General features: G+C 40.4%; 104 protein-coding genes and 1 pseudogene (2 of these 105 running past the window's edge). 53 read left to right on the top strand and 52 right to left on the bottom strand.

From position 1 onward, the window contains the following. Positions 1-1,234, top strand: partial view of a tetratricopeptide repeat protein gene (locus HUN01_RS03790; protein WP_181930150.1) — the 3' portion only. 35 nt of this gene lie to the left of the window's left edge; the window shows 1,234 of its 1,269 coding nt (coding positions 36-1,269); its start codon lies off the left edge, out of view; its stop codon occupies positions 1,232-1,234. Between the two features lie 109 nt (positions 1,235-1,343). Here the strand turns inward: HUN01_RS03790 and HUN01_RS03785 are convergent, their stop codons facing one another. Continuing rightward, a complete protein-coding gene (locus HUN01_RS03785; RefSeq protein ID WP_181930149.1) occupies positions 1,344-2,177 on the bottom strand; it encodes a DUF4114 domain-containing protein in 834 nt (277 codons plus the stop codon). Positions 2,178-3,076: 899 nt separating this feature from the next. Between HUN01_RS03785 and argS the strand changes: the two genes are divergently transcribed. Further along, positions 3,077-4,840: an arginine--tRNA ligase gene (argS, locus tag HUN01_RS03780; RefSeq protein ID WP_181930148.1), complete on the top strand. Its 1,764-nt coding sequence runs from the start codon at positions 3,077-3,079 to the stop codon at positions 4,838-4,840. Between the two features lie 242 nt (positions 4,841-5,082). Here argS and HUN01_RS03775 read toward each other — a convergent pair whose 3' ends face one another. After that, positions 5,083-6,033, bottom strand: coding sequence for an NAD-dependent epimerase/dehydratase family protein (locus tag HUN01_RS03775; RefSeq protein ID WP_181930147.1), 951 nt, complete (start codon positions 6,031-6,033; stop codon positions 5,083-5,085). Positions 6,034-6,478: 445 nt separating this feature from the next. On the opposite strand from HUN01_RS03775, the gene purD reads away from it, so the two are divergent. Both purD and nblS read left to right on the top strand, forming a co-directional pair. After that, complete coding sequence (gene purD, locus HUN01_RS03770) at positions 6,479-7,756, top strand: phosphoribosylamine--glycine ligase (RefSeq protein WP_181930146.1); 1,278 nt, start codon at positions 6,479-6,481, stop codon at positions 7,754-7,756. A gap of 167 nt (positions 7,757-7,923) precedes the next feature. Further along, positions 7,924-9,870 (top strand): two-component system sensor histidine kinase NblS, encoded by a 1,947-nt coding sequence (nblS, locus tag HUN01_RS03765; protein WP_181930145.1) that lies wholly within the window; start codon positions 7,924-7,926, stop codon positions 9,868-9,870. A 79-nt stretch (positions 9,871-9,949) separates the two neighbouring features. On the opposite strand, the gene HUN01_RS03760 is transcribed toward nblS, so the two are convergent. Next, positions 9,950-10,321: a zinc ribbon domain-containing protein gene (locus HUN01_RS03760; protein ID WP_181930144.1), complete on the bottom strand. Its 372-nt coding sequence runs from the start codon at positions 10,319-10,321 to the stop codon at positions 9,950-9,952. 259 nt (positions 10,322-10,580) lie between these two features. Here HUN01_RS03760 and HUN01_RS03755 point away from each other — a divergent pair, with 259 nt between their 5' ends. From HUN01_RS03755 to HUN01_RS03745, 3 genes are read left to right on the top strand one after another with little or no spacing between them, the layout of a single operon-like run. Beyond that, a complete protein-coding gene (locus tag HUN01_RS03755) occupies positions 10,581-11,945 on the top strand; it encodes an AAA family ATPase (RefSeq protein ID WP_181930143.1) in 1,365 nt (454 codons plus the stop codon). Beyond that, positions 11,945-12,685 (top strand): ParB N-terminal domain-containing protein, encoded by a 741-nt coding sequence (locus tag HUN01_RS03750; RefSeq protein WP_181930142.1) that lies wholly within the window; start codon positions 11,945-11,947, stop codon positions 12,683-12,685. The genes HUN01_RS03755 and HUN01_RS03750 overlap by 1 nt, the downstream gene beginning before the upstream one ends. Before the next feature lie 33 nt (positions 12,686-12,718). After that, entirely contained in the window at positions 12,719-13,474 is a 756-nt protein-coding gene (locus HUN01_RS03745; protein WP_181930141.1) for a hypothetical protein, read from the top strand. A 77-nt stretch (positions 13,475-13,551) separates the two neighbouring features. Here HUN01_RS03745 and HUN01_RS03740 read toward each other — a convergent pair whose 3' ends face one another. Further along, entirely contained in the window at positions 13,552-14,499 is a 948-nt protein-coding gene (locus tag HUN01_RS03740) for a glycosyltransferase family 2 protein (protein WP_181930140.1), read from the bottom strand. 88 nt (positions 14,500-14,587) lie between these two features. Then, positions 14,588-15,607, bottom strand: a complete 1,020-nt coding sequence (locus HUN01_RS03735; protein ID WP_181932547.1) for an Npun_R2821/Npun_R2822 family protein — start codon at positions 15,605-15,607, stop codon at positions 14,588-14,590. 635 nt (positions 15,608-16,242) lie between these two features. On the opposite strand from HUN01_RS03735, the gene HUN01_RS03730 reads away from it, so the two are divergent. Both HUN01_RS03730 and HUN01_RS03725 read left to right on the top strand, forming a co-directional pair. After that, positions 16,243-17,736: an MFS transporter gene (locus tag HUN01_RS03730; RefSeq protein ID WP_181930139.1), complete on the top strand. Its 1,494-nt coding sequence runs from the start codon at positions 16,243-16,245 to the stop codon at positions 17,734-17,736. A gap of 156 nt (positions 17,737-17,892) precedes the next feature. After that, positions 17,893-18,642, top strand: coding sequence for an SDR family NAD(P)-dependent oxidoreductase (locus HUN01_RS03725; protein WP_181930138.1), 750 nt, complete (start codon positions 17,893-17,895; stop codon positions 18,640-18,642). Positions 18,643-18,888: 246 nt separating this feature from the next. Here the strand turns inward: HUN01_RS03725 and HUN01_RS03720 are convergent, their stop codons facing one another. The 3 genes from HUN01_RS03720 to HUN01_RS03710 form a co-directional block, all read right to left on the bottom strand. Next, positions 18,889-20,292, bottom strand: a complete 1,404-nt coding sequence (locus HUN01_RS03720; RefSeq protein WP_181930137.1) for a hypothetical protein — start codon at positions 20,290-20,292, stop codon at positions 18,889-18,891. Positions 20,293-20,408: 116 nt separating this feature from the next. After that, a complete protein-coding gene (locus HUN01_RS03715) occupies positions 20,409-21,734 on the bottom strand; it encodes a KamA family radical SAM protein (protein ID WP_181930136.1) in 1,326 nt (441 codons plus the stop codon). Positions 21,735-21,934: 200 nt separating this feature from the next. Further along, entirely contained in the window at positions 21,935-25,489 is a 3,555-nt protein-coding gene (locus HUN01_RS03710; protein ID WP_181930135.1) for a WD40 domain-containing protein, read from the bottom strand. Between the two features lie 443 nt (positions 25,490-25,932). Between HUN01_RS03710 and HUN01_RS03705 the strand changes: the two genes are divergently transcribed. From HUN01_RS03705 to HUN01_RS03690, 4 genes are all read left to right on the top strand, one after another. Then, entirely contained in the window at positions 25,933-26,313 is a 381-nt protein-coding gene (locus HUN01_RS03705; protein ID WP_181930134.1) for a hypothetical protein, read from the top strand. 219 nt (positions 26,314-26,532) lie between these two features. Then, positions 26,533-26,763, top strand: coding sequence for a hypothetical protein (locus tag HUN01_RS03700; RefSeq protein ID WP_084227290.1), 231 nt, complete (start codon positions 26,533-26,535; stop codon positions 26,761-26,763). A 241-nt stretch (positions 26,764-27,004) separates the two neighbouring features. Next, positions 27,005-27,271 (top strand): hypothetical protein, encoded by a 267-nt coding sequence (locus HUN01_RS03695; RefSeq protein ID WP_181930133.1) that lies wholly within the window; start codon positions 27,005-27,007, stop codon positions 27,269-27,271. Positions 27,272-28,416: 1,145 nt separating this feature from the next. After that, entirely contained in the window at positions 28,417-29,190 is a 774-nt protein-coding gene (locus HUN01_RS03690; protein WP_181930132.1) for an MlaE family lipid ABC transporter permease subunit, read from the top strand. Positions 29,191-29,347: 157 nt separating this feature from the next. Here the strand turns inward: HUN01_RS03690 and HUN01_RS03685 are convergent, their stop codons facing one another. Then, complete coding sequence (locus HUN01_RS03685; RefSeq protein WP_181930131.1) at positions 29,348-29,794, bottom strand: hypothetical protein; 447 nt, start codon at positions 29,792-29,794, stop codon at positions 29,348-29,350. 393 nt (positions 29,795-30,187) lie between these two features. Here HUN01_RS03685 and cruF point away from each other — a divergent pair, with 393 nt between their 5' ends. After that, a complete protein-coding gene (gene cruF / locus HUN01_RS03680) occupies positions 30,188-31,096 on the top strand; it encodes a gamma-carotene 1'-hydroxylase CruF (protein ID WP_181930130.1) in 909 nt (302 codons plus the stop codon). Positions 31,097-31,249: 153 nt separating this feature from the next. After that, positions 31,250-32,479 (top strand): 2'-O-glycosyltransferase CruG, encoded by a 1,230-nt coding sequence (cruG, locus tag HUN01_RS03675; protein ID WP_181930129.1) that lies wholly within the window; start codon positions 31,250-31,252, stop codon positions 32,477-32,479. 106 nt (positions 32,480-32,585) lie between these two features. On the opposite strand, the gene rnhA is transcribed toward cruG, so the two are convergent. The 7 genes from rnhA to HUN01_RS03640 all read right to left on the bottom strand — a co-directional run bounded on the left by rnhA (position 32,586) and on the right by HUN01_RS03640 (position 38,434). Next, a complete protein-coding gene (rnhA, locus tag HUN01_RS03670) occupies positions 32,586-33,494 on the bottom strand; it encodes a ribonuclease HI (RefSeq protein WP_181930128.1) in 909 nt (302 codons plus the stop codon). A 185-nt stretch (positions 33,495-33,679) separates the two neighbouring features. Further along, positions 33,680-34,423: a M50 family metallopeptidase gene (locus tag HUN01_RS03665; protein ID WP_181930127.1), complete on the bottom strand. Its 744-nt coding sequence runs from the start codon at positions 34,421-34,423 to the stop codon at positions 33,680-33,682. A 59-nt stretch (positions 34,424-34,482) separates the two neighbouring features. Continuing rightward, on the bottom strand, positions 34,483-34,653 hold the full coding sequence (locus tag HUN01_RS03660) for a hypothetical protein (protein ID WP_181930126.1): 171 nt from the start codon (positions 34,651-34,653) through the stop codon (positions 34,483-34,485). A 62-nt stretch (positions 34,654-34,715) separates the two neighbouring features. Then, positions 34,716-35,597: an FHA domain-containing protein gene (locus tag HUN01_RS03655; RefSeq protein WP_181930125.1), complete on the bottom strand. Its 882-nt coding sequence runs from the start codon at positions 35,595-35,597 to the stop codon at positions 34,716-34,718. Positions 35,598-35,922: 325 nt separating this feature from the next. After that, on the bottom strand, positions 35,923-36,645 hold the full coding sequence (gene pgl, locus HUN01_RS03650) for a 6-phosphogluconolactonase (protein ID WP_181930124.1): 723 nt from the start codon (positions 36,643-36,645) through the stop codon (positions 35,923-35,925). Positions 36,646-36,915: 270 nt separating this feature from the next. After that, positions 36,916-37,659: a ribonuclease PH gene (gene rph / locus HUN01_RS03645; protein WP_181930123.1), complete on the bottom strand. Its 744-nt coding sequence runs from the start codon at positions 37,657-37,659 to the stop codon at positions 36,916-36,918. 151 nt (positions 37,660-37,810) lie between these two features. After that, a complete protein-coding gene (locus HUN01_RS03640) occupies positions 37,811-38,434 on the bottom strand; it encodes an adenylate kinase family protein (protein ID WP_181930122.1) in 624 nt (207 codons plus the stop codon). A gap of 343 nt (positions 38,435-38,777) precedes the next feature. Between HUN01_RS03640 and HUN01_RS03635 the strand changes: the two genes are divergently transcribed. Together HUN01_RS03635 and dcd are read left to right on the top strand one after the other, a co-directional pair. Next, positions 38,778-39,314 carry a P-loop NTPase family protein gene (locus tag HUN01_RS03635; RefSeq protein ID WP_069072937.1) on the top strand — a complete coding sequence of 179 codons (537 nt, stop codon included), beginning with the start codon at positions 38,778-38,780 and terminating at the stop codon, positions 39,312-39,314. Positions 39,315-39,407: 93 nt separating this feature from the next. Next, a complete protein-coding gene (gene dcd, locus HUN01_RS03630) occupies positions 39,408-39,977 on the top strand; it encodes a dCTP deaminase (protein ID WP_238846338.1) in 570 nt (189 codons plus the stop codon). Positions 39,978-39,995: 18 nt separating this feature from the next. Here dcd and dut read toward each other — a convergent pair whose 3' ends face one another. Beyond that, positions 39,996-40,436 carry a dUTP diphosphatase gene (dut, locus tag HUN01_RS03625; RefSeq protein ID WP_181930120.1) on the bottom strand — a complete coding sequence of 147 codons (441 nt, stop codon included), beginning with the start codon at positions 40,434-40,436 and terminating at the stop codon, positions 39,996-39,998. 437 nt (positions 40,437-40,873) lie between these two features. Here dut and HUN01_RS03620 point away from each other — a divergent pair, with 437 nt between their 5' ends. Next, positions 40,874-41,980, top strand: coding sequence for an IS630 family transposase (locus tag HUN01_RS03620; protein WP_181930119.1), 1,107 nt, complete (start codon positions 40,874-40,876; stop codon positions 41,978-41,980). Positions 41,981-42,604: 624 nt separating this feature from the next. Here HUN01_RS03620 and HUN01_RS03615 read toward each other — a convergent pair. The 4 genes from HUN01_RS03615 to thyX form a co-directional block, all read right to left on the bottom strand. Then, positions 42,605-42,940, bottom strand: a complete 336-nt coding sequence (locus HUN01_RS03615) for a XisI protein (RefSeq protein ID WP_181930118.1) — start codon at positions 42,938-42,940, stop codon at positions 42,605-42,607. Then, positions 42,928-43,344: a XisH family protein gene (locus tag HUN01_RS03610; RefSeq protein WP_181930117.1), complete on the bottom strand. Its 417-nt coding sequence runs from the start codon at positions 43,342-43,344 to the stop codon at positions 42,928-42,930. The genes HUN01_RS03615 and HUN01_RS03610 overlap by 13 nt, the downstream gene beginning before the upstream one ends. Positions 43,345-43,525: 181 nt before the next feature. Continuing rightward, positions 43,526-44,386 carry an Rpn family recombination-promoting nuclease/putative transposase gene (locus HUN01_RS03605; RefSeq protein WP_181930116.1) on the bottom strand — a complete coding sequence of 287 codons (861 nt, stop codon included), beginning with the start codon at positions 44,384-44,386 and terminating at the stop codon, positions 43,526-43,528. A gap of 106 nt (positions 44,387-44,492) precedes the next feature. Continuing rightward, positions 44,493-45,215 (bottom strand): FAD-dependent thymidylate synthase, encoded by a 723-nt coding sequence (gene thyX, locus HUN01_RS03600; protein WP_069072943.1) that lies wholly within the window; start codon positions 45,213-45,215, stop codon positions 44,493-44,495. A gap of 196 nt (positions 45,216-45,411) precedes the next feature. On the opposite strand from thyX, the gene HUN01_RS03595 reads away from it, so the two are divergent. Together HUN01_RS03595 and HUN01_RS03590 are read left to right on the top strand one after the other, a co-directional pair. Next, positions 45,412-45,627, top strand: a complete 216-nt coding sequence (locus HUN01_RS03595; RefSeq protein WP_181930115.1) for a chlorophyll a/b-binding protein — start codon at positions 45,412-45,414, stop codon at positions 45,625-45,627. Between the two features lie 208 nt (positions 45,628-45,835). Then, on the top strand, positions 45,836-46,417 hold the full coding sequence (locus HUN01_RS03590) for a thioredoxin family protein (RefSeq protein ID WP_181930114.1): 582 nt from the start codon (positions 45,836-45,838) through the stop codon (positions 46,415-46,417). A gap of 139 nt (positions 46,418-46,556) precedes the next feature. On the opposite strand, the gene HUN01_RS03585 is transcribed toward HUN01_RS03590, so the two are convergent. Then, on the bottom strand, positions 46,557-47,069 hold the full coding sequence (locus HUN01_RS03585; protein WP_181930113.1) for a hypothetical protein: 513 nt from the start codon (positions 47,067-47,069) through the stop codon (positions 46,557-46,559). A 1,235-nt stretch (positions 47,070-48,304) separates the two neighbouring features. Between HUN01_RS03585 and HUN01_RS03580 the strand changes: the two genes are divergently transcribed. Next, complete coding sequence (locus HUN01_RS03580) at positions 48,305-48,802, top strand: hypothetical protein (RefSeq protein ID WP_181930112.1); 498 nt, start codon at positions 48,305-48,307, stop codon at positions 48,800-48,802. An 89-nt stretch (positions 48,803-48,891) separates the two neighbouring features. Here the strand turns inward: HUN01_RS03580 and HUN01_RS03575 are convergent, their stop codons facing one another. From HUN01_RS03575 to acsF, 4 genes are all read right to left on the bottom strand, one after another. After that, a complete protein-coding gene (locus tag HUN01_RS03575; protein ID WP_181930111.1) occupies positions 48,892-49,833 on the bottom strand; it encodes an ATP-grasp domain-containing protein in 942 nt (313 codons plus the stop codon). Continuing rightward, positions 49,827-50,600 (bottom strand): hypothetical protein, encoded by a 774-nt coding sequence (locus HUN01_RS03570; protein WP_181930110.1) that lies wholly within the window; start codon positions 50,598-50,600, stop codon positions 49,827-49,829. The genes HUN01_RS03575 and HUN01_RS03570 overlap by 7 nt, the downstream gene beginning before the upstream one ends. A 6-nt stretch (positions 50,601-50,606) precedes the next feature. After that, complete coding sequence (locus HUN01_RS03565) at positions 50,607-51,476, bottom strand: hypothetical protein (protein WP_181930109.1); 870 nt, start codon at positions 51,474-51,476, stop codon at positions 50,607-50,609. A gap of 144 nt (positions 51,477-51,620) precedes the next feature. After that, positions 51,621-52,697 carry a magnesium-protoporphyrin IX monomethyl ester (oxidative) cyclase gene (acsF, locus tag HUN01_RS03560; RefSeq protein WP_181930108.1) on the bottom strand — a complete coding sequence of 359 codons (1,077 nt, stop codon included), beginning with the start codon at positions 52,695-52,697 and terminating at the stop codon, positions 51,621-51,623. Between the two features lie 423 nt (positions 52,698-53,120). Here acsF and HUN01_RS03555 point away from each other — a divergent pair, with 423 nt between their 5' ends. Further along, positions 53,121-53,615 (top strand): TM2 domain-containing protein, encoded by a 495-nt coding sequence (locus tag HUN01_RS03555; RefSeq protein WP_181930107.1) that lies wholly within the window; start codon positions 53,121-53,123, stop codon positions 53,613-53,615. 82 nt (positions 53,616-53,697) lie between these two features. Here the strand turns inward: HUN01_RS03555 and HUN01_RS03550 are convergent, their stop codons facing one another. Further along, the gene (locus HUN01_RS03550) at positions 53,698-54,342 is read right to left on the bottom strand and encodes a DUF2996 domain-containing protein (RefSeq protein WP_181930106.1); all 645 of its coding nucleotides are present in this window, start codon (positions 54,340-54,342) and stop codon (positions 53,698-53,700) included. A gap of 234 nt (positions 54,343-54,576) precedes the next feature. Between HUN01_RS03550 and HUN01_RS03545 the strand changes: the two genes are divergently transcribed. The 3 genes from HUN01_RS03545 (at position 54,577) to HUN01_RS03535 (ending at position 59,150) form a co-directional block, all read left to right on the top strand. Further along, entirely contained in the window at positions 54,577-55,383 is an 807-nt protein-coding gene (locus HUN01_RS03545; protein ID WP_238845948.1) for a basic amino acid ABC transporter substrate-binding protein, read from the top strand. 309 nt (positions 55,384-55,692) lie between these two features. Then, positions 55,693-57,696 (top strand): serine/threonine phosphatase, encoded by a 2,004-nt coding sequence (locus HUN01_RS03540; RefSeq protein WP_181930105.1) that lies wholly within the window; start codon positions 55,693-55,695, stop codon positions 57,694-57,696. A gap of 167 nt (positions 57,697-57,863) precedes the next feature. After that, positions 57,864-59,150 (top strand): protein kinase domain-containing protein, encoded by a 1,287-nt coding sequence (locus tag HUN01_RS03535; protein ID WP_181930104.1) that lies wholly within the window; start codon positions 57,864-57,866, stop codon positions 59,148-59,150. Positions 59,151-59,202: 52 nt separating this feature from the next. Here HUN01_RS03535 and HUN01_RS03530 read toward each other — a convergent pair whose 3' ends face one another. Beyond that, the gene (locus tag HUN01_RS03530; protein WP_181930103.1) at positions 59,203-59,421 is read right to left on the bottom strand and encodes a DUF4327 family protein; all 219 of its coding nucleotides are present in this window, start codon (positions 59,419-59,421) and stop codon (positions 59,203-59,205) included. Positions 59,422-60,360: 939 nt separating this feature from the next. On the opposite strand from HUN01_RS03530, the gene HUN01_RS03525 reads away from it, so the two are divergent. The 8 genes from HUN01_RS03525 to HUN01_RS03490 all read left to right on the top strand — a co-directional run bounded on the left by HUN01_RS03525 (position 60,361) and on the right by HUN01_RS03490 (position 71,025). After that, a complete protein-coding gene (locus tag HUN01_RS03525) occupies positions 60,361-60,750 on the top strand; it encodes a tetratricopeptide repeat protein (protein ID WP_181930102.1) in 390 nt (129 codons plus the stop codon). A gap of 137 nt (positions 60,751-60,887) precedes the next feature. Next, positions 60,888-61,868, top strand: a complete 981-nt coding sequence (locus HUN01_RS03520; RefSeq protein WP_181930101.1) for a hypothetical protein — start codon at positions 60,888-60,890, stop codon at positions 61,866-61,868. 13 nt (positions 61,869-61,881) lie between these two features. Continuing rightward, entirely contained in the window at positions 61,882-62,625 is a 744-nt protein-coding gene (locus tag HUN01_RS03515) for a methyltransferase domain-containing protein (protein WP_181930100.1), read from the top strand. Continuing rightward, on the top strand, positions 62,622-64,040 hold the full coding sequence (locus HUN01_RS03510; RefSeq protein ID WP_181930099.1) for an NAD(P)/FAD-dependent oxidoreductase: 1,419 nt from the start codon (positions 62,622-62,624) through the stop codon (positions 64,038-64,040). The genes HUN01_RS03515 and HUN01_RS03510 overlap by 4 nt, the downstream gene beginning before the upstream one ends. Before the next feature lie 3 nt (positions 64,041-64,043). Continuing rightward, a complete protein-coding gene (locus tag HUN01_RS03505; RefSeq protein ID WP_181930098.1) occupies positions 64,044-64,781 on the top strand; it encodes a class I SAM-dependent methyltransferase in 738 nt (245 codons plus the stop codon). A 15-nt stretch (positions 64,782-64,796) separates the two neighbouring features. Further along, positions 64,797-65,228: a sugar 3,4-ketoisomerase gene (locus HUN01_RS03500; protein WP_181930097.1), complete on the top strand. Its 432-nt coding sequence runs from the start codon at positions 64,797-64,799 to the stop codon at positions 65,226-65,228. Continuing rightward, the gene (locus HUN01_RS03495) at positions 65,209-66,321 is read left to right on the top strand and encodes a DegT/DnrJ/EryC1/StrS family aminotransferase (RefSeq protein WP_181930096.1); all 1,113 of its coding nucleotides are present in this window, start codon (positions 65,209-65,211) and stop codon (positions 66,319-66,321) included. The genes HUN01_RS03500 and HUN01_RS03495 overlap by 20 nt, the downstream gene beginning before the upstream one ends. Positions 66,322-66,492: 171 nt before the next feature. After that, positions 66,493-71,025 (top strand): glycosyltransferase, encoded by a 4,533-nt coding sequence (locus HUN01_RS03490; RefSeq protein WP_238845947.1) that lies wholly within the window; start codon positions 66,493-66,495, stop codon positions 71,023-71,025. An 8-nt stretch (positions 71,026-71,033) separates the two neighbouring features. Here HUN01_RS03490 and HUN01_RS03485 read toward each other — a convergent pair whose 3' ends face one another. The 4 genes and pseudogenes from HUN01_RS03485 to HUN01_RS03470 form a co-directional block, all read right to left on the bottom strand. Beyond that, positions 71,034-71,369: a XisI protein gene (locus tag HUN01_RS03485; RefSeq protein WP_181930095.1), complete on the bottom strand. Its 336-nt coding sequence runs from the start codon at positions 71,367-71,369 to the stop codon at positions 71,034-71,036. Next, positions 71,357-71,776, bottom strand: a pseudogene (locus HUN01_RS03480) (XisH family protein). Before HUN01_RS03480 ends, HUN01_RS03485 begins: the two are co-directional and overlap by 13 nt. Positions 71,777-72,101: 325 nt before the next feature. Next, on the bottom strand, positions 72,102-74,315 hold the full coding sequence (locus HUN01_RS03475; protein WP_181930094.1) for an O-linked N-acetylglucosamine transferase, SPINDLY family protein: 2,214 nt from the start codon (positions 74,313-74,315) through the stop codon (positions 72,102-72,104). A gap of 190 nt (positions 74,316-74,505) precedes the next feature. Next, a complete protein-coding gene (locus HUN01_RS03470; protein ID WP_181930093.1) occupies positions 74,506-75,060 on the bottom strand; it encodes a type IV pilin-like G/H family protein in 555 nt (184 codons plus the stop codon). A 381-nt stretch (positions 75,061-75,441) separates the two neighbouring features. Here HUN01_RS03470 and trxB point away from each other — a divergent pair, with 381 nt between their 5' ends. Next, on the top strand, positions 75,442-76,812 hold the full coding sequence (trxB, locus tag HUN01_RS03465) for a thioredoxin-disulfide reductase (RefSeq protein WP_181932544.1): 1,371 nt from the start codon (positions 75,442-75,444) through the stop codon (positions 76,810-76,812). Positions 76,813-77,346: 534 nt separating this feature from the next. Here trxB and HUN01_RS03460 read toward each other — a convergent pair. Further along, positions 77,347-77,640: a hypothetical protein gene (locus HUN01_RS03460; protein ID WP_181930092.1), complete on the bottom strand. Its 294-nt coding sequence runs from the start codon at positions 77,638-77,640 to the stop codon at positions 77,347-77,349. 329 nt (positions 77,641-77,969) lie between these two features. On the opposite strand from HUN01_RS03460, the gene HUN01_RS03455 reads away from it, so the two are divergent. The 4 genes from HUN01_RS03455 (at position 77,970) to HUN01_RS03440 (ending at position 80,826) form a co-directional block, all read left to right on the top strand. Next, a complete protein-coding gene (locus tag HUN01_RS03455) occupies positions 77,970-78,866 on the top strand; it encodes an ABC transporter permease (protein WP_069072965.1) in 897 nt (298 codons plus the stop codon). Positions 78,867-78,960: 94 nt separating this feature from the next. After that, the gene (locus HUN01_RS03450; protein WP_069072966.1) at positions 78,961-79,164 is read left to right on the top strand and encodes a hypothetical protein; all 204 of its coding nucleotides are present in this window, start codon (positions 78,961-78,963) and stop codon (positions 79,162-79,164) included. A gap of 123 nt (positions 79,165-79,287) precedes the next feature. After that, on the top strand, positions 79,288-80,181 hold the full coding sequence (locus HUN01_RS03445; protein ID WP_181930091.1) for an ROK family protein: 894 nt from the start codon (positions 79,288-79,290) through the stop codon (positions 80,179-80,181). A gap of 3 nt (positions 80,182-80,184) precedes the next feature. Next, on the top strand, positions 80,185-80,826 hold the full coding sequence (locus HUN01_RS03440; RefSeq protein WP_181930090.1) for a type I restriction endonuclease subunit R: 642 nt from the start codon (positions 80,185-80,187) through the stop codon (positions 80,824-80,826). Between the two features lie 21 nt (positions 80,827-80,847). On the opposite strand, the gene HUN01_RS03435 is transcribed toward HUN01_RS03440, so the two are convergent. From HUN01_RS03435 to HUN01_RS03425, 3 genes are all read right to left on the bottom strand, one after another. Continuing rightward, positions 80,848-81,411: a Uma2 family endonuclease gene (locus HUN01_RS03435; RefSeq protein ID WP_181930089.1), complete on the bottom strand. Its 564-nt coding sequence runs from the start codon at positions 81,409-81,411 to the stop codon at positions 80,848-80,850. A gap of 79 nt (positions 81,412-81,490) precedes the next feature. Further along, entirely contained in the window at positions 81,491-81,913 is a 423-nt protein-coding gene (locus HUN01_RS03430; protein WP_181930088.1) for a hypothetical protein, read from the bottom strand. Between the two features lie 132 nt (positions 81,914-82,045). Next, positions 82,046-83,683, bottom strand: coding sequence for a CTP synthase (locus tag HUN01_RS03425; RefSeq protein ID WP_181930087.1), 1,638 nt, complete (start codon positions 83,681-83,683; stop codon positions 82,046-82,048). 85 nt (positions 83,684-83,768) lie between these two features. On the opposite strand from HUN01_RS03425, the gene HUN01_RS03420 reads away from it, so the two are divergent. The 5 genes from HUN01_RS03420 to HUN01_RS35940 all read left to right on the top strand — a co-directional run bounded on the left by HUN01_RS03420 (position 83,769) and on the right by HUN01_RS35940 (position 89,401). After that, complete coding sequence (locus HUN01_RS03420; RefSeq protein ID WP_181930086.1) at positions 83,769-85,598, top strand: N-acetylmuramoyl-L-alanine amidase family protein; 1,830 nt, start codon at positions 83,769-83,771, stop codon at positions 85,596-85,598. A gap of 218 nt (positions 85,599-85,816) precedes the next feature. After that, complete coding sequence (locus HUN01_RS03415; RefSeq protein ID WP_181930085.1) at positions 85,817-86,134, top strand: helix-turn-helix domain-containing protein; 318 nt, start codon at positions 85,817-85,819, stop codon at positions 86,132-86,134. 96 nt (positions 86,135-86,230) lie between these two features. After that, a complete protein-coding gene (locus HUN01_RS03410) occupies positions 86,231-87,394 on the top strand; it encodes a DNA cytosine methyltransferase (protein WP_181930084.1) in 1,164 nt (387 codons plus the stop codon). 17 nt (positions 87,395-87,411) lie between these two features. Continuing rightward, positions 87,412-88,968, top strand: a complete 1,557-nt coding sequence (locus HUN01_RS03405; RefSeq protein ID WP_181930083.1) for a hypothetical protein — start codon at positions 87,412-87,414, stop codon at positions 88,966-88,968. Positions 88,969-89,266: 298 nt separating this feature from the next. Next, positions 89,267-89,401 carry a hypothetical protein gene (locus HUN01_RS35940; protein ID WP_257798100.1) on the top strand — a complete coding sequence of 45 codons (135 nt, stop codon included), beginning with the start codon at positions 89,267-89,269 and terminating at the stop codon, positions 89,399-89,401. A gap of 42 nt (positions 89,402-89,443) precedes the next feature. Here the strand turns inward: HUN01_RS35940 and HUN01_RS03400 are convergent, their stop codons facing one another. The 3 genes from HUN01_RS03400 to HUN01_RS03390 form a co-directional block, all read right to left on the bottom strand. Then, a complete protein-coding gene (locus tag HUN01_RS03400; RefSeq protein WP_181930082.1) occupies positions 89,444-89,641 on the bottom strand; it encodes a type II toxin-antitoxin system HicA family toxin in 198 nt (65 codons plus the stop codon). Next, positions 89,641-89,883, bottom strand: a complete 243-nt coding sequence (locus HUN01_RS03395) for a DUF1902 domain-containing protein (protein WP_181930081.1) — start codon at positions 89,881-89,883, stop codon at positions 89,641-89,643. The genes HUN01_RS03400 and HUN01_RS03395 overlap by 1 nt, the downstream gene beginning before the upstream one ends. A gap of 181 nt (positions 89,884-90,064) precedes the next feature. Continuing rightward, positions 90,065-90,844, bottom strand: coding sequence for a Uma2 family endonuclease (locus HUN01_RS03390; RefSeq protein ID WP_181930080.1), 780 nt, complete (start codon positions 90,842-90,844; stop codon positions 90,065-90,067). Positions 90,845-91,007: 163 nt separating this feature from the next. Here HUN01_RS03390 and HUN01_RS03385 point away from each other — a divergent pair, with 163 nt between their 5' ends. Then, positions 91,008-91,385 (top strand): hypothetical protein, encoded by a 378-nt coding sequence (locus HUN01_RS03385; protein ID WP_069068141.1) that lies wholly within the window; start codon positions 91,008-91,010, stop codon positions 91,383-91,385. A gap of 140 nt (positions 91,386-91,525) precedes the next feature. Here the strand turns inward: HUN01_RS03385 and HUN01_RS03380 are convergent, their stop codons facing one another. After that, complete coding sequence (locus HUN01_RS03380) at positions 91,526-91,975, bottom strand: pentapeptide repeat-containing protein (protein ID WP_238846336.1); 450 nt, start codon at positions 91,973-91,975, stop codon at positions 91,526-91,528. Between the two features lie 170 nt (positions 91,976-92,145). Between HUN01_RS03380 and HUN01_RS03375 the strand changes: the two genes are divergently transcribed. After that, on the top strand, positions 92,146-92,664 hold the full coding sequence (locus HUN01_RS03375; RefSeq protein WP_181930079.1) for a YraN family protein: 519 nt from the start codon (positions 92,146-92,148) through the stop codon (positions 92,662-92,664). Positions 92,665-92,734: 70 nt separating this feature from the next. Here the strand turns inward: HUN01_RS03375 and HUN01_RS03370 are convergent, their stop codons facing one another. Then, positions 92,735-93,124 carry a hypothetical protein gene (locus HUN01_RS03370; RefSeq protein ID WP_069068139.1) on the bottom strand — a complete coding sequence of 130 codons (390 nt, stop codon included), beginning with the start codon at positions 93,122-93,124 and terminating at the stop codon, positions 92,735-92,737. A 245-nt stretch (positions 93,125-93,369) separates the two neighbouring features. Here HUN01_RS03370 and queA point away from each other — a divergent pair, with 245 nt between their 5' ends. Both queA and HUN01_RS03360 read left to right on the top strand, forming a co-directional pair. Continuing rightward, positions 93,370-94,554, top strand: coding sequence for a tRNA preQ1(34) S-adenosylmethionine ribosyltransferase-isomerase QueA (gene queA / locus HUN01_RS03365; protein ID WP_181932542.1), 1,185 nt, complete (start codon positions 93,370-93,372; stop codon positions 94,552-94,554). Between the two features lie 89 nt (positions 94,555-94,643). Then, positions 94,644-95,753: a tetratricopeptide repeat protein gene (locus HUN01_RS03360; protein ID WP_181930078.1), complete on the top strand. Its 1,110-nt coding sequence runs from the start codon at positions 94,644-94,646 to the stop codon at positions 95,751-95,753. A 326-nt stretch (positions 95,754-96,079) separates the two neighbouring features. Here the strand turns inward: HUN01_RS03360 and HUN01_RS03355 are convergent, their stop codons facing one another. Both HUN01_RS03355 and HUN01_RS03350 read right to left on the bottom strand, forming a co-directional pair. Further along, on the bottom strand, positions 96,080-96,775 hold the full coding sequence (locus HUN01_RS03355) for a potassium channel family protein (RefSeq protein WP_069068136.1): 696 nt from the start codon (positions 96,773-96,775) through the stop codon (positions 96,080-96,082). Positions 96,776-96,952: 177 nt separating this feature from the next. After that, positions 96,953-98,287, bottom strand: coding sequence for a TrkH family potassium uptake protein (locus HUN01_RS03350; protein ID WP_181930077.1), 1,335 nt, complete (start codon positions 98,285-98,287; stop codon positions 96,953-96,955). 153 nt (positions 98,288-98,440) lie between these two features. Here HUN01_RS03350 and HUN01_RS03345 point away from each other — a divergent pair, with 153 nt between their 5' ends. Then, the gene (locus HUN01_RS03345) at positions 98,441-99,283 is read left to right on the top strand and encodes a methyltransferase domain-containing protein (RefSeq protein ID WP_069068134.1); all 843 of its coding nucleotides are present in this window, start codon (positions 98,441-98,443) and stop codon (positions 99,281-99,283) included. An 88-nt stretch (positions 99,284-99,371) separates the two neighbouring features. Here the strand turns inward: HUN01_RS03345 and HUN01_RS03340 are convergent, their stop codons facing one another. Further along, positions 99,372-100,676, bottom strand: a complete 1,305-nt coding sequence (locus HUN01_RS03340) for a glycosyltransferase family 2 protein (RefSeq protein ID WP_181930076.1) — start codon at positions 100,674-100,676, stop codon at positions 99,372-99,374. A gap of 8 nt (positions 100,677-100,684) precedes the next feature. Then, on the bottom strand, positions 100,685-101,329 hold the full coding sequence (locus HUN01_RS03335; protein ID WP_181930075.1) for a YybH family protein: 645 nt from the start codon (positions 101,327-101,329) through the stop codon (positions 100,685-100,687). Between the two features lie 818 nt (positions 101,330-102,147). On the opposite strand from HUN01_RS03335, the gene HUN01_RS03330 reads away from it, so the two are divergent. The 3 genes from HUN01_RS03330 to HUN01_RS03320 all read left to right on the top strand — a co-directional run bounded on the left by HUN01_RS03330 (position 102,148) and on the right by HUN01_RS03320 (position 105,038). Beyond that, on the top strand, positions 102,148-102,684 hold the full coding sequence (locus HUN01_RS03330) for a universal stress protein (RefSeq protein ID WP_181932541.1): 537 nt from the start codon (positions 102,148-102,150) through the stop codon (positions 102,682-102,684). Positions 102,685-102,936: 252 nt separating this feature from the next. Further along, positions 102,937-103,302, top strand: coding sequence for a DOPA 4,5-dioxygenase family protein (locus HUN01_RS03325; RefSeq protein ID WP_181930074.1), 366 nt, complete (start codon positions 102,937-102,939; stop codon positions 103,300-103,302). Between the two features lie 332 nt (positions 103,303-103,634). Then, a complete protein-coding gene (locus HUN01_RS03320) occupies positions 103,635-105,038 on the top strand; it encodes a hypothetical protein (RefSeq protein WP_181930073.1) in 1,404 nt (467 codons plus the stop codon). Between the two features lie 231 nt (positions 105,039-105,269). Here HUN01_RS03320 and HUN01_RS03315 read toward each other — a convergent pair whose 3' ends face one another. From HUN01_RS03315 to HUN01_RS03295, 5 genes are all read right to left on the bottom strand, one after another. Continuing rightward, complete coding sequence (locus HUN01_RS03315) at positions 105,270-105,575, bottom strand: hypothetical protein (protein WP_181930072.1); 306 nt, start codon at positions 105,573-105,575, stop codon at positions 105,270-105,272. 436 nt (positions 105,576-106,011) lie between these two features. Then, a complete protein-coding gene (gene coaE, locus HUN01_RS03310; RefSeq protein WP_181930071.1) occupies positions 106,012-106,608 on the bottom strand; it encodes a dephospho-CoA kinase in 597 nt (198 codons plus the stop codon). 173 nt (positions 106,609-106,781) lie between these two features. Further along, positions 106,782-108,377, bottom strand: coding sequence for a uroporphyrinogen-III C-methyltransferase (gene cobA / locus HUN01_RS03305; RefSeq protein WP_181930070.1), 1,596 nt, complete (start codon positions 108,375-108,377; stop codon positions 106,782-106,784). A gap of 178 nt (positions 108,378-108,555) precedes the next feature. Further along, the gene (locus tag HUN01_RS03300) at positions 108,556-109,572 is read right to left on the bottom strand and encodes a tetratricopeptide repeat protein (protein ID WP_181930069.1); all 1,017 of its coding nucleotides are present in this window, start codon (positions 109,570-109,572) and stop codon (positions 108,556-108,558) included. 255 nt (positions 109,573-109,827) lie between these two features. Further along, the gene (locus tag HUN01_RS03295; protein WP_238845945.1) at positions 109,828-111,981 is read right to left on the bottom strand and encodes a hybrid sensor histidine kinase/response regulator; all 2,154 of its coding nucleotides are present in this window, start codon (positions 111,979-111,981) and stop codon (positions 109,828-109,830) included. 128 nt (positions 111,982-112,109) lie between these two features. Here HUN01_RS03295 and HUN01_RS03290 point away from each other — a divergent pair, with 128 nt between their 5' ends. Next, positions 112,110-112,319: a hypothetical protein gene (locus tag HUN01_RS03290; protein ID WP_181930068.1), complete on the top strand. Its 210-nt coding sequence runs from the start codon at positions 112,110-112,112 to the stop codon at positions 112,317-112,319. Between the two features lie 241 nt (positions 112,320-112,560). Here the strand turns inward: HUN01_RS03290 and HUN01_RS03285 are convergent, their stop codons facing one another. Both HUN01_RS03285 and HUN01_RS03280 read right to left on the bottom strand, forming a co-directional pair. Continuing rightward, positions 112,561-113,034 carry a tetratricopeptide repeat protein gene (locus HUN01_RS03285; RefSeq protein WP_181930067.1) on the bottom strand — a complete coding sequence of 158 codons (474 nt, stop codon included), beginning with the start codon at positions 113,032-113,034 and terminating at the stop codon, positions 112,561-112,563. Between the two features lie 3 nt (positions 113,035-113,037). Then, positions 113,038-114,027, bottom strand: coding sequence for a homogentisate phytyltransferase (locus HUN01_RS03280; protein ID WP_181930066.1), 990 nt, complete (start codon positions 114,025-114,027; stop codon positions 113,038-113,040). A 310-nt stretch (positions 114,028-114,337) separates the two neighbouring features. Here HUN01_RS03280 and HUN01_RS03275 point away from each other — a divergent pair, with 310 nt between their 5' ends. Then, positions 114,338-115,343 carry the 5' portion of an N-acyl-D-amino-acid deacylase family protein gene (locus tag HUN01_RS03275; RefSeq protein WP_181930065.1) on the top strand. It continues 704 nt past the right edge of the window, so only the first 1,006 of its 1,710 coding nucleotides appear in the window; it begins with the start codon at positions 114,338-114,340; its stop codon lies off the right edge, out of view.

The following is a 115,343-nucleotide window of genomic DNA, read 5'->3' as shown; positions in this document are numbered from 1 at the left end:
GGCTAGGCGAAAAGACTACGCTGGAGCAATTGAGGAATTTAACCATGCTTTACAACTGACACCTTACTTTAGCGAAGCTTACTTGCAACGGGGTTTGGCATATTATGACTCAGGAGCAATCCTTAAGGCTGTTTCAGATTATACCGAAGCCCTGAAGTTGAATCCTGAGAGTGTAGAGGCGTATTATTGTCGTGGATTAGCCAGGGTGGCGCTGAAAAATTTGCCGGGGGCGCTGGAGGATGTGGAACGGGCTATTCGTCTTAATCTCAATTATGCTGCTGCTTATAATTTACGGGGGATGGTGCGGCGCAAACAGGGTTATATTCAAGATGCGATCGCTAACTTTAAAAAAGCTGCACAATTATATCTAGAACAACAGGATAAAGAGAATTGTCGTCTGTGTCTGGAACTAATTAAACAGCTACAACCCCCAGAAAAATCTGTTGTACAGCAACCACATTCCACTAATGCGCCAATTTTATCCACAAAGGAATATTTCACGCAATTATTAGACAAGGCTGAAAAAGGAGATACCCAAGAGGCACTCGCCGATTTAAACTGGGTATTAAAAGCCGATCCGCAAGATGCCCAAGCTTACTGCTGCCGTGGTGTTGTCCGTTGTAAAATGGGAAATTATCGAGAAGCGATCGCAGATTTTAATCAAGCATTGCGACTAAATTTCCAAGATGCCATTGTCTATCGCAACCGAGGCAAAGCCCGTTCTGTATTGGGAGATCATCAAGGAGCGATCGCAGACCTTAATCAAGCACTCCAAATACAACCCGAAGATGCCTTAGTTTATATTGCCAGAGGTAATGCCTATCGGGCAATGGGCAATTATATCGATGCAATTCAAGATTACACCCAAGCGCTGCAAATTAATCCTGATGATGCTCATGCTTACTACAATCGCGGTATTGCCTATACTTGCTTAGAAGAAATGCAAAACGCCGTGGAGAATTATCAACAGGCGGCGAGTATTTTTTGTGAACAAGAAGATTGGGGAAATTATCAACAAGTTTTAAGTAGCCTAGAAAAAATCCAGAAATTTAGTCCAGAGTCAAAAAAGCAAAAATATAACCTGTTACGTCAGCGACTTTTACGAATGGTGGGGGGATACTGGGAGATTGCCGAACGATTAATTGAGCAAAAGCAGAATTACTATCCTGGGATGTCAGACGAGTGGTATTTGCAAAAAGTGATTGATGATTTAGAACGCGATCGCGGTAGATAAAATATAAATGCCACTACAAACGTAAATTCACCCATACACTTGTACGGGTGAATATGCGATCAATCACTTCTTATTTTAAACGCACCCTATATTAACAACGTTTTAAAGTTTAGTTAGAAGTGCGAGTTTGACGGCGACGACGCAATCCAAACATACCAACTGCTCCCACTGCGAACATTGACAGAGTAACAGATGGTTCAGGAACGGTAGCACCAATTAACTCTCTAACATTTGCCTCACCGACATCAAGAACGACAATAACATCATTAAAGTCACGGTCAGAACCTTCGTTCGACTTGCCAGTTGCAGAATCTACCCCTGAAGCGTGTAAACCACCGTATAAATCCTCGAATGCCAGTATGATGTAGTTGTTGTAAGCATAAGCAACAGCGTGCTGTAGTCCGTCAGCATTAGAGGCAGTTTCAGTACCAAATATATTGGCAGAGTTGCCACGGTTGAGACCATCAGCTCTCAACCATAAGTCGAGTTGAGTACCTGCGGTAACATTGCCAATATTGACCCCATCACCAAATTTTAGGGCATTACCGCCCCAACCACCAACACACCCGTCTCCTTCACAAGAAATATCATTAAAAAGCAGCCCAGACTTGTTAGTAGTTCCTGTGGCATTAAAGGCTAACTGGTTTCTATAACCTGCGCCCTCATTGATAAAGTAAACAGAAACATCATGGTCGTATTTTAGGTTTAATTGAGTGGGGTCTAATTTAAATTGTCCACTGTTTGGGAGAACAACGCTTTCAGCTTGAACAAATTGTTGAAAAGGAGTGTCGTTAAAACCAGTTTGAGACTTATTGTATACCGTTGGTTGAGTCCAGGAATTATCCCAGCTAAAATCAGCAGCAGATGCAGTTTCTACTTTGGAAACTAATCCGGTTAAGGTAGCTGTAGCGGCAATCAAGGCAGTGAGTAAATTAAGTTTCATATCTAGAGTCATTAGTAGGGAAAACAATTTAGATAATGCTCTTGGGAGCAACTATCTGTGTTCTGTCGTCTCTTACTTCTAACAGCTATTCTTCTGCAAAGTCAATCGATAATTTAGCCTTTATTGGTATATTTAAATAGCTCTTTATTTAAAGTAATTCCACTTAAAACAGACTATTGTATATCAGTTAATACACTGTTATTAGTACTTAGAAATTAAACTGATAGATGATGAAAAACTTATGAAAAACTTATACTTATTATGAAAATAAGATGTGCAATTTCTCTAGTAAAAAGCTAAAAGCTTAATCTATAAGAATTTTCATTTGAATGAGGTAAATAGGTATGTGTGTACTGTCGTGCGTGTCAACTTAAGCTTTGGCGAAGGTTATTCACCAATATACAAACAGAGTTTATCTCCGTACCTACGTTGATAAACTTAGTAGTCGATCGAGTCAAGGAAACCTGATTAAATAAGTTTGTAGTCAAGACTGAAGTCGTCGCCGGAAGCACTGGAGTGTTTACTACGTAACACACTTTCGTTGACTTGATGAAGTAGTATTCGTCTAAGTAAGTCGGTGCTAATATTTCCAACTATGTTAAGGAATTTTAATGTAGGGTGTGTTGTCGCAAAGCGCAACGCACCGTCAACAATCTCAGGTGCGTTAGCCTACGGCATAACACACCCTACAGCTAATTTATATTTCTTCATATACATTGAATTTTTCTCACCGACTTACTTATCGTCAGAATCTGTAAGTTCTGCCAAGGATGGTAGACAATCTGGGGGTTGTATTTTAGGATGACAGTTCTTGCTTGGACTTGATGAATATATTTTAAGGTTAAAATAATCAAGCTTTTCCAGAGCTACATTCCCCTTCTCCCAGATAAAATTTATATATGAATGCTACACAAGAACAACTAAAAGAGCAGGTTGAGCAGGCTTTAGTCGCGGCTTTTGGCGCTGACTTCGCTGGAGTAGATCCAATTTTGGTTCCTGCTAGCAATCCTAAATTTGGGGATTATCAGGCGAATGTGGCTTTATCCCTGAGTAAAAAGTTAGGAAAGCAACCAAGAGCGATCGCAGGTGCGATCGTTGAGAAACTAGATGTATCCGAAATCTGCGAACCGCCAGAAATCGCTGGGCCAGGATTTATCAATCTAAAACTCAAAACGGCATACTTAGAAGCACAACTCAATGCGATTCAAGCAGATCCCAGACTAGGAGTTCCAGCCGCGAAAACGCCGAAGCGAGAAATTGTGGATTTTTCCAGTCCGAATATTGCCAAAGAAATGCATGTTGGACACTTGCGCTCTACAATTATTGGCGATGCGATCGCTCGGATTTTAGAATTTCAAGGACACGATGTACTGCGGTTAAATCATGTAGGTGATTGGGGTACGCAGTTTGGCATGTTAATCGCCTATCTGCGGGAAGTTTACCCAGACGCGCTTACTACCGCAAATGCTTTAGATATTGGTGATTTAGTCTCTTTTTATCGCAAAGCCAAACAACGCTTTGATGCAGATGAAGCTTTTCAAGAGACAGCACGCCAGGAAGTTGTCAGATTACAAGCAGGTGCAGAAGATACACTCCATGCTTGGAAACTACTGTGTGAACAATCACGTAGGGAGTTTCAAATAATTTATGAGTTGCTGGATATCAAGTTAACTGAACGCGGAGAATCTTTCTATAACCCTTTACTATCTGGTGTTGTAGAAGATTTAGATAAATCTGGATTACTAGTAGAAAACCAAGGCGCAAAATGCGTTTTTCTGGAAGGGTTTACAAATAGAGAAGGTGAACCTTTACCCTTAATTGTGCAGAAATCAGACGGCGGTTATAACTACGCCACAACAGATTTAGCATCTCTCCGCTACCGGATTCAGCAGGATCAAGCAAAGCGGATAATTTATGTAACCGATGCTGGACAAGGAAACCACTTTGCCCAATTTTTCCAGGTAGCACGCAAAGCCGGATGGATTCCTGATGATGTGGAATTAGTCCATATTCCCTTTGGGTTGGTGTTAGGAGAAGATGGTAAGAAATTCAAAACTCGTTCTGGGGATACTGTGCGGTTGCGAGATTTGTTAGATGAAGCTGTTTCTCGTTCCCATGCAGACTTAAAAACTAGATTACAAGAAGAAGAACGGCAAGAAACTGAAGAATTTATTAATGAAGTGGCTAGGGTAGTTGGCATCAGTGCAGTTAAATATGCAGACTTAAGCCAAAACCGCACCAGTAACTACATCTTCAGCTACGACAAAATGCTGGATCTCAAAGGTAATACTGCGCCCTATATGCTGTATGTTTATGCCCGGATTCAGGGGATTAGCCGCAAGGGTGATATTAACTTTAAGGAGTTGGGAAACAATGCTGTCCTGTTGCAGCATGAAACAGAATTAGCGCTGGCAAAATATTTACTTCAACTGGATGAAATTATTAGTAGTGTAGAGCAAGACTTGCTGCCCAACCGTTTATGTGAGTATTTGTATGAACTGAGTAAAAAGTTTAATCAGTTTTACGATCGCAATCAGGGAGTTCAGGTGTTAGAAGCGGAGGAACCACAGCGGACATCCCGCTTGGTTTTATGTGATTTGACTGCTAGAACCCTGAAGTTGGGACTATCTTTGTTAGGAATTCAGGTGTTAGAAAGAATGTAAAATCATTTAGATGAGATTTTTTAACGCAGATGCACTTTGCCTTACCGCAGGGTAGTTACGCAGAGTAAGAGTTAGTTAAAGGTGATTTTTCTTTGTGTCTTTTGCGGTTTGTTAATAAGTAATCAAGCCGGAATTTTCCTATACAGTTTATAAAAATATTTGCAACAAATTAATCGGCTGTAGGGACGTAAAATTGTACGCCCCTACCAACATATTTGTAACAATAATTTCAGGAAATAGTATTAGGAATACCAAGATTTAATCCACTCCCATTCCTCTGCCAAACCCTCTCTCAGGGAGACTTGCGGCTCATATCCCAGAATTTTATGCGCTTTAGATACATCAGCAGCGGTGTGACGGGCGTCTCCCATTGCCTTTTCTATGTGGTTTCTTTTGATTGCTTTCCCAACAATTTCTTCAATCATATCCAAAACTTCTGCTAAAACCACTCTGCTACCACCACCAATATTAAAGATTTTTCCCACTGCTTGGGGTGCAGTGGCGGCAGCTAAATTGGCGGCGATGATATCACTAACAAAAGTAAATTCCCGCGTTTGTTGTCCATCACCGTAAATAGGAATTGCCTCATCTTGCAAAATGCATTTAAAAAACTTATGAAATGCCATATCTGGACGCTGTTTGGGGCCATAAACAGTGAAATAGCGCAATGTCACACAAGGCACGCCAAAGTTTTTGTGATATAGTTCACACAAAAACTCTGCTGCTAGCTTAGTAATACCGTAAGGAGAAACTGGTTGAGGAGAAATCCCTTCGTGAGTGGGTAATGTTTCCGCATCACCATATACACTTGACGAAGAGGCAAACACTAATCTTTTCAGGTGTTTAGCATCCTTAGCTGCTTCTAGCAAAACTTGTGTAGCATTAACATTTCGTTCTGTGTAATCTCGAAAAGCTTTACCCCAACTTGCTCTGACACCTGCTTGTGCCGCTTGATGGTAAACTACATCAACATCTTGTAGGAGTTTCTGCCAATCTAAAAACTGAATATCTCTTTCAATTAATGTAAAGCCAGGTAACCGATGTAAGTGTTCAACATTGTTACGCTTTAATGTAGGATCGTAATAATCATTGAATTCATCAATCCCGATCACTTCTTCTCCTTGTTGTAGCAATGTTTCTACAAGATGAGAACCAATAAAGCCTGCGGCTCCAGTAACGATAATTTTAGCCATGTCGCCTATTCTTTATATCCCGATTTATCTCTATATTGACAAGTTAATAATTATAATCAATATTTTGCTATTATTTGAAATTTTTTTAATCTATGATTATCGGTCTATCAACATAACAGATAATCAAATTAATATACTTGCATTCCAAATACATTATTAAGTCTTTTGAGCAATAACTAACAATAAAAATTATCAATTCAGTAATTAGTGAATTGATAATTTTCAAAATAAATATAATTAAAACTCAATAGCTAAAATAGGTCAGCAGATTGGAATAATTAAAGTTAGATATGCATAATAGAGTAAGTTTTTAGAATAACTATATGGATTTATGCCTATATACTTAAATATAAAGGGCTTGCACAAGTGTAAGAATTGATGAAAAAATTGATCCGCGAGAACCGCTAAGGTATTCTCGTTTCGCAAGGAACGCACGAGGAAATCTGTGAAAGTTTTAGTTGTCGGTAATGGGGGGCGCGAACACGCTCTGGCATGGAAACTGTTGCAATCTAAGCAAATTGAGCAAGTTATCTGTGTACCAGGGAATGGGGGCACGGCAAGTATGGAACGTTGCCAGAACTTGCCCTTAGCAGTAGATGATTTTGAGGGCATGAGCCGATATGCTTTAGAACATGGCATAACTCTGGTAATAGTTGGGCCAGAAGTCCCCCTGTCTAAGGGAATTACAGATTACCTCCAAGACAAAGGATTGATGGTATTTGGCCCAGTCAGAGTGGGAGCGCAAATTGAGGCGAGTAAAGCTTGGGCAAAAGCCTTGATGCAAGAAGCAGGGATTCCGACGGCACGGGCTGCGGTATTTACGGAGGCAGCAGCAGCAAAATCTTACATCAAATCTCAAGGAGCGCCAATTGTTGTCAAAGCTGATGGCTTGGCGGCTGGTAAGGGTGTAACGGTTGCTGAAACAGTTGTACAAGCAGAAAGTGCCGTTGATGCGATTTTTCAGGGACAATTTGGCAGTGCTGGTGAGTTTGTTGTCATTGAAGAATGTTTGATTGGACAAGAGGTTTCAGTTTTAGCGTTGACCGATGGGTTAACAATTAGACCCTTGCTGCCAGCTCAAGACCACAAGCGGATTGGTGACGGCGATACGGGGGAAAATACTGGTGGGATGGGAGCATACAGCCCAGCACCCATTGCTACCCCAGAGTTGATGGCACGTATTCAAACAGAAGTCTTAGAAAGAGCGATCGCCACCTTACGAGCTAAAGGCATTGATTACCGAGGCGTGCTGTATGCTGGATTAATGATTGCACCCGATGGCGACTTGAAGGTTTTGGAATTTAACTGTCGCTTCGGCGATCCAGAAACCCAGGTGATTTTGCCACTGTTAGAAACACCCCTTGAAGAGTTAATTCTAGCCTGTGTACAACAACGATTAAGTGAATTGCCGCCCATTGCTTGGAAAGGGGGAGCATCTGCCACTGTCGTTGCAGCTTCAGGTGGTTATCCAGGAGAATATGAGAAAGGCCAGATCATTACTGGTATTGGTGAGGCAGAGGCAACAGGAGCAACTGTATTTCATGCAGGTACGAAGTTGAATCAGCAACAAGAAGTAGTCACAGATGGGGGTCGAGTATTAAATGTGACTGGAATTGGAGAAAATTTTGAGCAAGCGATCGCCCAAGCATACGCTGGTATCAAATATATTCAGTTCGATGGGATATTTTATCGGCGAGATATTGGTTATAGAGTTAGGAGTTAAGGGTTGAGAGCGCTGAATGTGAGGCAATAACTAATGCCTTATAGTCAATGCCCAATGCCCCATGCCCCATTCCCAATGCCCCATTTCCCTAACATATTTGTCAAATTAACTGTTAATTTTTTAGTTGTTGGGCTTTATAACAAAGATTACTAACAACTTTATTTAAGATGATAACTCTGTTAAAAACAATTCGACATGCGATCGCTAGTTGGTGGTCAGAGTTCACACTCCAGACCAAACTGCTGGCTGTTGCCACGTTGGTGGTTTCATTGGTGATGAGTGGTCTGACCTTCTGGGCTGTGAATACAATTCAGCAGGATGCGCGGATGAATGACACCCGCTTCGGTCGTGATTTGGGGCTGTTGCTTGCTGCCAACGTTGCGCCCCTAGTCGCTGACAATAATCTCACTGAGGTTGCCCAATTTTCCCAACGTTTTTATAGCAGCACCTCTAGCGTGCGTTATATGCTCTACGCCGATGAGACTGGGGAAATCTTTTTTGGCATTCCTTTTTGGGATGCCGAGGTAGAAAATTCCCTCACCATTAAACGGCGAATACAACTGCCTGAAGATTACCCTGGTGATGGGGAAAAGCCGATGGTGCGGCAACACATGACTCCAGATGGAGCAGTTACAGATGTATTTATTCCCCTGATCGTAAATCAAAAATACTTAGGTGTATTAGCGATCGGGATCAATCCCAATCAGACCGCTGTTATCTCCACCAATTTTACCCGCGATGTCACCATTGCCGTTTTTATCACGATTTGGGTAATGGTAATTTTGGCAGGAGTGATTAACGCCTTGACCATCACCAAGCCCATTAAAGAACTGCTAGTGGGGGTGAAGCAAATTGCTACCGGGAATTTCAAGCAGCGTATTGATTTACCTTTAGGGGGCGAACTGGGGGAGTTAATTTTAAGCTTTAATGAGATGGCAGAGCGATTAGAGCGCTATGAAGAACAGAATATTGAGGAACTGACCGCAGAAAAAGCCAAGCTAGAAACCCTAGTTTCGACGATCGCAGATGGTGCCGTGTTGATTGATAACAACATGCAGGTGATTTTAGTCAACCCCACAGCGCAGCGAATTTTTGGCTGGGAAGCTGCTGATGTGGTAGGCCACAATGTTTTGCATCACTTGCCCTCATCAGTACAAATGGAAATCACCCGTCCCTTGTACGAAATGGCCGCAGGCGAATGTGAAAGCGCCGAATTCCGAATTTTTATTAACCAACCCACTCCACGGACAATCCGCATTCTCTTGACTACAGTACTCAACCTGCAAAGGGAAAGCATTAAAGGTATTGCAATTACCGTCCAAGATATAACCCGTGAGGTGGAATTAAACGATGCAAAAAGCCAATTTATCAGCAACGTTTCCCACGAACTGCGAACGCCTCTATTCAACATCAAAACCTATATTGAAACCCTGCATGACTACGGCGAAGACTTAGGTTTAGAAGAACGGCAAGAGTTTCTGCAAACTGTGAACCATGAAACCGATCGCCTAACCCGCCTAGTTAACGATGTTTTGGATTTGTCAAAACTAGAATCTGGTCGTAACTACAGCTTCGATGGCGTAGATTTAGCCCAAGCGATCGAACAAACACTGCGTACTTATCAACTCAATGCTAAAGATAAAGGTGTTGAACTCATTCAAGAAGTTGCTCCTAATTTGCCCCTGGTAATGGGTAATTATGATCTGTTAGTACAAGTGTTTGGCAACCTGATTGGTAATGCCCTTAAATTCACAAAAGCTGGTGGGAAAGTAGCAATCCGCGCCTACCAACTGGATTTCATACCCAATCACACCCAATCTTGTCCAGTGCGGATTGAAATTTCCGATACTGGAATTGGCATTGCCACAGAAGATCAACACTCAATTTTTGAACGCTTCTTCCGCGTAGAAAACCGAGTTCACACCCTAGAAGGTACGGGTTTAGGTTTATCGATTGTCAGAAATATCATCGATAGACATCGTAGTAAAGTCCATCTGGTGAGTGAAGTTGGTATAGGCACAACTTTTTGGTTCGACTTAGCCGCCTTTGAAGAAAAAGCACCACCGATACAAGTTGAAGCGATTGCGGAAGCATCCAAAATCACCACAGTTTGAAGGATTGGGCATTGGGCATTGGGTATGGGGCAGGGACATTGCTATTCCCTATTCCCCATTCCCCATTCCCTAACACAAATCAAGACCTTAATATAACGAACAACAAACAGACCAATAATAAACCTAATAGCAACAGCAAAGCCTGATTACGTTTTACCCAACTTTTCACAGTTATTGCAAAACTGTTAGTGTAACGCTGCTGTTGCAACTCTAACTTTGTCTCTTCAATATTTTGATAGAGAGTACAGTCTTTGGCGTAGGGACGCTGGGGAAAATTGCAAGTATCATCAGCGTGATAGGTGCAGGTGTCGCACAGATACCCGTCCCCAGTGGCGCGGTGCAATGGAATACCGGGATGACCGTAAGCTTTGAGTGTTGTCCGACAATAGGGACAACTAATAGCTTGACTATCAACGAGTTGATGGCAGCGGGGACAAGATACAGTAGCCAAAACCTTTAGCACAAATAGGTAAACACTTTGATTCTAGCCATTTACCAGGGTAATGGGGAAATACATACGTAGCCGGTTAATTTTGAATATGGCTAGTTCTCAGAAATGGTTATTTTATCAGTAAAAGTACTAATTTTCTGATGATTTTTTATATTTTCCTAAGTGATTTCTATCACTCAAAATAATTCAGGCTATGTCATAATCTAGCAAATATGAGGTTTTATCCTAAGTCCAATAAATATTTAGAGGTAGAAAAATATTGCCTTTTAATCCTGAGCTATGCCGTAACGAAAGCGAAGTTGAAAGCAAACTCATAGTGCAGTATTTGCTACCGCAGCTAGGTTATACTCCTGACACCTGGCATCAAGAAGTTGCCGTTGGTAGCATCCGCTTAGATTTCTTAGCATTTGCCGCACAGGTGATTCCCTTTGTCTTAGATGCAAATTCACCGCTGAGTGTCGTCATGGAGGCAAAGCATCCCAAACAAAACTTAAATAATCATGTCCCCCGACTCAGGCATTATTTAACCAGCTTGAATGTCAGGTATGGATTGTTGACTAATGGCAAAGAGATTAGAATTTATCAAAAATCGCAATACGATATTCAGCTATTATTTCAGTGTTCTGGGAAGGAAGTTGAGATAAAGTTAGATCAAATTAAAATTTTAATTGGTAGAGAGAGTTTGAAAGAGGGACAGTTAGTAGATAAACCAGAAGTTCAAATAACTGAAAATAATTCCAATATTGAAACGAAAAGGGAACATTCAATGAAAACAATCGCGGTTTACCATAATAAAGGTGGCGTTGGTAAGACAACAACTGTAGTTAATCTAGCCGCCGCTCTTAGGAAGAAGGGAAAAAGAGTTCTAGTTATTGATTTAGATAGCCAAGCTAATACTACATTTGCTACTGGTTTAGTCAAATTTGATGATGAAGAGTTTGATGATATAAAAGATTCTAATATTTTTCATGTATTGCAATCAGAAGATTTTTATCCTATTGCAGAGGTAGCGAGAAAATCTAATTTTAGTAATCCAGAAATTTATGTAGTCCCTGCACACATTGATTTGATAAGACTAGAAACAGAACTCAATGCACTTGATTATAGTAGGCTAATATTGATTGAAAAGCTAGAGAAAGTAAAAGACCAATATGATGTTGTGTTAATAGATACGCCACCTTCTTTAAACCTATATGCCAAAATTGCCTTGATAGCTACAGATTTTCTTATTATTCCATCTGATCTAAAACCTTTCGCTAACCAAGGATTAACGAATGTTAAAGAATTTATAAAAACTATTAATGGATTTAGAAAACAAATCAGAAAACCACCAATTCAAATTATAGGAGTCCTAGCTTGTAAAATATCAACAAATGCGAAATTTGTGCAATCAACTTTAAAAAATCGTCTAGAAAAGATTTATAGTCGATATGGTATAAACGTGATGGATGCTGTAATTTATGAAAGAGAAGATTTGGCAAAATGCGCTGAAAGAATTCAGATTGTTGGAGATATTGAGATAGCTGATCCAATATCAGTACTAGATTTTAAACCAGACTCAACTTCGGCACATGAATTTGAGTTATTAGCAATAGAAGTTTTACAAAAAATAGGGCTGCCTTAATGAAATTAGCTACATCACTTGTTGCTGTAAAGAAAATTACTTCAAGCAAACTTCGTTCAATTTTCGCAGATGATGAACTAGAACAGGCTGCTCGATTAATTTTAGACTCTGAGGGCGTTATTAATCCCATAGTGGTTCGCAGAACAAGTCTGCAATCATACGAGGTAGTAGATGGAGACTTTGAATATTTTGCTGCTGTTAGGGCTAGAGAGATAGATCCTCGTAAGGGCGAAATGATTGGGGTATTTATCATTGAGTCTGAAAATGAGGAGACTTTAACTAAGCAAGTTAAATTATTTAGAAAATCAAAAGCTCTGATTGCCAAGAATATATCTGTTAGTTCAGATGGTATCGAATCTCCCTTAATCAATACGGAATCACGATTTATCAACACAGAATCTCGCATGACAAATCTTGAATCACGTTTTGAAAACCGCACTATTGAATTACAGACAGAGTTTAGGCTTGAAATTAAAAATATTAATGACAGACTGAAAGAAATTGAAAACCGAATTCCAAAACCAATGGAACCATTGGAGGCACTTAATACCTTGAGTTTATCTGAGCTTACCTCTAAGTTGAGACGGGTTGGTATCAATATTAAAATAATTGAAAAAATAATCAGTGAGCGTAACAATGGGAAATTCAAATCTTTTAGCAATGTCGTAGATCGGATCAAAGGCTTAGGTGACAAAACAATGCTAAAGATTATCGACAGTTTTGCAGAGGGTAGTGTCTGACTTTATTCTATAAAGTTAAAATTGGTGGCTAACATGGATAGTCTGGAATCTAAAATTGTTGAAATTTTAAAACGTGGCACTCCCATAAGAGCAGTAAAAATTGCTGAAATGCTGGGAGTTGAAAGACGCGAAGTCAACCATTATTTATATTCTTCATTGAAGAATATGGTTGTCCAAGATAGTGAGTATAAATGGTCATTGAAGACAAATGAAATAGGCAATAATCAGCGTATTCCAACTCAACCTTCAAAACCTCAAAAACAATCATCAAAACCTGTAACGCAAAATAACGTCTACAGTTTTACCAAAAAAGAAATTCGACAAGATACTCCGATTCAACCACCAAGTCTGCCAAATCAATCCTCACAACCCGTCAAACATGAAAAACTGGAGAAATTTTATCAACAACATTTTCAACCAACCCCTCAAACTCCATCCTCACAACCAGTAAAGCAAACTAATCCTTATGAAGTTGTCAAAAGAGAACTTGCTCAAGTATCTTCTGAGGAAAAGATAAAAATTCTAGAAAATGCCTTTAGACAAGATAGATATGCAGAATTAGAAGATGAGCAAATAAATGCTCTCCAATCAATTTTAGAAGAAGCTAGGCGGGAAGTGAATATAGTCAATACCGCTTATACACAAGGAAAACTAAGCTTTTGGAAGACTAACTCTTTAGCGATCGCACTTGTATCTATAGCCTTAACTCTTGGTACATTCTTCGTGATTAGTCAACTAAGATCCAACTCAACTTACCAACCTACCCCAACCATTCCACAAAATAGGTAGATTTGCAAACCCCTTTGCGGTTTCGGCCTGTTCTTTTCTATATGAGGTGAAAATTCAGTTGCACAATATGTCAATCTCTAACCCCGCACTTGTCGCAGTGCATTAAATGCCTTACCTCGCAATCCAACTGGTAACAATGATAACCCTAAACCAGTCCAAGCTTTAGGTGTCGAAAAAGACTGTCCTGCTAAAACTAACTCTCTGCCTTTTTGTGTTTCACCCTTTTCAATTAAACGCAAACCTAATAATAATTGTGTTTCAGTTAGACGATTTTTTCTGATTGTCTCTATTTTTTCAGACTCAAATTTATAATTTTCTAAATAGCGGATTTTATCAAATAAATAAGGAATAGCTCGATTAATACCTTGTTGCTCTGCATGGTAGCGATATTCCATCAATAATTCTGGTAAGTAATAGCCATTTTTCCCAGCTAAAGCGAGACGCACAAATAAATCATTATCCTCACAATTTTGGAGATTTGGTTGCATATATCCTAATTCTTGCAACGTTTTACGGCGAAATAATGTCGCCCCCACTTGAAAGCTTTGCTGAATAAATACAACTTCTAACAAATTATTTACAATACCCCCTGGTAAATTCTTCCTACCCCAGCGTCGAGTATTTTCTTGAGTTTTTTCCTCATCCCGCACATTGTTAATATCAATTATCCAATGGTCTGTACCAACAAAATCAATGCTAGAGTCTTGAGCAAGAATAGCTGCGGTACTTGCGAGAAAATCGGGTGTTAGCCGATCATCATCATCAAATTTAATAAAATATTCACCGGTGGCTGCATCAAAGCCAGAGCGCATATTATTACTTTTACCAATATTTTGCAGATGACGGATATATTTAATCCGATCGTCTGTGTATTGTGACATCAATTCGGGTGTGCGATCGCTAGAACCGTCATCACAAACAATTAGCTCAAAATCTTGCTCAGACTGATTGAGTACACTGTCAATGGCATAAGGGAGGAGATGAACACGATTAAAAGTAGGAATGCAAACAGTAATTTTAGGCATATTGTATACTAATAACTTAAAAATATAGAAAATAGAATTTTTATATCATATCAATTGCTAATTTAATACATCGCCAATAAGGCTATATTTAGCGGATAGTTCTTTGAATTTTATTCATTGTTTTGTTGAAAAAAATATTAGTTTTCGCAATTATGCTAAGTGGTCTTAGCTGTTTTGGTCTTTGTTCTGGCTGTTTGAGAAAGCGATAGTGTAAAAACTCTTTTGCATAACAGATATTAACCTCTTTACCTTGAGATAAGTGGGCGAAATCACGAGCAGAATAGCTCATGTAATGGATGCGGTGAATTGGTTTTAAGCCATCTTGATTGTAAAGAACATTATTAATATTAACGAAGGGATCTGCATTGGCACAGTTACCTGTTCTATCTTCGCCATTAGGGCTAAGTGTAAAGTTAAATAGTGGGCGATCGCAGCGCAAAGTCATATAATTAAACAAAAAAGCATCATCCCACCAGCCGTATCCATTAATCCATTCAACTTCCCTATGGGTAATTAATCGCTCCTTCATTATTTCAATTTCTTTAACAGTAAATAACCCCCGTTTAGATCCAAAAAAGCTAGAACAATGCAGCTTAGGACGTATATCTGCTTCTTTATACAGTCCAGTTTTTTCTATAACTGAAATATTTAAAGCTGCAACAGGTCTATCCTTAAGGTGTTCCCAGTCATCAAAAACAAAATCGGATGTTTCTAACTTGTCAATTACATTATTGAGTGGCTTCATTGCCAAGCTATCACCATCATAAAATACAAATTTATCAAAAATCCCTTCAAAGGCAACAAACTTTCTTTGTAAATGACTTTTGTACCAGCTAGAGTGTGATATTTTTGTATCTTGTTGCCTGGAATGAGCAGCCCAAACCTGATGAGCAAATTCTTCCCAGCGTTGAATTACCTCCCAATTCTCAAACAGAATTACATTTTTTCGGGCATTAACTTCTTGTCTAACTAAGTCTAGTCGCTCATCATAAGGAATAATACAAATAGGAATATCTGCGCTAACATTCACTTCAATGCTGTTAAGCAAAGCTACTAGTTGATCAAACACCACATCATTCGCAAGGGTGTAAATACCGAAGGTATCCATTTTCATAAATCCTTTTTATGTTTAGTCACTGAAGGGATGTTTGAAAAGTATTGTTGGTAACAGCAATACCTCACAAATCTAACCACCGAGCAAGCCTTCCCTATGAGGGAATGGAAGCGGGTATTATAGTATATTTTGCTACTTTTTAAACATCCTCTGGGTAACGCAAATAGTATTATTGTTGTTTTCTAATCTATTATTCCCAAGTAATTAATAATATACACATAATTGAAACCTGGCGAAACACTGATGATTTCGGACGAGTTCTTCTGCTTGGGTAAAGCAAAGAGCTTATTGAGTTGTTTTTTATACGACACTGATAATTTGTTGCAGTTGTGACTTTAATAATTGATATTTCCTAATCCGCATTACCTCTAAAGCTTGCTTCCTAGAGTTGCCTATGATAGTTTGCTAATTAGCATTAAGCACAGTATCTTTATCAAGATGCCGTATTTACGTTATGGACGAAGCTCGCTGTGAACAAAATCACTGATGGGAGGGATGAAATACATAGATAGTCTTGGATGGAAGCGGCTAATTTAGTTTCCTAAACTTGGTAATGAGAATAGCACCCTACAATGAATATACGTATGCAAACTATTCATAACCGTAAAGTCAAAGGTGGAGGCTAAACGTTGGCACAATTCCAAGCACAACCTCTGGCTTTGTCAAGCTCTCAAAAAAATTGGGTATTACTCGGTGTCGGACTTGGGGTGTTCATGTCTACCTTAGATGTGGGCATCATCAATGTTGCTTTGCCCACATTGGTAAAAGCCTTTGACACCAGTTTCCCTACAACCCAATGGGCTGTGTTGAGTTACCAGTTGGTCAGTTCTGGCTTAGTTTTGGGAGCAACGCGCCTGGGTGATATGTGGGGCAAGAAGTCCTTATACCAAGGGGGACTTATTCTCTTCACTTTCAGTTCGCTGTTGTGTGGTTTTGCACCTAGTATTGAATGGTTGATCGGCTTTCGGGCACTTCAAGGATTAGGTGCTGTGTTCATCTCTGGGCTTGGTTTGGCAATAGTTACAGAAGTTTTTCCCACTTCCGAACGAGGCCGGGCTGTTGGTGTCATCGGTAGTGTAGTATCACTGGGAATTGCTTTTGGCCCTTCTGCTGGCGGACTGCTCTTAAGCTGGTCAGGTTGGCATAGTATATTCTTCATCAATGTACCGCTGGGGATCATAGCTAGTTTCTTAATAGCTAGGGTGGTACCACCTTCTGTAGGTATTCAGGGCAAACAAAAATTTGACTTTTTTGGAGCCATATTGGCTTTATTGACTCTGGGTAGTTTTGGGCTGGGTATGACACAGGGGCAAAGCCAAGGCTTTAGCAGTATCAATTCATTAGTATTATTAGCGATCGCTGCCGTGAGTTTTACAACTTTTTTGGTAGTTGAAGCGATCCTAGAGCAGCCATTACTAGAACTGCACCTGTTTCGAAATCTTCAATTAAGTATGGGTTTACTGAGTGGCTGGCTAGCATTCACTGTCATTGGTGGTTCGCTACTCATCGTCCCTTTCTTTCTAGAAGGGGTCAAGCAATATCCGACGCTAAAAGTGGGGCTGCTACTAGCCGTATCGCCTATACTTAGTGGGTTAATTGCCCCTCTAGCTGGAATACTTTCAGACCGCTTTGGTGCGCGACTGATCAGTTCAATTGGACTGGGGTTGATGATTGGCGGCTGTTTGGGGATTAGCACTTTTGATGCTCAAATTACTGAGCTTGGCTATGTATCGCGCTATTTTATTTACGGCATTGGATTAGGTTTATTCCAATCGCCCAACAACAGCACTGTTATGGGAGCAGTACCGAGGGAGCGGCTAGGGATTGCTTCTGGGCTGCTGTCTTTATCACGTACTTCAGGTAACACCGTAGGAGTTTCTCTAATCGGGGCAGTATTTGGAGCGTTAATCGCTAGCATGTCTGCGGGTGCAGATGTATCTGTTGCCCCTCCTGATGCGATCGTTGCAGGCTTCCAAGGAACTTTTCGTTTTGCAGCCCTAATACTATGTGGCGCAGCAGTTGCATCTGTTTTAAGGATCAGTAAGAGGCAGGAGAGCAGGGAGCAGGGTGCAGGGTCAAAAGAGGCAGGGGAGCAGGGGGCAGGGAGCAAGGGGGAAAACTGAGCGCCCGATTGTACTCCGCCCCAATAAGAGCGCCCTTTATGGCGCGGAGCTTCTTGGTGAAAATTCCTCTCCTCAGCACCCTGCACCCTGCCCCTCTGCCTCTTTTCAATGCCCAATGCCCCATCCCCAATTAGCAATCACTAAGGAGTTAGATAAATGACAGGTAAATTAGAAGGAAAAGTAGCAATTATCACTGGTGCTTCAGCGGGAATTGGAGAAGCAACTGCGATCGCTTTGGCTTCAGTTGGAGCAACAGTAGTACTTGCTGCTAGGCGTGGCGATCGCATTCAGGCATTATCAGAACGCATCGAAGCTAGTGGTGGCAAGGCATTACCCATTGTCACCGATGTGACTGATGAAACCCAGGTAAATAACTTGGTGGCAAAGGCAAATGCAGAATTGGGAAGGGTTGATATCCTCGTCAACAATGCGGGGATCGCCTTACTTGGCACCATTGAAGCGGGAAATAGCTCAGACTGGCGGCGATCGTTTGACCTCAACGTATTAGGATTGCTATATGCTACTCATGCTGTTTTGCCTCTGTTGAAGGCGCAAAAATCGGGGCATATAGTCAATATCTCCTCAGTGGCTGGCCGGACAGCGCGGGCGGGCGTCGGTGTTTATAATGCGACCAAATGGGGTGTTAATGCCCTCTCGGAAGCATTGCGTCAAGAAGTCCACAAGGAAAATATCCGCGTCACTATTATCGAACCAGGTTTGGTAGATACAGAAATTGACAACCAAATTACCGATCCCGTTGCCAAACAACGGATCGAAGAACGACGCAAGTCAATTCAACCTCTGCAAAGCGAAGACATCGCTGCTGCGATCGTTTACGCCCTCACCCAACCACCGCACGTTAATGTCAACGAAATCCTTATCCGACCAACAGGACAAGAACACTAAAGTTCAACGAACAGAATTCAGGAGTCAGGAGTCAGGAGTCAGAATTCAGGAGTCAGAATTCAGCATGAATTCTTTACGACTGGTGGATAGCGCAGCGTTAGCGAGTCCGCGAACGTCTTGATTCTGACCGGAGGCGGAGCGTCTCCGGCTCCGCTTCTGAATTCTGAATTCTTCTTCAATCATAAGTGTGCGAAAACTTCACTAATCATAGCGGAATCACCTAATCTTTAGCGTTTTTCTACAGCCCTACAATCTTTGATCTTCTGGATGCAAATTGTACCAACTATACCAGTGACGAACTGCTAGCCAAACCGCTGAAAGCAAACCCGCTAAACTAAGGGTGAGTCCGCTGAAGGGTACTAGTAATCCAAAAATAGGCAGCACTGCTCCAGCAATAGTGGCGACGATCGCAGCCAGAGAAGCACTGCGGCTAGCTCCTAATCCCCACGTTAAAATTAGTAAAATGATGGAAATTAAAGTCCAAGCCAACTGAGCATTGATAACGCGAGCTAGATAGGTCAAAGTCAATAGACAAGCAAAGAAAATACTACCAGCGATCGCTACATTTTTGAAACTCATGGGCAGTGACAAATATAACAACAATATCCACCATAAAAATATTGCTGGCGCTAGTAATAAAAGACGCGGAATTACCCCCGTGTTACCAATAGGCTCGGTGTTGGTAAATACTCCAAATGGATTTTTGACTGAAACATTATCGTCGAATTTCCAAGTAAATTGCGTACTGCGTCCGTCAGATTTAATTTCATCAGGTTCAATACCACTGGCAAAATTAGCCGGAGCAAAGTTAGCAATTGCTATAAGGCGGAAGTTAGATAGCATCTGTCCCCCTGCACTATAAACCCAGCGAGGCCCGCCTCTAGCCTGATATGTAACTCGAAAGGTGGTTTCTTCCCCTGGTTGCAGCCGGAAGGGAAAACCATAGTCTCCCGGATTGGTTGGTTGTAACCTAGTCCCGTCACGCTCGATTTTGTAGCTCTTAAGTAGTATAGAGCCGTTGGGTGGTGGTGCTTCAAAGAAAAAATTATTAATATCCTTGAGTTGGTTAACTACTTTATAATCAGCAGTATAATCTGCGCGATAAATTGAGCTACGACCTGGAACATCTACACTTTGGTCAAGCTTGACTTGAATTTGCGAACCAGCCAGCATTAAGAAGCGATTGATCTCTCGCGTCTCATTTACCTTAACTATTTTGCCATCAACTTGAGTGGTGTATGAGTATGGCTCTTGAATAGAGTAGCGGACTTGAGGCGCAAATTGTTCGAGCTTCTCACCAGCAACACTTTCAGCTACTTGAGCCACCTTTGCTTGTTCCCAGTGGTGGTAGCGATTGCTTAAAGTTGAACAGAGAAAAAATCCTGGTACTAACAGAACTAATACTAGAGTTAAATGCTGCAATCCCCGCAACAGTTGGGAATAACGAACAGCCCACTCGCCAATGAATATAAGTTGTTCAGGCTGACTGCGACGCAGGGAAAAACTGATCAGTGCGATCGCAATTCCCAAAGCTACGATCAAAAATACTAATAACAGTGAAGCTTTGAGCGCTTCGGTTCCAAATTGGACAAGCTCAATCGGATGCGTCAAATCGGGTAATCCGGGAATACCTTGAGCAGAAGATGACATTAGCTGATTTTTGCAGAATTTGGAGAACCAGACCAATAAAATCTCTTAAAAGTTTCTGGAAAGAGGTATAAATTATTATCCTATTTGGTGACGGTTCTGAATCCCCAATCCCCAATTCAACTTTGTATTTTCAGAATTTCCTTTAATTTATTCTCATAAAAAAATTCCTTTTCTCTCATCGCTGGAACTAAATCAGTTAACCAGGTTGCTTTCTCGTCATAACGTGCAAAGAAAGGGCGTTTACACCAATTGGGATCGCGTCCTTGTAAAAAAGAAAGTACAAATACTTTCTCGCCATAAATCTCAGTTACGCCATCCACTGCAACTTTACCCGGTAGTGCTGACATGACTGGGCCCCGAGCCGTGCGAGCTAAACCAGACACCTTTTGTATTGCTGCTTGATAAATTTCCCAAGCTCGAATAATTGGTACTTCAAAACAATTTTTTGCTCCAGTATCTCGTTCCATAAACATATAGTAGGGAATGCAACCAAGACGAACTTGTTCTTTCCACATCTTTATCCATACTTGCGGAGAATCATTAATTCCCCGCATCAGTGGCCCTTGGGTGCGAATCTGTGCGCCTGTACTACGAATGCGTTGGAGCGCTGCTTGAGCAATTTCAGTTTTAATTTCTGTCGGATGATCGTAGTGCGCCATAATCGACAGATGTTTGCCTGAACTAGTCACTTTCTCAAACAAACGTAAGATATCATCAGCATCTTCATCTGTAACAAAGCGATAAGGCCAGTAAGCGATCGATTTAGTACCAATCCGAATTGTCTGGATATGTTCAAAATCAGAATTTAGCAGTGGTTCAATATATAAAGCCAGATGTTTAGCTTTCATTGTCATTGGATCTCCGCCAGTAATTAAAACATCTGTGACTTCCTGATGTTGGCGGAGATACTCTTGGAAAAGTCCTGATTCACGGGTAGCAAATTTCATTCCGTCCATCTTCACAAACTGTGGCCAACGGAAGCAAAATGTGCAATATGTGTGACAAGTTTGGCCTGCTGTCGGAAAAATTAAGACTGTTTCGGGATATTTATGTTGAATTCCTGGTACTTGTTTTCCGTCTAAAGTGGGAATATTGTGTTCTGCTTGTCCGGCTGGATGAGGATTGAGTTGCGATCGCATCCTATTGATTACTTGACGCAGGTCTTCTGGTGTAGAATTTTGCAGATGCCAAATAACCTTGTCTAGAGATTCAGGAGCCAACATTTCTTTTTGAGGAAAAGTCAGGCGAAAGATCGGATCATCGGGAATTTTTTCCCAGTCAATTAGTTCTTCTACTACGTAATTATTGACACGGAACGGCAATACTTGGGCAACTGCTTTCATTGCCAAGCGGTCTGCTGTTGAAAATTTTTGCAGTTGAGGCAGCCGATCTATATCTTTAATTTCATATAGCTCAATTTTTTTAGGTTTAAGTTGTGACATTTAATTATTATTTTGAATTTATATAAAATACAAAAATTATCTGGAAACTATAATAAAAACAAGTTTATTTTGGTAAATCATCCAACCGATATAATTTGGCATAATGGCAATCCTCACAAAAAAATAATGAGATTTAACAAAAAGAAACTAATACACATTTAAAATAGTGCAATTAAAGAGCATTATGATTAATTAGCCAATTAATCTTCAATAGCACCCAATTCTTTAAGTGTATTTTTTTGTTCTTCCCCTAGACCGGAAATACCCTTGATATTCATTCCTTCATAAGGTCTTTTTGACATGAGTGTTTTGATACACTCTCCAGTTTTGACATTCCATTGCTTAATAGCTCCATCCTGGGAACCACTATACAAAGTTCCATCAGAACTAAAGATAACAGAACGAACCCAATTATTATGTCCTTGCAAAATAATCAGACGTTTACCTGTGTCAACATCCCAAATTTCAACAGTGTGATTAACACAAGCACAGCCAATAATCTTACCATCAGGACTAAAAGCAACAGAACGTATCCAATCATTATTGACTAAAATTTTGCAACATTCGCCAGTCTGAACATCCCATAGTCGTACTGTTTTGTCATCACCGCCACTAGCTAATAGCCCTCCAAATTGCCCTTTTGAAGGGAGGAGCGGGCTAAAAGCAACAGACCATATTCGCATAGTATGTCCTTCCAAAACCCGAATACATTCTCCTGTATGAACATTCCATAGCCGCAATGTTTGATCATCACTTCCACTGGCGAGGATTTCAGCATCAGGGCTAAAACTGACAGACTGCACCCAATTTGTATGTCCCTGTAATGTTTCAAAGCATTGGCCAGTGCGAATGTTCCAGAGTTTGATATTGCAGTCAATACTACCACTAGCTAGAGTTTGACCATCATGACTAAAAGCAATAGAGCGGATGCGATCGCTATTTGGCAAAATTTTCACGCACTGTCCACTCAGAGTATCCCAAAGACGGATGGTTTGGTCATCACTACCACTAGCTAATAGTCCCCCACCTAGCGGACTAAATGCAACAGACCAAAGGCGGCCAGCGTGTCCTTCTAAAGTACTGATACATTCTTCAGTCTGAACATCCCACAGCCTAACGGTTTTATCATCATTGCTACTAGCAATTCTCTTCCCATCTGGACTCAGGGCTAGATCGTGTACCCAATTGGTGTACCCCTGCAAGATTTGGACACATTGATAATTTCCGATCTCCCAAAACCGAACGGTTTTATCATAACCACCACTAGCAAGTGTTTTTCCGTCGGGACTAAATGCAACAGACTGAATATAATTACTATGTCCTTCTAAAGTTTTTAATAATTTCCCCGTTTGAATATCCCAGAGTTTTACCGTTTTGTCGTCGCTACAACTGGCGATGATCTCTCTTCCTTGTGAAGAGGGGATCGGACTCAAGGCTATAGAATTGATTAAATTAGTGTGTCCTTCTAAAGTTTTTAATAACTTCCCTGTTTGAATATCCCAGAGTTTTACAGTTTTGTCATCGCTACAACTGACAAGTATTTCTCTATCAGAACTAAAAACTACGGACTGGACTAATTTTTTATGTCCCTCAAGAGTTTTCAAACATTTACCTGTTTTTACATCCCACAATTTCACAGTTTTGTCAGCACTACCACTGGCAAGTATTTTTCCATCAGGACTAAAGGCAACAGAACGAACAAAATTGCTATGTCCCTTGAAAATTTTCCAGAATTTTTTGGTATCCAGATCCCAGAGTCTAATAGTTTTATCACTACTAGCACTAGCGACAAATTTGCCATCAGGACTGAAGACAACAGACCTGACCCAGCTAGTATGTTCTTCAAAAGTTATGAGAAGTTTTTGGCTAGCAACATCCCAGAGTTTTACAGTATGGTCATCACTACAACTAACTAAAGTTTTACCATCGGGGCTAAAGGCAACAGTTCTTACCCAATTATCATGTGCTTTCCAATGAAATAGTTGCTCACCATAAGTAGCTTGCCAAAAAATAATGCGACCATCAGCGTCACCTGTAGCAACAATTTCTCCATTTACAGGATTAAATGCCACTGATAAAATACTATCGAATATTCCTGTAAATACAGATTTAGATAAGTCAGAGTTCGCAAAATTTACATGATGCAGGTTCACATTGATTAGGTATGCTTGCCATATCTTTAAAGTAGAAAAATCACATTCACTTAAATCAATTCCCAGATGACAAAGGAGGTTAATAATATTCCCCCCAGCATAACCGGATGTCAACGGAGTGTTTATTTGCAGCAATTTTATAATTTTTAAGAGATGTTCTTTAATCCGGTCTTTATTGCCAAATTTATTAATTAGCTTTTCAACAACTGGTTCTAGAATTAAACGAATTTGAGCATTTCTAGTCTTTCCTTCTGTTTGCGCCTTGAGTAAGGCATAATTTTTTAACAAGGAAATATTTTCTAGAGTAACCTCGGAAACAATTTCTTCACAAACCTGATTAACAAATTGACTAATGATATATTCCATTACTACAGCCTGGAGCATAAATTTCGCCAAACCCTTCTCGTTAAAGATTAGTGATCGCCGTCGTAACGATTCTAAAGCTTCAATTAATTGCGGTTGTGATGTAGTTGAAATAATATCTGCTTGTAATTCTACAAAAGAAGTAGGTTTGCAATTAATTCCTAACCAGTATAAAATTTCCTTTTCTAAACTTGATAACCTATTAAACTGCTGTTCTAATAGATTGCGGATATCTCCAAATAACACGGAAATATCACAACTAATGAACTCTGATATATTGCTACCAAAAACTTCTTGGATAGTATTACAAACGATTTTTAAGGCTAAAGGATTACCTGCATATTGATTAATTAACTTGTTCCAGTCTTTCTCTGAACCCAGAAAATCACCTTTGCCTACAAATATGCTTTTTGCCGCGATGTTTTCTAGTCCACTTAGCTGCAATGATCGAACTTTAAGATTGTTTCCTTCTAAAGTGATAATTTCTTTGGGACTTTCACGACTGGTTAAGACTAAACAGCTTTGATGAGGCATTTCCCCAACTTGTCGGAAAAATTCTCCATATTCTTCATATCCTTCTCGATATTGACCGACATAATCACCTCCAAGCAAAACTGACTCGACATTATCCAGTACCAATAAACAGCGATGTTTCCGCAAAAACGCAATCAATTGCGAAATTCCTACTTCTTTAGGCTCATTCTTTTTGGAGAAAAACTCAATCAAGTCTGCAAAAATCTCCTTAACAGAGGGTGCATGACGTAGCGATCGCCAGACAACATACTCAAACTGTCCCTGAATTTTCTGTGCCAGCTTGATAGATAACGCTGTTTTACCAATTCCCCCCATCCCAAATATTGCTACCAGTCGGGAACGGTCTTTATTTATCCATTCCTCTAAAACATCTAACTCCAACTCACGCCCAAAGAAAACCGGGACATCAGGCGCTTCGCCAAAATCATAACAGGATGAGGCATTAACTACTGTTGATAACTGATATCTTTCCTGGAAGATACTCCTGATTACCTCTAATTTCCCAGGAGTACTCCCAGCAATGTCAAACTTTTGGTAAACCGAACCAAGTCGCTTTCGCACTGCGGCTGCACTAATTTCGAGAGTGGTTGCAATAGATTCTGCCGTTTGGCCAGCTAAAGCTAGAAGTAAGGCACTTACCTCAGCCTCAGATACATTGTGTTCGGCTGTAACCGCTCTCAAGAAACTTTCAGGAATTTCCGTCATGAAGTAAATTTCTCCAGCCAAAACTATTTTTATATATATGTGAGGTAGATGTGAGATATATTCTTACTGCTTTATACTCAAATCTGCTCTTTTTATTCTTACTCCCCAACGCTAGTAGGGAAGGGGTTGGGGGTTAGGTCTGTATTGGACTCAACCGCAAACCTTTATAAGTTTATCGGGTTTCCTACTCCCTAGTCCCGTGCCTTGGCGTAGCCCGTTATAGACATCGCCTAGCATTTATACAGAAAAGCGTATTGACAAGCCACTACTAACTATACTCTAAATTATCAATTGTTATCAAGTTGTTAATTTTGTTTATCAACTTGATTGACAAGATTAATCAAGTAAATGTAGAATCTATAACAATAAATGTAAAATCGATAACAAATTAGGTGTGAATCGCGAGGATAGCTAAACTAACTAGCACTGAGGTACACCACACTATGCCAACACCTGAAACTTCAAATTCTGCTCAAGAATTATTTGAGTTACTTGAGAAAGATATTCTTGCCTGTCACACTTGCAAGGATGGAATAATTGAAGTGAGTATCCGCAAGATCGGAACCGAAGAGTTTGAGGTGCGTGTCATCTCCTTCCGAGGTTCTTTTCGTTGCGTTCATGCGGATCTAAATAGGTATTTAGAGGAGTTACCGACAGATACGCAAAGTCAGGTATCTATCTATCGCGATCGCTTTCGAGTGGGATTGAGGGGATTATTAAAGAAGGGGTTTGGGTTACTCAGCCTAGACTTTTCTAAATGCAAGAAGGGAAATACCGCGCCGATATTTGGCTGGATGGTATCTGAATTGTTAGATATTGACTGAGTTTGGTTGTTTTTATTGATTGCTCTAACCAATTATCAGCTAGTAATTTCATCTCAAGTTTTAGAGAAACAGTAGAAAATTGTTTTCGTTCTTGAGGTGAACAAGTGAATAATTCTCCAGCCCAAGAGAGTCTAGAAAAAGACTACAACAGGGTTGATATGGTACTAAAAAGTGTCACATCAACCCTGTTATTTTGTATTTATTTATCAGGAGGGAAATATGGATACGAATCGTCACAGCTTTTTATTTCGTTTGACTTCTCAGTTCATTAAATATTTTGCTTTGGGATTATTTGGTCTAGCGATCGCTTACGTTTTATCAGCTATTTTCGGAAGCTCACATATTGCGATGAATCTACTACCCTTTGTTTTCTATTGGGTTATTTTTCGGTGCGGACTTATTCTTCTTTGCTTAATATTGACGACAGTAATTTTGGAATCTGTTCGTTAAAATATCACAAATAATATTCGACTTTCGCATCTTCAATCACTCTCAACGAATACCCTCATACACTCTAAATAAGCAATGTTGCTGCTAGTGTGAAAGTCTGAATTCCTTTGCAAAGCTTTTTATGGCTGTGAAACGTTTCGTTTCTAAGTATCCCTGTGTGCTTGAAGATTTTATCAATCTCACACATTACTTTTTTGTCAAAAATCAGCCAAAAAATTAGAAATTGGAGACAGAAGTAAGAATGACAAAAAAACACAGCAATTTTTCTGGACAAGAACAGCTTCATCCTATATTAGTGATCTTAGTAGCAGGTTCGCTCTCTTTGGCAATTGTTGATCCGAGCAATCGCCCTGCATACTTTGATATTGTGAAAATTGCAGTCGTTTATTTTTTTGGCACAACTAAGACCCAAGGAAATACTAATAAGTCTAATAACACAGATGATTCAGAAATCCCAGAGAATTCAAACAGTACAAAATATAACGATAGTCACGACAAGCCTAAATGAAGGATTGAACTAGTCAAATAAACCGAAAATAGAAGTAAAATCAAAAACCCGGTTTTAATGACCGGGTTTTTGGTGGAAGCTATGGGGCTATATTCCCCGAAGGTTAGTTATAGAGGTTCAGTATAATATCGATGCTCTTGATATGTACTACCACCCCATTGTTATCGATTCCGGAAAAATTAACTCAGAATTTTTGAGTAGCCTTCCTTCGTCTCCCAAGATACAGCAAGCAACTGGTAACGTTAGCGTGTAGCATTGAGAAATATTAATTTTCCGGCTTTTGCTGATGAACAATGCATTTGGTAGCTGGCAAGAATGGCTAACAGTATTCGCCTATCTAGGTTTCACCGTCTTCATTATCTGGCGCGTATTTACCGCCGAGAAGAATTAAAAAAGCTGCATATCATCTCACGAGGGCCTTTTTGCTCAAAGGGTAAAACAGTCCCACTTTGTTGAACATTGACTCGTTCACGACAATTGTAAACCTCGGTGGGTCTTTTTACTCCATCTACGCTAACGGTTGCCCTGTATTCCCAATAATTTTTGGCACTTCGGCTGATACTGAGAATACAAATCTTGTGGTGTAGCCCGTCGTAGACATTGTAATTGCGGCATACAGATGCTAAAGCCAGATTTGCCACGGAGAAATTCAGTATTAATAATAACGCGTATGCTATGTATGTAATCCTCTTCATAAAAAATTATTTGGAATTATTTGGAAATATTATTAAATTTTTAAACCCTTTGAGTTGAGTCAATTACTTTTCCCTGTTTGATAGACCAGAGATTGTAACTCCTTAGCACACAAAGCATGTGAGCCGCAGCAAAAAAGCTCACATGTTTTATGTGCTATTTTCGGCTAAAGTTTACTAAGCTAAATTGAACCATGCCCAAACACCTCCTCTACTTTGAGGATAAACATCTAGTGCGTCTGTTCATGTACCATACCCTAATACCAATTCCTAATATCCTTCTCCTACAGGAGACGCTACGCGAACGGGAAGAAGCACTTTGTACGTCTACGTAATTGAGAAAGTCAGATTACATCTGGCTGGGTTTCCGCCATTTGTATCTGTATGTAGTCTTATTTTGGAGAGTTGACACAACATAATGTGCAAAAAAAGTCAGTCGTAAGGACGATAAAATTGCAACCAAAAACAAATTTTGAGCAACCTTGGATTACACGCTGTTTTGCAGCAGTATTGCTTTTCGGTCAAGTGTGGCTACATTTACTCCAAGGAAAAACTTACTATCGCAAGATTCTGCAACATCTGGTGACTGCTGGGCCAGGTTCTATCTCTCCAGTTCTCCTTGTCAGCGGTTTTGCCGGAATGATTTTTACTATTCAGACAGCGAGAGAATTAGTACGATTTGGTGCTGTCAATGCTGTGGGAGGTGCTTTCGCCTTAGCTTTTTGCAGAGAATTGGCTCCAATTTTGACCGCTAGTATTATGGCTGGACAAGTTGGTTCTGCTTTTGCAGCAGAAATAGGTGCAATGCGAGTTACCGAGCAAATTGATGCACTTTATATGCTCAAAACTGATCCTATTGATTATCTAGTACTTCCTAGAGTAATTGCTTGTTGTTTGATGGTGCCTTTGATGACGGTTTTGGCTTTAGTTATGGGCATCATCGGCGGAGTTTTTGCTGCATCACAGTTTTACAAAATTATTCCTGAAACATTTTTAGAATCAGTCAGAAATTTTTTACAACCGTCAGATTTGTTTATTATTTTGCTAAAAGGGTTTATTTTTGGAGTGCTGGTTGCTGTCATTGGCTGTAGTTGGGGTTTAACTACTAGAGGGGGAGCAAAGGAAGTAGGAGAATCGGCAACAAAAGCAGTTGTTACTAGTTGGGTGTCAATTTTTATTATGGATTTTTTCCTCTCTCTAATGCTATTTGAACAGCCTGCATTTTGAACCTAAGTTGTTGAATAACAAGAGAATAAAAAGATTTCCGACTTATTTAAGAAGTTGGGAATCTGAGCAAAAAAGGAAGTTATGGGTAAGTAATAGTGATTCTGAAGCGTTGGCGCAGCCCAACCCAGGCATCACTAGCTTTATCGGTTATATTTGATCACGTTAGCGGAATTTGGGAATATATTAACTTGTAGATTAGCGCACCCAAAGCTAAACCTCCCAATGAAAAAATAGACGCAGTGTAAAAGGCTAGTCCTTCCCTAAGACCCGCTCTTTGAAAATCTATCCTGACTAATATAGTCGCTGAAATGATGAGTAAGGTATCAAGAAATACTCGAAACCAGGCAATCATGAGAAAGAATAAGAAAGCTGCTAAGACGGCAACACCGAAAGACCTGGTATTTGATTGAAGCAAAATACTGTAGTAATATGTCATCTTCGGCCAAGGAGCAGTCAACGTTACTACTAAAAGCAAGATAGCAACTACAGTTGCCACCCACACAAACAGAGGCGCACGTGTTTCAGATATTACCCAGCCCAAAGTACTGTAACTCAGTAGTACTAGTGCCAGCGACACCCAAGGAACTCTTTGCAAAATTGACATGGGTTTATATTTCTAGTACAGGGTCAAGATCCCATAACTAAGTCTAGTAACTCAAGACATTATTTTGCTTGAGGGCTTGCTCAGTTGATGATGGTTGTCCTCCCTCAAAGATATCCCAGTATAAAAGGAGTTTTTCACGATGTGGATATCAATAAGACGAGAAACTAGAAGTTCTTGGAGATGAAATTATGTAGATTTTGAGTATATGGCTTAGACTAGTAAGTTTAACATCATATTTCTTATAGCTTCAATCAATAGGCTGTTATGCTGTTCCCAAAAAAGCCAAACAAGTTTGTAGAGAATTGCGGTACAAAGTAGTTAAATATGTTGTTAAACATTTGTAAACTGTTAGCAGCCGAGTAGCCGCGTGTCACATCTTGTTAAGGAATTATCATGAGACAACTTGTTATTGCTGAACGCGTATGCCTCATTGGTCATATCGTGTCAAAAGCCTTTGGACTGGTAGGGATGCTACTGGTAGTACCTAATGCTGAAATAATTTTCAACTTATCGCAGGTTGGAGAAACTGCCATACAGTTAAGTATGGCTGGTGGAGGTGTTGTTGATATTATCTTGGGGACAGTAGCTGTTTCTATTTATGCCTACCGAACCTTGGGATTAGGAAATTGGCTAGCATTTATGCTGCCTGCTGTGTTTATATCTTTGGGGAGTGAACTACTGGGAACTAGTACAGGGTTTCCATTTGGTGATTATAGCTACTTAAGTGGCTTGGGTTATAAGATTGGCGGGCTAGTTCCTTTCACTATTCCTTTATCTTGGTTTTATGTTGGGCTGTCGTCTTACTTAATTGCTAGAACTGGGTTGAAAGTAGCTCAAAAACCCAGTTGGGGACGCCATATTGCTTCTATTGCCGTTGGTGCTTTGCTCTTTACTTGCTGGGACTTTGCTCTTGAGCCAGCTATGAGTCAATCTTCTTTGCCTTTCTGGTATTGGGAACAACCAGGAGCTTTCTTTGGGACACCGTACCAGAACTATGCTGGTTGGTTTGGTACTAGCGCACTGTTTATGAGTGTGGCAGGATTATTGTGGAGAAACGCTTCGATTAAATTAGAGCGATCGCAACTCAATCTGCCTTTAGTCGTTTATTTAACTAACTTTGCCTTCGCCGCCGGACTCAGTTTGGCAGCTGGATTCTCTATACCTGTGTTGCTCGGTTTATTGCTAGGTGTAACTCCGGCGGTGGCGCTGTGGTTAATGAGTTCTACCACACCCGCCCAAGTTGCTGTTGAATCAGTAAGCAAAGAAGTATCAGTAGCAAAGGTTGAAGTTGCCTTGAAATAAGGCGATAAATTAGGGAATGGGAAAGTAGTAGTGCTGAGTGCTGAGTAATGAGTGCTGAGTGAATAATTTAACTTCTTTATTACTCAGCACTGAGAACTCGGAACTGGCTCAACTCTCCGCTACCGCTCACATAACTGTTTTGCCCCATGCCTAATGAGTAATGACAACGCTTTGATAGTAGAAAGTGCTATCTCCTTTTTATTGCTACTTATCCAAGTACCAGCAACGGCGATTCTATTTTCGCGCCTGTTAAAAGGGCCAAGACGCCATCCTCCAATAGAACCCCAACAGCCGACACCAGAGCTTTTGGGTAGAGTTAGCGTCGTCGTTCCCACACTAAATGAGGCGCTTCGCATTAGCCCTCTGTTAGCTGGTTTAAGTCAACAAAGCTATGAAGTTCGGGAAATTATGGTGGTAGACAGTAAGTCTAGTGATGGTACCCCCGACTTGGTAAAAGCCTCACAGCAGAAAGATCCGCGCTTTCGCATCATGACAGACGATCCCTTACCCGATGGTTGGGTGGGGCGTCCTTGGGCATTGCATAACGGTTTTTTATATAGCTCAGAGGCTAGTCAGTGGTTTCTGGGGCTGGATGCTGATATCCAACCACATCCTGGTTTAGTTGCTGGTTTGCTGAAGACGGCCGAAGCGCAAGGCTATGACTTGGTTTCCCTTTCACCCCAGTTCATACTTAAATATCCAGGAGAGTGCTGGCTACAACCTGCTTTGTTGATGACTCTGCTTTACCGATTTGATCCAGCGGGGATCAATACAAATCAGCCAGAACGGGTTATGGCTAATGGGCAGTGCTTTTTGTGTCGTCGTTCCGTTTTAGCTGCTGTGGGTGGTTATAGCAGTGCGAGTGGTTCTTTTTGTGATGATGTTACCTTGGCACGGAATATTGCTACTCAAGGGTATAAAGTGGGCTTTTTAGATGGCGCAAAGGTTTTGAAGGTACGGATGTATGAAGGGGCGATGGAGACGTGGAAGGAATGGGGGCGCAGTCTCGATCTCAAAGATGCAACTTCTCGTTCTCAGTTGTGGGGAGATTTATGGCTACTCACATCTGTTCAAGGTCTACCCCTTTTAATTGTCCTCACTTACTTGTTGATTTCTCCCCCACTCTCACACTTGCTACAGACGGGATTAATTGCGTCTCTACCCATCCCCACACTTCTCCTGCTGGGACTGAATTTATTCCTGCTGGTGATTCGCTTTGCTATGCTGATAGCGATCGCACCTTCTTATGATCGCACAAACGCTAAAGGCGGTTGGTTGTTCTGGCTTTCCCCTTTAGCCGATCCCTTAGCGGTACTACGAATATTCTTATCTGCGTTCCGCACCCCGCGCGAGTGGCGAGGACGCAAATATAGTGCTGAGTGATGAGTGCTGAGTGCTGAGTTGTGAATTTTTAACTACTCACTCTAAACTCTTCACTACTCCCTCTAAACTTCCTACTCAGCACTCACAACTCAGCACTCAGCACTCCTTAATCCTCTTCACCTCCTACTTGATCCCCACGTTCCAATTCCCAAAGAATTTGATTTCCTTCACGACGTACCCGTGACACTATCCAGTTTCGCCAGCGCCATTGATCTCCACGACTAGTGACAGCGCTAGCGTGGACATCCATCAAGTCTGCTAACTCAGAACTGGTGATTAAGTAGCCTTTTTCAGAAATTTCATCAGCAATACGCAGAGTTTCGACCAAGCTGCGGAGTTGCGAAACCCTCATTTCTGGCGGTTTTTCATCTGTTGCGGCCGCAGTTGGGCCAGTTGATGGTTCCATAACGGTTATTTCTGGTGCAGAAGTACTGATTTCTTGAGGACTTTGGTTAGTTATTCTAGAGTTTTTTTCATAATCAGCTACTTTTGCTACATTTAGTTCATTTTTGGAGGGTAAAGATTTGTAAAGATTTTTGGGAGATAATTGTTGCAGGGAAGGGGTTTTGCCACTGGCGTATGTGCGAGCGATCACATCACAACGTTCGTTACCTATGTTACCAGAATGTCCTCGGACGTGTTGCCATTTTACCTGTTGGGTATTGAGTTCATCCAAAATTTCTAAAAGGTCTTGGTTTTGGACTGGTTTACCATCTGATTTTTTCCAGCCTTTCATTTTCCAGCCTTTCACCCACTTGGTAACGCAGTTAATCAGGTATTCGCTATCGGTATGCAGGGTAATGGGTTGGGCTTGTTCAGATGTTTGCAAAAATTGGAGGGCTGCGATCGCAGCTTGCATCTCCATTTTATTATTAGTGGTATGAGGGGATGCATCGCCCATTTCGTGGATTGAGCCATCGCTGAAGTAGACAACAACACCCCAGCCGCCAGGGCCAGGATTACCGGTGCAAGCACCATCGGTGTATATGCTTTGAATTGTAGGTTGGGTGGACATGGTTAGGGTATCGAACCGCGAAGGACGCTAAGGCAAGAGTTATTAGCGACGAAGGCGAATTTTTTTAACAATATCCAGGCTATTATACTGATAAATTTTTCCTTTAGTTCTTCAATTGCTTGCACAAATAGCAATCTCTAAGGCTGGCAATTTTCAATTGCCTTTTTTGCATTGCTTTGTTACCTTTACTCCGAACGATAGGCAACGCGGAGACTTTGGACTAAAATCACCAGAGATGCGATCGCCATCAACCCGCCCCAAAACCAGTAAGGTAAAAGCAAATACCTCTGCATTTGCGCTGTATCAGAGAGTCCAAGGGAACCAGCAGAACTACTAAATAGATAATTAAGTTGATGGAAGGTACTCACACAAGCTTGTACACCCAAAAATTGAATAGCAAATCCTTGCGCCCAACGAGGTGCTTTCAGGGCAATACCCAAGATTATTAAACCCAACAAGGGAATTGCCACCAATCCAAACCAGGAACGTACCCAAATTAATGTGGAAAACAGCAAAAAACCGCCTAAAATTTTCAAACAGAGGGTTGCTGCTGTAAAACTGCGGGAAGCCAGAATCAAAACTGCACCGGCAAGAGGTGGCCCCATTGGGCCTGCGGCTGCGATCAATGCCAGGCCAATTGGCCCCAATGATGACCGAATACCATAAGTTGCGACACCAGAACCATTGCTAAAAATCTGTAATTTCTGGAACTGTCCCCCTAACAGGAGTGCCATTAGGCCGTGACCCATTTCATGAAACCAAGTTGCCAGAATTGTAAACGGGTATAAGATATAGTCTCCTCCTGGTACTTGCCACAGTAAAGCAGTTGCGATCGCTGCTGCAATTAGCCAGGTTAGCCCCATGCGTTCAACAACTGGCGGGGCTTCTTTGGTGAGCAAGGTTTCAAAATTTTTACTTGGTTCCCTCATAGGTCACTCAATTTTGGATTTTGGATTTTGGATTTTAGATTTTCTGAAAAATTCACAATCTAAAATTGGCAGTGTATTTTCATCCATCCTAGTGTAATTATTAAGGTAATGGAGTTGCTGGGCAATGCAACAATTCGCACCTCGAAGCGACGGCTGTCAACTATGGCGCTATCAAGAACAACATAGTTATCCGTCGCTTGTTCGATGCGGTTTATTTGTTGATCCTTCAAAAAGGATGCCAGAGGGTGGGCAGAAAATGCTTAGACTGATGTCACAATTGATCAAGAATCAGTTAAGCAAGTTGAAAGAGAAATGTCATTAAGTCTCCTTTACCTAAGCTGATGCGATCGCCTGGTCGCAAGCGATGACGGTTTCCTGGTAAAAGTGGCAAATTATTAATGTAAGTACCATTAGAACTTCCCACATCCTCTACATAATGAGCATCTCCCTCGACGCGAATATCTGCATGAATCCGCGAGACAATTTCTGAATTGGGAAATCCTGAAACATCTATATCTGGTGGAATCCGGTCATTGGACTTGCCGATATGAATTACAGAGAGATTTTGCGGCAATTCAATTAGCAAATCGCTTTGAACGTGGATTAACTTCGCTGTAACCTGCTGCAATTGCGTTCTGGCAGCAGTTACAGTTGGTGCTGGTGCTGCTGGTGGGGGTACTTTGGCTCCAGGGGCGGGCGCTGGTTCTAAGGGTGGTGGAGTAGGAATACTTTGTACAGAGACTACAGGTTGAGCTGCAACGGTTGGTGCAGGTTCTGGGGGGCTACTGTATGAAACAGATACCTGTGGCGCTGGTTCTGGGGGAACTGCCACCTCTGTTGGTGGTAAAGATGAACTAGGAGGATGGGAGTTAGTAGAACCGCTTATTCCCAATGAATCTGGTTGCAAAAGTTCTAACAGTGGATCGGGTGGAACTAACGCTGGCACTTCCACAGGAACATCGGGAGTAACTGTTGTAGCTACTGTTGCGGGATGAACGTGTGGAACTCCTGCTGAATGAAGGTTATAGCCACACTGGCCACAGAATGCAGCATCTGCTTGCACAGTTGCCCCACAACTGGGACAGTTAGTAGTTGCGGGTAACGGTGTATAGCAAGCTTCACACTGGACAGCGCCATCAGGGTTGGGATGATTGCAATTAGGGCAGACGATCATCGATATTTAGCCTTTGTTCAAGATCATCATAGATATAAGTAGTAATCTGTCAAGTTTAAATTGATGGGTAAGCAAGTTCGTAGTAAGGACTAAAGTCCTTATTTTCTAAGCACACTTTGTGCTTACTACAAACCCTCAAAATTAGCTTGACAAAGTAGTAGGACTGGCAAGCAGAAGGCGGCCCTAGTTTTAGATTCTAGCAATTACTGCTGATAGAACGATGAATTGGATACGGGGAGGTGGGGAAAGGGACGATGAGGGGAACAAGGGATAATTTACCCACCTCTCTCCCATGCCCCATGCCCAATGCCCAATTCCCCATTATTCAATGTTGGAGTTCCAAACCTGCTGCCGTATCTAGCAGCCACCAAAGTTCACCTTGGGGCTGAATTAAGCGGGATGGGTAAGTGAAGTCATCGGCTACAGGTGCAAAGACTTGCGCTAAAGCTGGTCGTTTATTAGCACCAGCAACCAGAAAAATCACGCTACGAGCAGAGTTGATGAAGGGGTATGTGAAACTTATTCTGGGGTTTCCGTCTTTGTTACCCACAGTCACGAGGCGATCGCGTACTTTAAGAGCCTCTGTATGGGGAAACAAAGATGCGGTATGTGCATCATCACCCATTCCTAGTAATACTACATCCAACGCGGGGAACTCAACCCCAGAAGAATTGAAAAATTCTTTGAGATGTTTTTCATACTTATCAGCAGCCAGTTCTGGATTGGCTTCTAAAGTTGGTACGGGGTGAATGTTAGCCCCTGGGATGTCAATACGATTTAGCCACGCACGACGCGTCATCAGCTCATTGCTATCGGGGTGATCTGGTGGCACATAACGCTCATCCCCCCAGAATATATGAATTTTATCCCAAGGCAGTTTTTGAGTAGCTATTGCTTCGTATAACGGTTTAGGTGTACTGCCGCCAGATAAGGCAATGGTAAACCGTCCACGCTGCTCAATGGCAGTTTCTAATTTGGACAGAATTAATTCTAGCGCTCGTGCAACCAGCGCTGGCTGATCCGGTAGAACTTCAACGGTTTTGTTCATGGCTTCATCATCATATTGCTGGCTTCCAGCAATACAATACCGAACTTATTACAATCCTCCTTTTTAACTTTTGAAACATTTAACATCACAGATTAGGTAGGCTGGAAAAAATAGATGCTCCTTATCACCTTCAATGGCAAGTTGTCAGTAGTCAGTCGCACTAACTACTAATCACTTTCATGATTATTTATTCACACCCAGTTACTTGATACTTTGTTGATTAACGCCATAAAGGATACAATTATTAATTCTTATTGAAAATTAATAAAACTAATTAATCACAACCAAGGCTTCCCAGTTAGCGATCGCTTCACGTTGGGCAATTAACAATTCCTGAATTCCTTTTTGGGCGACATCTAGAAGTTGATCCAACTGAGTGCGGCTAAAGCTGCCTTCTTCGGCTGTTCCTTGGACTTCAATTATTCCCAAATGTTGATTCATCACCACATTAAAATCTACGGTTGCAGCCACATCTTCGATATAATTTAGATCCAAAAATGGCTCTCCCTCCAGTAATCCTACGGAAACTGCTGCTACCTGTCCACATAAAGGCGATCGCTCCAACACGCCCTCTTGCAACAATTGAGAAACTGCATGAGCCAACGCCACAAATGAGCCTGTAATGGCTGTTGTCCTGGTTCCAGCGTCGGCTTGTAACACATCAGCATCCACAGTTAGCGTATGTTCTCCCAGTGCATCAAAATCCACTGCTGCACGTAAGCTGCGTCCAATTAGACGTTGAATTTCTTGCGTCCGTCCAGATAATTTCAATAATTCCCTTTCTTGGCGTTTTTGGGTAGCAGATGGTAGCATTCGGTACTCAGCAGTTAACCAGCCTTTACCAGTTCCTTCGAGAAACTTTGGAACTCCCTTATTAACGCTAACGGTACAAAGTACCTGAGTATCACCGCATCTTGCGAGAACAGAACCAGGGGCAAAGCGGGTGAAACTAGGGTAAAAACTGATCGGACGTAGTTCGTAGGGAAGACGACCGTCAGGACGCTGCCAAGCCATTGGATTTGCCTCAAGTTTTACAATACTGACTTAAGATTACCTTAGTGTTATTGGGCATTGGGCATTGAGCATTGGGCATTGGCAAGAATTTTCCAAACTCCTAACTCTCCCACTCAGCACTCAGCACTCATCACTCATTACTCAGCACTCTTCAAGGAACTGAAAACAGAGTCAAAATATTTTGCTGCACCATCTCTGGTGATTGGTCGCCGTTGATGGTCAACAAGCAGCGACGACGGTCGTAATATTCTAGGATGGGAATGGTGCGATCGTAGAATAATTCTACACGGCGCTGCACGATTTCTGGTTGGTCATCTGGTAGCGATCGCCCCAAGGATCGACTAACCATAACTGCTTCTGGAACTTGGAGATAAATTGCCCAATCTAGCTTTTGCCCTAAATCATCTAATAAAAAATCTAATTCTTCAGCTTGGAAGGCAGTACGGGGATAGCCTTCTAACACCCAATCGCATTGAATATCTGGTTGTCTGAGGCGAATTTGGATCAATTCAATGATCATTTTGTCTGGAACTAACTCCCCTTTTTGCATATAGGGTCGTGCGTGATATCCTAGTTCACTCAGGCTAGCGTAAACCGAAAGAGAAGTCCGGGGATCAGCTTCCGACCATCGAAATCCCGGCAGGGGCTGATTGCCAGATATTGCTTCCCGTAAAATCTCACCTGTAGAAATCAGAGGAATCTCAAAGTATCTGCAAAGCCTTTGTGCTTGAGTGCTTTTCCCCGATCCTGAACCTCCCAGAATCACCAATCTCACAACAATTAACTCCTCATCCTGTCAAATTCACTACTTCCTAAGTCTGTTTTGCCCAAACAATCGGCAAATCTAACATTTAGCGATTTTCAGACTTACACCTAGCTTTTTTAAATAATTGGAACTGTAACTCTTATGTTTTAATTTTTACAAGTACTTTCAGAGTAAAAACGAAAATTTAAATCAAAACAACTCTTGACTTCAATACAAAGGTAGTGTTTGACTAAGAATGCAATTTGCCAAATCCACCACACCTCTGAAAAACAGATTGATTATACAGACAGATTTGCAATAATTCCCGCCAGCAAAAACTCTTAATCTATTGTATTTTTTTAAACTTAACTTTATGGTTGCCCAGCTAGAAACTCAAAGTATCAATTCAACCCTGACCCTACCATATCCAGTTGAAGGGCTAGTGCAAGTTTTTACTAGCTCCCATCGCAATTTTTTTACGAGCGTGATGGCTCAATCACTGAGAATAGCTGGACAAGGAACGCCAGTATTAATAGTGCAGTTCCTCAAAGGAGGTATTCGCCAAGGACAGGAAAGGCCTATACAATTAGGACAAAATTTAGATTGGATTCGGTGTGATTTGCCTCGTTGTATCGATACACCACATCTTGATGATACGGAAAATAAAGCCTTACAAAAGCTGTGGCAGTATACACAACAGGTAGTGTGCGAGAGTAAGTATTCTCTCGTGGTTTTAGATGAGTTAAGTTTAGCGATTAACTTTGGTTTAATTCCTGAAACGGAGGTTTTAGCGTTTCTGGCAAAACGCCCTCCCCACGTCGATATCATTCTCACAGGGCCAGAGATGCCAAAATCTCTCTTAGATGTGGCAGATCAAATTACAGAAATCCGCCGGAGTTATCGACCTTAAACATAAATACTCAGTTCGTGCTACCATATCAAGTCTGTTTGAATTAACGTTAGCAACGAACTTGTGATTAAGAACGATATCTGGATTACTGAAATGGCTCAACAGGGTTTGATTTCACCCTTTGAGCCAAGTTTAATCCGAAAAGTGCAAAAAGATGAGTCTGTAGCGATTCAACCTGTAATTAGCTACGGGTTGTCTTCTTATGGCTACGATATACGCCTTTCCTCGGCTGAGTTCCGCATTTTTCGCCACATTCCCGGAACTGTAGTTGATCCCAAAAACTTTAATCCCCAAAATCTGGAGCCAACAGCACTGCACACAGATGCCAGTGGCAGCTACTTTATTTTACCGGCTCATTCCTATGGGCTTGGGGTTGCTCTAGAAAAACTGGAGGTTCCTGAGAATATTACAGTAATTTGTATAGGTAAGTCTACGTATGCACGTTGTGGCATAATAGCAAATTTAACGCCTGCTGAGGCTGCATGGCGGGGTCATTTAACTTTAGAATTTTCCAATTCTTCCAGCGCCGACTGTCGCATCTACGCCAATGAAGGCGTGGTGCAACTGCTATTTTTAGAGGGTGAACCCTGCGCTATTAGTTATGAAGCAAGACAGGGCAAATATCAGGATCAGCTAGAGATTGTTACATTGGCTCGCATATAATCTAAATAGTATGCAATTTTACATTTTTGCAGTCATTCCTGTTGAACCAAAACCACCAGTTCCTCTAGATGTATGACTGAGGTTATCCACTTCTTCCACTTCAACATGAATTACTGGTGTGATGACCATTTGGGCAATTTTCATTCCTTCCGTAACTTTAAAAAGACTTTTGCCATGATTTATTAAAATTACACCTATTTCTCCGCGATAACCTTCATCTACTGTACCGGGAGCATTAAGAACTGTAATTTGATATTTAAGAGCTAGACCGCTCCTTGGACGAACTTGAGCTTCAGTTCCTTGAGGTAATTCTATTGAAATACCAGTATGTATTAACCTACTTTCTCCAGAAGGAATTTTTATTTCTTCTATGGAAAATAAATCTAGTCCAGAATCATTTGAATGTTCGTATTTAGGAACTATAGCTAATTGGTGTAATTTTCGTATCTTCAGTTTCATCTTTTTTGATCTCAAAATATCATTTGTTCTATATTCTAGCTTCTACGCAAATCATTTGTAATTAATACAATTAATGCACCAAATGCTAAATACGTCGTTCGATCAGCAATAGACCTTACTGTATTATACCAATTTTTTTGTGAGAGAACTATGCTATTAGCATCTAGATAAAGATAAAAGCATAAACTTAAAATTGTAAGTAATATTAGAATTATATATGGGAGCATATAAAGCAAATTGTCTAACCAATTTTTTTTAAACTTTTTGAAAACTTCAGATTCTTTTAGTTGTTTTCTTAAAAGTGTTTCATTTTTTCTAAAAGGCTCATCAAGCCAGCGTCTTTCCTCTTCACTACGCTGAACGCCATTTAGTATAAGCTGTTACGCAGCTAGATTGTATAATATTAGATTAAGTAATTAATTTAGTATCAGCCATCTATGCCAGCAAAAAATCATCTTTCCCAAGAGCAGAAGGAAAGGCTACTAAAAACGCTAAAAGAGCATGAAAATCCCTACGTAAGAGAAAAGATTCTGATTTTATTATTAATGAATGATGGAAAAACTTATCAAGAGATTAGTAAGTTTTTAGATATTGCATATCCAACAGTAGCATATTGGGCAGTTCACGGCGATCCAGATAACCTAGAAAGTTTTTTAGATGGAAGAAGAGAAGGGAACTTCCGCAAAGTTACCAAAGAATATGAGGATTTATTATTAGAAATAATTGAAAAAGAGCCACTAGAGTATGGGTATGAATTTGGTCGTTGGACAGCAGCAAGACTAGCTACATACCTCGAAAAGATAACAGGAATTAAGTTAAGTGGTTCACAAGTTGGGAGAATATTAGAGCGAAAAAAGTACGTTTACCTTTGGGCAAAATACAGCCTAGGGGACAAACAGAATCCTGAAATGCGTAAGGCATTTAAAGAAAAATTGTCAGAATACTTAAGAATAACAAAGGAAGCCCCAGAGCGTTTACAGGTATGGTTTTGGGATGAGAGTGGATTTAGTTTAAGAGTGATAAGAAGAAAAAACTGGGGTAAGAAAGGTACAAGGAAACAAATCACAGGTCAAAGAAGAAGAGGAAGAGTAAATATTATGGGAGGGTTACGTTATCACGACAAGAAGAGAATGAATTTTGTGATTAAAAAAGGAAATGCCGATGTATTTTATGAGCAGCTTCAATCTTTGAATAATTTTCTATTGCAAGAATGGATAGAGCAAGGAAATAGAATTGAGACTTTCAATAAATGTTCTGCGAAAATAGTGATTATCTTAGATAATGCCAGCTTCCATAAAAGAAAAGATATTTTAGTTCGTATCAAGGCAGAAATGCCAAATATTATCCTGGAATTTCTACCACCTTATAGTCCAGATTATAATTTGATTGAATTGGTTTGGCATTCAGCAAAAGAATATATAGCTCATAGATTGTTCGAGTCAGTATCACAGCTAGAAGAGTTGTTAAATAAATTGTTAAATGAAGGAGGTCTTATTATTAAATGGGAACGCAAAATTAAAAATAAAGGTAATGCTGTTTATTAAATTTAGCTGCGTAACAGCTTATCTGGTCTACCAGGATCATTAGTATGTGGAATCGATGATTTGGTTTTAACATAATAAAACATCAGAGAGACAAAAGTATCTGTTTCTGGCTTCAGATGTATAGATTTGTCGCTATGGTTATGAACTGCTATTAAAGAATTCCCGATATAATCAGGATCTAAAGTTGTACCAATATGTCCTATACCCTGAGAAACCCAACCAACTTTAGAATGATATGTTCCAGTGATTCTTTTTGAAACCCAAATAGCTTCATTAGTTTGAATTAAACCGTAGAATTTTTAGGGATAATAATTCTCTCTACAGAACTATCATAAGCACTTTTTCCATCCTGGATTTTCCACGCAAGCTTACTTGCTGTCAAATTGTAACTTGCTCCTTTAAGGTTGCTTTCATTAAAAGGATATATTAGTATATCCCTGCCCAATTCTCGCTTGATATCTTGGTCACTTAATGTACTCATGTGTGAGCTAATTTTTATCTAATTCACTAGGTTTTATTGATTGCAGCGTAGCACTATTTTATTTTTATCATCACCGTAATTACCTCAAAAATTTGTGCGATCGCTCTAAATCATACCCACAAATCAGAGTGCGATCGCTTACTTTATCCCACTGCAAATTCTGTCAGCTTTCGCATATAAAGAGGTTGATAAGCCAGCACGATATCCTGCTTTGGAATACCATACTCCACTAATTCATTAGCCACGCCAACCTCAGTCCCATCATACTGAATCCAAATCTTATGATCTCGAATATCTAGATGAATTAAACAGCCATAAACCCGATGCCGATTTTCCCAACCCGTATTCACAACTTGATAATGATCCTGTTGTAAATCAAAAATAGTTTGTCGTTCGATTTCACCATAGGCAGGTTTAATCTGAGCATGACTTGTCAAAACTTGCTGGATGATTTGTCTATACTGCGCTAGTTTATCCATTGTACAATTACCTCATTTTCCGGGTCAAATACTAGCAGTTTCAATTGATATTCGTGGATACTCATCTGTGGCAATTGCCGTGAGAAAAAATCTTCATAAGTTGCTAGTGGAACTGCTAAATAGAGAACTCGCTCTGGCTCTTTTAGTTTTAGCGCTACTCGATAATTTAAACATTGTCCTAAAGCTGTATGAAACTCAGAAATCGCAGAGGGAGCAACAAAACTCTTGATTTCTACAGCAATTCGTTCGTCTTGCTTTTGGGCAGCAATTAACCGTTCTGCACCCAGATCAATTTGTAATTGTCCATCTGCTAAATCAATAGATAGTGGATCGTGTGTAATTGTCCAGCCATCTTTTTGCAAAGCCAATCTAACTAAATTATGGAAAATATCTCTTGCAGACATTCCTTAAAATTTAAAGTGTAATAACTCGAAAATTTTGCTGATATAGTAAGCCCTTGTCTGACGTAACGAACACAGGAGTACTACTCATAATATCTGGGTCAGAGGAAATAATTCGGCGATCGCATAGAACTTTTTGAATATCCATCGTCCTGGAAAAGTCTATATGAGATAGTTTAAACCTTCATTGCGCTTCTAGCCAAGCCTGTAAATCAGCCAAACTAGTAAAATCTAACAGTGCTTCACTTAAATCTTCTAGAACAGGCAAAGATAAACCAGAAATTGAGGAGCGTATTTCTTGAGAAAGTTCCCCAAATCGCTTAGTTAATTGCCGGAGAATAAGATTAGCTGTTGCTTCCTCACGTCCTTCCTCACGTCCTTCCTCACGTCCTTCCTCCTTAATTTCTCGGTAAACTCGCGTTTCCTTAAGCGTGATTCCTAACATAGACTCTACCTCAGCTTGAGTTAATTGTTCAAATCTGTACACCATGATCGTCGTTATTAATTCAATTATGGCGCGACTCGATGGTGATAGCACTTCTTGGGTAGTTCTTGTTAACAAATACCTTGCTTCTTCTGGTGCTTGTTCTTCATCTACTGTAGTTAATACCATCAGCGCTACCCATATAGGTAACTGACGAATATCCCCTAATTCATCTAAATACACCCGATGTATTTGTTCGCCGTTTAGCAATGAGCGATGAGGATGAATATCGCTTTGCTCAATACTGCGTGACGGGTAGATTATCACTGCTTGCCAGTCGCTAAATCTGGCATGGTTGCGGTAGAAATATAACGAAGATTCAGCCCATACTCTTTCATAAAGTTGTTCATCCTTCTGGAACTGCACCTCACAAAAATATACAACTCCAGCACCATCAGTTTCCGGTGGTAGAAATACTCCATCAATTTTAAATTTCGGCTCTTTGACGGCGACTGAATCAAAACGATAACTATCTGCATTATTTGGAGGATTGCTCAATAGCTCAAACAGCAGAGTTGGAGACTGTTGAAACAGTTTGTAAAATATTGAGTCTCGACGCATGAAAGTATTTTACAAATTTTTTATAAGAAGAATTCAGAACTCAGGAGCGGAGCCGGAGACGCTCCGCCGAGGCGTCAGAATTCAGTATGAATTGCCCCAAAAATGATTATGGTGCAAGTCTGGCTTTACCTAGACGCTGCTTTTCATACCATTGTGCGATCGCAGGTGCCCAATCTTCAAAATGAGGCCACATCATTTCACACAACTTTTGAATTTCCAGTTGAGCATCTTTCTTATTTCTCAGATCACAAAAATGCAAGAAAGACCTTAAATTAAAACTAACTACAAAATGCTGGCGATAATCAAAAGGCACTTTACCTCTTGCGTGTTCTTCAGACATTCCAGCCTCAAAATCAGCTTTATATCGTTTAGCTGCTTCTAGACACCACTCCAAGTCTGCTGCTCGTTGCTCTGGTGAATAATAGTATTTTTTGCCTTGTCTATCAGTGTAATAACCAACGGGACGTAGGTAAAAAACATCTTCTATGTCTTTTTTGCCTTCTACTACATCAATAAATTGGTTGCCTGTGTATCTAAAAGATTGGACATCGAATGATACGCCTACACGATGAGTACGGGCTTGCTGCATCACATTGTGGGGAAAGTAACCACAGTTGAAAACAATCTGGGGATGCTCTAGAGGTCCATAGTGTCCCCTCTCACCCGCTAAAAGTCGCTTAACAATAACTTCGCCACTTTGTGACTCCGAGGGCCAGGAGTCACGCTCATCAAACACGAACCCATCAGTATAGTCCTGGTGCATCGCGGCATAAATCACCTGCTGCGGGTTTGGTGTTTTGGCAATAACCTCTACTCGAAATCGATGCATTAGCTTATCGGGAACGGATTTGTGAATGAAAGTGCTTACGCAGAAGGAGCGGAGCCTGTTCGTTAGACATGGCTTTGAACTCGATTCACTATCATATCTCTGGCTTGGATTTCTACTTGAGCAGATTCAGATACTTTACAAATATTAATAACTTTGTTACAGTTGTTTACATAAGAGAAAACAAAAGGAAAATCAAATGCGTACAAACACTGCTATAGTTGACGACCAAGGCAAACTGAACAACTTTGCGATCGAGCCAAGAGTTTATGTAGATGAGCAAGGCGATCGCACTGGCTTCACTCCTTATGCAGAAATGCTCAACGGTCGTCTAGCAATGATTGGTTTTGTTTCTCTAATAGCATTAGAAGTATTCACCGGACACGGTATCGTTGGTGTTTTGGCAAGCCTATGAAGAGTGCTGAGTTCCGAGTGGTGAGTGCTGAGTACTCAACTTCAAAACTCAGCACAGAGTCTTGTAAAAACTAATTTTTATAACTTAATTATCAACAAACGTAAGAGACGGTAAATTTACCGTCTCTTAATTTATGTAAAACTTAGTGCTAGAGTGAAAATATACTGATAGCCAAAGCAGTTATCAGCGTAAAAATATTGGGTGAAATATGGCTTTAACTGCTTCAACGATGTTGCTATTAGGCACGAAAGCGCCAGATTTTAATCTACCGGAAGTAGTATCTGGAAAAGCAACTTCACTTTCTACCTTTGCAGATAAAAAAGCACTGTTGGTAATGTTTATTTGTCGGCATTGCCCATTTGTAAAGCACATTCAAAAAGAATTAGTGCAGTTAGGAAAAGATTATTTTACAGGTGATTTAGCGATCGTTGCCATCAGTGCTAACGATGCACACAATTATCCAGATGACGCGCCAGAGTCGTTACAAGCATTTGCCACAGAACAAGGGTTTAATTTTACCTTATGCTACGACGAGAGTCAGGAAACAGCAAAAGCTTACACAGCAGCTTGCACACCAGATTTTTTTGTATTTGATAGCGATCGCAAACTAGTTTATCGGGGACAATTGGATGATAGCCGTCCCAGTAATGGTAAACCTGTGACTGGTGCAGATTTACGCGCAGCCATTGAAGCAGTGCTGGCAGATAAACCTGTTACAAACGAACAAAAGCCGAGTGTTGGTTGCAATATTAAATGGAAACCTGGAAACCAACCCAGTTATTTTGGTTAAAAGGGATTGGGGCATGGGGCATTGGGCATGGGGCATGGGGCATTGGGTATGGGGCACGGGGTATTAGTTATTCTTTCTTCCCCTGCTTTTCCTGCTTCCCCTGCTCCCTCATCCTCCCACTCCCTAATCCCCACTCCCATCAATGTTTAATTTCCAAATTCAGTATGTAGCATCCTAATTGGACTTTTTCTGCCCACAATTCATATTCCAGACGCAAATGTTCTGGTAAGGGATGTCCGTTGAGAGTTAGGCTACTAGTAAAATTTCGCAAACGAATAGGATCGTTAGGTTGCAATGACTCAGTTGGCAACCAATAGCGACTAATGCCATAAACGCCCTGTTCCCAAAAGTGACGGTAACTCACTTGGGCGTTACCTTGCATAGTCATGATGACGCGATAAGGGGAAATCTCTAGCCACAAAATTCTGGGACTGTTAGGGGCGTAAGCTTTGCTCTTAGTTTGGGGAAGTCTGTCCTGTGGACTTACTACACTCTCTACTTCGCAGCTAATTAGGGGCGGTGCGGTAAGTAACAAATGGAATCTATCAGTATCTTTTTGATACAATGTTGCGGCAGTTTCGACAACAGACCAGATTGGTAGGTCAGTGGAAATCAGTGATAAGCACACGGGCTTGCGGTGATGGGTCAGCATGGGAGCGATAAGGGCTAAAAGCTATTGAACAAAATGAAATGAACACTCTAGCTGTCTAATAGGTCAGGGTAAGAAACTAAATACTAAAGCAGCCTTAATATTAATAAATCCGCTGATTTGTTAATAAGCTACACAAATCTGGATAGAAATAGGATGAATGTCAGCTTAGACAGCAAAAACGGTACTTTCTCTAGAGAGAGCTAATTCGTAAGTAAAGCTTGTAAATATTCTAAGCCTATAGCCTCAAAACAGTGGGGTCGTTTTAAATGCTAAGAAACCTTTTTGAGGGAGACTTACCGTGGACTAGAGTAAGTTTCATACAGTCAAAAGCAATAAGATACCAGCAAGCAAGTCACCAGCAGCGACAAACTAAGTCCCTGATGAATTTCAGGTGTATTCAAAGCCAGTCTATACTAATGTCGGCTTCTGTTATATCCGTAGAAACTCACGAAAACCTTTCTTATCAAAACAGTGCTGTACATGGATAGCGGAGCGTTGAGCCAGTACTTAGTAACAAGTGCTGAGTGAAAAAGCATTAAATTTGTCTCTCTCTTGCGTGTCTTGTAGAGAAGAAAGGGCAAAGATTATCCATTTCAAAACAGCAAAACATGAGTATTCGTGGACTGATAAGTAATGCGATCGCTAAAGTTAGTTAGCTTGCTTTTATCCCCGTTAGGGGAAGTGGTTATGTAAGCGACGCAAATTTAATAACCTGCAATTCTTATAGAACTTGAAATAGTGCCGGACTCTGACAGCTACACACCTACTGGCGTGGCAAGGCTAAAAAAATTGTAGGTTGGGTGGAGACTTTGCGTAACCCAACATCCTGTATATGTGTTGGGTTCATTGGTGTCAACTTAAGCTAAAAGCCTCTTCAAATCTCGTTTTCAGCCTCTGGCTGGAAATGCTGCTCCTGGCGGCAGAGTCGCCAGTAAGGGAAGCGGCAGCCCCAACGACGGGTATTCCCAGTCTCCGACTGGGAACGAGCCGATCTAAAAGCTAGTTATGACTTGCTTTGATGTTAAATTGACACCGTTGACACCAATGTGTTGGGTTGCGCTCCGCTTCACCCAACCTACGGTTTTTTAAAGTAAAGAATATTAACCGTACTGGATTACACTAACGATGCCATTGCACTTGTGAACAGGTCATGAGTGTTACAGCTTGGCACTTATTTGGGAATTATAACAAAGGGATTATAAGCGTCATGTGCCATCCAAGATAGGTGCATAAGTATGAAAAATTTACCGGATATATTGCTGCGCTTATTTTTTGGTGCTGCTTTGGCTGGAATTGGTATAGGTATTTTTCGGTATGGCTCAGGGGGTTTAATTATTAGCTGCAAAGCTACTCAGTCGAAAACAGCATCTTGCACAATAACTGAACGTTTAGCATTTAGTCAACAGATAATTGAAGAGAAAATTATTGATAATATTACACAGGGAAAGGTTGTGATAATTAATGCTACACGATTTACAGAGGATTCTACTGAGGATATACAGTTTTTTCGGGTGTTAGGAGTAACAAGAAAGGGTATTAGTTACCAAATTGGTCAAGATGGAAAAGATCCCACGGAAGCGCAAGCGATCGCAGGACAGATTAATTTTTTAATCCAGAATCCCAATGCTTCACCAATTCAATTAAATTATTCTTCCAATATGATTAATTGGTTAGGTTGGGGAGCAATTGGTTTGGGAATAACTGTGTCTCTTTTTATGCGTACTGAAAAATAATTAGATTTCGGTTGAAATGAGCAGTGATTCCGAAATTTACCCTAAGAACTGCATACTCAAAAGATGAAATTAATTAAATTAATTTTTCATCAAATCCGATTTTTGCCTGCTAGCAAATTAGCGATCGCAGTACTAATCGGCTGACCTGTAAACTGTTGGTAATAAGTAAACCCAGGTGAAGGATTAACCTCGAAGCAATACCAATCACCTCCAGGTGTGCGGCGCAAATCGATGCCGCAAAGAGGTAGATTTATTGCTTTTGCCAAGACTCTACACTGCTGTTCTACTTCTTCAGGAAGATGACAAGCACGGATTTCTGTGGATTCATCATTCTCTGCTGCATAGCGGTAGTCATCAGCTTGGGAAATTACCTCGCTGGCAAAAATCTCTGTCCCGACAACATGAACGCGATAATCTCTACCGGGTATATATTGCTGAAACTGAGTCGGACACCAAGATACATTATCAAGGCGTTCAAGATGCTCAATTCCCACACGCGAGACTTTGCTACGAATACCACTGATGGATTTATAAATAATATCGCCGTGGAGTTTCCAAAAAGATCGCACAGCTTCGGGGTCTGTGGTGACAAGGGTTTCGGGAACTTTGAAACCGAGTGAGCGAATTTGCTCTAACTGATAAGGTTTAGAGCCGTTAGCAGCCATTGCAGACGGACGGTTAATGACAAAGGCGGGTGTCATTTCCGACCACGACATTAAGGTATCATCAACTGCGATCGCATGTTGCCAAGCTGGACTATTTACACCCGCTTGGGCAATTTGAGGAAGACGGCGCGAGTCATAGGGGCGTAAGTAAGCAGCAGTGATTTCACTCAAATCAATTTTTTGATACCAAGTGCGAATTTGCCCTTGGACTGGTAAATCTAAAATATTGCCTACAGATAGTTCAATTTCAGTATCTAAAATATCTCGTTGATCAAGGAATACTGACGGTATGCCTAGACTAGTTAGTTCTGAGTGAACTGCTGCTAAAGGAGATTCTTCGGTAATACCCCACAACAAAATCAGCATTTAGCATCACCTCCACTCAAATACTCAAGTATGGCATCGCCTACATCTGGTGCAGAAATATCAGTCCACAAATCAGCGCCCAAAAACTCTGCTGGAGATTCGCTGCTGCTAAAATGAACAGTCAACAAGTCAACTTCAGCAGCATCAGCGATACGTCTGGCGTGTGAAGCTAGGGTTTTTTCAACTTCCCCTAAACAGCGATCGCCTACCACTGTCACCTTTACCGAAGATTTTTCGAGAACCTGGGCACACACATTTGCCGACATCGAACTTTGCCGTCGCACCGGACGTACTGGAATACCCAACTGAGCAGCCGCATAAACCCATTGTTCAGGTCGCCAAGCAGGCCCTAATAAATATGTTGGGGTTGGTCGGTTTAAGACTGGACATTTTAAGCTGGACAACCAAGCAATTAGAAAGGCATTCATTTCCGTAGCAATGTATGCTCGATCATCAGGGACAATGTGCAGAAGTTCCTGTTCAAAAATAGAAGGTAGGCGAGTCAAAACGCCAGTGATTTGATCGAGAGCGTTGGCGCAGCCCGTCGTAGATATCGCAACCCCACCTACCACTGCTGAGGAGAATGAGGTAGATGAGGTAGTACTTTCTCCCCTATCTCCCACATCAATAGAACTCAAGTAATGTCGCCATCCAACCACTGACAAATCTTCAGGCGTCAGTAGGCTGACACTATGACCATGAGCCGCCCAATTAGCAACCAGCGCCTCGGCGGCTTTGTCATGACGACTGGCGACAATAACCAACACGCTTACTTAATTCCTTGGTTGATTAACTACTTGTTGACCGACATTTGGGCGTTCTTGGGGCTGGATGAAAGATTGCCCATTTGCCTGTTCTATTTGATCAAGACGTTGAGCCATCAGACCGATTAGCCGCTGTAGGTCATTTGAACCATCTGCTGAAGTCAGATTTTCAACTTGACTTGTCTCAGGGAGTTTTTCAGCTTGAATTTTCTCAAAGTCTTTATCTTTCTGAACTTTCTCAAATTCTTTGACTTCTATCTTCAGTTCCTTGTTACTTTTCAACACTGGCGGCCCTGTCAGTGTAAACAAGCTTCCACCAGTAGATGTGGGCAGAGAATAAGCCAATTGATCGAAGTCAAGACTGCGAGCAGTTAAATCTTGAGGTAGGAATGTACCTCTATGTTCAGGCGTCAACAGCAGATTAACTGGGTTTGCCGCAGAAGGAGAATTGACTAAGATTTCTACATATCCGCGAATCTCTAGTTTTGCTGCTTGTAATATCTCTGGCTTGGTGACATCAGGTAGTAAGGTAACTAAAGCTGTGTCATTGGCTGAAATGCCCACATTGAATGTAAATCTGTTCGGATCGCCTGGAACAGGGGTTAGATCACTGAAACTGTTAGCTCCTGTGACATCGCTGATTGTTACGGTGTCGGCTACATTTAATTGCGGTGTAGTTGCAGTGAATTGCAGCGTCAATCTGACATTGGAGTTGCTAGTATTGGCGATGGTTAAAAAATAACCTTGGACAACTGTGCGAGCAACAGCCCCGCCACCAGGAGCGGTAACAGGTGTAATTGGCTTTACTAGCAGTTCAAAGGTTGAGACTAAAGTTGGTCTTTGTCTAATAATTCCAATTCCGTTTGATATGTCTGTCATCTTTTTGTTACAGAGAAACTACATATCAAACTTAACTGCCTAGACTTATTGACGGATAGTACCCCATAGGGTAATCTTGTGGACAAAATAAAAGTGGTTCTGTTGATTACAGAACCACTAAAGCTTTCGCAAACCTGTTATAACTTAACGAACTGACCCTTGAGCAGAAAAAGTATCAATCGGTTTCATCAGGTACAGCCGTAATAATTGCCAGCCATTGGAGATATAAAGTGGCAATTTCTGGAAGATTTGCAGGAATTTGGGAGTGCTGGAGTTAGCGATCGCACCCAACTTCTCATTATTGGATATACAGATATCTAATCGCTCATAAAACTCTGGATTCTCTACATCCAGCATCAGCGGGAACACGCGACCTGCGTTTTCGTTAGTCTTCTGAATTACATGGATGTCGTATTCTCGTGCATCCAACCCAAGGGTGGCATAAAAGTCCTTGCGTTGAATGTCATTGAGATACATGGTCGCAAACACCGACAACAGGAAGAACCGACTCCACAGCCGTGCTTTCCAATCATTCAACATTTGCGGTTGGGATTTCATAATGGCATCGAAGAAATCGCCGTGGCGGTTTTCATCTTGACACCAATTTTCAAAGAACCGGAAGATTGGATAAACCCGATCTTCGGGATGTGCTTCTAAATGGCGATAAATAGTGATGTAGCGCCAATAACCGATCTTCTCAGAAAGATAAGTAGCGTAGAAGATGAATTTCGGCTTAAAGAAGGTATAACTGCGGCTCTTAGTCAAAAACCCTAAATCTAGGGACAGATTAAAGTCCGACAAAGCTTTGTTCAAAAAGCCAGCATGACGTGCTTCATCCCGTGACATCAGGTTAAAGCACTCTGCCAAGACGGGGCTTTTTCCTTTCAAGCGACGACCAAGTTCTTTATACAGCAAAAAGCCGGAAAACTCTGCTGTACAAGAACGTTCTAGAAATTCAACAAACAATTTGCGAGTTTCCCCGTCAATATGATCCCAGGATTGGTCAAACTCGGCATCCCGAACAAAGTGATGGCGGTTGTAGTCGGTGCGGAACTCTTCGAGAATGGCTTGTAACTCGTCTTCATTGACGGAGATATCCATCCGCGCCATTTCATCAAAATCGGTAGTATAAAACCGAGGTGTTAACAGGGTTTCTTTTGCCGGGACTTTAATCCCTGGCCGGATTTCTTCAAAGCCTGGTTTTTTGAGGGAATCTACCATGTCTTGATTGCTCTTTCGTCTTTATTATCTTAAGTAGACCCTTCGGGTTTGGCACTTCCTCATCGGGAAAACATCCTCTGAGCGACTGCTTCACCAGAAAGCCAAGGGTAATGTTCTGTTAAAACGTAACAGCCCACAATAATCCAATTGTATAAAGTTCAGTCTACCAAGGTGCGGGTGAGAAATTTGTAAGCAAAAGATTAAGAGTTGCAACAATCATTCAATGTTTGCGGAACCAAGAATCGCGGATTAGTAGTCAAATAAACTTAGTTCAGTGATTAGCACTGTTTTGAGCAAGTGGAGTAGTACGCACTTGTTGTATTATTAAAGCATTTTTATCTCAGTAATTTTCTGTAGTTGCTACTACAACATGGAAAACCCATCTTAGACAACAAGAGCAAATCCAAAGGGTTGAAAAGCAAGATGAATCTTGAAAACAATCAACAGAAAGACCGACTTCTTGTCTCTTACATTTTGTGTGCAGTTGGATTTTTCGGGTTGGGAGGGCTGCACCGCTTATACAATGGCAAAATAGGGACGGGTTTGTTGTGGCTGTGTACTTTTGGTTTGTTTTACATAGGGCAGACGGTGGATCTGCTTCTCATCCCCAACATGGTTGACGAATACGAACGCAATTTGAGATTAAAAGCGGGTGTATCTCCCTTGGGTGTGCCGTTGAATCAAGCAGTGGTTGCTTCTCAAGTCCACCGCCCAACAGGCAACCAGCTCATGATTAAACTAATTGAAGCGGCGGAAAGTAAGGGTGGCTTTTTAACTGTCACTCAAGGGGTAAAGTTCACGGGAGCTAGCTTTGCTGAAGTGGAAGCTACTCTCAATGAAATGTACAAATCAGGTTATGTAAAAATTGATAACGACCCCAATACTGGAGCCGTTACCTACCATTTCCATGAACTTTAATTTGTCATTTGTCATTTGTCCTTTGTCATTTGTAAAAAAAACAATGACCAATGACTAATGACTAATGACTAATGACCAATGACTAATTTATACCTAACCACTTTTGACCGTCCAAGCGCTGAACCAAGCCAAATACCAACAAATCTAGGGTAATTTTGCGCTCATCGATTAAGAATGACTCAAGAGTACTAGGTTTTTTGCCTTCATTACAGGAAAATCCCTTTTTCCCTTGAATATCTTCTTCGGGGAAATACAGATTAAACTGACGCAGACCTATTTCTTTCCAACTGCCGATAATTTGCCAGCATTCTTCGGCAGATTCAAAGCCAGTGATTGGCACTTTCTGCTTGGCAAAAGACACCTGTAAATCTTGCACACCTTGTTGAGCGATCGCTTTTTGTAAAGCTGGCAAATAGTCTTGCTCGATGAACTCTACAAATGGCTTGTCTTCAACAGATGGAGCTTTTTCCTTTTTGGCGGCTTTAGCTGCGGCGGCTGGTTTTTCGTCTACTGCGGCTTTATCTGCGGCTGCGGGTTTTTCTCGCTTGGGTGGTACTGCAACTGGTTTAGCAGCATTGGGATTATCTTCAGGGTTTGCGGCTTTAGGATCTGGCGTGTTGGCAGTAGGAAGGTCTGTGGCTTCGGGTGATTTTGTACTAGGAACCTGCTTATCAGCAGTGGTGGGAGCTACTTCTCCCGCTTGATTTTGATTGGTTTGGTCTGCCATTGCTCAGGTCAATCCTTTAATCTTGCTTTGGGAGCGATCGCTCACCTTGATGTATCGGGTATTTTTATTTTGACATACTAGTACCGCTGCGCGTAATTCATAATTTGTAATTCAGATAGCGCAAGGATTTCATTGCTTTACCCTTAATCAACCCCTCCGGAAATTAAAATCTAAAATTTATACAGAGCAATTTGGTAGCTCAAAAAATATTTTTAATAGGTGTGGGCATGACTAATGACTATAGTGAAATTGATGAACTTGAAATGGCAGCAGCTAATTCTGAGCTTAGGCTGTTTCCTACTGATCATTGCCTGTAACAAGTATTATCCAACTCCAAATCCAGGTGCTCAACCTCTCAAAGTGGCGACAGATCCCACCTTTATCCCCTTTGAAATCCAAAAGGCTAGCAGTCACTTAGAAGGTTTTGATATTGATTTGATGAATGCGATCGCTAAAGTAGCAGGTTTTGCAGTCCAGTTTGAAACTCTGCCTTTTGATGGCATGATCTCGACCTTGCAAGCCAAAAGAGTCGATGCAGCCATTAGTGGGATTACAATTACCGCTGAACGCCTGAAAACAATTGCTTTTTCCAGACCCTATTTTAAAGCTGGACTAGCGATCGCTGTACGCGAAGACAACCAAAATATTAAAGACTTCAACAGTCTCAAAGGTAAAAAAATTGCTGTACAAATTGGTTCCACTGGGGCAGATTTTGCCAAAACCATCCCCAATGCCAAAATTAGTACGTTTAATTCTGGGCCAGAATTTTTCCAGGACTTACTCAATGGCAATGTTGATGCTGTAGTTAGCGATGCTTTCGCTACCTTATATGCGATTAAAAATGACAAACTCAAAGGCATCAGAGTTGTCGCCGATCTACTCACTGAAGAATACTACGGAATTGCTACCCCCAAAGATTCCCCTCATCTGGATGCAATTAACAAAGGTATAGCGATTTTGTTATCCAATGGCACTTACAAGCAAATTTATCAAAAATGGTTTAACGCTGAACCTCCAGAATTGCCAGACTCTTGGCAATAGGGCATTGGGCACTGGGCATTGGGCATTGGGCATTGGGCATTGGGCATTGGGCATTGGGAATTGGACATTGAAAAAAGGCAGAGGAGAAAACTCTTCCCTATTCCCTATTCCCCAATCCCCATTTATAAGCAATTGGCTGCCAATATATGAAATATTTATCTAATATGCGTCACAATTAATACTGCCACCAAAATTCATTGATAAACTACAATCTCTTGTAGGTCTACTGTAGTCAGGGACAGCCAATTGTGGCACCTTGGATCTTAGTGGCTAGAAGCACCTTGGAACGGGAATAAAGGAACTTCCACTATGCTGATTTGCCCTCAGTGTAAATTTGAAAACCCCAATAGCAACAAATTCTGTCAAAACTGTGGTACTTCCCTGACTCACAAGGTCTGTCCTGAATGCAGTACCGATGATGTACCTGTGAATGCACTACGTTGTCATAACTGTGACACGGAATGTGGAACAGTGTTTTGGGCAATTATTGCTAAAGAAACGAGTGGGGAAGCTTTGAGAGTAGAGGGGGATGAAGGAGATAAGGGAGATGTGGGAGTAGACGGAAATGAGGAAGCAATACCCTTCTCATCTCCTGTATCCCCTAGTTTTCAGATTGCATTAGGCTCCTATTTAGACTCCCAAGAGCGCTATCAATTGTTAGATACGCTACCTATCCAAACGGAAACTACCCCTATTACTGATGTAGGTGTGAGAGTTCTAGACTGCCAACCGTATCAAATATCACCGATTGAGGCAATACTAGCAAGTCAGCAATCAGATTTGCTAACGCCATCAGTAGAAACGAGTGAAATTCCTCACCTTGCTAGACTTTATATTGCCTTACAATCCCAAGGTGAGCGGGGAATACCGCCAATTCACGATGCATGGCAGCAGGGTGATATACAGGTAGTAATAATCGAAGACCGCTCAAATTGGCAGCATTTACTTGATCGCTGGCAAGAAGAAACAACGAGTTCGTTAAAAATTTTACACTGGTGTTATCAAATGGCCCAACTTTGGGCAGTATTGGAACCAGTAAATTGTCGTCAAAGCCTTTTAGATTTGTCGAATTTGCGATTGGATGAAGACCAAACGCTGGCTCTACAAAGATTGTATGTAGAATCATCGAATTCTCAGCCTATCGGCGAGTCGCCAGAAAATACCCAAGCCCAAACATCTGATATTCCAGAGGAACCGTTAACTATCCAAGCTTTGGGGCGGGTTTGGCAATCGCTATTTAGGCAATCTCAACGTACTCAATTTGGCTCTGTAGTCCAGATGTTAGGGGATTTAGATGTAGGTAAGATTCAGACGATCGCACAATTGCGATCGCGTTTGGAGGAAATCTCTATTGAACTAGAAGCACTAGGAACCCCAACTTTGCCCCCAATAAAGGAGAAAAACACGGCTGTGCCCACTATCCCGCAATCAGATGAGCCAGAAGATATCATTAGCAAAACTGATGATATGCCAACTGTTGTGTTGGCAATGCAGTTAAGTAGCTTAGAAGATGCGGGACGCACAGATGTGGGGCGTCAACGTCATCATAACGAAGACTACTTTGGTATTGAAACCAAAATCCATAAACTGGAGTTGCCCAAAAGTCGAGTCCTGGAAGGGCATGGTTTGTATATTCTCTGTGATGGTATGGGTGGACACGCTGGCGGCGAGATAGCCAGTGAGTTAGCAGTCAACACCCTACGGCAATACTTTCAAGAACACTGGATTGCCAACCAACTGCCAACAGAAGAGAGCATTCGTGAGGCAGTGTATTTAGCTAATGAGGCGATTTTCAAGCTCAATCAACAAGATGCCCGTTCTGGAGTTGGGCGTATGGGTACAACTTTGGTAATGCTCTTAATTCAAGATACTGAAGCAGCAGTTGCTCATGTGGGAGATAGCCGTCTCTATCGTCTGACGCGCAAGCGGGGACTAGAACAAGTCACAGTAGATCATGAAGTTGGGCAACGGGAAATTACTCGCGGAGTGGAAGCAAGCATCGCTTATGCCCGCCCGGATGCGTACCAACTCACTCAAGCCTTGGGGCCTCGTGACGAAAGCTCCATTGATCCTGATGTTGGCTTTTTCGATCTTAATGAAGATACTCTTCTGCTGTTGGCATCGGACGGTCTATCAGATAATGATTTACTAGAAACCCATTGGCAGACTCACTTAGAACCCTTACTTAGTTCTGGCGCTAACTTAGAACGGGGCGTTACGGACTTAATTGATTTGGCAAACCAGCACAATGGTCATGACAACATTACTGGTATACTGATTCGGGCAAAAGTACGCCCAAATCTGGAAAGTTGAAAAAATGGGCATAGGGCATGGGGCATGGGTAATAAGCAGAGGAGCAGGGAGCAAGGGAGAAGAGTTTTCCCCCTGCCCCCCGCACCCCGCCCCTCTACCTCTTTTCAATGCCCAATGCCCAATGCCCCATGCCCAATTCCTAATCCATTTACCTTGTAGGTTGTATTGTGGTTAGTCTGACCCTGTTAGAACCGCAACAGAAAACGCCCCTCCAGCAGTGGTGCTTTGAGAACTCCTCCATAATTCGGATTGGTCGAGCGGCAGATAATCACGTTGTTTTAACTGATAGTTTAGTTTCGCGGCATCATCTAGAACTGAGGCAAGTCGATTCTCCCGGCAATGATGGTGGTTGGCGGCTGATTAGTCAAGGTACAAATGGGACTTTCCTCAACGGTATCCTTGTAATTCAGAGTCCATTACCAGATAATTCCCTTTTGCAACTGGCACAGGGAGGCCCAATACTGCAATTCCAACTTCAGGATGTAACAGTACTGGAAACTGGTTTGCGATCGCAACAACAAATGCAAGGCACAGAAGAAAATGCTGCTGCAACACTCTACTCAGCCCAAGGTATAGCAAATTCATCCTACATTTGCACCCACGAAGGCAACTCCCCAAACAATCTGTTTTGCATCCACTGCGGTCAACCTCTCTTGGTGCAACAGAGGATTCGCCATTATCAGGTGTTGCAAACTCTTGGGCAAGGAGGTATGGGTACTACTTATCTCGCTTGGGATGCGGCTGGTCTGATTGCGGGTATGCCACAACTGCTGGTGTTGAAGCAAATGAATGCTGATATGCTAAGAATTGCCAAAGCTCAAGAATTATTTGAGCGAGAGGCGTACACTCTCAAATCCCTTAACCATCCTGGAATTCCCAAGTATTACGATTTCTTTGTAGAAGGCGGAAAAAAATACTTGGCAATGGAACTAATCCACGGTCAAGATTTAGAGAAACGTGTCTATACTACTGGCCCTGTAACACCAAGCCAGGCGATCGCTTGGATGATCCAAACCTGCGATATCTTAGACTATCTTCATAGCCAAAGCCCTCCACTGATTCACCGCGATATTAAACCCGCCAACTTAATGGTGCGAAGTGCAGTAAATCGCATAGTGGTGCTGGATTTTGGCGCAGTTAAGGAAATTGGCACAGCGCCCGGTACTCGAATTGGTGCAGAAGGTTATTGCGCTCCTGAACAAGAACGAGGACAACCTTTAACTCAATCTGATTTGTATGCAATTGGGCCAACGCTGATTTTTCTGCTCACAGGCGAAAACCCTTTCAAGTATTATCGCCAAAGAGGGCGAAACTTCAGGTTTGATGTGGCAAAAGTTCCCACCATTAGTTCCCAATTAAGAGATGTGATTGATCGCGCTACAGAACCATTGCCACGCGATCGCTATCAAACTGCAAAAGAATTAGCTGGGGCTTTAGCTGCCTGCAAAGTTTAGAGAGTGGGTAGTAAGGGAGTGGTGAATATTAAAAATTCCTATTCCCTATTCCCTACTCCTCATCCCAAGTTTCTACAGCTAGCAATTCACTAACTGGGTCTTGCATACTAAAGCCAAAGTCAAGCAGTTCTTGTTTCCAGTGCTGCCATTCATTACCATAGAGCAAAGCGATTTTCCAGATGCTATCGCTTGGCTTAATAATGTTCGATTCTATGAGTGATTGCACGTTGCGCTGCAATTTCACCATTGGGTGAATCACTTTCTGAGTCATAACCTCGATTGAATTCAAATTTTGTTGGTAAATGCTTAATTAAAACTGCTTTCCATTCTGCAATTGTTGCCGGCCCGTAGAGTGGTGTAATTTTGGCAAAGCTAGTCTTAACTTTCTAACTATACCATAACAAACTCTACTAAGTTACTGGTAAATTCGGTTTTGTACGGTAATTACCACCACAAAAGTCCAATTCCACCAAGTAGTCCTTAAACTTTTTGCAGAAACTAAGCAAAGGTTTAGGGGAAAGGGTTAAGGGATGAGGGGTTAAGGGATGTTTCTGTTTCCCCTTTTCCCTTTAATCTTTCCCTGTCTTCTTTTTCCTCTTTACCTTTAGCCTTTTTCCACAAGATTACAACACTACCTTTTGTAAGAGATATATTCTGGACACTGAGCAGAATCATTATTCGTCTGTGAAGTTTCACTAAGTAGTGTGACTAAGGACGACTAGGAAAATTCTATTTGTTTTAATCACAAAAAATGTGTGTGCTTGTTGAACAACCTATATGACAAGGGCTGGTTTGAAAGTTTTTGACTTACGGGCAAGTTTGCAATTGAGTAGAAATAGCTACTGTTTTTGTTTATTTAAACGTTATTCAGAATATCGCAAACATCTGTCATTAGGTAGAATCATCGCAAATCTTTATATAATTTTAATGTTTTGCTCAGAGAAGAAGACCTAGAGGGTTAGCTCTGTCTAGATGCGGGAGAGGATTTTGCTTTGAAGTAGGGGAGCGATGCCTACGGCGGTAAACTACGCATGGGAAAATGTCGGTACAGCATGGGTTTACCATAAAGTTCCCTCGTCTTCAGAGTCAGCATTTGAAGTTTGTGTAAAAAATTTTTAGCGAAGATGTTAGTTTCTGTTGAGTAGATGGGTATCCTCAGAACGGGAGGCTTGCTAATACCTAAGTATTTACCACAGCAAGTATGTCAGGCATGGCTGGTTCAGATGAAGAATACCTAATTACCCGCAAAAAGCAGATTCAGCGGCGACAAAAAATTGTCACGATAGTGTCGATGTTCTCGTTTTTTGGTTCTACGGTATTTGCAGTTATTCCCGCAATCCAACAGGCTACCCAACCTAAGCCAGCAACTGCGTCTGCTTCTCCTGAGTCAGGATTACAGCAACAGGCGCAGGGCTACGAGTTGGTTTTACAACGGGAACCAGAAAACCAACTTGCTTTAGAGAAACTGTCTTTGCTGCGGTTGCAATTGAAGGATACGAAAGGTGCGATGGAACTTTTAGAGAAGCTAGTGAAGTTGCATCCAGAACGGCAAGATTACAAAGTTGTATTAGAGCAGGTTAAGAAGAAAATGGAAAAGTAAAAGCTTTTCTTAGTTCTCAAGCATTTATCGCCGCGAAAGACTAGTAAGTAAGAAGACAGGTTAATACAGCCTTAGAGCGTTGAGTATGCACCAAAAACGGCTACAGAAAGTTATTCATATTTTAATCATAAAAAATAATGAACAAACACTTTATTTTATCTATTGATGATAAATATGAAATTAAGGTAAATTACTTTATCGAGAGCGAAGTCAATCATATTTTCAATACTTTTGATTTCTTTAATATTCATAAAACTGAGCGGGCTTTCTATTTTCAATTATGTAAAAAAAATTCTCAGATAGTATTGGGTACAATACATTTTACAGAAATTGCCTCTGATGTATTCAAAAGTCCAGCAAAAGGAACATTTGGAGGATTTGTAATCCAAGAAAATATCGATTTCAACATTTATGAACAGTTCATTAAAAATGTTGATGATTATTTATGGTGTATAGGTGCTAGGAGAATAGAAGTTCTAATGCAACCTATGTGTCATAATCCATCTTTATTTTCTGTTACCTATAATATTATGATAAGGCTGGGCTATACAGTTGAAAATCATGAAATAAATTATAATTTAGTTGTGGATGATATATGCTTTCCAGCAAAAATTAATCATGGCAATAGAAAAAGGTTGAATAAATGTTTAAGAGAGGGACTTATAGCTAAAGAAATTGATTATTCAGTTTACGAACAAGCTTATTCTGTTATTTTAGAAAATAGGAGAAGGCGAGGATTCATGTTTTCGATGAACTATGAACAAATTTTGCAAATGGTTAATATATTTCCCGAACAAATAAAACTATTTGGTGTATTTAATCAAGAGACAATTGTATGTAGCAGTATATGTGTGGTAATTAGTCCTTTAATACTTTATGTTTATGCTTGGGGTGATATAGATAATATGCAAAACCATAGCCCAATAACACTTCTAGCTAATTACATATATGAATATGCCCAGAAAAAAGCTTTTCAACTCCTTGATCTTGGTACATCAACAATTTTAGGAGAACCCAATATTGGCTTAATGCAATTCAAAAAAAATTTAGGATGTCAAGAGTCTCTGAAATTATCTTTTTCAAAAAATTCTAAAACAATGATTACAAATAATCAATAAAATCATAAAAAATATGGAAATTCGAAATCTAAAAAAATATTACGAAGATTATCTTAGTCTTCCTTTTGAAGAGATTCAAATCTCTTATAGAAGAAAAAAAATACTGGAACATTTGGTGACATATAAGGCTCAAAAAATATGTGAAATTGGTTGCGGTTTAGATCCTTTATTTAACTACATAAGCAGCTTTGAAAGTATACACATTGTTGAACCGATATTGGAATTTTATGACAATGCTTGTGTGATGGCTAAGAGTAAAAGTAATGTCACAGTACATTTAGGTAAATTAGAAGATAACATTGCTTCTCTTTCCAAAGAAAAATTTGATTATATTGTCATGAGTAGTCTTTTACATGAAGTTGAAAATCCAGAAGAGTTATTAAGGTCTGTTCATCAAATAAGTTCTGCTAATACTGTAATCCATGTTAATGTTCCAAATGCAAAATCATTTCATCGCATACTAGCTTATGAAATGGGTTTAATAAGTAATATTTTTGAAAAATCTGCTACCCAAAATAAAATGCAGCAATTTAAAACTTTTGATTTGGAAAATTTAAAATCTTTCGTAATTAGTCATGGCTTCTCTGTAATTGAATCTGGATCTTACTTTGTTAAGCCGTTTACTCATGAACAAATGCAAAAAATGTATACTCAGAATATTCTTACAAAAGAAATTTTAAATGGATTGTATCTGATGGTTAAATATATGCCAGAAATGGGTTCTGAAATTTTTGTTAATATTAAGGCAAATAAATGATGGAAAGACAAGCTACAATCATAGGAAATAATGTTTCTAGTCTAGTAGCTGCAATTGCCTTAGCAGATCAAGGTTGGAAAGTAAAGATAATAAATCCATTATCTAGTTGGGGCGGGCATTTTGGCGGTTTAACGTTTCACAACGATCATTTTGATTGTGGGATGACGTTTTTTGAGTTCGATTCGTTTCATCAGTATCAATCTGATGAGGTTTTGAATTACAATCCCAATTTACGAAATGATTCTGGAAGGTTTACTTCTTTAATAAAAAATTATGTGAATGATTTAATACTAACAAAAGTAGTTCCTCAGCCTAAAATGTTTTTTAATGGGGAAATATTTGGTGATTTGATAATTTCTAATGACTTAAGTATTTTTAAAAAACTTAGTATTGAAATTAAAGAAGCTATTCAAAAAGAACTGTTAAAAATAACAATAAATCCTAACGCTTCACTTCATGCTAAAAATAAGCTTAAAAGTAATTTATTTTTTACTAATAACTTTAATGCCATATCGCTAGCAAATCATGGCACAACTTTTCACAATCTTTTTATTGAATCTTTTTGTAAAAAAATCATATATAAAAGTACTACGGATTTTTTAGGAATTTACCATAGAGGTGTATGGCTACCACTTTATTATCCTGAGACTATTTTATCTCAGTTTGAAATAGAGCCGCAAATTTTAAAATATACAGAATTTTATTATCCATACCAGGGATATGCAGGTACTTTTGTTAATGCTTTATTAATGAAAGCTCAGAATAATCGTAGAATTAATATTGAAAATACAACCATAACATCTCTCATTTTTAATGGTTGTTATCAATTACAGTTAGCTAACGATCATTTTGTTGAGACTAATAATCTTGTGTGGGGCTTAGACCTATTTCCACTAATCAAACTTATTCAAGACAATCAGCAGCCACTAAATTATGATAAAGCATCTATAAGCATTTGTTTTATAGGAATTTTAAGTAATATGATAAATAGGGAGTTTAGCACTTTATTGATTTTGGATAAAGAATTTCTTTCTTATAGGGTAACTAATCAAAATATATGTTCACGAAGCAGTTCATCTATCACTAAAATAGTAGTAGAATTTAATACTGATTTTGCGACATCAATAGGAGTTATAGATGAAGCACAAATCAAAATTAGAATAGAATCTGAATTAATTAAATTACATGTTATAGAATCGAATACTGATATTCAGTATTTTTATTGCAAGCACTGGAAACATTCGTTAATGATTCCCAGCCAAAATAGTTATGAGTGCTTCAATGCTGAGAAATCTATAGTATTAAGAAAATTTCCAGATATTAAACTTATCGGAAATGCCTCTGCTTTTATGTCGTCATCTTTAAATGATCAAATAATCCAGGGCTTACAGGTTGCTAAACAAATGGAGATTTAAAAAATGGGAATATCAAAAGAAGAACTAAATAAAATTGCCTTAGATTACCACATGAATGAAAATATTCCAGACAAACACATAGAAGATTTGGGTCAGATATATACTATTGAATGGGTTAAAAAACACCTTCAAGGGAAAACACAAATTCTCGAATTAGGGTATGGTGAAGGTATTTTTACGAATGCTTTAGTACATGATAATTATAACGTGACTTTAGTTGAAGGATCTTCTGTTCTAATAGATAAAGCAAAAGAAAATTTTGGTCAACAAGTTGATTATATTCATTGCTTATTTGAAGACTACGTGCCAGTCAAAAAATTCGACGCAATTCTAGCACTGCATGTTTTAGAACATATTGATCAACCTAGAGTTTTATTAAACCAAATGAAACAATGGATCAACGATGATGGCGTAATAATAGTTATTGTACCCAATCAAAATTCTATTCATAGGAAATTGGCTGTAATCATGGGTTTACAACCCGCATTAGATACTTTAAGTCAAAGAGACTTATTGGTGGGACATCAGAGAGTATATTCTTTAGAAACGCTTGAAGCAGATATAAAAGCTACTGATTATCATGTAATAGATACAACAGGTTTTTTTCTGAAAGTTCTACCAAATTCTATGATGCTTGAATATTCTCAAGATTTATTGATGGCATTAAATGAAATATCAAATAGTATTTCCAAAGATTTATTAGCTAATATCGGCGTAGTAGCACAAATTAAAAATAAATAAATAATTATCAACATCATGAATATATCCAGATGTAAGCTTATTGAACTTCCCAAAATCCAAGACTCTCGCGGAAATTTAACTTTTGTTGAAAGTGATAAACATATCCCATTTGACATCAAACGAGTTTTCTATTTATATGATGTGCCAGGTGGTTCAAATCGTGCAGGTCATGCGCTGAATAAATGTCATCAGTTTTTGATAGCAATGTCCGGTAGCTTCGACGTTACCATTTATGACGGATTCCAAAAAAATAACTATCATTTGAATCGCTCTTATTATGGACTTTATATATCTCCTTTAACTTGGAGAGAAATTGATAATTTTTCTTCTGGAGCGGTATGTATGGCTTTAGCTTCAGAACTTTATGACGAGTCTGATTACTACCGTCATTATGAAGAATTCATTAAAGCAGTGAGGATCAAAGATAATGAAAGTTCCATTTCTTGATTTAAAAGCTCCTTATCTGGAACTAAAAGAAGAACTTGATGCAGCTTATCAGCGCGTCATGGAGTCTGGCTGGTATATTCTTGGTCAGGAAGTAGAAGCTTTTGAAGAAGAGTTTGCAGTTTACTGTGAAACTAAATATTGCGTTGGAGTAGGTAATGGTTTAGAAAGCTTGCATTTAATTTTACGAGCTATGGAAATAGGTGCAGGTGATGAGGTAATTGTTCCAGCTAATACCTACATTGCCACTTGGTTAGCAGTTTCTTATGCAGGGGCAATACCAGTAGCTGTTGAACCAGATATCAATACTTACAATATTGACTGCAAGAAAATAGAAGCAGCTATTACTTCCAGAACAAAGGCAATAATAGCAGTTCATCTTTATGGTCAGCCAGCAGATATGGATTTTATCAATGAAATTGCTAGTAGACATAATCTTAAGGTTATTGAAGATGCGGCTCAAGCACATGGCGCACGTTATAAAAATCGTCGAGTTGGTAGTTTAGGAGATGCAGCAGGGTTCAGTTTTTATCCTGGTAAAAATTTAGGAGCTTTTGGTGATGGGGGAGCAGTTACTACCAGCGATGCTAACTTAGCTGATAAAATTCGTCTCCTCCGTAACTATGGCTCTCGTGTTAAGTATGAGAATGAAGTCAAAGGATTTAATTCCCGATTGGATGAATTACAGGCTGCTTTCTTGAGAGTGAAGCTTACGAAATTAGATGAATGGAATGAACGACGCAAACAAATAGCTATATACTATCTACAATCATTGCAAGAAGTTGTAGATTTAAAATTACCCTACGTATCAGAATGGGCTGAACCAGTATGGCATTTATTTGTCATCACTCATCCTCAAAGAGACAATCTAAAAAATCATTTAGATACTTCTGGCATTGGTAGTTTAATTCATTATCCTATTCCTCCTCACTTGTCTAAAGCTTACATTGACAATGAATGGACTAGAGGGGTACTAACAATTACAGAAAATATATCAACAAGGATCATTAGTTTACCTATGGGATCTCATATTTCTAATAAACTCTTAGACAGAGTAATAGAAGTATTACAAAAATGGGCTTCATCAAGTAAATAATAAATCAGTAAGTACCCAGCTTTGGAAGAAATATAATTATTTGGCGTTAAAAAGCCTACTATCTGGTTGATCTAAAAAAGCGAACTGTAAAAATTTTATACTACTGTAAATCAATACATTTATAATGATTTGATTTATTAATTATTTTAGCTCTACAAAGGAAATAATACTATGTCATTAGCAGAGTTTGAATCAGAAATCTTAAAAACCATAGATGCAGGTGATTTAAATTCTGCTCTAAATCTAATTATTCACTTTGCTCATAAGATAGCCTATGGGAAAGCAAGTGTAATTACGATAACTAATGTCTTTGGATCAGTTATTTTAGATCAATTATGTCAACGCATTGGTAGCGAACTTCTTCAAATCCAAAAACCTTTTTTAGAAAATCAATATAACCCAGATGATGAACTTATTATATACATAGCTACTCAACTATATAAAACTGGAGGACACACTGCCGTTATTGAGGATTTGATAAAAGCTCGACCAGAGAAGAAACATTTAATTCTGATTACTGATACCTTTAATTCAACTGATCGTCCAGCAGTTGAAGATAGATTTAGAGCCTTGAATGTGCAGATTATTTGGGCAACAAACGGCACATCTATAGACAAGTTAAGGTGGCTTCAGCAAGCTTTAATAGCCAATCTTGCCAATCAAGTATTTCTATTTAATCATCCACAGGATGCTGTAGCAGTAGCAGCAGTACAGCCGAATTTAACACCAAACTTAATTTTTTATCATCATGCTGGTCATCTTCTTTGTCTTGGTGTATATCTTTCCTATGCACAACATATAGATAGTGACCCCGGTTCTTTCTATAACTGTCGTCATAATTTAGGAATTTCCAACAATATTTATCTTCCGTTAGTGGTTGATAATATTCCTGATAGGTATTCCTCTTCTTTTGTTTCAAACGGTCAACTAAGAACTTGTTCTTCTGGTAGTGAAAATAAGTTTAAAGAAATTCCTTATTTATATTCTTATATTCATGAAGTACCTAAAATAATTGCATCTACTGGTGGATTTCATATACATATTGGAGATTTATCACAGCATACGCTTAGTGTTATAGAAAGAGGACTTGGAGAATTTAGAATTAGTTTAGAAAGATTTATTCACATTCCCTGGGTTAAAAGCTTAGGGAGAGCAATGTCCGAACATAAAATTGATATATATTTAGAGTCATTTCCTTTAGGAGGTGGTCGTGCAGGTATTGAGGTTATGGCATCTGGTACACCAATTGTAGTTCATAAGAATTATCGCTCTCGCCAACTTTGTAGTACGGATCTTGCTTATCCAGAAGCTTTTCGCTGGCAAACACCTGACGAACTTTATAGATACCTAAAAAATATTAGCTCTGAAGCATTAAAGACAGAATCTGTTTATTCGAGTAGACATTATCAAAAAAATCATGTTCCCAAAATATTACCGAAGTTACTAACAAAAATTGAATTAAGACAAACAACGCCTATTCCAGATGAGCTTAAGCCGTACTACAAAAATGATTTACAATCATTTTTTGATCAGTTCTTTGCTATTACAAACCCATCTTTAATTGAAGATGTTCTATCTTTAGGAATACAAAATAATCAACCTGTACAAACAAACTATTATGATAAGCAACAGTACTTAAATGAAATAAATATTAGAACTAAAGTAGAACAACAAATAACAAATAAATTACCTCTTGTTAGTATTTGTATACCTACCTATAATGGTGAGAAATTTGTTGCCGAAGTAATTGCCAGTGCTTTCTGTCAAACCTATCCTAATATAGAAATAATTTTATCTGATGATAATTCTACTGACAAAACGGTTGATATTGCTAAATCATTAGAACAAAAATCATCTTTTGAATTCTTAATTCTCGAACATACACAGTATGGGCTATGCCAGAATTGGAATTTTTGTATTTCTCAAGCTAAAGGTAAATATATAAAATTTTTATTTCAGGATGATTTACTGGAGCCAACCGCTATTGAAGAAATGGTCAATTTGGCTGAACAAGATGAAGAGATAGGTTTGGTTTTTTCACCTCGAACAATCTTCAGCAATACTGGCGATACTAAGTATGATTCAAACTTTTTAATGCATCATGAAGCTAAGGATGTACACAAAGCTTGGTCAACATTAAAGCTGATTCAATCAGGACAGAAACTTTTGCTAGATCCAAATATACTTGACAATCCAATTAATAAAATTGGTGAACCAAGCACAGTCCTTATTAGAAAAGATGTTTTTGAAAAAGTAGGATTATTTAATTCTGAGTTTTGTCAACTTGTTGATTTGGAAATGTGGCTCAGAATTATGAGTCAGTATAAAATTGGTTTTGTTGATCAAGTATTGTCTCACTTTAGGATACATCCACAACAACAAACTCGTCGAAATGCTGCGTTAAAGGATGCTATTTTATTAGATTATAAAAAATTGTTTCAGACAATTTACAGCGATCAACGATATCCTCAAGCAACGAGACAACAAGCCCTTTATAGATACGCAGCTTTGAGCGAAGAAAATGCAGAATTGCAGAAGTTGCGAAAACAAATAGCAGAAGAATGCTTGAATATTTCAGATGATAATATAGAAGATATGTATGTAGGTCTGCTAGGTAAAACATATAAAATGTTAGTGAATAGTAGCATCAAATATGAAATTCTGGCTAATAAAGAACAAATTTTTGTTAATAATATCGTTACAAGTATATCTCAAGGTTTTGAACAGCCAAAAGCAATTCAGAGTTTACTAGCAGCTATGCTGTATCGCCGTGCTGACCAGTTACCATTACAGCATGACCTCTCTCACATACCCCGTTGGTTAGTTCAGGACTATTTACAATTCCTATTTTCTTCCCCAGTTCACTTTCAAGAACCGGGTGAGGCAGATAATTACTATTACTTTATGCAAGGATGGATTAATTATTTACACACATGGATATTACAAAATCCTGATTCTCAATCGTGGGATACAATAGTTAATAATTTTGTGTCCATTTCTAATTTTATTCCCTTATATTTTAATGAGCATAATCTTAAAGATATCTATGTTAAACGTGCAGAAATTATAGAATTTTTACTAAAAATCAAGGGTTATGAAGTAGATTACGAGTTTGCTGATAGACCTATAACCAGAAAAAAAATTCGTTTGGGTGTCCTAGCGGCACATTTTCTACCTGGTTCTGAAACATTTGCTTACCTACCTATTTATGAGTATATCAGTAGAGATTTTGAAGTAATTTTGTACTCTCTTAATCAAACTGGTCATCAACTAGAGCAATATTGTCAAAGCTGTGCCAACTCCTTTAAACTATTACCACAAGATTTAGTAGAACAGGTAAATATTATTCGTGCTGATGATCTCGATATATTATTTATTGCTACCAATGTGACGGCAGTAACCAATCAAATCTGCTTCTTATCAATGCATCGGTTAGCTAGAATACAAGTCACAAGTGGCGGATCTGTGGTGACAACAGGAATGCGGCACATAGATTATTACATTTCTGGTACGCTAACCGATCCATCGGCAACGGCACAACAGCAATATCAAGAAAAGTTAGTGAAACTTGAAGGAACTGCTCATTGCTTTAGTTATGGTAATAAAGGAGAAAGTGTAACTGTCAAAGTTGCTCGAGAAAGTTTGGGTATATCTGAAGAAACAGTTATTTTTATCTCTGGTGCTAACTTCTTTAAAATCACCCCTGAACTAATTGATATTTGGACAAAAATAATTTCTGGAGTTCCTAACTCCGTTTTAGTACTTCTGCCATTTGGCCCGAATTGGTCAAACAGTTATCCTAAGAAAGCTTTTGTAAATCACTTAAATAAAGTATTTTCAAAGTATGGAATAGCAGCAGACAAACTGATAGTCTTAGATCCTCAGCCAGTGCCAAACCGCGAAGAAGTTAAAGAATACTTCAAAATTGCCGATGTTTATCTAGATTCTTTTCCATTTGCTGGAACAACTTCTTTGATAGAACCATTACAGGTTAATTTACCAGTAATTGCTAGACAGGGAAGTAGCTTTCGTTCTGCGATGGGAGCCGCAATGGTGCAAGTACTGGATATCCCCGATTTAGTTGCCGATAGTGAAGAGTCTTATATACAATTAGCGATCGCACTTGGCAAAAACCCTGAATTACGCCAACAAAAGAGCGGACAAATCAAGGAAAAAATGCAAGGTAATCCTAGTTTCTTGGATAGTCGCGCTTACTCAGCTAAGATAGGTAGCCTCTTCCAAGAACTATTTAGTAAATATCTTGCAGATACTCTGAGTCAAAATTTCCGCTTAGGAGATATTAACCTAATTATTTTCCCAGACTGGTTACAGCCAGAAGACCTACTATATCAAGATTTAGCAAGTGTAATTTCTAGTCTCACGACTCACCCAGATAAAAGCTGCTTAACTCTCTTGATAGATACTCAAAATATTTCTGACGAAGAAGCCGATATGCTTTTATCGTCTTTGACCATGAATTTGCTCATGGAAGATGATGTAGATATAACTGAGGGGCCAGAAATTTCTCTGCTAGGGAAAATGAGTCATACACAATGGAAAACTCTTTTGCCTAGAATTCATACTCGAATTACTTTAGCAACAGATAATCAATCTGCGATCGCACAAGCAAAAGCAGAAACACTTGCATCCTCTGATGTAGATAGCTTGATCGCATCCAAGTTAGAGATGATGCCTGCTTTCTAAGAAATGGTCTAACCCACTGCATATTCTGTAAACTTCCTCATGAAAGAAGACTGAAATCCTAACACAATATCTTCTTTAGGAACTCCCATCCTAACCAAAGTTTCTGCAATATCTTCTTCTGTACCATTCCACTGAAGCCAAATTTTTCCACCCTCAATATCAATGTGGAGGATACAACTATGTACCCAATCTTGACCTTCCCAGCCTACATGGACTAATTGGTAATGGTCACGTTCTATATCAAAAATATTCTCAACATCTATATTACCGCCGGAGGGCTTTTCCTCACTATACCCCTGTAATATCTGTTGTACAATCTGCCGATACTGGGCTAGTTTATCCATTTAAAAATCACCTCTTGCTCTACATCATAAATAATCATTTTGACTTGATTCTCGTCAATCATTGCTTGGGGAAAATCAAGCTGAAAAAATGTTTTGTAAGTTGTTAAAGGTACTGCTAAATACAAAACCCGCTCTGGCTGTCGTCGCCTTAATGCGCCTCTATAGTTGATAAACTGTCCCAATGCTGTATGAAATTCTGAGATTGCAGAAGATTTCTCCAAAAAACTTTTGACTTCAACAGCAATTTTTTCTCCCTACCGTTCTGCCGCAATGAGTTTTTCAGCAGCTAAATCAATAGAGACATTCACACCACCTACACTAATTGAGAGCGGGTCATGAGTAATCTGCCAACCATCCTTCTGCAAAGCTTTTTTGACAACTCCATGAAAGACATCTTTAGCAGACATAGCTATCTACAATTGTATTTATTATTTTTATATTACCTCTTTAGCCCGTCATGCACGATAGGTAAGCATCTCTCTCATAAATATAAGCTGCCTTAATGTTACGGTAATATATGATTCATTTATCTAGAAATTGCTATAAGAGATTGTTTGAAAAGTATCAAGTTGTATAAAGATCCCTCCTACCCTTAAAAAAGGGGGAACCGGAATCAAAGTCCCTCTTTTTAAGGGGGATTTAGGAGGATCTACAAGTCTTTGATACATCACAAACAACTTTTCAAACATCGTCTTAGAGTTTAATTTGAGTGCTTAAGCGCTCACTAATAGCTTATTTTTTCTCAATATACCTCTGCCACATCTGCTCGTAAGCCTTTTCCATTTCACGGGTAAACTGCTTACCATTCCACAACGGTGCTGTTTGCCGGGATGCTTTCAATTTCAAAGCTACCTGCTGGCGTAAAGCCTCATCTTTCCCCAAGCGCACACCCCACTCAATATACTCTTCATCAGTCCAGGCGATGCCTTCTGTAATTCCTGCATTCATCATCATGGTGTAGCTGTTACGCGCTGCAAATTGTTCACCAACTCGCGTCACCAAGGGGATACCCATCCACAATGTTTCTAAGGTTGTTGTCGCTCCGTTGTAGGGAAATGTATCTAATACAATATCAGCAATGCCTAAATTAGCACGATGAACTGACTCGGAATGAACTTGTGGTAAAAATCGTAACCGAGAACAATCTACACCTTCTTCTTGGGCAATTTGGTAAAAGAAGCGTTTAATTGTTTCTTCCTCAGCAGGCCCCTTAATCAAAAAGTAGCTATTAGGTACTTCTTTAATAATTTGCATTTGCCACTTTATCGTTTCTGGATGGCGCTTATATCCTCTTTGGGCGCTGAGATAGACAACGGCATCTATAGGAATATCCAAGTCATCGCGGCGGAGAGTTGGTACACCAACTTCAAAACCATCGACTGCTATGTAAGTTTGGGGTAATCGCCAGATTTTTTCTGTATAGTAATCTTGTGCATCATTTGGTAGTACATAAGGATCTGCGATAAAGTAATCAATTGCAGGTATGCCTGATGCATCCCAACCTAGCCAAGTAACTTGAATCGGGGCTGGCTTGAGTGCCATCACTTCACTAGTAACATCTAGAGTGATGCTATCAAGGTCAATTAAAATATCAATTTCATCTTGATATATCTGGTCAGCAATTTCTAAACCACTCATGCCTAATATGTGAGCTTGTCCTGCCTGAGTTAGATACCAATCTTGGAGATAGTCGTTTACTAATTTGTAGTTAACAAAATAAGTATGGATATCAAATTTATCTCGATTATGATGTTGAAATAACCAGCGAGCTAGCCAACCAACAGAATGATTTCTTAAAGCGTAAGATATATAACCAATTCTTAATTTTTTAGATTTATATGTTCTAGGTTGAACAATTTGGCGTACATAGTTTTTTCCTTGTGATTGAGCAAGCGCTTGAATATCATTATTAAAAATTTCAGCTACCTTATTATGAATAGCTCGAAATTCAACAGGAGCATCTTTAATGTGAGGTATAGCAAAAGATGGTGAAAGCAAGCGTAGTATTCTTGCCTCTTCTAAAGCAATTGGTTGAGCTTGGATAAACTGTTGACATACAGCTTCTAATTCTTGGCAAGTTGTACATATCTCTTGCCAATATCCTCCTGCTGACATTAGACCTCTTAACAGCAAATGGAGTGCAAAAATTTTATCGGCTAAACCTTCTGATAGCGAATAACACAACCTAGCTGTCTCTATACCCTGAGAATAATTACGAGCATCTTGATAAAAAGTCGCTAAATGTCGCAAAATCTCTACATTTTTTGGCTCTAGTCGCAAATGCAATTCTAGAAGAGATGATGCTAGTACAGGCTGTAGTAAAGTATGACCAATTTTCAAAGCAGATGTAAGTAGTAAATCGAAGCTTTGATAAGCATCAGGAAAGTAAGGTAAACAAGCTTCAGCTAAATTTAAGTTGATTGGATGCAAAGGAACATTACTTAAAAATTCCTTTAAAACTTGTATTAATAGTTCGGCACTGATATTTGTGCTTTGCTGCTCATTTAAAAATTTAATTAATCCCCACTCACGCAAATCCTCAATATCTTCAAACTTTTCAAGTTTGAGGGAAAGTAGCAAAATGTGAAGTAAATTATTGATCTCACTAGGATTAATTTCTCGTATGTGCTGGCGAACTAACCAGGCTATAGAGTATTCACTGAGATGTTCGCGCCTTTCTGCTTCTATTTGCAAAACTTGAAACAGTTCATTCGTCCAAATTTGTAACTGCTCTTCATCTGCCTCTGTCATTGGCAGCATCCAAGTCATTTGAGCTTCTGCTTCTTGCCCTTGTAATAATAGTATCAATCCTAAGTGCCAATAATATGAAATAGTATTTGGTTCTATCGCTATTGCTTGCTCATATAATTTTGATGCTTGGAAATAGTTTTCTTGAACGAAGTATTCTTCAGCCTGAATTTGCCAATTATATGTATTAGTAATCATTGTGATTCTTGGGGAAAGTGTATGAGCAATATATTGTGAATAACTCACATAATAGAAATAAAGTGGATAGAAGAACCTACCCACTTTGAAAAAGACCTAATTTATTTCAATACAAACTACATGAAGAATTAGCTTTGAGATGAAGTGGCTTAGACAAACTATATTTTCATGTAGTAATTTACGTTTCAACTTATCTCAAAGGAGTAAAGTCGGTGGGGCAACTAGGTCCTGTTGCGCCAGCGGTAACTGCTGCTATACCTGCACCACCATTAACTCTTGCTTTATCGGCTTCGCACAAAATAGCTATAGTAGTAGCTTCACTGGTAGCAGCTTGTGTTGCTACACTCACACCACCAACATAAGTTTTGAGGGGTGCAGTAGCAACTACTGTACTTGCTTGATTAGTTACAAAACTAGCACCACTACCACCACCAGTAACTTGATATATGTAATTTGTGGTTTGTGTTGCAACACCAAGACCTAACTTACCAAACTCACCTGAAGATGCAAATGCATTCTGTTCTAGGTAAAATGCTTGCTGGGCGCGGTTCATGGAACCTACATAGGTTTTAGCTTCTGACTGCTTGGCTTTGTTAGCTTGGTTCAAGAAAGAAGGTAGTGCGATCGCAGACAAAATACCGATGATGATAATTACTACTAGTAATTCAATAAGTGTAAAACCCTCATTTTCTTTCTTTTTGTTGAGGATGTGTTGGAGAAACTTGGCTTTTAATTCGGTTTTCATAAGTGTTTTCCTGGGGTAGGAAGTGGTTGGGTGTTCTAGATGTAACTTACCCAAGTGCGATCGCTTTCCTATCACCTTCAGAAAATAAAGTTTGGGGAGATACAGTCACACAATTCAGAATCCTTGTATTCCAAATTGCACAAACATACTGAGCCAATGGTATTGACCAAGGGCGAGATTCTCAACTTCGTTTGTAAGAGTGCCTTATTCAAACTCACAGATATTGCCAGTTCCCAAGAAAACTTTTAGCGGTTAAGAGTAGTAACCGTAGGCATTTGGCATAGGCGTAGCCCGCCCTTAGACATCGCTTACCATCTGCCATAGCCAATCGTAAATTGTTATGCTATATTAAGCGTAGTCGTTATGAGTTTATATATTGTCATGACTAACCCAACTGTAGAAAACTTGGTAATTATCGGTTCTGGGCCAGCAGGCTACACAGCCGCCATATATGCCGGACGCGCTAACCTGAAACCCGTTGTATTTGAAGGTTTCCAAGCCGGTGGTTTACCTGGTGGGCAATTAATGACAACGACAGAAGTTGAGAATTTTCCGGGATTTCCCAAAGGAATTACCGGGCCGGAACTGATGGATCAGATGAAGGCTCAGGCGGAGCGCTGGGGGGCTGAACTCTATACTGAAGATGTTATATCAGTTGACTTGAGTCAGCGTCCATTTACAGTGCGATCGCAAGAAAGGGAAATAAAAACTAACAGCATCGTCATTGCTACTGGTGCAACTGCAAAGCGTTTAGGTTTACCCAGCGAACACGAATTTTGGAGTCGGGGTATCTCCGCTTGTGCAATTTGCGATGGTGCAACACCAATTTTCCACGGTGCAGAATTAGCTGTGATTGGTGCTGGCGACTCAGCGGCGGAAGAGTCAATTTACCTCACCAAATACGGTTCCAAGGTGAACATGTTGGTACGCACCGATAAAATGCGGGCTTCTAAAGCCATGCAAGACAGGGTTTTGAGCAACCCGAAAATCCAGGTGCATTGGAACACAGAAGCCGTGGATATCTTCGGTAACAGTCACATGGAAGGGGTGAAAATCCGCAATACTAAAACTGGTGAAGAGAGCAAACTGCACGCTAAGGGTTTATTCTACGCCGTTGGTCACACTCCCAATACCTCTTTATTTAAAGGGCAATTAGAATTGGATGAGGTGGGTTACGTTGTCACTAAGCACGGTACTGTAGAAACTAGTGTAGAGGGGGTTTTTGCCGCTGGCGACGTACAAGATCATGAGTTTCGGCAAGCAATTACGGCTGCTGGTACTGGCTGTATGGCGGCGATGTTGGCAGAACGTTGGTTGTCATCCAGTGGCTTGATTCAAGAATTTCATCAACAGCCAGAAACAGCAGACAATGAATTAGAACATCAGCCAGCCAAAAAGACTGAAGCCGAGGAAGAAGCTGGATTTAACTTGGATGGGACGCGCCATGAGGGAGGTTATGCTTTACGGAAATTGTTCCATGAAAGCGATCGCTTACTCCTTGTTAAATACGTCTCTCCTGGTTGTGGCCCTTGTCATACCCTGAAGCCAATTTTAAATAAAGTGGTGGATGAATTTGACAGCAAAATTCACTTTGTGGAAATTGACATCGACAAAGACCGAGATATTGCTGAAAATGCTGGTGTGACAGGAACGCCAACAGTTCAATTGTTCAAAAATAAGGAACTGGTGAAGGAAGTCAAAGGTGTGAAGCAAAAGAGCGAATACCGCCAGTTGATTGAAAGTAGTCTTTGAGATATAGGAATCCTAAATCATTCGTGAAAAATTAGATCCCCGACTTCTCTGAGAAGTCGGGGATCTGGACATCGCGCATTTTCACAACTCATTTAGGATTGCTATAAGTAAGTGGGCAAGAATAAATCAAACTATATTAAGTAATGTAAAATTCAATTTAATTAGCTCGTAGTAAGGGCTTTAGCCCTTAAGAGAGGACTAAAGTCCCCACTACAAACCTTTAATTATTTACGCCCACTTACTTAGTAGGTATTGGTGACTGGAAAAGACTTTGCTCAATACCCAATATCCACGATAGCCCAATACTGTTCAGCTAAAGGTTATTTTGGTCTTTGAAGACGCGATAAATCGCGTCTCTACATCAGGGTTTTGTTGCTCATTCCACTGTATTGCGCCATAGCCTATAACTTTAATGCTCATCATTTGCACCTTGAGACAATTGCAAATGATGAGCCTACCCCGAAACTGTTCCATTCCTCCTTGACTGCTGAGTTAGTCTAGGATAAAAACTTGTATTTTTAACTATTGAGCTAATTAATATTCATTATCCTTAGGATGCTCGCTTGTATCTTGCTCAGTTTCTAGTAGCCGTGAAATAAGCATGTCTGGTTTTCTACTAATAATAGACTTAACTTTATCAATAGCAATTACTTCACTGATTTTCACAACCATTTCCCAGAAAGTATCTTCCTCTGTATCTTTGTTGTAAGTTCTATGTTTAAACCACAACAAATCATCCCAAACTCCGATAATTGTGGCGAGATACCACTTATCTCTTACTAGTATCCAGATTTCTTGTTCTAAGTAAGTCTGTAAAAGAGGTTTCACAATGACTAAGATAATGAAAAATATTGTGCAACATATTAAGTAAGTATTAACCGCTAAGACAACAGTTAAAATACTGAAAGTGTGTCAAAAACAATCAAAGGCTGCATCATTAAGATGACTGATTCGTTGATAAGCATTATCACGAGCATTGTAGTACTCTGAATAGTACTACAATGCTCTAGCAAGAATAAGGCATAATTTAACCTCTAACTCAGTCTAGCTCTGTATACACCGTGAAGCAGTCGGACTTTTATTCAGGATGTTTACGCAATCCCCTATCTAATATGTAAAATAGTCAGCGTATCAAGCTTTGCTCCAGGCGATCGCACATGGCCATTACAAAACGGCGACTACCGACATTTTTACAGTTTGGCAAAAGTCTCAATCTTTCCCAAAAACTCATGCTCATCGGGTTAGCCATTACCCTATTTTTCATCTTCCTGGCATTCTTAGCTCCCGTATTCCAGGCTTGGGGATGGCTGCAAAACCCTAAAGATTTTCTCTCTAATCCAATTCACGAGCCACCCTCAGCTAAATATTGGTTTGGTACTAGTCGCCTGGGTTATGATGTGTTCTCCCGGACATTGTTCGGCGCTCAAGCTGCTTTGCAGGTGGTAATTTTGGCAACGGCGCTGAGTATGATTATCGGTGTACCTTTGGGGATGCTGAGTGGTTATCTCGGCGGGAAATTGGATAAAGTGTTGCTGTTTATCATGGATAGCATTTACACTCTACCAGGGCTACTGCTGTCTGTGACACTGGCCTTTGTGGTAGGGCGGGGAATATTAAATGCAGCGATCGCTATTAGCATTGCCTACATTCCCCAATATTACCGCGTTGTTCGCAACCACACCGTGAGCGTGAAAACTGAAGTGTTTATCGAAGCTGCTCAAGCAATGGGCGCTTCCACTTGGGTTGTGCTTTCTCGTTACCTGTTTTTCAACGTCATTCAAAGTGTACCCGTCCTATTCACGCTCAACGCCGCTGATGCAATTTTGGTGTTGGGCGGTTTAGGTTTTTTGGGGCTAGGACTTCCCGAAGAAGTGCCAGAATGGGGACATGATTTAAAACAAGCCCTAGAAGCTCTACCTACTGGCATTTGGTGGACTACACTTTTCCCCGGTTTAACCATGACATTCATGGTGGTAGGGTTATCACTACTCGGTGAGGGGTTAAATGAATTTGTCAATCCCCGTTTGCGGAGAGAAAATAGAATCCGAAAGTAATCATTGGTCATTAGTCATTAGCAAAAGACGAAGGACAAGGAACAAATGACAAATGACCAATGACAAATGACAAATAAACAATAGAGAGATTTGTATGAAAGATAATCTAACGTTAATTGCTGCCGCTACTGGTGGGTTTATGCTTTCCGTTGCCCTTGCTGGTATCTTAAGAGGTACTCCAGTTACAGCTTGGCAGGAGCAATCGAGTTTCCGTACCAAGACTGTTGCTGATTTACGACTCGCACCCAATAAGACAGAAAATTTAGAATTTTTTCGTGCCAAAATCCTAAAACCCTGACAAATTGTTGATTTTGAACTGGAGAATAGGGAATAGGGAATAGGGAATAGCTGTTAACCAATTACCAATGCCCAATGCCCAATGCCCAATGCCCAATAACAAATGACAAATGACAAATGACAAATGACAAATGAAGTAATTGGCATTGATGTAGGGGGAACAGCGATTAAGTTGGGGCGTTTTGCAGCAGATGGTACTTGTCTGCAATCTTTGACTGTGGCGGCTCCTCAACCAACAATGCCGGAGGCGGTGCTGGCGGTGATCTTAGATGCGATCGCGCAAATTGATCCAGATAATCAAGCTGTGGCTATTGGTGTGGGTACTCCTGGCCCATCCGATGCCGCACAACGCATTGCCAAAATCGCCATTAACTTACCTGGATGGCTCGATGTGCCCTTAGCAGACTGGTTAGAAGCTAAAACTGGCAAACCTACTGCGATCGCTAATGATGCTAATTGCGCTCTTTTGGGAGAAGCTTGGCTAGGAGCCGGTCGTCACTTTCAAAATCTGATTCTGCTAACTTTAGGTACTGGGGTTGGTGGCGCAATTATCCTTGATGGAAAACTATTTGTTGGACATCAAGGAGCCGCCGGGGAATTAGGTTTAATTTCATTCAAACCAGATGGGCCAATTTGTAATAGTGGCAATCAAGGCTCTTTGGAACAATATGCCTGTGCTACTGCAATTCGCCGCCGCACTCTCAAGGAACCCATCGAATTAGGTGTTCTTGCCCAACGAGGAGATCCCACAGCATTGACTTTTTGGCAAGACTATGGTAAAGATTTGGGAATTGGTTTGACGAGTTTGATTTATGTATTAACACCGCAAGCGATCGTCATTGGTGGCGGTATCAGTGGTAGCTTTGAGTTTTTCTTACCAGCAGTGAAGGCGGAAATTGAGAAGCGAGTACAGCCTTTATCACGAGCGGGTTTACAAATATTGCCAGCGGAGTTAGGCAATTTTGCTGGGATAGTAGGTGCAGCAAAGTTGGCATGGCAACGCTATTCGGAATGTTAGATTATGGTTCAAACAATCCCAGCGAGAGATATAAGTCTTTACGAATTAGAAGAAAAATTTGGTTTACAACTTTCCACAGACAGCAACTTTTTCACAGAATGGACAGAAAATTTACCAACTCTGACTGATGCAGAGAAGCAAGCGATCGCACGAGTCAAAAGCAACTATTTAAACTTGAATAAGCACCGTCTGATGTCAGAAGAGGCGGTAAAAATGGTAGTGCTATCTCCTTTACTAGATTTAGCTGGGTTTTATCAACCTCCTTTTGAGATTGAAACCGAGACTTCTGTGGAGATTTCTGCCGAAGACGAGAGCTTTATCGTTAAAGGAAACATTGATGTTCTTGTCATCCAAAAATATTTTTGGGTACTTGTCATCGAATCTAAAAGCAGTAAATTTGATGTGATGACAGCCTTACCTCAAGCACTTGCTTATATGCTTGATCGTCCAAATTCTGCACAACCGACTTTTGGTTTACTAATCAACGGTAGAGAATTTGTGTTTGTCAAAATGATTCAACAAGAACACCCTTGGTATGCCCGATCTTATGCACTATCAATTGAACGTGATTCAGAACTACACCAAGTACTCAGTATATTAAAGCGCCTTGGAGAATTAATTGTGCTTTTCCCCCCTGATAACTAGGGATTGACGCTTATCGCCTAACTATACTTGCAACTCAAATCCAGGTAATATATCTTCTCCAGAAAGAATCGCCGGCATTTGCATAACTTCTACAGCTTTTTCGAGTCGGTAAATTTCCACTTGCTTATCTTGAGGATTAATTAGCCAACCTAAACGCAAACCGTTTTTTATGTATTCCTGCATTTTCGCTTGGATAGGTGCAAGCCGGTCTGTCTCGGAACGAAGTTCAATTGCAAAATCGGGTACAAGTGGCGGAAATTTTTTTCGTTGTTCTAGTGTTAAAGCTTCCCACCGTTCCAACTTTACCCAAGATGCATCAGGGGAACGTTTTGCACCATTTGGAAGTATAAAGATAGTTGAAGAACTAAAAACTTTCCCTAACTTAGCTTGACGATTCCAGATTTCTAAATCGGTAATTAGTTCAGCTTCTTGATTTCCGCTTTCTCCTCCTACTGGTGGCACAATTATTAATTCTCCGGCTGCATTCATTTCCAGGCTTAAATCGCCATTAGCAATACACAATTGATAAAATTGTTCATCGGTTAAATGAGCAATCGGTTCTAGATTCAGCACAACAGTATTCATTGAATCTTCCCTCGTGCCTTTATTGCTAACATCGTTATCTTTAGTTAAAAGTTTAGCAAGAGTAAGTTCCTCGTTCACACTAAGACAAAGAATATCCAGTTGCTTTCTTAACGTATGTCACAACTTTTTGGTATGATTCAGGGTTACTCACAGGGTTGATGATGATGGGAATAGTTCCATCTGGCAACCAAAAAGTTATTCTGCCGTTCGGTTCATGACAAAAAGAACTGATGCAGTTGAGATTAATTACATATTCGTTTTTTTCGTAAATAATTTTCACCCAGTGGGCATGATCTAATTCTAATCCTGTCACACATTCTAAATAATCGAGGATCTTTTGATAATCTTCTAAGTTAGTTTGCGGGTGAATTACTATTGGAATGGCACTATCGGGTAGCCAAAAAGTAACTCTGCCATTCAGTTCATAACAAAAAGCATGGACACGTTCAAAATTCACTACATATTCTCTCCTCTCGTAAAGGATTTTCACCCAGTACGCCACAACATCTCCTCAAGTCCGAAATTTACGAATGATGCACCCTGGATGTCCAAATCTATTGAAACTTTAAGTTAATGTTGCTATGCACCAATTCAAAATCTAAAAAATTAATTTTGAATTTTGAATTACAAATTGTTATGACACCTCCAATGGTGTTGGCGTGCTAGATGTCGAAAGAGAAAGAGCGATCGCTGTTTGAATAAACCCTTTAAATAAAGGATGAGGGCTACTGGGGCGTGATTGAAATTCTGGATGAAATTGGCAAGCAAGAAAGAATGGGTGCTTGGTTAATTCCACAATTTCAACTAAGCGTCCATCGGGAGAAGTACCACTGATCACATAGCCCGACTTTAACAACAAATCGCGGTAAGCATTGTTGAACTCATAGCGATGTCGATGTCGTTCATAAATCACATCTTCTTGATAGAGCTTAAAAGCTAGAGTATCAGGGAGAACACGACAAGGATATAGTCCCAACCGCATTGTACCCCCTAAATCAACGACTTCCTGCTGTTCTGGCAATAAATTAATTACCGGATTAGTTGTATAGGCGTCAAATTCAGCACTGTTAGCACCTGTTAATCCCCCTACATTTCTGGCCCACTCAATTACAGAACATTGCATTCCCAGGCATAAACCCAAAAAGGGAATTTGGCGATCGCGGGCGTATCTAATGGCGGCAATTTTACCATCGACTCCCCGAACCCCGAAACCTCCTGGTACAACTATGCCATCGACACCCGCAAGATAATTTTCGGCTGGTTCAACTTCCAAATTTTCTGAGTTCACCCAACGTAGGCGCAGTTTGCCATAAGTGGAAATTGCCGCATGGTTAAGCGCTTCCACTACAGATAGATAGGCATCACTTAATTGCACATATTTACCAACAATGGCAATTTCTACCTCATGCTTGGGACTATGTAACCGTTGTACCAGGGTTTGCCACTGCGTCAAATCTGGTTTACGTTGTTCCATGTGCAGCAAGTTCAGCACTTGTTCTGCCATTCCTTCCCGTTCCAGATTTAGCGGTACTTCATAGATACTTTTGGCATCTTGGGAAGTGATGACGCATTCTTCCGGCACATCGCAAGATCCCGACAATTTTTGCTTTAATCCCTTGGGTAAGGGGCGATCGCTCCGACAAACTAAAATATCTGGTTGAATACCAATCGATCTCAGTTCTTTAACTGAATGCTGTGTTGGCTTAGTTTTCATCTCACCCGCAGAGGCAATCCACGGCACTAGCGTTACGTGCATATACAGCACATTCTGCCGTCCCACCTCTTTGCGGAACTGGCGAATTGCTTCCAAAAACGGCAGTGATTCAATATCTCCCACCGTACCGCCGATTTCTGTAATTACTACAGAGGGATTTGTACTTTTAGCAACTCGCAGAATCCGATCTTTAATTTCATTGGTAATATGAGGAATTACCTGTACAGTGCCGCCATTGTAGTCTCCGCGCCGCTCTTTATTGATCACCGCCTGGTAAATCGAGCCAGTCGTTACACAATTTAACCGCGACATCGAAGTATCGGTAAAGCGTTCGTAATGCCCCAAGTCCAAATCTGTCTCCGCACCATCTTGGGTAACGAATACTTCCCCATGCTGAAAGGGACTCATCGTCCCAGGATCGATATTGATATAAGGGTCGAGTTTGAGAATCGACACCGAATATTCGCGCGACTTGAGCAAACGCCCTAGACTTGCTGCTACAATGCCCTTACCAATACTGGAAACTACGCCTCCAGTAACAAAGATAAACTTAGTCATAGTAGTTTGAATTTCTAACAACTTCTAAAAATACATCCCGTCATTGTGCCACAGTTATTGTGGTGTACTATTCTGTGATTTTGCTGTGAAAAACCTTCTAGGATTAGTAATATTGGGCTGTATTCTCACCTCCTCAGTCGCATCGGCAGAGCCATCGCTTATAGTCGTTTTTCCCCAGACAAACTACCAGACAAGTGCCGAAAAAATCTTCTTTCTGGGCACTGCACCACCAGATGGTCAGGTTTTGATCAATAGTAAGCCAATTACCCGCAGCAAAGCTGGTCATTTTTCCCCTAGTTTACCCTTGCAGTTGGGGGAGAATCTTTTCACAGTGCGTCACCAAAATCAAGAACTCCAGATTAAAGTTACAAGGCTTGCCACTGGCCCTGAGTTACCACAGGGGTTAGCCTTTGCTAAAGATTCCCTGACTCCCGCAGTTGACATTGCCAGACTACCGGGAGAACTAATTTGTTTTAGCGCGATCGCACCCCCTAACGCTAATGTCTCTGTCAAACTAGCTAATCAAACGATTGCCCTTTCACCTCAACCCCAACAGGCACAACTACCAAGTAATTTGGCAGCTTTGACAGGGCAAAATCAGCCTCATGCCCAGTCTAGCGTAGGCAATTACAAAGGTTGCACCACAGTGCAACAACCTGATCCTGATTCCTTCAGCCTGATTTACGGTAACAACATCATTTCTGGTGCTGTTGTCCCAGACTCAAGTCAAGAGGTAGATTTGGGACAACCTCAGTTTCAACTGACGCTCAATGGCAAGACGATAACTCAACCAGGAACTGGTAAAATTCAAATCCTCTCAAGAGCAAAGTTACCAGTTGTTGAGGTAATTGCAGACGCAGGCGTTGCTCGAACTGGCCCGAGTACCGATTATTCTCGACTCACACCACTGCCCAAAGGCACACGAGCAACAGTTACAGGTAGAGAAAGTGAATGGTTACGCCTCGACAATGGCACCTGGATTAATAGTAAAGAAACGCGCATTTTACCTGGTGCAATTCCGCCACAGACAATAATTCGCAGTGTCGGATACCGTCAAATCCCTGGTGCGACAGAGATAGTCTTTCCCTTGCAAGTTCCCGTACCTGTGAGCGTACAACAAAGTGAGCAAGCTCTCGCTCTCACCCTCTACAATACCACTGCCCAAACGGACATAATTCGCCTGGATGATGACCCCCTAATTGAGCGCCTAGACTGGCAACAGGAAGCTCCAGGACAAGTAAAATACACCTTTAACCTCAAAAAAGCTCAACAGTGGGGATATAAGCTGAGATACGACGGAACAACCCTGGTTTTAGCTTTGCGTCATCCGCCTAAAATTGGGAACACAAGACGCAAGCCTTTAGCTAATTACAAGATTGTACTAGATCCAGGGCATGGCGGTAAAGAATCTGGTGCCAGTGGCCCAACTGGATATTTAGAAAAAGATGTGAATTTGGTGATATCTAAGTTGTTGCGCGACGAGTTGGTGAAGCGGGGAGCAACGGTAGTGATGACGCGGGAGGACGATCGCGAAGTTTCGCTAGTAGAACGTCAGGCAATTATCAGTCAAGAAGAACCTGCGATCGCTCTTTCCATACACCACAACTCCCTACCTGATAATGGCGATGCCGAAAAAACCAAGGGATTCGGCACGTTTTGGTATCATCCCCAAGCTCACAGCCCCGCAATATTTTTACAGAACTATGTAGTCCAAAAACTCGGTAGACCTTATTATGGCGTGTTTTGGAACAACCTAGCGCTGACACGTCCCGCTGCTGCGCCATCAGTGTTGCTGGAATTGGGTTTTATGAGTAATCCTGATGAATTTGAGGAGATAGTGAACCCAGAAGAACAGAAAAAAATGGCTGATGCGATCGCTCAGGGGATTACGGAGTGGTTTCGGAGCGTGAGATAAATTTGGAGGTAAAACACTAGTTCATCATTGTATTTGGTGGAGTGCGATCGCTATTTTTTAGCTAGTTGCTGCTCAATGTTGCGATCGGTCTTTGTTTAAGCTTTTTGACTTTTATAGTGTATTGCCAAGCATAGCACTTAGTGCTATATAATAAGCGAAGGTAATGACCATAGCATGATAACTTACAAAACCCGATGAATTGATGGAGGTAATTTGCAATGCCGAAGAAGAAATCAGCGATTCTTGAAGCCGTTCACGAAACGGCTACGGGGCTGCACAAGGCTGGACTTATGGATCAGACTACATTGCGTGAATTCGACCGTCTGTGCTTGTCTGAAATTGAACCGCTAGAACCTGAGCAAATTAAGCAAATACGCGAATCATCTCATGTCAGTCAGGCAGTATTTGCTGCGATTTTAAATACAAGTTTATCAACGGTTCAAAAGTGGGAAATCGGTCAGAAGCGTCCCAGTGGCACTGCTCTTAAGCTGTTGCACCTAGTTAAAAAACGGGGATTGAATAGCGTGATTGATTAAGGATTATTTTTGAGGAAAGTGAGTTAGTTGATATGGTTCTTATCTAAAACAATGTGCGTTAATGCAAGCACTCTTATCTTTAGTAAAAGAAGTAAAATGAATTACGAACCTATCGTATTAGAAAAAAAAATAAATTCTCTAAAAATTAGAGAAATGACAGCAATAGAGAATAAACTTAATGCTGGCACAAAAGAATTGATGGCACTATCTCTATTCTCTGGAGGGGGGGGATTAGATTTAGGATTTTCAGCAGCAGGATTTAGAGTTGGATGCTCTACTGACATAGATTCATTTTCTTGTCAAACGCTAATACTCAACAATGGAAGAAAAATATTTTATAACCACGCGTACTCAATAACTGCTGATATAAGAGAAATTTCAGCAGAATATTTGCTAAGAAAGGCAGAGCTTTCTGATAGCAAAATTGACATTGTTTTAGGTGGACCACCATGCCAAGCATTCTCTATATTTGGTCGTCGTAAAGGGCTAGATGATCCACGCGGTAATTTAGTATGGGAATATCTAAAAATTATTCAGGAAATCAAACCTAAAGCATTTGTTTTTGAAAATGTACCTGGCTTAAAATCTATTCATAATGGAAAGTTGTTTGAAGAAATACTGAGTGAATTAACAATAGGCGGTACATACGCAATATCTACACATAGTTATCAAATGGCTGAATATGGAATCCCTCAATTCCGTGAAAGGGTGTTTGTTATAGGATCACAAAATGGGTCAATTGTCCCCCGAATGCTTCCAACGCATGGTAGGGAATCATTATTAGCACCTAAGAATTACCGTACTGTTAGGGAGGCGCTCCGATATTTGCCTGAGCCAGGAACATTCAGTACAGTTCTTAATCACATCGGACGAAAACATAGCCCAAGAATTGTCTCTCGGTATGAAAACTTAAAATTTGGAGAGCGCGATCCAAAAACGAGAATAAATAAACTACATCCAGAGCGTCCAAGCTTTACGATAATTGTTGGTTCTGATAAAGGTGGTGGTAAAGGTCATATTCATCCATTCGTTCCGAGAGAAGTAACGCCACGTGAATCAGCACGTATGCAGACTTTTCCAGATTGGTGGGAATTTTATGGTACTGGACGGCACGTTATTAGGCAAGTCGGAAATGCGGTTCCTCCCCTTTTCGCTACACTTCTGGCAGAGCATCTGCGTGTGCATATTTTTGAGGGACAAAAACAAAGGAGCTATGAGGATTTTATAGAAATCTTAGGGCTTGATTATCTTCAAGAATAAATAAAAAATCGTAGCTCATGATTATTGATTTGTTCAGCCATAAAATACATTCAAGCGGCGATGAATGGCCTGAGAAATTAGCAGAGTTGGCAGCAATATTTGGTGAATTTGATGGACAGCTTTATGATCGTTCTGCATTTGAAAGCCGTCTACAACGTATTAGTCCACGTGCATCTTATCTAACACAAGCGGTGTCTGCATTACCTTTGACACAAGCTGGTAGGTTAGATGTATCAAAGTTTCGTGATGAAATAAGTGCTTATCCAGCGTACTTAGGGCTTTACTTTCTTGAGAAATCAGTATCTGGGTGGGTGGTTAGAGTTAGTGAGACAACCAAACGTTTCTTGTTGAGAGAGGAACCTGATGTCGCCTCGTTTCTTCGCCTTCAATTGCCTTTGTTCCAATATCCAAATGCAATGGGAGCAGTTTACACAAGCTACTCTAACAATCTCCGAATTCAAACTAATACAAGAGATCGAACATTAGGATTTATAGGACAAGGCATTCATTTTTCACCTGTACGGCTTATATCAGTTGCATTGAAGGCAGATGCCATATTACGTAATGTCGAAATTTTTAGTGCTACTGTAACCTTTAAAGAAATATTTGGATTGGCTAATTCTCCAAGTGTAAACCGAAAAGCTTTACCGAATATCGAAAACGTTATAGTAGCATTAGATAGCATTCGGCAAGGAAAGGCTTTAGTGCCTGAAAGATTTGAAAGCAGATTTCATATCTTGCGACATACAGAAATGTTCGATGTTAAGCGCTGCATTAAACTTCGGGATACCGTAAACCAAGCTGATCGCTATCAGTTGATAAGACGATTAGATGCAATATGCAGTATTGAAACTCAATTTAACGCTTTTGATAACTGCATTACTGGTAAAAACATTGAAGATGTAATTTCTAGCGGTGCATGGGGAAATTACTTTGATGGCGTAAGAGTTTTACCATCTCAGATTGTTGAGTTGCTAACAGCCGAAAAAGCACTTGAATCAAGTATGATGCTTGAACCGGTTACGCTTAGAGAATCCGAAGTGATGACGCAGCCAGTTGCGGAAATATATCCTTTTAGAGATAGAACATCTTCTTTGTCACCTATAAAACCGTATGATCGGAGGCGTGAGATGGCAGATCCTGAAATAACAAAAATTAAGAGACAGCGCCGAAATTTAATACATAAAGAATTAATTGATAAGATGGATTCTTGGTTACGAAAGATCGGCGCACAACCGAAAGAGAATGACCATATTGATCTGTTTGCGAAAATACCATCCGATGGCTCATTTATTTTTGAAATGAAAAGCGGAGGAGAAAGCTTATTAGAACAGATTAGAAAGGGGCTTAGTCAACTTTACGAATACAAGTATCGTTATAAGTCCGTAATTAACGATAACCACATTTCCTTATGCCTTGTATTACCGGAAAGCCCCGATTCAATCCCTTGGATAACAGAATATTTATGCAAAGACAGAGAAATCAATATCTGCTGGTTTAATGATAATGATGATTTATTATGGCCAAATATCTGTTCTGAACAGATGAAAGTATTAAAAGGCAATAATTTGTAGTATGATTCAATTTTTTCGTTTCTAACATAAGTTTATCAGGAGTTAGCGTAATTTCAAGGCTTCTCCCTAAAATTCCAATGATTGCGACTATCTTTACTTTGATTAAAGTTATCTTCAGTTATTTTTCCATCTAGCTAACATATTCTAAGCACTTTATTTTTTTAAGTTACGAGTACATCGCAAGAATACTCAAATTCAGCAATAAGCCAATACTGAGCAAAAAAGGTGCCAGAAAGGAAAGAGGCTCTTAAAAACTTTGATATCGCTAGACTCTGCCGACCATTGAGTAAGAAATGCCGTGCAAAAGTTTCTTACTTTAGTCATTGTTCAAGCTTTTTTACTATTTGCTGCTTTGGTGCGATCGCTCTCCCAATTCCTACAGAATCAAGCATTGCTCTCTAACCTCTGTAGCTTCTGCTCTACAATGAAGTGAAAAATCTAGCAGCTTAAACAGGGAACAAAATTCTTAATAAACTCAAAAATACTTATCTAAACCAGCTTGTTTCAACACGCCATTTGCAGTATGACGTGATTTTATTTTACTATCAACTACAAAGTTATTATGTGTAATTGGGCTATACCAAATTTCATGATCTCCTTTCCCTTGCCTTTTAAAATAACATCCAGCTTCTGTTAAAAGCTTTTTAACTTCAGGAGTAAAGGAAACACTCATTAGCCAGCCACTTTGATTGATTCATGACGATGGGTTATTAAGTATAAATCAATGTAATCTTTGTTGCCAGATTCAACTCCATTTAATTCAATAAGTTCTGGAATCATAGCTTTGAGTTTTGCTGTTAACACCTCAATAGTAGAAGCTTCTGTAACCAACCCAGGTAGATTATCACTGCTAGCTACCCAAACATCAACCTCAGAATCCCAAAAAGCGCTTACTTTGACAATAAAAGTATTCATAATTCGCTTTTTTAGCGATCGCACGTATGTAAACAATTTTAGTTTAGAACCTTGACAATTTTGCAAGTAGCTTACAAAAGAGCAATGTAGAAGATAGCAAAAACAGCCCTCAAGTTATTGAAAGGTGCGTTGGCGTAGCCCGCCGTAGACATCGCTGATTTACTGAAAAGCTGGGTAAATATTACTCTACATCTGGGTCGATACCTATTGCCCTGAGCCGTTCTGCTAATTGTGCAGCTTTTCGTTCTGCTTGCTCGGCTCTTTGCCTTTGCAACTCAGCTTCTTCTTGACCAATCAGTAACAGATTTCCTTCTAAATCCCACCAGCGCAACCAAAATTGCTCAGGATTATTCAAGTAGCTTCCCTGCCATAACCCTAGTTCCACTCCTAAAGGAGTAATTGGGTAGTGGCCTCGCTCATTAGGCTGCATTTTGTGGTAAGAAAAATCTACCAGATGATAAACTTCCAGTTTGTCATTACTAATTTCATAAATGGCATAGTAGGGAATTCGGATTATTCGCTCATATACCCAGAATTTACCTACTTTTGCGCCTTCCCGACCACCAGCTAGAGGTAAAGGAGTGACATCTCGTTCTTCATCGCCATTACCACTAGCTAGTTCTATAGCAATTAATGGCGGTATGTATTCCCGCCACAAAACATAAGAGCGGCGGTTTTTGCCATCTAGTCTTGGTGGTACACCAGGGACATAAAACCAATCCGGTGCTGCTGCTCCTTTTTCTGGTGGTTCAGTCTCTCGCCAGTAAATACCACAATCTTGACCAATGCAATACTGTCCATCAGGATGTAAGCGTTGCAAAGCTTGAGCAATTGAGTCTGTAAGAATGACGGTTTGAGGATGCTCTTGAAAATTTTTCACAAACGTACCATCAGACTCTGGTAGTTGAGTGTGATCGGGAAACTGGGGCGGTATGGCAATATCAGCAAGTGTTTCACTCATACTTTGAAAAGTATTGCAGCTCTTTGTTTAGTGCTTGACGCTTCCCATAAAGTGTTACTTACTAGTATAACACCTTGCTCTGTCTTGATTTCAGTGCTTTTACCCTGCCAGAACTCCTTTGATCGCGGGTAGAAATATATGAAATCTGATATTTTGAAACTGTATGTATTTTAAAATAGGCGGGATTGTGGGAGCGATCGCTATTTTATTGAGTAATGGTAGTGCCATTGCTCAAGATGCACAAAGATATCTCACTGTAGGACATGATAAACTAGGAAACAGTGTAGCTCTGGATACAAAAACTATTAAGGGAACTACATACAAGCTTTACGGTATCTATGGAGATGGCATCTTCGAGACTACGTTCGATGCTTCGTGCAAAGAATCGCGGCTTTTTCTCAATCGCATTGCCATTTATGGGTTGGATGGACAACTACTTCAAGAAGATCAGGAGAAAGGAGAAATACCTTTTGTAGCTAATTCTTCACCAGGAAAAGGAATGCAAATTGTTTGTCAAAAGATTGGTGCAGGTGGTTGGTAGGTGCTAAATATTTTATAAGTTGGGAATGGGGAATGGGGAATAGGGAATAGGGAATAGAGAATAAACTTAATCACTAAATACCAATGCCCCATGCCCCATGCCCCATGCCCAATGCCCAATCAATATACAGGTAGAAAATACTAAGGACAAAACAAGGTGTCACGCGTATCTCGTCCTGTAATGGGATTAGTTCCTTTGGCAAGTTTGCACAATTTTTTTTGCTCATCGGAACGCAGCAGCGTATCGGTAAAATCTGCCCCGTCAATGATTGCACCGTCAAATCTGGCGTTAGCAGCAAAAGCACCCTCCAACAGTGCATTTGTCAAATTTGCTCTGACTAAACGAGCCGAGTCTAAAGTGGCATTTCTCAAGTCAGAACCCTCCAAATTCGCAGATTCTAAATTTGCTGCAAAGAAGCTGACACCGTTCAAATTAGCGTGGCTGAAGTTGCTCTGGCGAAGATTAGCTTTGGTAAAGCTGGAGTCTGTTAAATCACGTCCTGAGAAATCAGCCTCAACCAAAATCTCTTTATTATATTCGAGTGCCAAAGCTTTTGGAGCAAAACCGACTGTTGCAGTGATGACAATCATTCCCCAGAGGAATAAGCTGAGTATGCTTGCCCAAATTCGATGGTCTGTTTTATGTTTCAACCCCAACTTTGTTCGGGATGAGTCGAGTTTAGAACCCGCTGTGCGTAGGCGTAGCCCACCGCAGGCATCGCTTAACCTAGAATTCGTAGCATTCATGATATTTTTAGTCAATGGCTAACCTTCCTCCATCCCATTATCCAGATATTGGTCATTTAGGAGAAGACCTAGTAGCCCAATGGTTGCAATCTACAGGTTGGATAATTCTGCATCGTCGCTTTTCTAGCCGCTGGGGAGAAATTGATATCATCGCCCAATATGATGGACGAACTGAGGAAAAACTCCTTACTCAGCACTCAGCACTCAGCACTCAGCACTCATTATTGGCATTTGTTGAAGTTAAAACCCGCAGTTCAGGTAGTTGGGATGCTGGGGGAAGAAGTGCAATCACCACACAAAAGCAAGCAAAAATTTGGCGTACAGCTGGAATATTTTTAGCCCAGTTTCCTGAAAAGGCAGATTATTCTTGTAGATTTGATGTTGCTATTGTCTACTGTCAAAGAATATCAAAAAATCTGACTGGGATTACAGCAAGCCAGGAAGCTCTAGCTACTTCATCAGTAGATGGATATAAGTTTAAGCTGCAAGAATACATTCCGGCAGCTTTCGACTCTTCAATTGATAATGGTTAATCGGTAATGGATAAGATATCTTCATTACCAATGACCAATAATTTTGTAGTGGCGTTACAACCAAATAGTGTCACGCCAAGGTTTCTGGGCAGTAACCTAAGCCCCGGACAAACTGTTGCCGGAAGGCCTCGATTTCGTCTCTCTCTGGACTACCATGAGAAACGATCGCTACCTGATAGCGACGCATTACGTCCACAGGGCACTGTCCCGCTTCCAAACTCCAAAGTGCCATTTGCACCCTCATTGGCGGTTCATAGCTAATTCCTAATTCGTTTAGAAAAGCCCGAAAGTCGCCATCTTCTTGGGGCGAGACTTGACCTCTGAGTTTGATCCTAACCACCCAGCCATCAATTTGATGAATTACGGTGACGAACGAAACTGGTGTCTGGGGTCTAGCGTGGAGGTGTTGAACGACCCTCAGGGTTAGACTGGCATTTGCCAGATAGTACAAGTATTCCATGTTTGTTGGTGCTTGGGATCAAAGCCAATCCTACATATCTATCTTCGTCAATCAGTGCCTCTTCCCGGTAGGGTAAAAGCCCCCGTTTTTAGATGGGGAGGTTTACCCAATTTTTATGTTAATTTTTCCGTGTTACTTAATAGTAACAATCTTATAGCCTAGCGACAAAACTGAGCGAAAATGTCTTAAAGTTCCTTTAGAAGGGAAAACTTAACCCAGCCTTTTTAAGAGAGTATAAATACTAGATAAAGCAAAAACTAGTACAAGCCAATTTGAAAGATACATCTAGCCCACAAGAAAAAGATTTGGAATTAGATTGCTCGGTAGCTGGCTATGACTACGAACTACCTCCAGAATTCATTGCCCAAAACCCAGCAGTTCCTAGAGATAGTTCGCGATTACTGGTAGTTAATTCTTCTACTACAGGCATCGAAACAGCACCCCTACACCACATTTTCCATGATTTGCCTGCACTGCTGCGCTCTGGTGATTTGTTGGTTATGAACAATACAAGAGTCATTCCAGCGCGGCTTTATGGTCATAAATCTACTGGTGCTAAAATCCAGGTGTTGCTGTTGGAAGAACGGCAGCATAACTGTTGGTTAGCTTTAGTTAAGCCAGGAAAAAGCTTCAAACAGGGAGCTAAGATTATTTTTGAACCAAGGCAATTAGGAATTAGGGATCAGGAAGATTCCTACCCAGTCCCCAGTCCCCAGCTAACGGCTACAGTTATAGAAACAGATGTAGCAACTGGGGGGCGGTTGTTGCAATTTGATGTGCCAGAGGGAAAGTCTTTGGTGCAATTGTTAGAGGTGTTTGGTGAAATCCCGCTACCACCATACATTACTACTTCAGAAGCTGCTGACGGACAGTATCAGACAGTTTATGCCAAACAGCCAGGAGCGATCGCAGCACCAACGGCAGGATTACACTTTACCCCAGAATTATTAGAAAAGTTGCGCGATCGCAAAATCAATCAAGCTTTTGTAACGCTACACGTTGGTGTAGGCACATTTCGCCCTGTGGAAGTGGAGGATGTAACTACCCACCAGATGCACGAAGAATGGATTGAAGTTCCCGCCGCCACAGTAGAGCAAATCCGCGCCACTAAAGCAGCTGGCGGTCGAATTATTGCTGTGGGAACAACCGCAGTAAGGGCTTTAGAAGGGGCGGCTAAAACTGGGAATTTACAACCATTTTGCGGGAAAACAGACTTGTTTATTTATCCCGGCTACCAATGGCGGGTGGTGGATGGTTTGATTACAAATTTTCACTTACCGCGTTCCAGTTTGCTGATGTTGGTAAGTGCGCTAATTGGCAGACAACGGTTATTAAATATATACTCTGAAGCGATCGCTTCAGAGTATCGCTTCTATTCCTTTGGTGATGCCATGCTAATTTTACCGGAAGCTGTGAGAGTGGAGAGTTAGGAGTTAAAAGTTGGGAATTTGGAATTTTTTTTGTCGTGGTGGGTACTCTGACTTATGAGGAGTTAAAAATAAGTACAGGTCTGCTATTTATGTCTGAAAAATACCTATTTTCTCATTGGTTAAATTTATTTTGCCAGGTGACACTCGCTGGCTGTTCTACGTTTTTGGTCTTGGCTACACCAACAATTACTAATTTCTCCGGAAGCAAGCTGCTAGGAGAAACCGCAATTTCTCAGGATCTTCAAGCAGCTAGCTTTTTCCAGCAGGGAGTGACGCGCTATAATCGCAAAGATTTACAGGGGGCGGAATATGCCTTTCGCCAAGCGTTACAGCGAGATCCTAGCCTTGGGGCAGCGCGAAATTATCTGGGTAATATATTCATGGAGCAAAATCGCCTGGATATAGCTTTACAAGAATATACAGAGGCGATTAGGATTAATCCCAATTTGAGTGAAGCTTATTACAACTTAGGATTAGTGTTGCACCGACAAGGAGAAAAAGATGCAGCGATTACGGCTTATCGCCAGAGCCTTGTAATAGATTCCACAAGGGTAGCAGCGCTATATAATCTGGGTTTGGTGCTTTATGAACAAGGACAACTACAAGAAGCGATCGCAGCATATCAGCAAGTAATCAATCTAGATAGCAGTTATGCCAATGCTTATTTTAACTTAGCGATCGCCTTGCAACAACAAGGTCAAACAGAGCTTGCGATCGCCAATTATCGCCAAGTATTGCAACTAGATCCGAAAAATGCCACGGCTTACAACAATATGGCAAGTTTACTGGCAGTTCATGGTCAAGCTTCAGAGGCTATTTCTGTTTATCGGCAAGCTATTCGCCAAAATCCTAAAAATGCCTCAGCTTACTATAACTTGGGAGTCACTTTATATAATCAGGGCGACATCAAAAAAGCTAGTGGAGTCTTGAAACGCGCTTATAACGAATATCGTCAGCAAGGCAATATTGAACAAGTTGAGAAAATTGAACAGCTAATGCAGCAAATTGCCCAGAAGGCTGGACAACAGCAACCTCAAGCCAGTCAAACAGCTACTCCTGCTCAGAGTTCAGATTCTACAAGTAATGTAGTACAAACACCTCAGTCAAACACGCCGAATCAACCAGAAACGCCAGCCAACCCTGGCGATGTCCCTGTCTCAGTTGAACCACAATCTACTTCAACGAGTCCTGGACAATAAAACGGGAGTCAGAATACAGAATTCAGAATTCAGAATGCTCCACCCATAAAGGGATAGAGTTTTAAGGTGAGAATATTTTAATTTTTTTCGCTTGACTTCGGGCGTTAGCCTAGCGGGACAAAGTACGGTTTTAACCAATATTTGTCACCCACTCGTACAGAATTCATACGCTCATTCTGACTCCTGACTCCTGAATTCTGAATTCCTCTTATAAAAAAGTCAGAGTTAGGAATAAATTAATAATCTCTAACTCTGCCAATTTTAGATTGAATGAAAAATCTCAAATCTCAAATCTCAAATCTAAAATTGAATTACTTCTAACTTTTTTAAATCGGCAAACGATTGATATCTTTATTGCAACCAATAACGACCATTGCTGAACCACGCTCTAAACGCTTAGTAGGGTCAGGATTAATTTGAAATTTACCATCCTGACTTACTGCTAGCAAATTTAAACCGTAGCGATTACGAAGTTGTAACTCGGTGATTGTTCTGCCGTGAAATTCATCAGGCACAATCAACTCTACAATACTGTTATCTGGGTCTAGGTCAAACCGATCTAGGATTGCTGGTTTGGTAAGAGTACGCGCTAGGGCACAACCCGCTTCATACTCAGGAAAAACAACATGATCTGCCCCTACTCGCCGCAACAGTTTACGGTGAACTTCACTAGAAGCTTTGGCAACTACGTGGGGAACACCAGCCTCTTTCACATTTAGGGTAGTTATGATGCTTTCCTGAACATAGTTGCCTATCGCTATAATCACAGTATCAAATTCAAAAATTCCAGCTTCTTTAAGTGCAGCCGGTTCTGTAGAGTCTAGTTGTAAAGCATGACCAACTATTCCCTCAGTTAATGCTTCTGAAACTCGTTTTTCATCAATATCTGTTGCCAGCACTTGATAACCAAAATTGTGCAGGGTGGAACAGACAGATCGACCAAAACGACCTAACCCAATTACAGCAAATTGATGGTTATCTTTACGTAAACTGCGAAAAAAACTTAATGATGAAAGATTCACCTTTGTTATCCTTATTATGGCTCCCTGTATTTAGGGCAAAAAACGCTTATACCGCTTGAATTAAAAATTTTATTTTTTGCCTTCAAATGTATATTTTATCAGTTTCTTGATTAGTCATTAATCATTAAGTCATTAGTCAAGAATTATTCTCTTCCATTCCCTACTCCCTCTCCCTAACTATCCCACGAGTAAATTTTCTTCAGGATAGTGAATTCTGGTAGGGCGAGGATCTCCTAGTACAGCGGACATTAGTAGTAAAACACCTACTCTTCCAACGTACATAGTGAGAATTAAGATGAGCTTTGCGGCTGTGGAGATACTTGCTGTAATGCCTGTAGAAAGACCCACGGTAGCGAAGGCTGATACCACTTCAAACAAAATTTGAATAAAATCTAATCTTGGATCTGTAAGGCTAATTAAAATGGTGGCTAAAATCACGGTTGCCACTGAACCCACCAACACACCCACAGCTTTCAAAATTAAATTTATTGCTATTTTGCGATCGTATAACAAAACGTCTTCTTTCCCCTGGAGAATTGCTTTAGTGCAACTGGTTAAGACTCTCAGAGTTGTTGTTTTCATTCCTCCTCCTGTACCACCTGGACTTGCACCAATAAACATCAGCGCAATCGTAATGAATAGTCCAGCGGTAGTCATTTTGCTAATATCGATGGTGTTAAAACCGGCAGTTCTGGGAGTAACTGATTGAAACCAAGCTACTAATATTTGGTCACGAAAGTTTAGAGAGCCAAATGTTTCAGGGTTTCTAATCTCTATACAGAAAAAGGCAACTAACCCTATTACTAATAATATAATAGTGGTGCTAGTTGCAACTTTGAAATCTAAGGAAAATGTCTGATTATGAGTTTTTCTGAGGACGCGATCGCGCAACCAAAGATACATTTCCATAATTACCTGATAGCCAATCCCCCCAAAGATAATCAACATGGTGACGGTGAAGACTACTAAGAAGGATGATTGATAGCCAATTAAGTTATCTTTAAACAAACTAAAACCAGCATTATTCCAAGCATTAATGCTATGAAAAATGGCTAACCAAATTCCTTGACTCCAGCCATATTTTGGAACAAAAGCTGGTAGAAGTAAGAATACTCCTGTAATTTCAAAAATTAAAGTTGTGGCAATAATTGAACGGATAACTTGAGAGCTACCACTCATTCCCGGTCGATCTAAAGCTTGTTGAATAGCAATTTTTTGCCGCATATCAAACTTACGACCAATCAGCAAAATCAGAAATGTGGTAGTTGTCATGTAGCCCAACCCGCCAATCTGAGCTAATAGCGCAATAAATAACTGACCCCAAAAAGAAAAATGAGTACCAGGATCAACTACTGATAGACCTGTGACACAAACTGCGGATGTCGAGGTGAATAGTGCCACAATCAGGTTATCCCATGTACCATTGCTAGTCGAGAAAGGCATCATCAACAGGATAGTACCAACAGCGATGACAGCCAGAAACCCCAAACAAATTGTGCGAGCAACAGTCATATTAAGGTAAAATTTATAAAATTTTTTCCAGGGAAGATAAACCGGGGTTCACCCTCTCTGGAAACAAAAACACCTTATTTAATTAAAAACATACATGGTAGCCTACCTGTATGTTTTTTTTGAATTCTACTTCATCTCAATACTACTTTTTTCATGAGTGCAACACTTTACCAGCAAATTCAGCAGTTCTACGATGCTTCCTCTGGTCTGTGGGAACAGATTTGGGGCGAACACATGCATCACGGCTACTACGGTGCTGATGGCAGCCAGAAAAAAGACCGTCGTCAAGCTCAAATTGATTTAATCGAAGAATTGCTCAATTGGGCAGGGGTACAAGCAGCAGAAAACATCCTGGATGTGGGTTGTGGCATTGGCGGCAGTTCTTTATATCTGGCAGAAAAGTTTAATGCTAAGGCTACAGGGATTACTTTGAGTCCTGTGCAAGCTGCGAGAGCAACGGAACGTGCAATGGAAGCAAATTTGAGTCTAAGAACTCAGTTTCAGGTAGCCAATGCTCAAGCAATGCCTTTTGCTGACGATTCTTTTGACTTGGTTTGGTCACTGGAAAGCGGTGAACACATGCCAGATAAAACTAAGTTTCTCCAGGAGTGCTATCGGGTGTTGAAACCTGGTGGCAAGTTAATTATGGTGACTTGGTGTCATCGAGCGACTGATAAGTTACCACTGACGGCAGATGAGGAAAAGCATTTGCAGGATATTTATCGGGTGTATTGTTTGCCTTATGTGATTTCTTTACCAGAGTACGAAGCGATCGCACTTCAACTTCCATTAAACAATATTCGCACCGCCGATTGGTCGCAGGCTGTCGCCCCCTTTTGGAATGTAGTCATTGATTCGGCATTCACTCCCCAAGCGCTTTGGGGCTTACTAAATGCCGGTTGGACTACTATTCAAGGGGCGTTATCGCTGGGGTTGATGCGTCGCGGTTATGAGCGCGGGTTAGTTCGGTTTGGCTTATTGTGCGGCAATAAGTAGAAGGTAGGGGGCAGAGGGAAAACTGCCCTTTTCTTCCTGCCGCGACCCGTTGAACCAAGAATCCTCACCCTAAAAGGGCGGTGGAGTGTCAATAGTTGCCAGAATCACTGTAATAATTTCTACCACGATGCTCAGTTTTCACCCAGTGCGATCGCTCCTTTTGCACACACATCTTTAAAGTTGCCACAATCATCACAGGAATCCAATGCACCATGTACAATGACCCTTGAACTGTTGCCCAAAGCAAAGACCATCCTCGTAAACTTTGAAATTGGTAAAGTCCAGCAATAAAGGCAACCGTTAAAATGATGCTGAGTAGTGTCTGGAGGGGAAACAGAACTGGACGATGGTTATAAAATATAGTCCAAAGTAAATCGGGAATTAGTCCAATTGGCAGAATAAATTGCAATAGAAAAAACAATAACAAATCAATTTCTTTTGCCCAACCTAAAGTCAGAATTTGCGGAAAATAATCTAAGTAACGCTGATAGCCACCTTCAGCCCAACGACAGCGTTGATTCCAAAGTTTTTCCCAAGTAGTTACACCTTCCTCCTGAATTGATGGAACTGTAACAAACTCAATTTCCGCACCTGTTAAATAGAGTTTGAAGCAAAGATCCAAATCATCGGTGACAGTGTTCTCATTCCAACCTTGACACTTTTCTAACAATTCCCGACGAACTAACATTCCATTACCGCGCAGTTCAGACATTCCACCAATAGCAATGCGATGGGTTTGCAGAAAGCTATCACAATTCATTTCCATCTGCTGACAACGCGTTAAGAAGTTGGTATTAGCATTAGAAATCGCTTTTCGCACTTGCACCGCACCGATAGTTTGCTTCTGAAACAGAGGTACTGTTTGCCGGAGAAAATTAGTAGGTAACTGAGCATCCGCATCACAAACTAGGATAATTTCCCCTCTTGTAAAGGGAAAAACCGCATTCAATGCCCCTGATTTACCACCTTTTGATTCCCGTCGATGAACTTGTAAAGCTGGAAATTGAGTTTGTAATTCCCTCAAAACTTGGGGGGTTTCATCGGTACTGCCGTCATCAACGACCCAGATATCTAAGCGATCGCTTGGATAATTCAATTGACATAAGCTGTAAACTAGATCAGCCAAGACTAGACTTTCATTTTTAGCCGGAACTAAAATCGAGACTGGCGGTAAATAAATCTCACTCTCCATCACCGCCGCCGCTGGTTTTGATAGCAGCATTCGTAACGTTTGCACAGTTAAGATTGCCGTTAATCCCAGCGTCAACCATTGTGTTTCTGGTAGCCAGTGCAGCAAACTCACGCCACCCCAGACCAATAAAACTATTATGGTTGCTTTGAGACGGCGATGAAAGCTAATGTTTTTACTGGGCTGATCAGTGTTTTTTCCCACTTTATTTGCTATATCTTTTCGGTTTCGGTTTCTTGCTTATTCCTGCGACGTAATATTAGCATCGTCACCACTCCCAAAATAAAACCGCCCACCCCTGCTGCAACTGCTAGAATCTGCCCCAATTGTTGAGCAGAATTCAATACCGGGTTATTCAGCAGATTAGAGGAAAAATGCAGCGATTGAATCGTCCATTTATCTTGAAGTTTTTGCAGCACTGCTGTCCATCGCAACGCCATATCAGCCGCTTTGCCATCTTTGAAAGAAAAAGATGCGATCGCCTCTCCATAAGCAACATCTATCTCTGGAGTGATAAATGTTCTGAGACTATCTCCCTTTAGTTGCATTTTGATATCTTTAATGGAACTGGAAAACTGCTGATTCCAGTACTTTTCAAACTCAGGAACTTTGTGAAAAATCTGGTTATCAACTGTTGTTATGGTGAAGTTTGGATGCAAGTAAGGCTCGATTTTGGCAAAATCGCGAGTGTTTAGGGCTTGCAGCGCAATATCCCGTGTGCGAATAATTGCATCTATCTCCTGTGGATTTACATCTGCCAGAGCGTATTGGGGTAGATTCCAAATTACTAACATTAACAAAACACTCCAAAGTAGCTGAGTGTATTTGTTTATGCTTGTCCATTTCTGTTTGATCATATACAAAACCTGTAGATTAAGTGACGCTTACCGATAATTTTTTTAATGTTACTACCCACATTCCGCACTTCATTTTATAGGACATAAAGAAATACAATAATCTTGCTTTTCTCCAAGACCTCCAAAGTGAGCTAGAGAAGCTACGTTCTTTGGGAAGCCCTGGAAAGATATACTACATGGCAAATGTCTTTTCTACAGATAAGGGTAGTAATTTTACTGAAGAAGGCAGGAGGCATAAGGTTCAATTTAGAAGGGGATTCAACACCGTACTTAATTGGGGCCACAAAACAAGAAAATTTGGTGTTCTTGTCTTAGAGGTTGTTTTAAAAGTATTTTGCTGTGACTTTAGGCACTTATAGATCCCCCCTAACCCCCTTGAAAAGGGGGGAACCGGAATCAAAGTCCCCCTTTTTAAGGGGGATTTAGGGGGATCTAGAATGTTTTGATACTAACAAGAGGACTTTTCAAACATCCTCTTAAACCGCAAGTTCGATGATTTTCACGGGCAAAGAGCAGAAAACAGTATTCCAACTGAAACTCCTGCCTTTTGCCCTCTGCCTTTCTTGACAAAAGAGAGCACACTGTTAATACTGGGGATGCAGACTACACGCAGTATTAGTAGAAGGGGAAACCCTGCTTTCCTCACAAGTTCCTCAAATTGTTTTGCTATAAACATAAATATGGGGCGAAAACTTTTAAGAAATTTAAAATTCAAAAGTTGCTAAACATAGTTGAGGGTTTGGTCATTTTTGACAATCCAACATCTGGAAACCCGAAACCGTAAAGACCAATAACCAATGAAATCGGAGGTCTATATGATGTTTAAAAAGATTCTAGTTGCATTAGATCGCTCAGAAATGGGACAACAGGTTTTTGAGGAAGCATTGAGTTTAGCAAAGTTAACACAAGCTAGCTTAATGCTATTGCATGTCCTATCTCCCGAAGAAGAGGGTAGTCCTTACGGCCCTATGCTGTCTAATTTTGACTACTATCCGGGATTGAGTCATCAAAGCTTTGAGGTATATCAAAAGCAGTGGGATACCTTTAAAAATCAAGGAATCCAGATGTTGCAATCTTTTTGTGTTAAATCTAATACAGCAGGTGTAACTACGGAATTTACACAAAATGTTGGTAATCCTGGTCGGATTATTTGTGACTTAGCCCGTACTTATGGTGCTGACCTGATTGTTATGGGGCGTCGGGGTCATTCTGGACTGATGGAACTATTTCTCGGTAGTGTGAGTAACTACGTCCTTCACCATGCTCCTTGTTCAGTACATATTGTGCATCTTTCAGTTACTCCTAAAAAAGATGAAGTTGTCCAAAAAACTACAAGCAATTTAAGCATTAACTAGCTACTAAGATTGCTTGAAGAATAATGCAGAATTAAAAAATAAATCTTAGCCAGCTAAATTCTGAATTTGGTTTATTCTCGTCTACCCAGAATTTACTTAAATAGATGATCTCTGTAGAGTCAATCTCAACAACTAATCCTTAACTGTACGGTATTGGGCTAAAATTAAGCGTAGGCGTAGCCATCGTAGACATCGCTTTTTCAGTGAGAATTCCGCTACAGAAAATTAGAGTTGAGAGCGAAAAGTGGATCTATGAAAGAAGATACTATCGAGATCGCTGGTTTTCATGCTCATGTTTACTTTGATACCGCAAGTCGGGATGTAGCTGCGCATGTACGGGAAGAAGTGGGTGCTAGATTTGACGTGCAACTTGGACGCTGGTTTGACAAGCCCATCGGGCCGCACCCAAAAGGAATGTATCAAGTTGCTTTCTTACCAAACCAGTTTGATAAAGTCGTTCCCTGGTTAATGCTCAATCGTGAGGGATTGGATATTCTCGTCCACCCTGAAACAGGCGATGCTGTAGCAGACCATGCCGAGCATTCTCTATGGTTAGGAAAAAAGCTAGATTTGAATATTGAGTTTCTTCGACAGCCTAGTTCTACTTTATCCAATTAAGGGAAGTAGCCTACTTTAATTATGAGGACTAAAGTCCCCACTATAAATCTTTAATTATTTGTGCGATCGCGTTGCGAAAAAAATGGATAAAGTCGAGCTTAGAGCCTGATTAAAACTTAAGCGCAAAAAATTGCTCCTCTTGTAGTTTACCCAAGAGGAGCAATTTTCGTTCTAAGAGAGACGTAGCATTCCGCATCCGCAGTAAATGAGCATTAACCCCCTTCATTCCAGATAATTGTTTAATAATGTGACCTTTCCGCGGAAAAATAAGGAATCAGTTGCATAGAACAGTATGCTATTAAGCGGCATTCTGATAAAAATAAATTTGTCTAATGAAAAAGAATTCTGCGAAGGAAAAAAATGCAGGCATTTCCCGATTTGGCAAAGCTAATTTTAGAGTCACGAAGAAACAAATTTTATTCAGTACCCTTATTTTATGCCTTGGTTTGCTGGGAATAGGTGGTTTCTGGTTTAAGTCCAGATATAAATTTGATGACAAGATGAGTGTAAAGCTACAAGAATTATCGAATGTCGATTATCCAGTTAATCCCGCACCTTTAGGCAAAAACTTTCAAAGATATTCTCAGAGAAAATTAACAATTATTAAGAGAGATGATACGCATTTTGATTTTGTGCTTGAGCCAACAGACAACAAAACGGCACAAATAATTATAAAAAATGTTGATTTAGAGCTATTAGTCCCAAAAGCACCCGAATGGGTTAAAAAAGATCAGGGTTTAGAAATAATTGCTTTTACAGACCGGGAGTGGAATAGACAACAAATTAGTTTTCCAGCTAATTCCAACAATATAGAAATTGTTGGAGGAGATGGTTTTGAAAAGCAAAACCTCGTAGAGGTCGCTTTAGCTAATAATTGCTTAAATGCCGGATTTTGGGAAATTTTGCTTTTCACTAAAGAGGATAGCAATAAATCCCTTTATTATCAAAGCTGGTTTACCTTTCCGATGGGGCATTACAAAAATATTTTTGAAAAAATTAATAATATTTCCTATTGGAAGCATTGGTGGAAATTAGAACACTGGCAAGACCCAAGTGGCACAATATTAAAGACTAATCTTCTGAGAAATATAATTGATGAAAAAGAAGTTGCTACTCAGTTTCCCCTGGATGAAAGGATAATTGTATCGGGAGAGCAAGGTAGAAAAGTTAGAACTACGTTAGCGACTAATGTCACAAAATGGGGAGATTTTTACGACGCTAAAAAGGAAGTTAAATTTGCAAGTTTTCGACCACCAGGATTTTATGATCAAAATAAGCCTTGGGGAAATCAATACTGGAGAATAGGCAAATTTGATAAAGCTATTTTAAGGAACATTAAACCGATTGGTGTTGAACAAAATTTACAGGAAATTGAGTTACTGTTCACAGATACTAAGACTAGTGAACAAAATAGATTATTCATTAGTGGGGTTAATCTCAAAACACTCCCTCAATTGACTGTACAAGAGTATCCTAACGGCTTATATATGCCAATGGGAATTGGGATACCTCCTTTTTATCAAAGCTACGATGAATTAACAAAAAATCATCCAGATGTCAGCCCCTACTTCAGTTTTTTACTAGATTCACAGGAGCGTTGGATAGATCATCACCACTTAGCAGTTGATGGTTCAGTAATGCACCTTGATAAAAATAACCCAAATCTTTTGCATCTTTACTTGCTATCCTACGAAAGGAATACTTTAATAGCTCATTTTTTGATCAATTTAAAATAACGTGAGTTCGATGAACCTCTCCCTCCCAGCCTCCCTCTCCGAAACGGAAAGGGAGGAGCAACGAAAAATTAAGCCTTTTGCTCCCCTCTCCGTGTCGGAGAGGGGTTGGGGGAGAGGTCAAATAAGACTTGTCGAACTCACGTTAAAATAAATAACTAACTTCTCTCATTATGTAGCAAGAGAAGAAGAATTTTCACATCTGGAATTGAAGTAACTGGTTGACTTTAATATTTAGTCAATAGGTATTTGTTTGAGCAAAGCTATCCACATATCAGACGGATCGGAGTAGTAATCAACTTCTTCAACTTGATATTGATAAGATTCACAACCTTCTCGTAAAATAATGCGATCGCAGGGTTTTATGCCTTTCCCTACTCCAGTCATGTAGCCGATCATTCCTTCATTGAGGCGCTCAAATACGTAGTCGCTTCCCCAAACTTGTTGGCTATAATCATGGATTTTATTCTTTTGTTTTAATGGATTAGCTGGAAAGCTAACCAAAGATAATTTATTTAAAAAACTAAAACTTAAGTTCATACCTGTTCTGATTGAAGAGAAGGCACTTAAAAAAATTGGGAAATAGAAATAATAGTTCAAAAGTCAGTTTGTTTAAGACTCAATTCTGAGATATTAATATTTAATTTATACTAAATGGATCTTCTGTAAGATAAACCATTGATGTCAATATGATGCTGTTTTTTAGGTAAAAGTTCACTATTTTTCATATTATTGACTAGTTTGTTACCTTTAATCTTCAGTATTTCATACAACACCAGATGTTATAGCAGCTATTGTTTTACTATTTACTTAAATTTACAGTACTAGGAACCGCAGATTCAACTGTAAAATCACCGAATTATTGAACAATATTTGGTCAGATATGAGTGTTTTTTTGTTAGAAATATAATATTAATTTATAAATGTTTTATGTCTTAAGAATGTCGTCTATGTAACTTTTTAAGACAAATAGACTTTAGTCTCCACTCCTGGCTTTTAGGACTATATCTACCTGTTTCAGTAGTAATTCTAGGGTAGAGGAGTTATCTAAAACGACATCTGCATGAGCAACTTTTTCTTCGATAGATAATTGGCTGTTGATCCTGGCTTCTGCCTGTTCTCTATTTAAATGGTTTCTTTGTATCAATCTTTGTAGTTGTTGCTCTTGGGAACAATGCACTACCCAAATTTCTGTAACCAAATCAGTCATTCCCGCTTCAAATAATAGAGGCACTACTAACACCAGTGTTTGTGAGGAAGATTGGGCAATTGCTGTGAGGAAGCGATCGCGCACATAAGGATGAATCAAATCATCTATCCAGTTGCGTTCATCTTGACGATTAAAGATAACTTCGCCTAGCTTTTGGCGGTTGAGGCTACCATCTGGTAGTAAAATTTGTTCGCCGTAACGTTGAGCGATCGCACCCAGAATCGGCGAACCTAAAGATACTGCGTCTCTAGCATAAATATCTGCATCCAAAATCGGCAGGTTATAAGCGCTAGCCAAATAATTTGTGACGGTGGTTTTGCCTGTAGCAATACCGCCAGTTAAGCCGATTATGCGTTTTGTCATTTGTCATTTGTCATTTGTTATTCTCGCCTGCTTCCTCATCTAAGAATCTGACTTTTCACGTCATGTGGAAAAGTCCACGGAAAATCTAACTTCCAAACCAGTAATTCAAAGTCTCTCTCCTTGCAGGAGAGAGATTTAGAGAGAGGTTTTCCAGATACCGTGAAAAGTTAGATCTAAGAATTGGTTGCCCATGTGATCAGTGCTTGGGTTAAACCGTCTAAAGTATATTCTTCAGCTTCTATGTCCACACGCCCAAATAAAGAATGGCAAGTTTTGGAGGTTTGGGGGCCGATAGAGGCAATACAAACTCCTTCTAATAATTGGCTAGGATCAGAGTTGTTGGAAAATATATTGTTAGTAAGTTGACAGAAAAATTGTACAGTTTTAGAACTAGCAAAAGTAATCACATCTACCTTGCGGTTTTGGAGAGCTAACTTTGCCGCATCTGGAATACCATTAGGGCAACAAGATTGATATGCCGCAACTTCTATCACCTTTGCTCCCTTGAGAGTTAATTCCTGAACCAAAATTTCTCTTCCGCCGCTTTCAACTCTGGGAAATAAAACCTTTTTACCATCCAGTTTCTCTGGAAATTTTTCCACTAAAGAATCGGCAATAAAGTTGGGGGGAATAAAATCTGCTTGGAGAGAGCGTTGTTTAAGACCTTGGGCTGTTTTCTCACCAACGACGGCAATTTTGACGCCAGCTAAGGCCCGGGCATCTTTACCTTGGGCGGTTAGCCTTTCAAAAAAGTAGTCTATGCCGTTGGTAGAAGTGAGAATTAACCAGTCGAAGTCAGATAAATGAGCGATCGCATCATCCAAAGCTTCCCAACTGGAAGGTGGGCCGATTTCTAAGGTAGGCATTTCGATGACTGTTGCACCTGATGCGATGAGGCGATCGCTAAATTGACTCGACTGGCCAACTGAACGTGTTACCAAGATTGTTTTACCAGTAAGGGGAAGGGGAGAGAGGAAGAAGTTGCTTGACATAACAGGGAGGCTAGAAGTTTTGGCTGTAGTTGAATCCTGACAATCTATTTTCTCAGGTTGTAAGTACTTGCGTAGCCCAACAACTTCGCCAATCACAATTACCGCCGGAGAAAGGGATAATCCGGTGGTTTGTTCCAAAATATTGCCCAGTTGCGCTGTCCAAATTTGTTGATCGGGAGTTCCTGCCCAACGGATGATCGCAATGGGTGTTAAGTGCGATCGCCCGTGTCGCAGCAGTTTATGTACAATCTCTGGTAGATGTTGCCCTCCCATCAAAATTACCAGTGTCTCTAAGCGTGACAGTGCCTCCCAGTCTAAAACCTCTGGTTCGTGAGCTGTAAATACTGCAAAACAGCGGCTTAAAACTGGATCTGTCAGGGGAATTCCTGCTAACAAAGGTGCTGCAAGGGCTGAGGAAATTCCTGGTACTAGTTCAAAATCACAACCTGATGCTTTCAACGCTTCAATTTCGGAAGCGCAACGCCCAAAAATCAACGGATCACCTGATTTGAGTCGTACAACTTGTTTTCCTTGCAGACAGTGTTTTACCAGTAACTTGTTAATCTCTGCTTGGGTTGTACTGGGTTTGCCACCGCGTTTGCCGACATCTAACTTTAGGCAATCATCTGGTACGCACTGCAATAATTGAGCATCTACTAAAGCATCGTAGACTAACACCTGAGCCGTAGCTAAAAGATTGTAAGCTTTTACTGTTAGGTATGCCGCATCTCCAGGCCCAGCACCTACGAGGTAGACTTTACCTCTGTTATTGGTCATTTGTCATTTGTCATTTGTCATTCTTCTCTTGCTCCCCCTGCTTCTTTCCTAGTACAGCACGGCGGAAATAAACCACCCATTCCAAATCAATGAAACGCTTACGTTGTATTCATTTTCAATTTTTAATTTTTAATTTTTAATTTTTAATTCCGCCTAGCGGTACTAGTCCCCAATCCCTTTATTGCGTTAATTTTTGGATTAGCTGATCAACTTGCTCAAGCATCTCCTTGTTTTCCTCTGCTTGGAATAACTCTCTGGCTTTTTTGAAATTGAAAATCGCTTCTTCTAGTTGTCCTTGCCTTCCCAAAGTGACGCCCAAATTATAGTAAGCATAAGCATCGTTGGGTACGAGGCTAATGGCTTTTTTGTAATGTGCGATCGCTTCTTGTGGTTTGCCTTGATCGTCCATCGCATTTGCCAAACCTGTGTAAGCTTGTGCATGTTTCGGATCAAGGCGAATCGCTTGGGTATATTCAGCGATTGCTTCTGTTGGTTTTCCTTGAGCGTATAAAGCACTTGCTAAATTATAGTGAGCGTCTGCATACTTGGGAGCGAAACTTATGGCTTTTTTGTACTGAGCGATCGCTTCTTCTAGTTGCCCTTGAGCGTACAGAGCATTTCCCAAGGCGTTATAAGCGGCTGAATTTTTCGGATTGAAGGCAATGGCTGCTGTATATTCGGCGACTGCTTCTGTTGGTTTTCCTTGAGCATACAAAGCGTTCCCTAAGTAATAGTGAGCGTCTGCATACTTGGGATGGAAGCTAATAGCTTGATTATATTGGGCGATCGCTTCTTGGAGTTTGCCTTGATCGTACAGTGCATTTCCTAAGTGAAAGTGGGCTTGAGGATACTTAGGATCAAGGCTGATGGCTTTATTATATTGTGCGATCGCTTCTTGGAGTTTGCCTTGATCGTCGAGAGTATTTCCCAAAGCAATGTAAGCTTGGATAAATTTTGGTTCTAGTTCAATTGCTTTCCGAAAAGCTGCCTCTGCTCCTTTTAAATCTCCTTGTGTTTGGAGATTGGCTCCTCGCTCGAAGTTAGCAACTGCGTTTTTGTTCTGAGGAAGTGCTGCTTGATTTGAGTTTGGAATTTTTGATAAAACAACGCCAAAATTTTTACCAAAGACAGTATTCCCATTACTCAAACACAAGCAGATAATAGCTGCTACCAGTATATTCTTGTTTTTCAGCATTTTCATTACCTTACCTGCTTGGTTTACATGTAATATTGAGTTCGGCTGTCATCGTAAAAACACTCAACTCTCAGTCCCGCAAACGGGGAACTCGTCGCCCCCTCTGGGGATTAGGGGCAGGGAGCAAAAGCGCAGCTTTATCCGGGTTCTAGCAGGAATTATAAGTTATTAACCCAACTTGATACAAGTTTTGTCTCATGCAACTGTCCATTTGTACAAAATAGATGGTGCTTTATTAGAAGTAAAAAGTTTTTTTTAGGTAATTTCTGACACTTTTATGTCAAGAAGTTGAGCAATGGCTGCAACTAATTCTTCTGGGTTAAGAGGCTTGGGTAAATGCATCTGAAACCCAGCTTTTAAGGCTTCTTGCTGGTCATCATTTCTCGCAAAGGCAGTCAAGGCAATTGCTGGAATTTGTCCACCTTGTTCTGGTATCAAATTTCTCACTTGATGTATTAACATATAGCCATCCATATCGGGCATACTAATATCGCTGACCAAAACATCTAGCTTTACCTCTGCTAGGGTTTGTAATGCTTCATAAGCGGAAGATACCGCAATAACAAAAGCCCCATCTTGCTCTAATACAAAAGCAACAAAATCTCGTGAATCAGCATCATCATCAACAACTAAAACTCGGATGCCATTCAGAGGTAAGGAGTTAGGAGCTAAAAAAGCAGGGTAGTTTTGTTCATCTGTCAGACTTGGACTTTCATCTGCCAGAAGCGGTAAGCTCACAGTAAATATTGCCCCTTTTCCCTCACCGTGGCTCTCTGCTTTGACCATACCGCCATGCATTTCAATGATATTACGCACAATTGCCAATCCCAGCCCTAATCCACCAAAATTTCTCGTAGAGGTGCTATCCGCTTGGCGGAAATAATCAAACACGAATGGCAAAAAGTCAGCGTTAATTCCCTTACCTGTATCGCTAACTACAAGTTGAGCATAGCCATCAGCTTGCTCTAATCGCACTTCTACCTTTCCTCCCTTGGGTGTAAATTTGACAGCGTTAGAAAGGAGATTCCAGACAACTTGCTGCAAACGAGTAGAATCGCCCAGAACTTCTCCCACATCCGGTTCAAATGCCGTATTCACCTCAATCAACTTTGTTTCTGCCGCTAACTGCATTGTTTCTAATGCCGACAATACCGTAGACTCTAGGTTAATCTTCGTAATATTCAGCGTCAGTTTGCCCTGTAAAATTCTGGAGATATCCAGCAAGTCTTCAATGAGTTGAACCTGTAAAGTGGCATTCCGCTCGATTGTGGCTAGTGCTTCAAATGTCTTTACTTGGTCTAACCTGCGAGTTTGCAACAACTTTGACCAACCGAGAATTGCATTCAGTGGAGTGCGTAATTCGTGAGAAAGGACGGCTAAAAATTCATCTTTAATTCGATTGGCTGTTTCTGCTTTCGCTCGTGCTATTTGTTCTAATTCCAGTAGGTGCGCCCGTTCTTCAAGTATTTGTTTTTGTTCGTGGATATCTGTACATGTTCCAAACCACTTAACTACAAAACCTTGCTCATCTTTGAGTGGTAAACCTCGCGCTAATTGCCAACGATAGGAGCCATCAGAAGCCCGTTTGAAGCGATATTCGTTGTTATATATAGTGCCTTCTTTGACAGCATTAGACCACACCTCATCAGCACTTTGAATATCATCTGGATGCAATGCAGCCAACCAACCAGAACCCAAAGACTGCTCTAATGTTAGCCCAGTGTAGTCACACCAATTTTGATTAAAAAAATCACATTCACCGTTAGCATCAGTTGTCCATACAAGTTGAGGAATTGCCTCAGCTAAGTAACGATAGCGTTCTTCGCTTTGTCGAAGAATTTCTAAGATGCGTTGGCGTTCCAGGATTTCTTGTTGTAATTGTTCGTTAGTTTTGGTAATTTCATTGGTGCGAACAGCAACCATTTCTTCCAGATGATTCTGGTATTTTAGCAGCTCCTTTTCTACCCGTAAACGTTCGGTTATTTGGGTTTGAAGTTCTTGATTTGCTTGTTCTAGTTGAGCGGGGCTAGTAAATGCCAGTGCTTGGGGAACTAGAGACACAAGATTTACTGCTGTAATTAAAGATATTGTGGCAGTTATTGCTTTGACAAACCCCGACAGCCAATAGGTTGGATGCCAAAGTGTCCAAATTTCTATTAAATGTGTGGTGCCGCAAGCTACGATAAATCCACTAAACAGCAGAAAAATCCAATCAAAGGGCAAATCCTGCCGCTTACGCACAAAGTAAAATAGTGTAGCTGGAATCGAATAATAAGCTAGTGCAATTAGCGAGTCAGATAATATGTGTAACCAAACTAAATTTGTTTGCCATAGATAGCAGTGCCCATGTGGAATAAATGATCCTGGTGTAAAAAAATTAGTCCACAATTCTGATATTATATCTGACATAAACACTTGATTTTTTTTAATCTATAAAATCTACTACTAAATTCCTGTCCTCACTTGATACTATTCTAGTACTAAAACATTCTTGATATGGTGTGTATAATTCCTCTACTGCTTAAGGAGAATATAATATGCCTTTACAAACCAAAAAACCTGTTAGTAGCATCGCTGTTTTGCGAAAATATAAGCTTTTAAAACTCCCAATATTTTCTCGTCTAAAATCTAAATTAATTCATTGTGGTTATGGTGCTTGTAGCGCATCAGGTTGCAATTGTAAAGGTTATGAAGGGAGTGGTGAAACTTGCGAAAATTGTGGACATAACTACAGTAAACACTGGTAAATTTCAGGAAGAATTCAGGAGTCAGAATTCAGGAGTCAGAATTCAGGAGTCAGAATTCAGGAGTCAGAATAGTTAAAGAATCAGAAGAACATTTGATAAATATACTAATTATTCTAAATTCTTTATAAATTCTGAACTTTTACAAATTTCAAAATAAAAACCATTCTCATCATTATGATGAAAATGGTAAAAAATTAGGAGACAGAACAGGAAAATTTAATCTCCGCAACTCTCACTCAACTTAAGATTCACTTGACTTAGCACTCATTTTATCTAACAGTTGAGTGATTTTTTGAGCCTTTTCAGGTTGGCGCTGTTTTTGTAATAAATCTTTAGCTTGTAACAGGTTAGTTTTAGCTTCTTCTTCTCGCTTTTGCTGCATGAGAATATTTGCCAGACGCAAGTAAGCATCAGGATTTTTCGGACTGCGGCGAATTACTTCTCGGAATAATTCTGTTGCTTCCTCTACTTGGCCTTGTTGGTTTAAAACATCTCCCAAAAACAAGCGCACCACATCATTAGTAGAGTTGATGGAAATCACCTTGCGAAAGGCTGCTTCTGCACCTTGGTAATCTTTTGCTTGAGCAAGATTGATTCCTTTTTGAAACAAGTCTGAGGTAATCAAAGTTTTCCAAGCGAAATAGCCCAGGATTGACAGACTGAGAACAACTACAAGAGCAGCGATAAGAGAACTAGTGGGAAAGGTTTCTAGCATTGTCTAAGCCAAAAGGCAGGCGATAGGAAAAATTAGATATTCCATAAAAAAGAGTTTCCAGATAAATTGGTAGAATTGAGCGATCGCACTTTTATCTTGTAAGTCTACTGTCGAACTCCGCAACCACAGCCAAACCAACAGCCCCAAATGAGTAACTATCAGGAATATGGGATTAATGGAGGCGACGCGTAGCACCCCAACCAGAATGATTCCCAGATAGCAGACAGTTATTACCCAAAGAGACAGATTAAACACAGCTTGGGGCCCAAGTTTGATAGTGAAAGTAGTAATATTGTAGAGGCGATCGCCTTCCATATCGGGGATATCTTTAAAGATAGCGATCGCAAAGGTAAACACCAAAATAAATAACGTCAGCACCCACACCACAGGCGGAATTGTTTGGCTTTGTTGCAACGCCCAACTGTAATGCAGATATAATCCTAAGTTAACAATCGTACCGCGCACTGAAAAAATACACAGCGCCGCCCAAACGGGAAACTGTTTCAAGCGAATTGGCGGTAAAGAATAAGCAGTACCAATAGCCAAACTAATAGCCACCATACCCAATAAAAACGGCCCAGTTAGCCACGCCACAACTAGCGCCAAAATCCCAGTAAAGGCAACAATTAATTGCCCAGTTTGCTGGGAAAATTCACCAGATGCCAACGGTAAATGAGGCTTATTAATCTTGTCAATTTCCACATCTTCTAATTGATTCAGCCCCACAATGTAGACATTGCCACACAGACAAGCAATCCATGCGCCGAAGACAGGGAGTAGAGAACTTGTAGAGACGCGATGAATCGCGTCTGTAGAGATATGATTAATTGCGTCTGTACTAATGGCAATGGCAATTAAATATAAACCTAAAACACTTAGACTTGTACCAATAATTGTATGAGGGCGAGAGAATTTCCAGAAAGCATATAACCAATTGAAAGATGATGGAACAGGATTGCCTGGTAAAGGGCTGTTTTGAGAACTTTGGCTCATGAGTAGCTTAAATACAGTATTCTGGCTTGTTGTTAATCATTGTCACAGAATTTGGTCATTTGTCATTTGTCATTTGTCATTGGGCATTGGGCATTGGGCATTGGGCATTGGGCATGGGGCATGGGGCAAAATAGTTCCGAGTTCTGAGTTCTGAGTAAAAAAGTGAGATTCCCCACTCAACACTCATGACTCAGCACTCAGCACTCTTGAGGGGCATGGGGAATTCGCATCCCTTACCAAAATATTACAGCTTCCCTTTCTTCAAATGACTCTCGATAGATCCAATAACAACCAAAGGGCAAAAAAAATCATGTTGGATTTGCTGATTCAAAACGGGTTAATTTTCGATGGCTTAGGCTCTCCAGCTATTCGCAGAGATATCGGCATTCAAAACGGCCGCATTGTCACCCTTGCACCCTCCTTAACTACCCCAGCGCGTGAAGTGGTTGATGCTTCTGGTTTATGGGTGACACCTGGATTTATAGATATTCATACTCATTACGATTTAGAGTTAGAAATTGCACCAGGATTGAGCGAATCAGTGCGTCATGGTGTTACCAGCGTGGTTATTGGTAACTGTAGCTTGTCTGTTGCGATCGCTCAACCCCAAATCCTGGCTGATATTTTTCAGAGGGTAGAGACACTTTCCCATCGCCTGATTGCAAAATGGTTGAAAAAATCGGTTTCCTGGCAGACACCAGCAGAATATTTACAACATTTGCAACAGTTACCCCTTGGCCCCAATGTTGCCCCAATGTTTGGACACAGTGCCTTACGCGCTCATGTGATGGGATTAGAACGCAGCTTAACCGTTCAGCCGACAAAATTTGAACTAAAACTGATGCAGCGCATAGCCAGAGATGCAATAGATGCTGGCTTTATTGGCATTTCTATTGATATGTTTCCTTGGCATCGGATGAGTGGAGAATGGCAAGGCTGCACAATTCCTTCTCAACACGCCAAATTTAAAGAATATGCAATGTTGGCAGATTTATGTCGGCGGTGCGATCGCGTTTTTCAAGTCACACCCAATTTACAACGACTTGCTTCCTTTGTAGATATTCTGCGGATGGGTTCAGGGATTGGACAAAAACCCCTGCGGCTAACTGTCCTCTCAGCCTTAGATGCCGTACACGATCGCAAACTATGGCGAATATTTTCCCCCCTACTTTTTATTTGGAATCGGCTTCTAAATGGTAATGTCCGCTTTCAAACCCTAACTGAACCCTTCACCATTTACTCTGATGGATCTGTGACTCCCTTATTTGAAGAATTTTCCACAGGTGCACAACTCAATGGCTGTCAGTCACGAGAAG

Source organism: Nostoc edaphicum CCNP1411, from assembly GCF_014023275.1.
Taxonomy (GTDB): domain Bacteria; phylum Cyanobacteriota; class Cyanobacteriia; order Cyanobacteriales; family Nostocaceae; genus Nostoc; species Nostoc edaphicum_A.
The sequence above is the reverse complement of the archived record's forward strand: the minus strand, read 5'-3'. Positions and strand labels throughout refer to the sequence as shown.

Excerpts from the sequence above, each read along its gene's own strand:
- HUN01_RS03315 (WP_181930072.1), bottom strand. The coding sequence starts at position 105,575 with ATGAACTTAAGTTTTAGTTTTTTAAATAAATTATCTTTGGTTAGCTTT.
- HUN01_RS03475 (WP_181930094.1), bottom strand. The coding sequence starts at position 74,315 with ATGATTACTAATACATATAATTGGCAAATTCAGGCTGAAGAATACTTC.
- HUN01_RS03435 (WP_181930089.1), bottom strand. The coding sequence starts at position 81,411 with ATGAATACTGTTGTGCTGAATCTAGAACCGATTGCTCATTTAACCGAT.
- HUN01_RS03615 (WP_181930118.1), bottom strand. The coding sequence starts at position 42,940 with ATGGATAAACTAGCGCAGTATAGACAAATCATCCAGCAAGTTTTGACA.
- HUN01_RS03290 (WP_181930068.1), top strand. The coding sequence starts at position 112,110 with ATGCCTTTACAAACCAAAAAACCTGTTAGTAGCATCGCTGTTTTGCGA.
- HUN01_RS03740 (WP_181930140.1), bottom strand. The coding sequence starts at position 14,499 with ATGCCTAAAATTACTGTTTGCATTCCTACTTTTAATCGTGTTCATCTC.
- HUN01_RS03785 (WP_181930149.1), bottom strand. The coding sequence starts at position 2,177 with ATGAAACTTAATTTACTCACTGCCTTGATTGCCGCTACAGCTACCTTA.
- HUN01_RS03715 (WP_181930136.1), bottom strand. The coding sequence starts at position 21,734 with ATGTCACAACTTAAACCTAAAAAAATTGAGCTATATGAAATTAAAGAT.
- HUN01_RS03725 (WP_181930138.1), top strand. The coding sequence starts at position 17,893 with ATGACAGGTAAATTAGAAGGAAAAGTAGCAATTATCACTGGTGCTTCA.
- coaE (WP_181930071.1), bottom strand. The coding sequence starts at position 106,608 with ATGACAAAACGCATAATCGGCTTAACTGGCGGTATTGCTACAGGCAAA.
- HUN01_RS03590 (WP_181930114.1), top strand. The coding sequence starts at position 45,836 with ATGGCTTTAACTGCTTCAACGATGTTGCTATTAGGCACGAAAGCGCCA.
- HUN01_RS03335 (WP_181930075.1), bottom strand. The coding sequence starts at position 101,329 with ATGATCAAACAGAAATGGACAAGCATAAACAAATACACTCAGCTACTT.
- HUN01_RS03595 (WP_181930115.1), top strand. The coding sequence starts at position 45,412 with ATGCGTACAAACACTGCTATAGTTGACGACCAAGGCAAACTGAACAAC.
- HUN01_RS03580 (WP_181930112.1), top strand. The coding sequence starts at position 48,305 with ATGAAAAATTTACCGGATATATTGCTGCGCTTATTTTTTGGTGCTGCT.
- HUN01_RS03610 (WP_181930117.1), bottom strand. The coding sequence starts at position 43,344 with ATGTCTGCAAGAGATATTTTCCATAATTTAGTTAGATTGGCTTTGCAA.
- HUN01_RS03375 (WP_181930079.1), top strand. The coding sequence starts at position 92,146 with ATGGCTAACCTTCCTCCATCCCATTATCCAGATATTGGTCATTTAGGA.
- HUN01_RS03300 (WP_181930069.1), bottom strand. The coding sequence starts at position 109,572 with ATGCTGAAAAACAAGAATATACTGGTAGCAGCTATTATCTGCTTGTGT.
- HUN01_RS03665 (WP_181930127.1), bottom strand. The coding sequence starts at position 34,423 with ATGAGGGAACCAAGTAAAAATTTTGAAACCTTGCTCACCAAAGAAGCC.
- HUN01_RS03405 (WP_181930083.1), top strand. The coding sequence starts at position 87,412 with ATGATTATTGATTTGTTCAGCCATAAAATACATTCAAGCGGCGATGAA.
- argS (WP_181930148.1), top strand. The coding sequence starts at position 3,077 with ATGAATGCTACACAAGAACAACTAAAAGAGCAGGTTGAGCAGGCTTTA.
- HUN01_RS03710 (WP_181930135.1), bottom strand. The coding sequence starts at position 25,489 with ATGACGGAAATTCCTGAAAGTTTCTTGAGAGCGGTTACAGCCGAACAC.
- HUN01_RS03370 (WP_069068139.1), bottom strand. The coding sequence starts at position 93,124 with ATGGAATACTTGTACTATCTGGCAAATGCCAGTCTAACCCTGAGGGTC.
- HUN01_RS03445 (WP_181930091.1), top strand. The coding sequence starts at position 79,288 with ATGACAAATGAAGTAATTGGCATTGATGTAGGGGGAACAGCGATTAAG.
- HUN01_RS03380 (WP_238846336.1), bottom strand. The coding sequence starts at position 91,975 with ATGATTGTCATCACTGCAACAGTCGGTTTTGCTCCAAAAGCTTTGGCA.
- dcd (WP_238846338.1), top strand. The coding sequence starts at position 39,408 with ATGGCTCAACAGGGTTTGATTTCACCCTTTGAGCCAAGTTTAATCCGA.
- HUN01_RS03655 (WP_181930125.1), bottom strand. The coding sequence starts at position 35,597 with ATGATCGTCTGCCCTAATTGCAATCATCCCAACCCTGATGGCGCTGTC.
- HUN01_RS03750 (WP_181930142.1), top strand. The coding sequence starts at position 11,945 with ATGAAATTAGCTACATCACTTGTTGCTGTAAAGAAAATTACTTCAAGC.
- rnhA (WP_181930128.1), bottom strand. The coding sequence starts at position 33,494 with ATGTCCACCCAACCTACAATTCAAAGCATATACACCGATGGTGCTTGC.
- nblS (WP_181930145.1), top strand. The coding sequence starts at position 7,924 with ATGATAACTCTGTTAAAAACAATTCGACATGCGATCGCTAGTTGGTGG.
- HUN01_RS03515 (WP_181930100.1), top strand. The coding sequence starts at position 61,882 with ATGGAAATTCGAAATCTAAAAAAATATTACGAAGATTATCTTAGTCTT.
- rph (WP_181930123.1), bottom strand. The coding sequence starts at position 37,659 with ATGGCTTGGCAGCGTCCTGACGGTCGTCTTCCCTACGAACTACGTCCG.
- HUN01_RS03685 (WP_181930131.1), bottom strand. The coding sequence starts at position 29,794 with ATGTCAATTTTGCAAAGAGTTCCTTGGGTGTCGCTGGCACTAGTACTA.
- HUN01_RS03415 (WP_181930085.1), top strand. The coding sequence starts at position 85,817 with ATGCCGAAGAAGAAATCAGCGATTCTTGAAGCCGTTCACGAAACGGCT.
- cobA (WP_181930070.1), bottom strand. The coding sequence starts at position 108,377 with ATGACCAATAACAGAGGTAAAGTCTACCTCGTAGGTGCTGGGCCTGGA.
- HUN01_RS03285 (WP_181930067.1), bottom strand. The coding sequence starts at position 113,034 with ATGCTAGAAACCTTTCCCACTAGTTCTCTTATCGCTGCTCTTGTAGTT.
- HUN01_RS03540 (WP_181930105.1), top strand. The coding sequence starts at position 55,693 with ATGCTGATTTGCCCTCAGTGTAAATTTGAAAACCCCAATAGCAACAAA.
- HUN01_RS03700 (WP_084227290.1), top strand. The coding sequence starts at position 26,533 with ATGGATACGAATCGTCACAGCTTTTTATTTCGTTTGACTTCTCAGTTC.
- HUN01_RS03280 (WP_181930066.1), bottom strand. The coding sequence starts at position 114,027 with ATGAGCCAAAGTTCTCAAAACAGCCCTTTACCAGGCAATCCTGTTCCA.
- HUN01_RS03525 (WP_181930102.1), top strand. The coding sequence starts at position 60,361 with ATGGCTGGTTCAGATGAAGAATACCTAATTACCCGCAAAAAGCAGATT.
- dut (WP_181930120.1), bottom strand. The coding sequence starts at position 40,436 with ATGAAACTGAAGATACGAAAATTACACCAATTAGCTATAGTTCCTAAA.
- HUN01_RS03550 (WP_181930106.1), bottom strand. The coding sequence starts at position 54,342 with ATGGCAGACCAAACCAATCAAAATCAAGCGGGAGAAGTAGCTCCCACC.
- HUN01_RS03485 (WP_181930095.1), bottom strand. The coding sequence starts at position 71,369 with ATGGATAAACTAGCCCAGTATCGGCAGATTGTACAACAGATATTACAG.
- HUN01_RS03775 (WP_181930147.1), bottom strand. The coding sequence starts at position 6,033 with ATGGCTAAAATTATCGTTACTGGAGCCGCAGGCTTTATTGGTTCTCAT.
- cruG (WP_181930129.1), top strand. The coding sequence starts at position 31,250 with ATGAGTAATGACAACGCTTTGATAGTAGAAAGTGCTATCTCCTTTTTA.
- HUN01_RS03555 (WP_181930107.1), top strand. The coding sequence starts at position 53,121 with ATGAATCTTGAAAACAATCAACAGAAAGACCGACTTCTTGTCTCTTAC.
- HUN01_RS03470 (WP_181930093.1), bottom strand. The coding sequence starts at position 75,060 with ATGAAAACCGAATTAAAAGCCAAGTTTCTCCAACACATCCTCAACAAA.
- HUN01_RS03520 (WP_181930101.1), top strand. The coding sequence starts at position 60,888 with ATGAACAAACACTTTATTTTATCTATTGATGATAAATATGAAATTAAG.
- HUN01_RS03500 (WP_181930097.1), top strand. The coding sequence starts at position 64,797 with ATGAATATATCCAGATGTAAGCTTATTGAACTTCCCAAAATCCAAGAC.
- cruF (WP_181930130.1), top strand. The coding sequence starts at position 30,188 with ATGAGACAACTTGTTATTGCTGAACGCGTATGCCTCATTGGTCATATC.
- HUN01_RS03545 (WP_238845948.1), top strand. The coding sequence starts at position 54,577 with ATGACTATAGTGAAATTGATGAACTTGAAATGGCAGCAGCTAATTCTG.
- HUN01_RS03510 (WP_181930099.1), top strand. The coding sequence starts at position 62,622 with ATGATGGAAAGACAAGCTACAATCATAGGAAATAATGTTTCTAGTCTA.
- HUN01_RS03350 (WP_181930077.1), bottom strand. The coding sequence starts at position 98,287 with ATGACTGTTGCTCGCACAATTTGTTTGGGGTTTCTGGCTGTCATCGCT.
- HUN01_RS03585 (WP_181930113.1), bottom strand. The coding sequence starts at position 47,069 with ATGCTGACCCATCACCGCAAGCCCGTGTGCTTATCACTGATTTCCACT.
- HUN01_RS03505 (WP_181930098.1), top strand. The coding sequence starts at position 64,044 with ATGGGAATATCAAAAGAAGAACTAAATAAAATTGCCTTAGATTACCAC.
- HUN01_RS03745 (WP_181930141.1), top strand. The coding sequence starts at position 12,719 with ATGGATAGTCTGGAATCTAAAATTGTTGAAATTTTAAAACGTGGCACT.
- HUN01_RS03325 (WP_181930074.1), top strand. The coding sequence starts at position 102,937 with ATGAAAGAAGATACTATCGAGATCGCTGGTTTTCATGCTCATGTTTAC.
- HUN01_RS03390 (WP_181930080.1), bottom strand. The coding sequence starts at position 90,844 with ATGAGTGAAACACTTGCTGATATTGCCATACCGCCCCAGTTTCCCGAT.
- HUN01_RS03455 (WP_069072965.1), top strand. The coding sequence starts at position 77,970 with ATGGCCATTACAAAACGGCGACTACCGACATTTTTACAGTTTGGCAAA.
- HUN01_RS03330 (WP_181932541.1), top strand. The coding sequence starts at position 102,148 with ATGTTTAAAAAGATTCTAGTTGCATTAGATCGCTCAGAAATGGGACAA.
- HUN01_RS03565 (WP_181930109.1), bottom strand. The coding sequence starts at position 51,476 with ATGACAGACATATCAAACGGAATTGGAATTATTAGACAAAGACCAACT.
- HUN01_RS03635 (WP_069072937.1), top strand. The coding sequence starts at position 38,778 with ATGGTTGCCCAGCTAGAAACTCAAAGTATCAATTCAACCCTGACCCTA.
- HUN01_RS03440 (WP_181930090.1), top strand. The coding sequence starts at position 80,185 with ATGGTTCAAACAATCCCAGCGAGAGATATAAGTCTTTACGAATTAGAA.
- HUN01_RS03425 (WP_181930087.1), bottom strand. The coding sequence starts at position 83,683 with ATGACTAAGTTTATCTTTGTTACTGGAGGCGTAGTTTCCAGTATTGGT.
- HUN01_RS03720 (WP_181930137.1), bottom strand. The coding sequence starts at position 20,292 with ATGTCATCTTCTGCTCAAGGTATTCCCGGATTACCCGATTTGACGCAT.
- HUN01_RS03410 (WP_181930084.1), top strand. The coding sequence starts at position 86,231 with ATGAATTACGAACCTATCGTATTAGAAAAAAAAATAAATTCTCTAAAA.
- acsF (WP_181930108.1), bottom strand. The coding sequence starts at position 52,697 with ATGGTAGATTCCCTCAAAAAACCAGGCTTTGAAGAAATCCGGCCAGGG.
- HUN01_RS03575 (WP_181930111.1), bottom strand. The coding sequence starts at position 49,833 with ATGCTGATTTTGTTGTGGGGTATTACCGAAGAATCTCCTTTAGCAGCA.
- HUN01_RS03530 (WP_181930103.1), bottom strand. The coding sequence starts at position 59,421 with ATGACTCAGAAAGTGATTCACCCAATGGTGAAATTGCAGCGCAACGTG.
- HUN01_RS03490 (WP_238845947.1), top strand. The coding sequence starts at position 66,493 with ATGTCATTAGCAGAGTTTGAATCAGAAATCTTAAAAACCATAGATGCA.
- HUN01_RS03605 (WP_181930116.1), bottom strand. The coding sequence starts at position 44,386 with ATGCGTCGAGACTCAATATTTTACAAACTGTTTCAACAGTCTCCAACT.
- HUN01_RS03345 (WP_069068134.1), top strand. The coding sequence starts at position 98,441 with ATGAGTGCAACACTTTACCAGCAAATTCAGCAGTTCTACGATGCTTCC.
- HUN01_RS03695 (WP_181930133.1), top strand. The coding sequence starts at position 27,005 with ATGACAAAAAAACACAGCAATTTTTCTGGACAAGAACAGCTTCATCCT.
- HUN01_RS03295 (WP_238845945.1), bottom strand. The coding sequence starts at position 111,981 with ATGTCAGATATAATATCAGAATTGTGGACTAATTTTTTTACACCAGGA.
- trxB (WP_181932544.1), top strand. The coding sequence starts at position 75,442 with ATGACTAACCCAACTGTAGAAAACTTGGTAATTATCGGTTCTGGGCCA.
- HUN01_RS03495 (WP_181930096.1), top strand. The coding sequence starts at position 65,209 with ATGAAAGTTCCATTTCTTGATTTAAAAGCTCCTTATCTGGAACTAAAA.
- HUN01_RS03320 (WP_181930073.1), top strand. The coding sequence starts at position 103,635 with ATGAAAAAGAATTCTGCGAAGGAAAAAAATGCAGGCATTTCCCGATTT.
- HUN01_RS03705 (WP_181930134.1), top strand. The coding sequence starts at position 25,933 with ATGCCAACACCTGAAACTTCAAATTCTGCTCAAGAATTATTTGAGTTA.
- HUN01_RS03385 (WP_069068141.1), top strand. The coding sequence starts at position 91,008 with ATGTATTTTAAAATAGGCGGGATTGTGGGAGCGATCGCTATTTTATTG.
- pgl (WP_181930124.1), bottom strand. The coding sequence starts at position 36,645 with ATGAACAAAACCGTTGAAGTTCTACCGGATCAGCCAGCGCTGGTTGCA.
- HUN01_RS03620 (WP_181930119.1), top strand. The coding sequence starts at position 40,874 with ATGCCAGCAAAAAATCATCTTTCCCAAGAGCAGAAGGAAAGGCTACTA.
- HUN01_RS03360 (WP_181930078.1), top strand. The coding sequence starts at position 94,644 with ATGTCTGAAAAATACCTATTTTCTCATTGGTTAAATTTATTTTGCCAG.
- HUN01_RS03735 (WP_181932547.1), bottom strand. The coding sequence starts at position 15,607 with ATGGATACCTTCGGTATTTACACCCTTGCGAATGATGTGGTGTTTGAT.
- HUN01_RS03400 (WP_181930082.1), bottom strand. The coding sequence starts at position 89,641 with ATGAGTGTTTCCTTTACTCCTGAAGTTAAAAAGCTTTTAACAGAAGCT.
- thyX (WP_069072943.1), bottom strand. The coding sequence starts at position 45,215 with ATGCATCGATTTCGAGTAGAGGTTATTGCCAAAACACCAAACCCGCAG.
- HUN01_RS03395 (WP_181930081.1), bottom strand. The coding sequence starts at position 89,883 with ATGAATACTTTTATTGTCAAAGTAAGCGCTTTTTGGGATTCTGAGGTT.
- HUN01_RS03450 (WP_069072966.1), top strand. The coding sequence starts at position 78,961 with ATGAAAGATAATCTAACGTTAATTGCTGCCGCTACTGGTGGGTTTATG.